The following is a 112481-nucleotide window of genomic DNA, read 5'->3' on the forward strand; positions in this document are numbered from 1 at the left end:
GCCCGCATCTGGCCCCTGTCCGATGGCGTGAACCCCGAAGCCAAGACCGAGGCGCTGGAACGGATCGAGATCCCCTCGACCCTGACCGAGGCACGGATCCGCGACACATTCGGCGACCCTTCGGCGATTTCGATCTGGGAATTACCCAGCTATATCCGCCTGTTGACCGAAGCGGGCTTCTCGGCCCGCCGCCACGCCGTCTGGTACCAGATGGAACTGGCGCGCCCGGTCTTCCTGGTCGCCATGGTTCTGATCGCCGCCGCCTTCACCATGCGCCACGTACGCTTTGGCAAGACCGGGGTGGCGGTGCTGTCGGCGATCATGCTGGGGTTCACACTGTATTACATCCGGAACTTCGTGCAGATCCTGGGTGAGAATGGCCAGGTCTCGGTCCTGCTGGCGGCCTGGGCGCCGCCCGTGGCCTCGCTGATGCTGGCGCTTGGGCTTTTGCTGCACATGGAGGACGGATGATGGCCCATTTGCTGCGCCTTCTGATCCTTTGCCTGATGCTGCCCGGTCTGGCACCGGTCGCGGCCCTGGCCCAGCAATCCGACGCGCCTGCCGTGCTGGTGGCCGACCGCGTCTGGCTGGAAGGCCAGAGCCGCGTGATCGCCGAAGGCGCGGTCGAGGTGATGCAGGGCGATGTGCGCCTGCGGGCCGCGCGCGTCAGCTATGACCGCGACAGTGAACGGCTTTTGATCGACGGGCCGATCATCCTGACCCGGGGCGAAAACGAAGTCATCGTTGCCGATGCGGCGGAACTGGACCGCGACCTGCGCAACGGGCTGATCCGCAGCGCCCGCATGGTCATCAACCAGCAGCTGCAGCTGGCCGCCGCCCGGCTGGACCGGGTGGATGGCCGCTATGCCCAGCTGACCCGCGCCACCGTCAGTTCCTGCCAGGTCTGCGGCACCCGTCCGCCGCTGTGGCAGATCAAGGCCCGCCGGGTGATTCACGACCGCGAGGAAATGCAGCTGTATTTTGACGACGCGCGGATGGAAGTGCTGGGCGTGCCGATCTTCTGGACCCCGCGCCTGCGGCTGCCCGACCCGAACCAAACCCGCGCCACCGGCTTCCTGATCCCGTCGATCAAGCGGAACTCTCAGCTGCTGACCGGGGTGAAGGTGCCCTATTTCATCAAGATGGGGGATCACCGCGACCTGACGCTGACGCCCTATCTGTCGTCGGAAACCACGACGCTGGAATGGCGCTATCGTCAGGCCTTTGCCAATGGGCGCATCACCTTCGAAGGCGCGGTCAGCGAAGACACGCTGTACAATAAGGGCCGGGCCTATGTTCAGGGCTATGGTCAGTTCGACCTGCCGCGCGACTTCGACCTGTCCTTCACGATCGAGGCGGTGACGGATGACGCCTATCTGACCGACTACGGCTATTCCGATGCGGACCTTCTGGAAAGCAACGTCACGATTTCCCGCGTGCGGTCCGACGAGTATATCGAGGCCCGGCTGGGCCATTACTTCACCCTGCGACCGGGCGAATCGAACAGCGAAATCCCCTCGATCGTTGGCAACGTGCTGTATGAGAAACGGCTGTTCCCCCGTCTGGGCGGTGAGCTGCGGTTCAAGGCCGAAGAACATAGCCACCTGCGCTATTCCACCACCCCGGGCCTGGGCCGCGACGTCGTGCGCCTGAACGCCGAGGCGCTTTGGTTCAACACCTGGACCCTGCCCCTTGGGCTGCGGGCCGAGGGACTGGTCGGCGTACATGCGGATGGGTTCATCACCCGGCAGGACGCCCTGCCCGCCAACCAATCTGGTGTTTCCCCGACCGCCGCGCTGACCCTGCGCTGGCCCTGGGTGCGCAATCAGGCCAATGGTGTGTCCGAGGTGATCGAACCGGTGATGATGGCCGCCTGGACCGGCGGATCCGGTCTGGCCGTGGCCAATGACGAAAGCACAAGGGTCGAATTCGACGAAGGCAACCTTTTGTCGCTGTCGCGCTTTCCTGCGCCCGACCGGCGTGAACACGGGCTGCGCGGCGCACTTGGGCTGAACTGGACGCGGATCGACCCGCAGGGCTGGGACGCGCGGCTGACCTTCGGTACCGTCTACAAGGCCGACGTGGATGGCAATTTCTCGCCCTCCTCGGGGCTGCGCAATTCTGTGTCGGATCTGCTGATCGCAGGGCAATTCCGCAACCAGGCGGGGCTGTCGCTGACCGCGCGCGGGCTGTTCAACCACGATTTCAACATCAACAAGGCCGAGGCGCGGGCGGGCTGGAGCTCGGACCGCTATGCGCTGTCGGCCAGCTATGTCTGGCTGTCGGCCGATGCCACGGAAAACCGGCCCTCGAACGTGTCGGAATGGCTGTTTTCCTCGGACTTCGACCTGGGCCGCCACCTGCGCGGCAGCCTTGAAGGCCGCTATGACATTGCCGCCGATGAACCGGTTTCCGCCGGCATGGGCCTGCTTTATGCAAACGAATGTGTCGAGGTCGAGCTTTCGGTCTCGCGCCGCTTCGCCTCTTCCACTATCGTCACGCCAGCCACGGACTTTAGCCTGACCATCGGCTTGCGCGGTTTCTCGGCGGCGTCCGCATCCGGACGCGGCGTTGCGAAATCCTGCCGCTGAGGGTCGACAAGACGATGATAAGACAAACGGAACTGAACATGCGCCTGACTTTTCGCCTGATCCTGTGTTTGCCCCTTCTGCTGGCGGGCCATGCCCTGCCCGCCCTGGCGCAGAGCTTTTCTCCGGCGATCAAGGTCAATGACCGCGTCATCACCGAGTACGAGCTGGACCAGCGGATGCGCATGCTGCGCCTGTTCCGCACGCCGGGCGACATTCCCGCCCAGGCCGAGGAACAGCTGATCGACGACCGCCTGCGTCTTCAGGCCGCCGGCGAACTGGGGATCGAACCGACCCCGGAACAGATCACCGCCGGGATGAGCGAATTCGCCGCCCGCGCCAATCTTAGTGCGGATCAGTTCCTCGCGGCCCTGCGCCAGGGTGGTGTGGCCCCCGAAACCTTCCGCGACTTCGTGCGCGCCGGTGTGGCCTGGCGCGATGTGGTCGGGGCCAAGTTCGGCCCGCGTGTCCAGATTTCCGAACAGGAAATTGACCGGGCGATTTCGTCCGGCGGGGCCTCGGGTGCGACCGTGCAGGTCCTGATGTCCGAGATTTTCCTGCCCCTTGAAGAAGGCAGCGAAGCCGAAACCCGCGCCCTGGCCGACCGGATCCGCCGGATGAGCGCCGATGGCTTCGCCCGTGCCGCGCGCGAGAATTCCACCGCCCCCTCGGCCGGTGCCGGTGGCCGTGTGAACTGGGTGCCAGTGTCGAACCTGTCGCCGCAGCTGCGCCAGGTGATCCTGGGCCTGCGCCCCGGTCAGATCAGCGCCCCGGTCGAGATCAACGGACAGATCGCCCTGTTCCTGCTGCGCGCCATCGAGGAAAGCGAGAACCGCGCGCCGACCTATTCCGCCATAGAATACGCCGCCTATTACATCCCCGGCGGGCGCAGCGATCAGGCGCTGGCGCAGGCCGCCAGGATCAAGGCCCGTGTCGACACCTGCGACGACCTTTACGGTGTGGCCCAGGGCCAGCCCAAAGAGGTCTTGGAACGCGGCATCAAGGTGCCCGGAGAGATCCCGCAGGACATCGCCGAAGAGCTTGAGAAACTGGACGCGGGCGAGGTTTCGACCAGCCTGACGCGCGCCAACGGGCAGACCCTGGTCTTCCTGATGCTTTGCGGGCGCAGCTTTGACGTCTCGGGTGCCGTGTCGCGTGAAGGCGTGGCGCTGGACATCCAGAACCAGCGTCTGGGCAGCTTTGCAAACGGGTACCTTCAGCAGCTGCGGTCCGAGGCCCGGATCATTCGCCCCTGATGGCTGCGATCGACGGTCTGCCCCCGCTGCGCGATGTGATCTCGACGCATGGACTTGCGGCAAAGAAATCGCTTGGCCAGAACTTCCTGCTGGACCTGAACCTGACCGCGAAGATCGCGCGCCAGGCAGGGGATCTGTCGGAATGTGACGTGCTGGAAATCGGGCCCGGCCCCGGTGGCCTGACCCGCGGCCTTCTGGCCGAGGGCGCGCGCCGGGTGCTGGCGATCGAGAAAGACGCCCGTTGCCTGCCCGCCCTGGCCGAGGTGGCCGCGGCCTATCCCGGCCGGCTTGAGGTGGTGAATGGCGACGCGCTGGAGGTTGATCCTTTGGCGATGCTGACCCCGCCGATCCGCGTCGCCGCCAACCTGCCCTATAACGTCGGGACCGAGCTTCTGGTGCGCTGGCTGACGCCGGATGTCTGGCCGCCCTTCTGGCAAAGCCTGACGCTGATGTTCCAACGCGAGGTGGCCGAACGGATTGTCGCGGCCCCCGGATCCAAGGCCTATGGCCGGCTGGCGCTTCTGGCGTCGTGGCGGGCGGATGCACGGATCGTGCTGAACCTGCCGCCCGAGGCCTTCACGCCACCGCCCAAGGTATCGTCCGCAGTGGTGCATCTGACCGCCCTGCCCGAGCCGCGCTATCCCGCCGATCCCAAGGTCTTGGAACGCGTGGTGGCCATGGCCTTCAACCAGCGCCGCAAGATGCTGCGCGCGGCCCTCAAGGGGCTGGCCCCGGATATCGAGGACCGTTTGATCGCCGCCGGCATCAAGCCGACCGACCGGGCCGAGACTGTCACGCTGGAGCAGTTCTGCGCGCTGGCGCGGGCGGTGAAGGGCTGACAGCGGGGGCGGTGCGGCGACCGTTTGCGGACGGCGGGTGTTTGACGGGGTGAACAGGCCGCCTGGGCGGCCTGTGCCTCCGGCGGGGATATTTATTGAAAACCAAAGAGGGTCAGGGGGTCGTCTGATCCCGCGGTGTCAGCACCAGGTGGATACCGTCGCGGGCGCGCACCGTGAGGTGGGCGATCGGCACCGGGGGCGCGCCGGTGGCGGTGATGCGGAAATGGCGCAGGATCATCGAAAGCAGCAGCGGACCTTCGACCATGGCAAAGCCCGCGCCCGGACAGACGCGTGCGCCGGCCGAGAAGGGAATGAAGGCATCGCGCAGGCAGGTCTTGCCGTTTTCCGTCTGCCAGCGGGTCGGGTCGAAGCCATCGGGATTGTCCCAGAGCCGCGTGTGTCGATGCAGGTGCCAGGGGCTGAGCACGACTTGGGCCCCTTTGGGCAGGGTGCGGTCACGGAAGCCCTCGGGACAGGTGGTTTCGCGCACCATCATGGGCACGGGCGGATAGAGGCGCAGAGCCTCGCGGAAGGTGTCGCGGGCGCGGCGCAGCTGGCCCAGGGTGGCGAAATCGGGGGTGTCGAGGGCGCGGAATTCCTGCGCCAGCTCTTCCTGCCAGTCGGGGTGGGTCGCCACGAGGTAGAGTGCCCAGGCCAGGGCGGAGGCCGAGGTTTCATGCCCGGCCAGGAAGAAGATCGCCACCTGGTCGACCATTTCCTGCGTGTCGAAACACGCGCCTGTTTCGGGGTCGCGGGTCGTCATGATCTTGGTCGCCAGGTCGTCGGGCGCGGTGCCCTTGGCGATCTGGTCCTGGCGCGCGGCGGTCAGATCGGTGATCAGCCGGCGGATGTCGCGCGCGGCGAGCAGGGTGGCGCGGCGGTGCAGCCTGGGAAACCAGCGCGGCAGCGGCACGAAGGCGGCCAGGTTCAGGATCGGAGACGACCGTTGGTAATCGCGGAACCGGGCAAAGACCTGAGCGGCGGTTTCATGTTCGATCGGAACCGAAAACAGCGTGCGAAAGATCACGTCGGCGGCGACATGAGAGGTCTCGGCCTCGATTTCCAGGGGTTGGTTGGTCTTGGTGGCCAGGCGGGCCACGCAGGCCTCGGCCGCGGCCAGCATGGCGGGGAAGGTGTCGCGCAGCCGGCCGCCTTCGAACGCCGGGTCGATGATGCGACGCTGGCGTTCCCAGGTCGGGCCATTGGTCAGGAAGACCGAATTGCCCAGCAGCGGGCGCAGCCCCTCGCCAATGCGGTCGGATTTGGGGAAATCCCCGGGCCGGTCCTTGAGCACGGTTTTCACCAGCTCAGGCTGGTTCACCAGGTAGGAGCGGAAGAAGGGCGTGCGGAATTCGGCCATCCAGGCGCGGTAGAGCTTGGCCGGTTGCGCCGAAAGGATGTCGCGCCGGAACAGCCGCATGTAACGCCAGAGGCTGGCGCGGTCGGGGCGCGCGGGCGGCTTGGGCGGGATCATGCCAGCGACCTGTAGCGGTTCACCGGGGCGGTGATGCGGGATTTCGACGGCGGCTTGTCGTGGTAGCGGGCATACAGTGTAAGTGGACCGCCGGTAATCTGGAAGTAATCGTAGTGATCGGGCCGGTCGAAGGCGCAAAGGTATTGAAAATGCAGCCGGAAAAAGCGCCAGCGCAGCTGTTGCCAGCGGTCGGGCGACAGGGTCTGGGTGAAGGCGGCCGAGAGGATCAGGGGGTGGCGCTGGTCTGCGGGGGCGACGCCGGTCACCGCCACCGGATCGCAAAGCGCGAAGGCACAGCCGTCGCCGGGGGCCGTCACGTCGACCCAGGTCAGCGCGTCCGAGGCCGAGAGAAACGCCAGATCCGCCCGCAGCCGCGTCGCCCGCGGCAGGAAGGACACCATGGGCACCACCTGGCCAAGGGACAGGAAGGACAGCGCCGGGCCATCCGCCGGCACCCGGCCCGCGCGGATCAGGTCGGACAGGATCGAGACCGCCAGATGCGCGCCCGAGGAATGACCGATTACCAGAACCTCGTCCACGTCGGCAGTGAGGCCATCGGCGATGGTGTTGGCGAAATCTGAAATCCGCTTCTCCAATGCATCAGGATTGGCCCCGAGGTATCTGGCAGAAAACGAATAATCGTGCATCAGGTAATAGGCGAAGAACCGGTTGTCGCGGTGCTTGAACCAGCGCAGGACCGCCCAGGCCACAAGCGGTGCCGCCAGCCAGCCCGCCGGGGCGAAGACCGTCGTCGCCCTGGCGACGAGGGATGAGAGCCCCCAGCCCGCCAGATAACCCAGGCCAAGGGCCAGAAGCAGCTGAAACAGAAGAAACATCACCGGGTAAAGCGCGGCGATCACCGGCCCCTTGCGCAGCCGCATCAGCCGGAATAGTGCGCCGGTGAATATATAGACCGAAGCCGTCCGGATCAGCGCCAGATAGGTCGCGGGGATCGTGGTCGCCATGCTGTCGCGCACGATGTCGGACCACAGCAGCACCTCGACATCCGTCTCAACCACCTGGCCGTCGATCTGCGCGCTGACGTGCCAGCCATAGGGGCCCTTGGTGGTCTTGGGGCGAAGCGCGATCTCATAGCCCGAGACAGCCGCCTGAGCCGCGCTTTCGCTGCGATACAGCTCGCGGTAGCGGCGCGGGTGGATCGGGTCGTAGCCGGGGATATAGAACACCCGGCGTCTGCGGACGGGGGAAGAGCTGCTCATCTCTGCCTCGATACTTTTCCGGAGGATACCGGATTAACGCGGCAAGATTAAGACGGATTAACCAAGGGTGGCGAGGCCCGGGAAGGTCTCGAGCAGCCAATAGGACATGGCCGAAAATCCGCCGGTCAGCATCAGCAGGCCGATCGTCCACAGAAGCAGGCCCATGATCCTTTCGATCCGTTCCATGTTGCGCTTCATCCAGGCGAGCGTTCCGGTCAGGCGCGGCAGGAAGGCGGCGACCAGAAGGAAGGGAATGCCCAGCCCAAGCGCATAGACCGCCAGCAGAGAGGTGCCGCGCAACACCGAGGCCTCTGACGCGGCAAGCGACAGGATCGCACCCAGTTGCGGGCCGATGCAGGGTGTCCAGCCGAAGGCGAAAGCCAGGCCCAGCACATAGGCACCGAAGGCCGATCCGCCCTGATCGCCCGCGTCCAGCCGCGCCTCGCGATCCAGGAAGCCGATGCGGTAGACGCCCAGGAAATGCGCGCCGAAGATCATCACAAGGATCCCGGCGCCGGTGTTGAAATAGCCCTGGTACTGCAGGAACAGCGTGCCGACATAGGACGCCGCAAAGCCAAGCAGCAGGAAGACGGTCGAAAGGCCCAGGACGAACATGAAGGCCGTCACCATCGCCTTTCCGCGCCGCGTCCCCTGGCCAAGGTCATTCAGCGTGACCCCGGACATATAGGCAATATAGGGCGGCACGATTGGCAGCACGCAGGGGCTGAGAAAGGAAATCCCCCCGGCAAGCAAGGCCACGATCATGGCAGGCAGCAGACCCGCGTCGATGATATCAATCCCGAACATGCGCCTAGGGTTAGCCGGTTCCCGCGCCCGCGTCACGCCTGCTTCACGCGGCGTGTTGTCACAAAGTCGTGGAGGCGCTAGGGCTTGGGCATGGATGATGTTGACCTGAATGCGGTTGATCTGGACGCGCGGGGGCTGATCTGCCCCCTGCCCGTGTTGCGGCTGCGCAAGCGGCTGATGCCGCTGGCCCCGGGCGATGCGTTTTCAATGCTGACGGATGATCCCGTGGCCGCCATCGACATCCCGCATTTCTGCGCCGAAGAAGGGCATGAGGTTCTGGTGAACCGCGTGCAGGATGACGCGCGCCTGTTCGTCCTGCGCAAGGGCTAGGTCCGGTCGCGCCGGTCCATCACACTGGACTGTTCGGTCCAGGCTTTGCATCGCCCCGGTCAGAACGAAAACAGCCGCCCCGGAGGGCGGCTGTCTGTGTTTCGGGGTCTTGCGATCAGACCGATCACGACTTGCCAAGCGACCACCAGCCGCGCCGTTTCGGCTTGGCGGGTTCATCGGCTTCGGCGCTATCGGCTTCGGCGGTGGCCAGTTCAGGCTCGGGCTGGGCCGGAGTTTCCTGAACCGGAGCCTCCTCGGCGGGGGCTTCGACTTTGGGCTCTTCTGCCGGGGTCTCGACCGGAGCTTCTGCCTGGGTTTCAACCGGGGCTTCCGCAGCGGGCTCGGCTTCGACGGCCGGGGCGGGTTCCGCAGCTTCCACAGGGGCTTCGGCGGTCACCTCTGCCGGGGTGTCGGCTTCACTGGCCTCGGGCTTCGCCTCATCCGCCGGGGCGTCCGCAGCTGCGGCATCCTCCTTCGGGGTGTCGGCCTTCTTGCGCGAGCGAGAGCGCGAGCGTTTCCGCTTGGGCTTTTCCTCGCCCTCGGGCTTCTCCGCAGCGCCATCAGTGGCTTCCGAGGCCTCGTCCGACTTGGTTTCGGTCTCGGCGGCATCCGATTTCGCGTCCGCGTCATCCGAGCTGTCGTCAGAGGCCTGATCGTCGCCCGACCCGTTGTCACCGTTTTCGCCTTCGGCCCCGTTGCCGTTACCGCGCCGGCGACGCCGACGCCGACGGCGCTTCTTGGGCTTCTGATCGTCCTCGTCCGCGCTCGGGACGTCGGCCTCGGCCTCGGTCGAGGGCATGTTGTCCTCGGCCTCGGTCTCGTCCTCTTCGATGCTTTCGTCGATAGCGTCCATCAGCATGGCATCGGCCGAGATCACGGCCGTGGGTTCCGGCACGTTGCGCGTGGCGGTCTTGAACTTTTCAAGCGTGAAGTCGGGGCTGACCAGCTGCGGGTCGCCTTCGATGCGCACGGACAGGCCATAGCGGGCCTCGATCTGGGCGACATGTTCGCGCTTCTGGTTCATCAGGTAGTTGGCGACGTCCACGGGACATTTCACCAGCACCTCGCGCGAGCGGCGGCGCACGCCTTCTTCCTCGATCTGGCGCAGGATCGACAGCGCCATGCTGTCGTCCGACCGGATCAGACCGGTGCCGTGGCAATGCGCACAGGGCTGGGTCGTTGCCTCGAGCATGCCGGGACGCAGACGCTGGCGCGACATCTCAAGCAGGCCGAAGCCCGAGATGCGGCCGACCTGGATGCGGGCACGGTCGGTTTTCAGCTTGTCTTTCAGCTTCTTCTCGACGGCGTTGTTGTTCTTACGCTCGTCCATGTCGATGAAGTCGATGACGATCAGACCGGCAAGGTCGCGCAGGCGCAGCTGGCGGGCGACCTCTTCGGCGGCCTCCAGGTTGGTCTTGAGCGCGGTTTCCTCGATCGAGCCTTCCTTGGTGGCGCGGCCAGAGTTTACGTCGATGGCCACCAGCGCCTCGGTCACGCCGATGACGATGTAACCGCCGGACTTCAGCTGCACGGTCGGGTTGAACATCCCACCCAGGTAGCTTTCCACCTGGTAGCGCGCAAACAGCGGCATGGCGTCCTGGTAGTGTTTCACGTTCTTGGCGTGGGACGGCATGATCATCTTCATGAAGTCCTTGGCGTTGCGGTAGCCGCGTTCGCCTTCGACCAGGACCTCGTCGATTTCGCGCGAATAGAGATCGCGGATCGAGCGTTTGATCAGGTCGCCTTCTTCATAGATCTTTGCCGGCGCGATGGATTTCAGCGTCAGTTCGCGGATCTGTTCCCACAGGCGCTGCAGGTATTCGTAGTCGCGCTTGATCTCGGTCTTGGTGCGTTTCGCCCCGGCGGTGCGCACGATCAGGCCCGCGCCGGTCGGAACGTCGATCTCGGTCGCGATTTCCTTGAGCTTCTTGCGGTCCACCGCATTGGTGATCTTGCGCGAGATGCCGCCGCCACGGGCGGTGTTGGGCATCAGGACGCAATAACGACCGGCGAGCGAGAGATAGGTGGTCAGCGCGGCACCCTTGTTGCCACGTTCTTCCTTGACGACCTGCACCAGCATGATCTGGCGGACCTTGACGACCTCCTGGATCTTGTAGCGGCGCGCGCGGGGTTTGCGCGGCGGGCGGATGTCTTCCTGGTCGTCTTCGTCGGCGACGGATTCGATGCTTTCGTCCAGGGCCGCGGCGTCGCGCACGGTATCGTCACCGCTGTCTTCGGCGGTGTCGTCTTCATCCGAGTCGTCGTCCGAACCGGCCTGCTCGTCGGACCCTTGCGTGTCCGTCTCGCCAGGTTCTTCCACGGGCGTTTCGCCCACGGTTTCCATCGGCGACAGACCTTCCCCGTCATCCGAAGCCTCGGCTTCGTCGTCCAGGTCGATCGTCTCCATGCCGGTGATCTCGGCATCGGCGGTGACGACGGCATCTTCGCTGTCGACCTTCTCGGCCTTGGCCGGGCGACGACGACGGCGGGTTTTCTTCTTCTCTTCCTCGCCTTCCTCGCGGGCCTTCATGGCCTCGGCATAGGCGCGCTCTTCCTCCATCAGGGCCTCACGGTCCGCGACGGGGATCTGGTAGTAATCCGGGTGGATTTCCGAGAAGGCCAGGAAGCCGTGGCGGTTGCCGCCGTAATCGACAAAGGCCGCCTGAAGCGAGGGTTCGACCCGCGTGACCTTGGCCAGGTAGATGTTGCCAGCTAGCTGGCGTTTGTTTTCCGATTCAAAGTCGAACTCTTCAACCTTGTTTCCGTCGACCACCACAACGCGAGTTTCCTCGGCGTGGGTGGCATCGATAAGCATTTTCTTTGCCATTGTATCCAATTTGCACGACGACGGCCCCCGTGGTCCGGGCGGTGTGATCCCGGCGGACCCAGGGGGAAATCGGCATGTCTGATAGGGGCGATTGTGCGGGCGTGCCGGCACATGGGCGCGGGACGGCGCGTCTGCGCCCTGCCCCTGCTCTCACATGTCCTGTCGCGCCTCATCGCGGTTCTTCTCCGGTGGTTTTCCGCCTTGGCGGGGTCCACCCGTTCGGTGCCTTGTCAGCCCCTTGGGGCCGCTTGGCATTTGCGTGACCCCTTTCGGGATCCATTCGGTCTGTCCGGGTACCGCTGGCCTTTGTCAGGCAACACACGTGCACCGCAGCGCAGAGAAACTCATATCGGCGGCGCGCATGGCGCCACCCGATCTATCCACAATAGAGCCGGGACAGGTGAAAAGACAATGGAGAAAATCGGCTGGAGCGGGTGCAGGGGTGAATAAGCCGCCTTGCAGGCAGGGAATTGCGCTCTGCCCCTGCGTTTGTCCGGTCCCGGGCGGCCACCGGATCGCGGCCGCCCGGGGACATTCAGTTCAGGTAATCGGCCCGCTGGAGGCCGTATTTCGCCATCTTCTCGTTCAGGGTGCGGCGCGGCAGGCAGAGTTCGTCCATCACCGAAGAGATCGAGCCCTTGTGCCGCCGCATGGTGTTGTCGATCAGCATCTTTTCAAAGGCCTCGACATATTCCTTCAGCGGCTTGCCTTCTGCCGTGACCACGGATTGCACGTCGTCATGGTCGGTCATGAGAAGCGAGGCGATGGTGCCCGAACCCCGGCGCGACTGCAGCACGGCGCGTTCGGCCACGTTGATCAGCTGGCGAATGTTGCCCGGCCAGGGGGCCTGAAGCAGCTGGGCGGCCTCCTGTGCGCTGACCTTGGGGGCGTCACAGCCGTATTCTTCAGAGAATTGTTCCGAGAAGGTCGTGAACAGCGTCAGCACATCCTCGCCCCGGGTCCGCAGCGGCGGCACGGTGATGCGCAGGGCGGCCAGGCGATAGAACAGATCGGACCGCAGGGCGTCTTCGCAGGTCTTCTCGGCCTCTTGCATGTTGCAGATGGCGACGATGCGGGTTTCAGCCGGCGTGCCCTGTTCGTTGATCACGTTCAGAAGCTTGCCCTGAACCACGTCCGACATGGCTTCGACGTCCTCAAGGACCAGGGTGCCGCCGCGGGCTTCTTCAACCGCGGGCAGCTGGCTGTCCTCGGGCTGCATGGGGCCAAACAGGCGCTTGGTCAGCGCGTCGTCGTCCAGCGCCGCGCAGGAGACCAGCACGAATTTCTTGCCCGCCCGCGCGCCAACCGCATGCAGCGCATGGGCCACCAGCGTCTTGCCGGTCCCGGTTTCGCCGTCGATCAGCACATGACCGTCTGCCTGGCCCAGATCAAGGATGTCTTCGCGCAGACGTTCCACCGCCGGAGAGGCCCCGATGAATTTCTTCATCAGCTGGCTGCCGTCCGACAGTTCGCGGCGCAGCTGGCGGTTGTCCATGACCAGGCGGCGCGCATTTGCGGCCTTCTTGGCCAGCTGGTTCATGCGGTCCGGGTCAAAGGGCTTTTCCAGGAAGTCGAAGGCCCCGATGCGCATCGCCTCGACTGCCATGGGCACGTCGCCATGGCCGGTAATCATGATCACGGGCAGCGCCGAATCCGATCCCATCAGCTTGCGCAGGAACTGCATGCCATCCATGCCGGGCATCTTGATGTCCGAGATCACGATGCCGGGGTAATCAGGCCCAAGCGCCTTCAGCGCGTCTTCGGCGCTGGCAAAGGTTTCGGTGTCATAGCCTGACAAGGCGAGCCACTGGCTGATCGACTGACGCATATCCTGTTCGTCGTCGACAATCGCAATCTTCATGGCCTTCTGCATCGGGTTCTCCGGTCTTTCCTAGCTGTTATTCCGCAGCTTCGATTTCTTCAGCTTCACTCAAGATAGGCAGCTGTATCTCAAAAACAGCCCCGCCCCCCTCTGCGTTCCGTGCCGTGAGGCGGCCGCCGAAGTCGTTGACGATCCCCGAGGAGATCGCAAGCCCCAGGCCGACGCCGTCGCCGGGGCGTTTGGTGGTGTAGAACGGCTCGAACAACTGGTCGAGATTCTCGATGCCGGTGCCATTGTCGCGCACGGTGATCGAGGCCGTCTCACCAGCCGCAAGGATCACGTCCACAGCGGGGTCCGACACGGTCGACGTGGCGTCCAGCGCATTGCGCAAAAGGTTGATCAGAACCTGTTCGAGGCGCACCCGATCGGCCAGCACGCGGACGTTGCATTCGGGCACGGTCCGGGTGATCCGCACCTGGCGCTGGCGCAGCTGCGGCTCCATCATGGACATGGCGGAATTAAGCGCATCACCAACGTTTACAGGGGAAAACTGGTCGCCACCCTTGCGGGCGTAGGACTTCAGCTGGCGGGTGATCGCGCCCATCCGGCTGATCAGGTCGTCGATCCGCTGGAAGGACGACAGCGCCTCTTCGGGGCGGTTGCGGCGCAGCAGAAGCGCGGCACCGGCCAGATAGGTCTTCATCGCGGCCAGCGGCTGGTTCAGCTCGTGACTAACGGCCGCCGACATCTCGCCCAGGGCGGCCAGTTTCGAAGATTGCGCCAGGGTCTGTTCGGCCACGTCGAGCGACTTTTGCATGCGCTCACGCTCGGCGATTTCCCGCTGCAGCCTTTGGTTCAACGCGCGAAGTTCCGCCGATTCCATCCGGAAGAAATTCATCCGCAGGGCGTTCTTCCGGCTCAGCGCATAGAAGGCCAGCGCCATGAGGATGGCAAAGCCCATGGTTTCCAACGCCAGGAAGCCGTTCACCTTCTCGCGCACGCTTGCATAGGTGGTGAAGCTGGCGATCTGCCAGCCCCGGAACGGCAGACGCGAGGCCACGCGCATCACCGCCTCGCCCTTCACATAGGCGTCGGGCGGCAGGGCGGACCAGTCGGCGGTGGCCTGGATGGCGCGCTGGATGGCGGTCTCGGGCGGTTCGCGGGTCAGCGCCTCGCCCTCGGTCAGGCTGCGCCAGCGCGGTTCGGTGGCCAGGATGATGCGCCCGGTGCTGTCGGTGACCAAGATGGCATCGGAAATCCCCGCCCAGGCGCGTTCGAACTTCTGCAGATCGACCTCGACCACGATGACGCCGACGGTGGTGCCGTTGCTCTCCATCTTGCGGGAATAGATGAACTGATAACCGACGCCTTCGCGTTCCGAGACGGTGAAGATCGTGCCCGAGGACCGCAGCGCGTCGATGTAATGCTTGGTGCCCAGGTGCGCCTCGCCCAGACGGTTGCGGTCGGTGGCGGCCACCGTGCGCCCGTCCTTGTCCAGCAGCATCAGCGAGGCCGCGCCGATTTCATCAACGAATGAGATCAGCCGCTGCGTGGATTGCGAGAAATCATTGGAATTCAGCGCGCCCAGAAGGGTCGGATCGCGCGCAAGAAGCTGGGGCACGATCGAATTGCGCCGCAGCTCACTTACCAGGTTGCCGCCGTACAACGCCAAGCGCAGCTCGGCCCGGTTGCGGGTGTTCTGGGTGAAACGGTCGGTCAGGGCCGAGTTGGTGACCCAGACGGTGACCACGGCCACCGCCAGGAAAAGACCAAGCGCCAGGCGGCTGCGCCAGGAAAAGGCACGGCCGCCGATGCTGCGATCCGGTCTGTCTGACGTGGTGCTATCGGCCATGCCACAACTTACGTCAGGCGCAAGTCCCGCTCAAGCAGCCACCTGTGGCCCGGGGGCGGTTCAGGCGGAAACCAGCGCGGAGAGCAGGCCGTCGAACATCGCGCGCCCGTCGGTGTTGCCCTGCGCCTCGTCGGCGGCGCGTTCGGGGTGCGGCATCATGCCCAGCACCCGGCGGTTCGCGCTCAGCACCCCGGCGATATCCCCGGCCGAGCCATTGGGGTTCTCGTCATAGGTAAACGCGATGCGGTCCTCGCCTTCCAGTTGCGCGCGCAGCTCGGCGTCGGCCTGGTAGTTGCCGTCGTGGTGGGCGATCGGGATCTGCAGCTGCTGGCCGACTTCCCAGCTGCGGGTAAAGTCGCTGTCGGCGGTGCGCACGGTCAGTGGCACGGTGCGGCAGATGTATTTCAGGTTGGCATTGCGCAGCAGTGCACCGGGCAGGATCCGCGTTTCGGTCAGGATCTGAAAGCCGTTGCAGATGCCAAGGGCATAGCCGCCGCGCTCCACATGTGCCTTCAGCGACCGGGTGATCGGCGAATTGGCCGCGATGGCCCCGCAGCGCAGGTAGTCACCATAGGAAAAGCCGCCGGGAACGCCAACGATATCGGTGCCCTCGGGCAGCGCGTCGTCCTTGTGCCAGACCATCGACACCTGCGCGCCGGCCTTCTCGAAGGCGATCTTCAGGTCGCGGTCGCAGTTGGATCCGGGAAAGACAAGGATGGCGGCCTTCATGGGCGGATGCTCCGTATCGGGGGATTTGCCCCGGTCCTTACGCGGCGACGCGCAAAAGCTCAAGCCGGGATCAACCGATCCTGGGAGGTTTTGGCCGCTCTTCGCGCCCGCCCTGGGGGTCATCCCCTGTCCCATCCACTGTCCCATCCCCTGTGCCAGCCGGCGGCGGGCCGGGCCGGTTCCAGGTGACTACGTCGAACAGCGCCTGCGGGCTCATGCGCTGCGCATTGGCCATGCCAAGCGCCGCCGCGCAGATTTCCGAACAGAACCACTTGCGTTCGTCGTGGCGCGCCAGGGCAAAGATCTGGCTGAAGAGAATGCCAAGATAATCGTATTTCGCGCCGATCCTCTCGCGGATGAAACTGCCGACCCCGCGCGGATCGCTGGCGATCTCGACCAGGTCCCAGCTTTCCGGTTTCAGCACGATGCGCTTGTCTCGCACGCCGCCATCCCGCCCCGAAGACGACAGGCACAGGGCCTCCTCGCCCAGCACGGCCGTACCTTCGATCAATTCAACGTGGCTATAGGGCGACCTCGTGGCAAAGCGGATCAGCCAATCCTGAAAGCGATGCCCCCAGGACGACCCGCGCCCCTTGTAGAATGCCAGCGTAATCACCCGCGCCTCCCCTCAAAAACACCTCAAATACCCAGATCCAAAACGAAAACGGGGCGAAACCTCCGCCCCATCCTCTTGCCGAAAATATCCCGGGGGTGCGGGGGCTGGCCCCCGCTAACCGCTACGTCCGGGGCCAATCCCCCAAGGGCCCCGCGCTCTGCACAAGCCCCCACGCAGTCCCCCAATATCCTGCCCCTTCGGGCGCGCGACCCAAATACCCGCGCGCCTAACAGGCGAAGTCAGACCTCAGGCCAGCTCGACCGTGTAGCTTTCGATGACGGTATTCGCCAGAAGCTTCTCACACATGTCGCGCACGGTCTCTTCGGTCGTACCATCGGCCAGGTCCAGCTCGATCACCTTGCCCTGGCGGACGCCTTCGACCCCGTCGAACCCAAGCGATCCGAGCGCGTGGCGCACGGCTTCCCCCTGCGGGTCCAGAACGCCGTTTTTCAACATGACATGAACGCGGGCTTTCATCGCGGGATCCTCTTAATTGATCAGGGTCGGTTTCGAATGGCCGCCGGACTTGGGCAGTACGCCCAGACGCTTGGCCACTTCGGTATAGGCATCGGTCAGGGACCCCAGGTCGCGGCGGAACACGTCCTTGTCCAGCTTCTGGCCGGTCTCCAGGTCCCACAGGCGGCAGCTGTCGGGGCTGATTTCATCGGCCACGACAAGGCGCTGGAAATCACCGTCGTAGACGCGGCCGATCTCGATCTTGAAATCGATCAGCTTGATGCCGACGCCATACATCAGGCCGGACATATAGTCGTTGACCCGCAGCGCAAGGCTCAGGATGTCGTCCATGTCCTGCTGGGTGGCCCAGCCGAAGGCGGCGATGTGTTCCTCGGTCACAAGCGGGTCACCCAGCTTGTCGTCCTTGTAGCAATATTCCACGATCGGGCGCGGAAGCGCGGTGCCTTCCTCGATCCCCAGACGCTTGGACAGCGACCCGGCGGCAAAGTTGCGCACGATGATTTCCAGCGGAATGATCTCGCAGCTGCGGACCAGCTGTTCGCGCATGTTCAGCCGTTTCAGGAAATGAGTCGGCACGCCGATGTTGTTCAGGCCGGTCATGAAGAACTCGCTCAGGCGGTTGTTCAACACACCCTTGCCTTCGATGGTGGCCTTCTTCTCGGCGTTGAATGCGGTGGCGTCGTCCTTGAAATACTGCACGATCGTGCCCGGTTCGGGGCCTTCGTACAGGATCTTCGCCTTACCTTCGTAGATCTTCTTGCGGCGTGCCATGGCTGCCCTTTCGCTTGGGCCACGCGGCCCGTCCCTTTGAGGCGCTCTCTTAGATCATGGGCGGGATTGTCGCAAGCGGCCCCCGCCCCTTGCGTCAGGACGCCGGGGCGGGCATATCAATTGGAAGTGAACTTCACGTAAGGGATAGGGCCCATGAGCACCTTCGACGATCGCGAAAAAGCCTTCGAAAACAAATATGCACATGACCAGGAGATGCAGTTCCGCGCCGAGGCACGGCGCAACAAGCTGCTGGGCCTCTGGGCTGCGGAACTTATGGGCAAGACCGGTGAGGACGCCGCGGAATACGCCCGCGAGGTCGTGAAATCCGATTTCGAAGAGGCCGGGCACGAGGATGTGGTGCGCAAAGTCTCGGGCGATCTGGGCGACAAGGCCACCGACGACGAGATCCGCGCCAAGATGGACCAGCTGCTGAAAGTCGCGAAGTCCCAGATCCTGGAAGAGTGATCGACGCGGATATCGCATGGCGTGCGCCCGGCCCCGGCCGGGCGTTTTGCCATTCCGGTTCCGGTCTCGAAATGCGGCTTTTCCAGTGGAAATCGTGGCGTTCCGTACATTGTGCGGATTTGCCCGATTGTCGCCCGCATCTTGTCCGAGAGTTGTCGGATCCCGGCCCTGAGTCCGCCAGATCACACCTGTATACTTTCAGCAATCTTAGCGAGAGTTTACCGTTTTCCCAGACGTATACGCTTGCTAAACCCAACCAAGGCCCGGCGGAAGATCGGGCGACAGAGCAGTCCTTTCCATCAGGCCATGAGTTAAGCCCCCGGTAGGACTTGAGATCTAATCCGGTCGCGGAGTGAGTGGAGAGACCTGATGCCCAGAAACGTGCCCCCAAGGACCGCCCTGCTGCGATCCGCCGCCTCGCGCCGCATTTTCAAAGCCTTCTTCCCGCTGGTCGTCGGCACGGCCTGCGTCCTGCTGCTGAACAGCAAGCTGGCCGGGCTGGATTTCCATGCGGTCGCGGAGGTTGTGCGCACGACCTCGCTGCCGCAATGGCTGGCGGCGGCGGCGGCCACGGCGCTGTCGTTCTGGGCGATTGGCACCTATGACGTGGTCGTGCACCGCCACCTGCGCACCGGCGTTCCTGCCGATGTGGCGCGGGTCACCGGTGCCGGATCCATCGCCATCGCACAGGTTCTGGGACTGGGCATCGTCACCGGGTCGCTGGCGCGCTGGCGGATGCTTTCAGGCACAGGCGGCGGCACGGCCGCCAAGGTGACATCCGTGGTAACGGCCAGCTTCATGGGGGCCTGGGCGCTGGCGACGGTGCTTCTGGCGCTTGTGCTGCCGGGCGTCACCCTGCCCCTGTGGATGACCGCCTGCGTTCTGGGCGGGGCCGTGGCGCTTGCCGTCATTGCCTTCCTGACACCGACCTTCCGCCTGCGGAGCCTGTCGATTCGCCTGCCCAGCCTGCGCGCGCTTGGCTCGATCACGGTGCTGACCCTGATCGACATCGCCGCTGCGGCCGCTGCGCTGCATGTGCTGATGCCTGCCGGTCTCGACATCCGGTACGAGGTGCTTCTGCCGATCTTCGCCATCGCCCTGGGCTGCGGGCTGTTCAGCTCGACCCCCGGCGGGGCTGGCCCGTTTGAACTGGCCGTGCTGTCCTTCTTGCCGCTGGTCCCGCAGGAACCGCTTCTGGGTGCGATCCTGGCCTGGCGTCTGATCTATTACGCGGTGCCCGCGCTGCTGGCGATCATCCCGCTGGCCTTCCCCTACCGCGTCGCCGCCTCGGATGCGGGTCCTTCCGTTCCCGCGAACCTTTGCCAGGCGCGGCGCGCCGAATGCGGGGTCGTGCGGCAGAACGGCGGCTTTGCCCTGCACACGGGCAAAGACCAGTCCATCGTTGCGGAAAGCGGCCAGTGCCTTGCGCTGCTGTTCGATCCGCTGAACGGCACCACACAGGGCGTGACCGAGGATCTGAAGGACGCCGCACGCGCCCGCATGCTGATCCCCGCGCTTTACAAATGCACCGGCCCGCTGGCCGCCCAGGCCCGCCGCGATGGCTGGGCCGTGGTGCGCGTGGCCGATGATGCGGTGATCGACCTGCCCGGCTTCTCTCTGGACGGGTCCCGCCACCGCCAGCTGCGGCGCAAGCTGCGCCATGCGGAAAAGGCCGGGATCACCGTGATCGAGGAAAACCCCTGCCCCAACCTGCTGCATGAAATGGCGCAGATGGATCAGGCCTGGCTGGCGAGCCACGGCAAGGCGCGCGGCTTTTCTATGGGGCGCTTTGACGCCGACTATGTGAAACAGCAGCGCATCTTCGTGGCGCGCGAACACGGTCGCATGCTGGGCTTTGTCACCTTCCATCAGTCCGGCCACGACATGGCGCTGGACCTGATGCGCCACGGCGCGGATCTGCCCGATGGCACGATGCACCAGATGATCGTCAGTGCGATCCTGACGGCGCAGGCCGAGGGCCGCAAACGCCTTAGCCTTGCCGCCATGCCCGCCACACCCAAGGCGGAACGCCCGCTGGCCCGCCGTATCCGCGATGCCGTCACCCGTCGCAGCGGTGGTGCCGGGCTGACCCGGTTCAAGGAAAGCTTCGGTCCCTATCGCCAGCCGCTATATGCCGCCGCCCCGTCCCGGGCCGAGCTGACGCTGGCCCTGGCCGACATCGCACGGGCCATTCACGCGCCGCGTGGCTAAGCCCCCTTTCCTCTGACCGCATCAATGGCTATGTCGGGCGCAAATCCTGTGCCTGACATTCCCGGAGGTTTCCCGATGGCCGATGCCCTTTCCACGCTGCTGAAAACGCGCGACTGGCTTATGGCCGACGGTGCGACCGGCACCAACCTGTTCAACATGGGCCTGTCCTCGGGCGATGCGCCCGAGCTGTGGAACGCGGACGAACCCGAGAAGATCAAGGCGCTGTACTCCGGGGCCGTGAACGCGGGCAGCGACATCTTCCTGACCAACTCCTTCGGCGGCAATGCCTCGCGCCTCAAGCTGCACGGGGCCGAATCCCGCGTGCGAGAGCTGAACCGCCTGGCCGCCGCGCTTGGCCGCGACGTTGCCGATGCCTCGGGCCGGACGGTCGTGGTGGCGGGCTCGGTCGGGCCGACCGGCGACATCATGGCCCCCATGGGGTCCCTGACCCATGAGCTGGCGGTCGAGATGTTCCACGAACAGGCCGAGGGGCTGAAGGAAGGCGGGGCCGATGTGCTCTGGCTGGAAACCATCTCGGCACCCGAAGAATACAAGGCCGCGGCCGAGGCCTTTGCCCTGGCCAATATGCCCTGGTGCGGGACCATGTCCTTTGACACCGCGGGCCGCACCATGATGGGTGTGACGTCCGAGGCGATGGTGGCCATGGTCGAGAAACTGCCGAAGCCGCCGCTGGCCTATGGTGCCAACTGCGGCGTCGGTGCCTCGGACCTGCTGCGCACCGTGCTGGGTTTTGCCGCCCAAGGCGTCGAACGTCCGATCATTGCCAAGGGCAACGCCGGCATCCCCAAGTACGAAGACGGTCACATCCACTATGACGGCACGCCCGATCTGATGGGCGAATATGCCGTCATGGCCCGCGATTGCGGCGCGACGATCATTGGCGGCTGCTGTGGCACGATGCCGGAACACCTTGAAAAGATGCACGAAGCGCTGGTGAACCGCCCCCGTGGTGAACGTCCGACGCTGGAAAAGATCGCCGAGGTTCTGGGCGGCTTCTCCTCGGCCTCGGATGGCACGGGCGAAGACGGCGGCCCCAAGCGCAGCCGTGGCGGTCGCCGTCGCCGCGACTGACGCCGTAAGCCAGGTGGCCTGATACCCGCAGCAATGCGGTGAAGCAAACGCCCGCGCCTGATCTCAGGTGCGGGCGTTTTTCGTGGGATTTCAGTGTGTCGCCTGGATACGCTGGCGTATTCCCTGCAATATACGCCGTAAGCTCAACTTGGTTGATGCGGAAAATTAGCACGGATGCGAAAGGTCAGCTTCCAATCACAACCCCCTGATTTATTTGGAAACCCTATATACGGCACCGTTTCCTTCCGAGATGAACCACAGCGCCCCATCCGGCCCCGTACGGACATCGCGCACCCGCTGCGTTTCAGGGCCTTCGATCTTCTCGACCTCGCGCAGAGGATCGCCGGACAGCCGCGCAATATAGTCGAATTTCAGCGACCCAACGAAGGCATCGCCCCGCCAGTCGGAAATCGTTCCGTCGCAAAAGGTCATCCCCGACGGCGCAATCGAGGGATCCCAATAGGTTACGGGCTGCTCCATACCCTCTTTCTCGGTGCCTTCACCGATCGCAAGACCGGAATAATGCCGCCCGTAGGAAATCACCGGCCAGCCATAATTCGCGCCGGGGGTGATGCGGTTGACCTCGTCCCCGCCGCGCGCGCCGTGTTCGTTGATCCAAAGCTGCCCCGCGCCGTCAAAGGCCGCGCCCTGCGGGTTGCGGTGACCGTAGGACCAGATTTCGGGCAAGGCACCGCTGACACCAACAAAGGGATTGTCGTCGGGGACCGAGCCGTCGCGGTTCAGCCGGATCACCGTGCCGTTGTGGCGCGACAGATCCTGCGCCGCCGGACGGTCGCCGCGTTCGCCCAGGGTCATGAACAGATGCCCCTGCGGCCCCTCGACAACGCGCGACCCGAAGTGCCGCCCGCCGGTGCTGTCGGTCACCATCTCGAAGATCCGGGTCACCCCGGTCAGACGGGCCCCGTCCAGGTCCAAAACCGCGCGGGTCAGCACGGTGCCTTCGCTGCGCCCCAGGCTGGCTGCATGGGTCAAAAAGACCTCGCCTGTTTCGGCAAAATCGCGCGGCACCATGACGTCAAGCAGGCCGCCCTGGCCGTCCACCAGGATCTCGGGCAGGCCATCCACCGGGCGCGCGGTGCCGTCCCGGATCAGCAGAAGCCGTCCGTCGATCTCGGTCACCAGGAAGGCCCCGCCGGGCAGGAAGGCCAGCGACCAGGGGCCATCAAGGCCGGTGATCACCGGCTGCGCGGTCAGTGATCCGACAGATGTATCAAGCGCTTGGGCGGGAATCGCACCGGCGGCAACAAGGGCCAGAGCAACAGCAGAGAGACGGATCGGGGAACGGGAAATCAGGGGCATGAAAGGTCCTTTCTTTGATGAAAAACCTATGCCTGCTTTACGCAAGAGCAACGTTGTTCACGAAGACTTTTCTTTTCCCGTTAGCGCGCATAGCATCGCCGCCAGGACAATGTTCCAACAAGGGAGAACACAATGAAAAAGCTTCTACTGGCAGGCGCGGCGCTAACGGCACTGACCGCAGCGGCCCACGCGGAAAGCCACGCATCCGAAGTCAAGCTGGGCGTGATCCTCGGCTTCACCGGCCCGATCGAATCGCTGACCCAGGCCATGGCCGCCGGCGCTGAACTGGCGATGTCCGAAGTGACCGAAAGCGGCGCGCTTCTGGGCGGTGCCAAGGTGACCCCGGTGCGCGCGGATTCGACCTGTGTCGACGCCGGTGCCGCAACCGCCGCCGCTGAACGCCTTGTGACCGCCGAAGGCGTCAAGGGCATCATGGGCGCTGACTGCTCGGGCGTGACCGGCGCAGTCCTGACCAACGTTGCCGTGCCGAACGGCATGGTCATGATCTCGCCCTCCGCGACCTCTCCGGGTCTGTCGGAAGCGGAAGACAACGGGTTGTTCTTCCGTACGGCTCCGTCTGACGCACGTCAGGGCGTCGTCATGACCGAAGGTCTGATCGGCATGGGCGTCAAGTCCGTCGCGGTCACCTACACCAACAACGACTACGGCAAGGGCCTGGCAGACAGCTTCCAGCAAGCCTTCGAAGCCGCTGGCGGTGAAGTCACCATTTCGGCCGCACACGAAGACGGCAAAGCCGACTACTCGGCCGAAGTTGGCGCGCTGGCATCCGCCGGTGGCGACCTGCTGGTCGTTGCAGGCTATGTTGACCAGGGTGGCGCAGGCATCGTGCGCGGGTCGCTCGACACCGGCGCATTCGACCGCTTCCATTTCCCCGATGGCATGATCGGTGCCGCGCTGGAAGAAAACTTCGGCTCCGAGCTGGACGGCTCCACCGGCCAGGTTCCCGGCACCGACAGCCCGGGTGCGGCGAAATTCGCCGAGGTCGTGGGTGACAAGTTCGACGTCTCCGGCCCCTACACCGGCGAAAGCTATGACGCGGCTGCGCTGATCCTGCTGGCCATGCAGGCCGCCGGTTCGGTTGAACCCGGTGACTACAAATCCAAGGTCGAAATGGTGGCCAACGCGCCGGGCGAAAAGATCTATCCCGGTGAACTGGCCAAGGCGCTGGAACTGATCGCCGCCGGCACCGACATCGACTATGTCGGGGCCACGGACGTGGAACTGATCGGCCCCGGTGAAGCTTCGGGCTCGTTCCGCGAGATCAAGTTCGAAGGTGGCAAGATGACCACCACCGGCTACCGTTAAGTCTAGCTTGACCATTCAGGCGGCCCGGCGCAGAACCGGGCCGCTTTTACATTTGGTAATAGGCGGAAACACGTCTGGCCAAAGGGGGACGGTATGATCGTCGTTGACGATATTCACAAACATTTCGGGGGCTTCCGGGCCGTTGACGGGGCCAGCCTGACGATCCGCGAAGGGTCGATCACCGGGCTGATCGGCCCCAATGGCGCCGGCAAGACCACCCTGTTCAACGTGATCGCCGGGCATCTCAAGCCCACAAGCGGCCGCGTCACCATGGGAGGAGAGGACATCACCGGCCTCCCCCCGCATGAGCTGTTTCACAAGGGGCTGCTGCGGACCTTCCAGATCGCGCATGAGTTCCATTCCATGACCGTGCGCGAAAACCTGATGATGGTGCCCGGCGACCAGACGGGCGAAACCCTGGTCAATGCCTGGCTCAAGCGTCGTCAGATCGCCCGCGAGGAAGAGGCCTTACGGCGCAAGGCCGACGAGGTGCTGGAGTTCCTGACGATCTCGCATCTCGCCGACGAAAAGGCCGGAAACCTGTCCGGCGGGCAGAAAAAGCTGCTGGAACTGGGCCGCACCATGATGGTCGACGCCAAGATCGTCTTCCTGGACGAGGTCGGCGCAGGCGTGAACCGCACCCTTCTGATGACCATCGCCGACGCGATCCTGCGGTTGAACAAGGAACGCGGCTATACCTTCGTCGTGATCGAACATGACATGGATTTCATTGGGAAACTTTGCGATCCGGTCATCTGCATGGCCGAAGGCAAAGTGCTTGCCGAAGGCACCTTGGACGAGATCAAGGCAAACGAACAGGTGATCGAGGCCTACCTGGGCACCGGTCTGAAGAACAAGGAGATGGCCAATGGCTGAGCCGTTCCTAATCGGAGAAGCCATGACCGGCGGCTATGGCCGGGGGCCCGACATCCTGCATGATTGCACCATCTCGGTCGATCCGGGCCAGATCGCGGTCATCGTCGGCCCGAACGGGGCTGGCAAATCCACCGGCATGAAGGCCATCTTCGGCATGCTGAACCTGCGCAAGGGCCGGGTCGTACTGGATGGCGACGACATCACCGACCTGTCACCACAGGATCGCGTGCGGCGCGGCATGGGCTTTGTCCCGCAGGTGAACAACATCTTCCCGTCGATGAGCGTGGAAGAGAACCTGGAAATGGGTGCCTTCATCCGCAATGACGACTTTTCTTCAACGATGGCCCAGGTTTATGACCTGTTCCCGATCCTGAAGGACAAGCGCCATCAAGCAGCAGGAGAGCTGTCGGGCGGCCAACGCCAGCAGGTCGCCGTGGGCCGCGCGCTGATGACCCAACCCAAGGTCCTGATGCTGGACGAACCGACCGCGGGCGTTAGCCCGATCGTCATGGACGAACTTTTCGACCGCATCATCGAGATCGCGCGCACCGGCCTTCCGGTGCTGATGGTCGAACAGAACGCCCGCCAGGCGCTTGAGATCGCAGATCGCGCCTATGTGCTGGTTCAGGGGGCCAATGCCCACACCGGCACCGGCAAGGAACTGCTGGCCGACGACGAAGTCCGCCGCAGTTTCCTGGGGGGCTGAGATGGGGATCTTCAACGTTATCAATGCTCTGCGCATGGGGGTCAAAGTCCCTTACGCAGTATGTGCAGCCCTTCTGGCACTTGTCCCCGGCATGGTCCTGGGGTCTGACTACAGCTGCAGCTTCGACACCGAATGCTATGAAAGCGAGGCCTGCGCCGCATCAGACTTTGCCGTCGAGGTGCGGGGCGAGGATCAGAACATCGCCACCGACTTCGGCACTTTCCCGATCCTCGCGATCCGGGACGAGGCCAACATCCTGACGGTCTTCGTCAATTCCGACGGTGCGGTCTATCTTCTGTCGGCCAATACCGACCCCGAGGGCGATGCCTCGGCCCGCTTTACGGCCCATGTCACCGATGGCCCGCAAAGCATCACTTATCTTGGTACCTGCGAGAGGGTCGGCTGATGGATCTTCTGAACGCCTTCGTGGCGCTGTCTAATTTCGTGCTGGTCCCGGCGCTCGCCTATGGCGCGCAGCTGGCGCTTGGTGCGCTTGGGGTGACGCTGATCTACGGCATCCTGCGGTTCTCGAACTTCGCCCACGGCGACACGATGGCCTTTGGCACCATGGCCGTTGTGCTGTTCACCTGGCTGTTCCAAAGCTGGGGCATCAACCTTGGTCCGCTGCCGACCGCCCTGCTGGCGCTGCCCTTCGGCATCGTTATCTGCATGGGGCTGGTACTGCTGACCGACCGCTATATCTATCGCTTCTACCGGGCGCAGAAGGTCAAGCCGGTGGTGCTGGTGATCGTCTCCATGGGGGTGATGTTCGTCACCAACGGCTTGGTGCGTTTCATCATCGGCCCCGACGATCAGCGCTTTGCCGATGGCGAACGGTTCCTGATCTCGGCCCGGACCTTCAAGGAAATGACGGGCCTGGACGAAGGGCTGGCGATCAAGACCGGACAGGCGCTGACCGTGGTGATCGCCGTGATCGCCGTGGCGCTGCTGTTCTGGTTCCTGAACCGCACCCGCACCGGCAAATCCATGCGCGCCTATTCCGACAACGAGGATCTGGCGCTGCTGTCTGGCATCAACCCCGAGAAGGTCGTGATGGTCACCTGGCTGATCGTCGCCGCCCTGGCGACCCTTGCCGGCACCCTGTACGGGTTGGACAAGTCGTTCAAACCCTTCACTTATTTCCAGCTGCTTCTGCCCTTCTTCGCGGCGGCCATCGTTGGCGGGCTGGGATCTCCGATCGGCGCGATCGTGGGCGGGTTCGTCATCGCCTTTTCCGAGGTGCTGATCACCTATGCCTGGAAAAAGGTGCTGACCTACGCCCTGCCCGAGACGCTGGCGCCTGACGGGCTCGCCCAGCTTCTGTCCACGGATTACAAGTTCGCTGTGTCCTTCGTCATCCTGCTGGTGGTGCTGCTGTTCCGCCCGACCGGCCTGTTCAAGGGGAAATCGGTATGAAGATGCGCGATGCTGGATTGTTCGCCCTCGTGGCGGCGCTGCTTGTCCTCACGGGCATGATGCAAAGCTGGAACCTGGCGCTCCAGATCCTGAACATGGGGCTGATCTCGGCGATCATGGCCCTGGGCGTGAACCTGCAATGGGGCTTTGCCGGGCTGTTCAACGTCGGTGTCATGGGCTTTGTCGCGCTTGGCGGGCTGGCCGTGGCGCTGACCGCCATGCCGCCCGTGGGCGATGCCTGGCGTGCCGGAGGCCTTGGCGTCTTCTCGGCGCTGATCGTGGCGGCGGTGGCGATCACCCTGGCCGTGGTGATCTGGCGAAAGCGCCTGCCCGCGCGTGGCTGGCTTGTGGCGGCGGTTCTTCTGGTCGGGTTCATCCTGTACCGCGAATTGTTTGATCCCGCCCGTGACGCGATCGAGGCGGTGAACCCCGCGCTTCAGGGCAACCTGGGCGGGCTGGGCTTGCCGGTGCTGTTCTCCTGGCCGGTCGGAGGGCTCCTGGCCGCCGGTGCGGCCTGGCTCATCGGCAAGACGGCCCTTGGGCTGCGCTCCGATTACCTGGCCATCGCGACGCTTGGCATTGCGGAAATCATCCTGGCCGTAATGAAGAACGAAGACTGGCTGGCGCGTGGCGTGAAGAACGTCATCGGCGTGCCCTCGCCCCTGCCCACGGCGGTCGAGCTTCAGGAAAACGCCGGTTTTGCCGCGCGGTTTGCCGATCCGATCACCGCCTCGACCATCGGGGTGAAACTGGGCTATGCCGTTCTTTTTGCTGTGGTTCTTATCGCGCTGATCGTGCTGATGCAGCTGGCGCTGAAATCGCCCTGGGGCCGTATGGTCCGCGCGATCCGCGACAATGAAACCGCGGCCGAGGCCATGGGCAAGGACGTCACCCGGCGGCACCTGCAGATCTTCATCCTTGGCTCGGCCATCTGTGGCCTGGCCGGGGCGATGATGACCACGCTGGACGGTCAGCTGGTGCCCGGCACCTATCAGCCGCTGCGCTTCACCTTCCTGATCTGGGTCATGGTGATCGTCGGCGGGTCGGGCAACAACTTTGGCGCAGTTCTGGGCGGCATGCTGATCTGGTTCCTCTGGGTTCAGGTCGAACCCGTGGGCGCCTGGCTGATCGGCGCGCTGACCAGCGGTCTGCCCGAGGGCGCGTTCAAGGACCACCTGATGGACAGCGCGGCATATATGCGTTTGTTCACAATGGGTTTGGTCATGCTCCTCGTGTTGCGCTTCAGCCCGCGTGGCCTGATCCCGGAGCGTTGATATGACCCGCACCAAAACAACTTTCGCGCCACCGGTCATGGAGGCGCGGCGCTGGCTGTCCGAGGCCCGGCTTGGCGCCGACATGCCCCTGATCAACGTCAGCCAGGCGGCGCCGGTCGATCCTCCGGTCCTGGCGATGCGCCAGGAAATCGCGCGGCTGGCGGTCGAGGAACCGCAGGCGCATCTCTACGGTCCCGTATTGGGCCTTGGGGGGTTGCGCGAAGAGGTCGCGGCGCAATGGCTTACAGCGTATGGCGGTGAGATCGGGGCCTCCCGCGTCGCCATCACCTCGGGCTGTAACGAGGCCTTCTGCGCCACCATCGCCACCCTTCTGGACGAAGGCGACGAGGTGCTGTTGCCGGTGCCCTGGTACTTCAACCACAAGATGGCGCTGGACATGATCGGCGGCGTCTCGGTGCCCCTGCCGGTGGACGAGGCGATGCTGCCGCGTCTGGATCTGGCCGAGGATCTGATCACCGACCGCACCCGCGCCATCGCGCTGGTCAGCCCCAATAATCCGACCGGCGTGGAATATCCGCCCGAACTGATCGGGGCCTTCTTCGATCTGTGCCAGCGGCGCGGGATCACCCTGATCCTGGATGAGACCTATCGCGATTTCCATTCCTCGGGCGCGGCCCCGCATGATCTGTTCACCCGGCCCGACTGGGACCGGACGCTGGTGCAACTTTACAGTTTTTCAAAGGCTTACCGCCTGACTGGCCACCGGGTCGGGGCGCTTGTCACGTCACCCGCGCGGCTGGCCGAGGTCGAGAAGTACCTGGACACCGTGACCATCTGCCCGGCGCAGCTGGGGCAATATGCGGCGCTTTGGGGGATGCAGAACCTGGGCGAATGGCTGGCCGGAGAACGCGCCGAGATCCTGTCGCGCGGTCGCGCGATCCGCGACGGCTTTGGCCCGTTGCAGGCCGCCGGCTGGCGTCTGCGCGGGGCCGGTGCCTATTTCGCCTATCTTGACCATCCGTTTGACGCGCCCTCGGATCAGATCGCGCGGCGGCTGGTGGCCGAGGCGGGGATCCTGATGCTGCCCGGCACGATGTTCACGCCCGAGGGCGATGCCAACGGCCAGCGCCAGATGCGCGTGGCCTTTGCCAACCTGGATACCGACGGGATTGCCGGGATGATTGATCGGTTGGCGGGGTTTTCCGGGTAGGAGTCGCGGCCGTTTCGCCTGTGCGCATCCGTTTGAGTTGAAGAAATAAGGGCAGCGCCGTCCCGCGGGGTGGCGCACAAGCGCCGCCCGTCGCACCAAAGGCGTGCCTGAAAATTTCGGCGCACCTCTGGTGCGACGGGGGCGGCCCCTCTCAGCGATTGCAAGCAATCGCTTGCCGGGCAACGGGCCGCTGCCCGGCGTAAACGCCGGGCGGGCCTCCTGTCATGGGCCTGCGCCCGAGCGCAACACCGCATTCCCATCAAACTCCTGTCATCCCAAGGACATTTCCCGCGCCGATCCCACGCAACGCGCGGTGCGCCCCTTGCCCCGCTGCCGGTGGCACAATAGACATGGGCGACAAGACCGCCCGCGTCACAGTACGGGCGAACACAAGGGATGCATTTATGGCAAGCAAGAGTGGCAAGACAGCCGTCTGGATTCTGATGGGTCTTCTGATCCTTGGCCTCGGTGGCTTCGGCGCGACCAGCTTTACCGGCAACGTCCGGTCCATCGGCTCGGTCGGGGATCGCGACATCTCGGTCAATGAATACGGCCGGGCCCTGCAGAACGAAATGCGCGCGTTCGAGGCCCAGACCGGCCAGGCCGTGTCGCTGGCAGATGCGCAGGCCATGGGTCTGGACCGCCGCGTGCTGGCCCAGCTTATGACCGCCGCCGCCATCGACAACGAAGCCAGCCGCATCGGCCTGTCGGTCGGCGATGAAACCCTGGCTCGCCAGGTGCAGAACATCCCCGCCTTCCAGGGGGTCGACGGCAAGTTCGACCGAGACGCCTATAAGTTCGCCATCGACCGCGTCGGCATGAGCGAGGCAGAGTTCGAACGCGGGCTGCGCCAGGAAACCTCGCGCGCGCTATTGCAGGGGGCCGTGGTCTCGGGCCGCGCCCTGCCCGCGCCCTACGTCGACACGGTGCTGGCCTATTTCGCCGAACGCCGCCGCGTGACCTGGACCCGGGTCGAGGCGTCCTCGCTTGAGGCCGAGGACTACACCCCGTCCGAGGAAGAGCTGAAGGCGCTGTTCGAGGAAGAGATCGAGCAGTTCACCCTGCCCGAGCGCAAGCGCATCACCTACGCCTGGCTGACGCCGGAAATGATCCTTGACCAGGTCGAGATCGACGAGGCCCTGCTGCGCCGCGAATACGAGGCCCGCGCCGATCAGTACAACGTGCCTGAACGCCGGCTTGTGGAACGTCTGATCTATGCCGACGACGGCCGCGCCGACATGGCCCGCGAAAAGCTGGACAATGGTGAGGCCGATTTCGAGGCACTGGTGGCCGAACGTGGCCTGGCGCTGACCGACATCGACATGGGCGACGTCACCATCGGCGATCTGGACGAGGCCGGCGAAGCCGTCTTTGCTGCCCAGTCCGGTGAGGTCGTGGGCCCCCTGCCGACCGCGCTTGGACCGGCCTTCTTCCGCGTGAACGGCATCCTCGCCGCCGAGGAAACCACCTTTGAAGAGGCAGAGCCCGACCTGCGTCAGGAACTGGCCTTTGACCGCGCCCGCCGTCAGGTCGCCAATTCCGCCGAACCGGCCGAAGATCTGCTGGCCGGGGGCGCAACGCTGGAGGACCTCGCTGCCGAGACCGACATGATCCTGGGCAGCGTCGACTGGGCCGAAGGCCAAAGCGAAGGCATCGCCGCCTATGAAGGCTTCGAGGCCGCCGCCACCGCCCTGGCCGAAGGCGACTATCCGGAGGTTCTGCAACTGGACGACGGCGGCATCTTTGCCATGCGTCTGGACGAGGTTCTGGAACCGACCCCGTCGGAATTCGACGCCGTACGCGAGCGTGTGGTGAACATTTTCGAAACCCGCCGGTCGATGGACCGTCTGCGCGCCCGCGCAGAAGACCTGGTGGCAACCCTGGGCGAGACCTCGGATTTCGGCACGCTCGGCCTTGAGGTGGAAACCGAAGAGGCGCTGACCCGCCAAAGCTCGGTCCTGGGTGCGCCCGAGGATTTCGTCACCCGCGCCTTCAGCATGGAGCCGGGCCAGGTCGAGATCGTCGATGGCTTTGGTGCCGTCCTGATCCTGCGCCTGGAAGAGGTGCTGCCGCCGAACCTGGAAGACCCCGATGTCGCCGCCGCGCGCACCGGCCTGGAACAGCAGCTGCAATCCTCGGTCGCGCAGGACATCTACCGCATCTTTGCAGAAGATCTGCGGGCGCGTGCCGGTGTCGAACTGGACCAGCAGGCCATCAACGCGGTGCACGTCAACTTCCAGTAAGGGTTGATGCCGGTTCCCGTGCGCCTTGCGTCGCTTCGCAGCCTTTGCGAAGCGGCGTTTGCGTTCTAGATATCCCTTGATACTGACAGCAGAGTTTCCATGTCCGACCAACCGCTTGTGATCTTCACCCCTTCGGGCAAACGCGGCCGTGTTGCGCCGGGGACAACCGTGCTGGCCGCCGCGCGGCAGCTGGGCGTCGACCTGGATTCGGTCTGTGGCGGGCGCGGCATCTGTTCCAAGTGCCAGATCACCCCGTCCTTCGGGGAATTTGCCAAGCATGGCGTGACAGTGCGCGAAGATGCGCTGTCCGACTGGAACAAGGTCGAACAGCGCTATGACGACAAGCGCGGGCTGCCCAAGGGCCGGCGTCTGGGCTGTCAGGCCTGCATTCAGGGCGACGTGGTGCTGGACGTGCCCCCCGAAAGCCAGGTGCACCGTCAGGTCATCCGCAAAAGCGCCGACACCCGCCCCATGGTCATGGATCCCGCGACGCGGCTGTATTTCGTCGAGGTCGAAGAGCCCGACATGCACGAGCCCTCGGGCGATTTCGAACGGCTGGCCCAGGCGCTGTCGGATCAATGGGAAGTGACCGGCGTGACCGCCGATCCCAGCCTGTTGGCGCGTCTTCAGGGCGTGCTGCGCAAGGGCAACTGGCAGGTCACCGTGGCCGTGCACAAGGATCACACCGGGGCCGTGCCGCGGGTGCTTGAGGTATGGCCGGGCCTGCACGAAGGCGGGCTTTACGGTCTGGCCATCGACCTCGGCTCCACCACAATCGCCGCGCATCTGACCGACCTCGAGACGGGCGAGGTCAAGGCATCCTCGGGGTTGATGAACCCACAGATCCGGTTTGGCGAAGACCTGATGTCGCGCGTGTCCTACGTGATGATGAACCCCGGCGGAGAGGTCGAGCTGACCCAGGTCGTGCGCGCCGCCCTGGCCGATCTGGCCCGCGCGCTGGCGGGCGAGGCCGGGATTGATCCCGCCCTGATCGTCGAGGCCGCCGTGGTCTGCAACCCGGTGATGCACCACCTGCTGCTGGGCATCGACCCGACGGAACTGGGCCAGGCCCCCTTTGCCCTGGCGGTAAGCGAGGCGCTGTCGATGCCCGCCTCTGATCTGGATCTGGGCACGATCAACCCGCGCGCCCGTGCCTATCTGCTGCCCTGTATCGCCGGCCACGTGGGTGCCGATGCGGCGGCGGTGTCGCTGGCCACCGCGCCCGAGATGTCGGACGAGCTGATGCTGGTCATCGACGTGGGCACCAACGCGGAAATCCTTCTGGGCGACAAGACGCGGGTGCTGGCCTGTTCCTCGCCCACGGGTCCGGCGTTTGAAGGCGCGCAGATCTCATCCGGCCAGCGGGCCGCGCCCGGTGCCATCGAACGGATCGAGATTGATCCCGTGACCAAGGATCCGCGGTTCCGCGTCATCGGGCTGGACCTGTGGTCCGACGATCCGGGCTTTGCTCAGGCCGTGGCGCAGACCGGCGTGACCGGCATCTGCGGGTCAGGCATTATCGAGGCGGTGGCCGAGATGCGCATGGCCGGGCTTCTGGACCCCTCGGGCCTGATCGGATCGGCCGAGCAGACGGGCACGCCCCGCTGCGAAGCCGAGGGGCGCACCCATGCCTATCTGATCCATGACGGCAGCGCCGAGGGCGGGCCGCGTATCACCGTGACCCAGGGCGACATCCGCGCGATCCAGCTGGCGAAATCGGCGCTTTATGCCGGGGCGCGGCTGTTGATGGACGAACGCGGGGCCGACCGGGTGGATCGCATCGTTCTGGCCGGGGCCTTTGGCGCACATATCTCGCCCAAGCACGCGATGGTGCTGGGGATGATCCCCGATGCGCCGCTGGATCACGTGACCTCGGCCGGGAATGCGGCCGGCACGGGCGCGCGCATGGCGCTGTGTTCCAACGCTGCAAGGGTCCAGGTCGAAAAGGGCGTGCGCGAGATCACCAAGATCGAAACCGCCATCGCCCCGAAATTCCAGGAACATTTCGTCAACGCCAACGCGATCCCGCACAAGGTCGATACCTTCCCCGAGCTGCTACAGGTCGTCACCCTGCCCGATGTGTCCTTCAACACCGGCGGTGACAAGCCCGGCGGCCGTCGGCGGCGGCGCGGCGGCTGACATCCTGACTTGATTGACAATTAGCCCGCCGCGACCCAGTCCGGCGGACTTTTTTTTTGGCCCCTACCGACCGCTACCCGGGGCGGACTGATAACCCCATTTTCGGGGGGATTGCCTTTCAACGCGAAAAAAGGCAGAGTTTTCCTATTGTACGTCTTCTATTTCGACACGCGTTAAACCCAAAACCTTTTCAAGGACCACTCATGACACGTTTTTTCCTGACAGCGGCTGTGGCCGTTACCCTTTCCGCAACCTCTTCTCTTGCTGCCACCAGGCTGAATGACGGCGGTTTTCACGTCATCAACGGCCCGTCCGACACGCTGGAGGTCACATCGGACACGGATGTGCAGGTCACGGGCAGGGCCAATATCTCGACCCCGGCAACCAGCGATGTTCGCACCTATGAAGGGATCTCGATCAACGGCGGGTCGCTGACAGTTGATGGTGGCCGGATCACAGGCCAGTCGACGACCTCTTCAAACTCCACCGGGGAAGAAGGTATCTATGGCTTCCGCAGCGAGGTCACCGTCACCGACGGCGTGATCGTTGGCGGCAGCGGAACACGGGGCGGGGCGGACGCCATGCGGCTGTTCCAAAGCACCGCGTCGATCAGCGGCGGCCGGTTTTCTGGCGGCGACACCGTTGGCAGCTATGGTGGCGATGCGCTGTCGCTTCTGGGCGGCACGACCAGCATCACCGGCGGCATGTTCTTTGCCGGGTCGGGCAACACCGTCGACGGCGATGCCCTGGTCGTCGGGCTTGACGCACAGCTAAGCATTTCGGGCGGGTCCTTCAGCGCCACGCGGGGAGGAAGCCATGCGTTGCGCACCTCGGGCTCGTCGGTGCTGAACCTGACGGGCGGCTCTTTCTACGGTGCATTCGACATCAAGGGCACCTCGATCGTGAATGTCTTCGGCACGGACCTGCTTTATGAAAACGACCGGCTGACCGGGTTTCTGACCAATGGCAACCGCATCAGCGTGAGCGTTGATCTGGCAAACTCGGCCCAGCTGAACCTGAACCCGTCGCTTCCCGCCGTGCCGCTGCCCGCGGGCCTGCCGCTGATGCTGGCGGGACTTGGCAGCCTTGCGGCCCTGCGCCGCCGCGCCAAGGGCTGATCTGCCCGTTTCCTGACCTTTCGCGGCACCGCACCCTGCCCGGTTCGGTGCCGTCCTTCCCCAGGGGTGCAAGCCCGGCGCTGCAGCGCACGGACGGCCTTGACCACCCCCGGCGCTTGGCCTAATCGTGTCCTCACCTCGCGGGTGTAGCTCAATGGTAGAGCAGCAGCTTCCCAAGCTGACGACGAGGGTTCGATTCCCTTCACCCGCTCCAATCCCATCCGGACAGCTTTGCGCGTGATCCCCAAATTCCAAATTCGTCCGCGCCTGATCCTCTTCCATCTTGGTCTGATCGCCATCGGTTCTGTCGGTGGCTTTGCCGCACAGGCGCTTGGCCTGCCGCTGCCCTTCATCCTGGGCAGCCTGATCCTTGTCGCCGTGATCGCCCAGGTGTCCGAGGCCCTTGCGTCCGAGCCTGAAAAGGCGCTGATCCCGCCGTCGTTCCGGTTCAACGAAGATTTTCGCGCGCTGTTCATAGGTGTCATCGGCATGGCCATCGGCACGCGGCTGACGATGGATGTGATCCTTACCCTGCCCCGCGCGGCCTTTTCCTTTGCCGCGCTGACGGCCTTTGTGCCGATCACTTTCTGGCTGAACTACCAGATCTTTCACCGCGTCGGGAAATACGACCACGCAACCGCGCTGTTCTCGGCTTCGCCCGGCGGGCTGTACGAGGCGATCCTGCTGGGTGAACAATCCGGCGCGGACATCCGTCAGCTGATGCTGGCGCAGTTCCTGCGGATCATTGCCGTGGTGACCCTGCTGCCGATCGGCATGTCGCTCTATATCGGCCATCCTGTCGGGTCCGCCGCCGGCATGGGCCTGGCCCCCGCGGATACGGGGTTAGAGCATCTTCCGATCGGGGCTGCCGTGGTGGTTCTGGGCCTTGTGGTGGGCAAGCGCATCCATCTGCCCGCGCCGCAGCTTCTGGGGCCATTGCTTCTGTCGGGCATCGTCACGCTGACCGGGATTGCAGTGCTGGATCTGCCGAACTGGATGCTCTCGGCCAGCCAGATCGTCATCGGCACGACCCTTGGCACCCGCTTTGTCGGCATCCGTCCCGCGATGCTCTGGCGCGGGGCCTGGCTGGCGGTGCTCAGCGTGGGGACGATGCTGCTGGTCGGCACCGCGATGGCGCTGGTGCTGGTGCCGCTGACAGGCGAACATTTCGACGTGCTGCTGATTTCCTTCGCCCCGGGCGGCGTCACGGAAATGGCGTTGATCGCCCTGTCGCTGAACGCCAACCCGGCTTTCGTCACCCTGCATCACATCTACCGCATCGTGCTGACGGTGCTGGTGATCGGGCGGGTGGCGAAACGCTTCGGCTAACGCCCGGGACCGGTTTCTCTCAGCCGGCCTCGGCCTTTTCTTCCAGCTCCAGCCATTCTTCCTCGGCCGCGGCCAGCGCCTGCTGCCGTTCAACCAGCGCCTCGGTGCCCTTGGCGAATTTCACCGGCTCCTTGGTGTACAGATCCGGCTGGGCCAGGAACTGCTCCAGCTTGGCGATCTCGGCGCTCAGGCGGTCCATCTCGGCCGGCAGCGCCTCAAGCCGGTGGCGTTCGGTAAAGCTCAGCCCCTTGGATTTGGCCGGGGCCTGTGCCGGTGTCGGGGCCGATTTGGTTGCGCCGCCTTGCGACGCCGTACCCGAAGCCGCTTTGCCCTTGCCCGCGGGCGCCGCCTCGGCCTTCTGGGACTGGTAATCGCGCCAGCCGCCGGCATAGACGGTGACCTCTCCGCCCCCCTCCATCGCCAGGGTCGTTGTCGCGACCCGGTCGATGAAATCCCTGTCGTGGCTGACCAGCAGAACGGTGCCGTCGTAATCGTCCAGCAGCTCCTGCAACAGATCCAGCGTCTCGACATCCAGGTCGTTGGTCGGTTCGTCCAGCACCAGGACGTTGCTTTCCCGCGCCATCAGCTTGGCCAGAAGCAACCGCGCCTTTTCCCCGCCCGAGAGCGACCGCACGGGCGCCCGCGCCTGACGTTCGTCAAACAGGAATTCCTTCAGATAGCCGACCACGTGCTTCGGCTGGCCGCGCACCAGGACCTGGTCCGCCTGGCCCGACACCCGCATCTCCTTGTCGCCGACAAGGTTTTCCCAAAGGCTCTGATCGGGATCCAGCGCCGCGCGGCTCTGATCGAAGATCGCCGGCACCAGGTTGGACCCCTGGCTGACCTTGCCGCTGTCCGCCGTGATCTCGCCCATCAGCAGCTTGATCAGCGTGGTCTTGCCCACGCCATTGGGCCCGACAAAGGCCACCCGGTCACCGCGCATCACCCGCAGGTCCAGGTCGCGCACGATCACCTTGTCGCCAAAGGTCTTGCCCAGACCCTCGGCCTCGATCACCTTGCGGCCCGATTTCGGCCCCGATGCCAGCTCCATCGCCGCCGTGCCTTGCCGCTTGATCTGCGCCGCGCGGTCCGCCCGCAGGTCCTGCAGGGCGCGCACCCGCCCCTGGTTGCGCTTGCGGCGGGCCGAAATGCCCTCGACCGCCCATCTCGCCTCGGCCTTGATCTTGCGATCCAGCTTGTGGCGGGCCACGTCTTCCTCGTCCCAGATCTTGTCGCGCCAGGCCTCGAAGGCGCCAAAACCCTCTTCCTGGCGCCGCACCTCGCCCCGGTCGATCCACAGCGTGCCCTTGGTCAGCGCCCGCAGAAAGGCCCGGTCGTGCGAAATCAGCACATAGGCGGTGCGGGTCTGCGACAGCTCGGTCTCCAGCCACTGGATCGCTTCGATATCCAGGTGGTTGGTCGGCTCGTCCAGCAGCATCAGATCGGGCGCTTCGGCCATCAGCTTGGCCAGCGCCGCGCGCCGCCTTTCCCCGCCCGAGGCCGTCTCGACCGGCCGCGCCGGATCGAACTTCAACCCTTCCGAGGCCATCTCGACCCGGTAGGCCTCCGACGGATCCAGGCGCGAGGCCGCGAAATCCCCAAGCGTGGCAAAGCCCGCCATGTCGGGCTCCTGTTCCATGTAGCCGACGCTGGTACCCGGCGTGACGACCCGCGTGCCGCTGTCGGCCTCGACCAACCCGGCCATGACCTTCATCAGGGTGGATTTACCCGATCCGTTGCGCCCGACAAGCGCCATGCGGTCGCCGGGCTGAACCACCAGCGACAGATCGGAAAACACGGGATCTCCGCCGAAGGTCAGCGAGATGTCGGAAAGCTGTAAAAGAGGTGCGCGTGCCATGGCCGTGCGCTACGCCCAAGCCCCTACGGCGTCAAGTGGCCCCACACCTTACTCCGCCGTCTCCGCCCATACCGCACCCCGAAATCATCTTGCCAAAAATACTCCCGCCGGAGGCACCGCGCCTGTCCCCCGGGGACAGGCGCCACAAATCGCTTGCGCCAAAGGCGCGCAATTGGACCCCGCCCCAAGTCAAAGGGCCCACCCTCTTCAGCCCGCAGTCGCCCGCAACAGACGCTTGCGCGCCGGGGGAATGGCGTTGATTTCAAGCCCGGTGAAGACATGCAGCGTGTTCATGTGGCTGTCGACCACCGCGTGATCGCTGACCCAGCCCCCCATCAGCAGATAGGTCCGCAACAGCGGCGGCATGCGCAACATGGCCTGTTTTGCATCCGGCTTGCGCCGAAGCTTCTGGGCAAAACGGAAAACCTTGGGGGCCTTGACCTTGGGTAGCCAGCGCTTCGGGGCCAGGTGGCGTTCCTTCAGCATGGCGAAGGCATCGGCATAGGCCTCGGCATCGGTGCCATGGAAAGACGAGCAGCCAAACAGCATCTCGACCCCTTCGGCATCCACATAGGCCGTCATCGCGCCCCAGGCGACGCGCAGGATGTCGGGATCGCGCACCTCCGGGTCGATGCAGAAGCGTCCCATCTCGACCATCGGGCCTTCAAAGGCCTCAAGCGCCGAAAGCTCGTAATACTGGGCCGAATAGCTGCGGGCGATGTCGCTGCCGCGCGACAGGGGCAGGAAGCGGAAACAGCAGACCAGCGCGCCGTTGCGCTGATCCTCGACCAGCACGTGTTTGCAGATCTCGTCGAAATGATCGGCATCCAGCTGCTCTGCGCCCTCGCCGTGGAAGGCGCGGGTGCGCAGGCGCTGTGCGGCTTCGATATCCGCGGCATTCTCGGCAAAGCGGGCGCGATACCGGCCTTTTCGTAAAGACAACATCTTGGCACCTCAGCCGGGCGGTCTGCCCGATATAGATTTAGGTTGCCAATCTCATGCCCGCAAGATGTATCGATTCCATGACGCCCGGCCCCGCATCGGCGCGGATGTGGTGAAAATCACCACTGGCGTCGGCTTTGCCCCCCGTCGCACAAGCACCCGGAGGATCCGATGCACATCAGTTCAGAAGGCTGCCGGCCGTAAAGTTGCCAAGGTTGCGCAGCAGCTGGGCGATGATGCCGTTGCCCTCGGTCTTGTTGTCGGTCACGCGACGCGACAGGACGACGGCGCGGCCATCCTCCAGACCATACCGTTCGATGTTCTGCACCACGCCGCCGTCGTCAAAGGTCACGGCCACGACCTCGCGGTCGACAACCTTGGGCTCCAACGCGCCAGCATGGCGGACCATCGTGCGAACGTAATAATAACCACTGTCGTCGGTCACGCCGGCGGTCGAGGGCGCGCCAAGCACTTCGGCCACGGTGTCACGGGTGTCGACGCCTACTGTGATCTGGTCCAGATCGTCGGCCTCGGGGACATAGCCATGGGCGCGGATGCGTTCGACACAGGCCGCCAGAGACAGCACCAGGCATCCGGCGATCAGCGCGCGGCCGATGCGGCCTGCGATTTGCGTTACCTTGTCAGACATTCCCGCCCCCAATAATCCGTTCCGCGCCACCTGCCCTGTCCGCCGTCCTGCCCTTTCTCCGTCGCGGAGACTTCGGCATGTCCCAAAAGGCACAGTACCGATCGAGGTTTCAAACGAACGCAGCCCCCTTGTCACCGGGGTGCGCGGCTTTTATCCCGATTACATCAAAGTCCGACCCCGGTTCAAGAAAGGATCGACCGCATGGCCACTTCCCAGCCCGGCAAAGCCCAAATTCGCGTGGCCGATCTGAATGACAGGGCCAGCAGACCCTTCCTGATCGTGCCCGAGGCCGACCAGCTGACCGCCCTTGGTGCCGAACTGGGCCTGTCGGCCCTGCGCAAGCTGCGCTTCGAAGGTCAGCTGCATCCCGACGGATCGCGCGGCTGGCGGCTGGCCGGTCACATTGGGGCCACCGTGGTGCAGCCCTGTGTCGTCACCCTGGCCCCCGTCACCACCCGGGTCGAGGAAGACGTGCTGCGTATATATACGCCCGACGTCATCACCCCCGCCCAGGTCGAAGATGACGATGGCGAAGGGGCCCCCATGCCCGAGGATGACGCGCTGGAACCGCTTCCGGCGGTCATCGACCTGGAAGAGGTCATGGCCGAGGCGCTGGCCCTGGCCCTGCCCCAGTACCCCCGCGCCGAGAATGTGGAACTGGGCGAAGCCGTCTATACCAAGAAGGGCACCAAGCCGATGACCGATGAGGACATCAAGCCCTTTGCCGGTCTTGCCGGTCTGCGCGCCAAGCTGGCGGGCGGATCACCGGAAGAAGACCCACAAGAGGATAAGGACTAAGTCCCCCCGGGGCGCGTGGAAAGAATCGCTTGCGGTTTCACTTTTCCGGAGTATTTTCGCGCGCTCATCCGATTTGAACTTGAATGCCGGGCCCATGAGAGATTATGAGCCTCGCATCAGACGAAACTCGGCCCTGATTGCGGACCGGCGCTGACCGGCGCACGGCAACATGGGCCCCAGACGATAAAGGTTGCGACATGGCTGTCCAACAGAACAAAGTCTCGAAGTCCCGGCGCAACAACCGTCGTGCCCACGACGCTCTCGTGGCTGCAAACCCGAACGAATGCCCGTCCTGCGGTGAGCTGAAGCGCCCGCACCATGTGTGCCCCTCGTGCGGCACCTATGCCGATCGCGAAGTGATCGCCATGGCGGACGAAGTCGATCTGGACGACGACGCAGCATAAATTAACGGTTAGACCGGGCATACCCGCATGAGCGACGCGCAAAGTCAGACGCTAGCGGGACCGACCGGCGAAGTGGATACTTCGTCCAGTAAGGGCCGCATTATCATCTCTATTGATGCAATGGGGGGTGATCGCGGCCCTAATGCCGTTGTGGCCGGTATTGCCAAGTCCGCCAAGAAGAACCCGGCCATCGGGTTCATTCTGCACGGGCCCTCTTCCGATCTGAAACGGCTGGTCAGCCGCCGAAAGGTGCTGCGCGGCCGGGTCGAGATCCGCGATGCCGAAGGCGTCGTGCGGATGGACGACAAGCCAAGCCAGGTGGTGCGGCATGGCAAGGACACCTCGATGTGGTCCTGCCTCGAATCCGTCCGCAACGGAGAGGCGACCGTCGCCGTCTCCTGCGGGAACACCGGCGCGCTGATGGCGCTGTCGATGATCCGCCTGCGCAAGATCCCCGGTGTGAACCGTCCCGCCATCGCCGTGCTCTGGCCGTCGCGCAACCCCTCGGGGTTCAACGTGATGCTGGACGTGGGCGCAGATGTGCGCGCGGATGAAGAAGACCTGCTGCAATATGCGCTGATGGGGGCGTCCTACGCCCGCAACGGCATGAAGCTGGACCGCCCGCGGATCGGCCTGCTGAACGTCGGCACCGAGGAAAACAAGGGCCGGGCAGAACTGAAGGCGGCGCATGACCTGATCGAAAAGGCCGCCCCCGGCGCGCAATTCGATTTCGTCGGCTTCGTCGAAGGCGGGGACATTCCCGGCGATGTCTGTGACGTGATCGTCACCGACGGCTTCACCGGCAACGTGGCGATCAAGACCGGCGAAGGCACCGCCAAGCTGATCGGCGACCTGCTGAAAGAGGCGTTCAAGTTCTCGCCCCTGTCGCGCATCGCGGCGCTTCTGGCGCTGACCTCGATGCGGCGTCTGCAGAAACGCATCGACCCGCGCCGGGTGAACGGCGGCGTTTTCCTGGGGCTGAACGGCACGGTGGTGAAATCCCACGGCTCGGCCGATGCCACCGGCGTCGCGGCCGCGGTCAAGCTGGCATTCCAGCTGGCGCAGCAGGATCTGACCAATAAGATCAAGGCGCGGGTTGCATCCGCCACGCAGTCGGAAGAGGATGACGCCGAAGACAACAAGGTGGCTGAATGACTGTGCGCGCCGTACCGACCGGGATCGGGCATTACCTGCCCGACCGGGTCGTTCCGAATTCCGAATTCGAAGACACGCTGGAAACCTCGGACGAATGGATCCGCTCCCGCTCGGGGATCGAGCGGCGGCATTTCGCGGCCGAGGGCGAGACCACCAGCCAGATGGCGGTGAAGGCGGCCGAAAAGGCGCTGGCGATGGCCGGGCTCAAGCCCGATGACATCGACGCGGTGATCGTCGCGACCTCGACCCCTGATCTGACCTTTCCTTCCGTCGGCACCATGGTGCAGCAGGGCCTCGGCATGACGCGCGGCTTTGCCTATGACGTGCAGGCGGTCTGTGCCGGGTTCATCTATGCGCTGGCCAATGCCAACGGCATGATCCTGTCGGGTCAGGCCGAACGGGTGCTGGTCATCGGCGCGGAAACCTTTTCGCGCATCATGGACTGGGAAGACCGCGCCACCTGCGTGCTGTTCGGCGATGGTGCCGGGGCGCTGGTGCTTGAGGCGCGGACCGGGTCGGGCCATTCCGACGATCGCGGCATCCTGTCGGTCGATCTGAATTCCGACGGCCAGTACCGCGACATGCTGTATGTCGATGGCGGCGTATCGAGCACCGGGACCTCGGGCAAGCTGCGGATGCAGGGCAATGCGCTGTTCCGCCAGGCGGTCGAGAAACTGGCCTCGACCGCGAACAAGGCGCTGGAAAAAGCCGCGCTTGGCCATGGCGACGTCGACTGGATCGTGCCGCATCAGGCCAATATCCGCATCATCCAGGGCACCGCCAAGAAGCTGGACGTGTCGATGGACAAGGTGATCGTGACCGTTCAGGACCACGGCAATACCTCGGCCGCGTCGATCCCGCTGGCCATGTCCGTGGGTGTCAGCGATGGCCGCATCAAGCCGGGCGATCTGCTGGTGGCGGAAGCCATCGGCGGCGGCCTGGCCTGGGGTGCCGTCGTCCTGCGCTGGTAGGCTCTGTTGCGGCCTCGTGGCACCGGGTTTTGATCAGGGGCGGCCCGTGCCGCCCTTTTTGCTGCCTCCCCCCGATTTCACTGAAATTCACGAACCCGGCCAATGGGTTGATATTGACTCGGAAATCCCGCCGACGCAGGATGCCGTAAACCTGATTTTAAGCAATTCCGCGAAAAGCGGCGTGATGGGAGGAACGGGAATGAGTGACAAGACGCTGACACGACTGGATCTGAGCGAAGCGGTCTTCCGCGAGGTCGGCCTGTCCCGCAACGATTCCTCTCAGCTGGTCGAATCCGTTCTGACCCATATGTCCGACGCGCTGGTCAAAGGCGAACAGGTCAAGATCTCGTCCTTCGGGACCTTTTCGGTGCGCGACAAGGCCGCCCGCGTCGGCCGCAACCCCAAGACCGGGGAAGAAGTGCCGATCAGCCCGCGCCGCGTGCTGACCTTCCGGCCGTCTCACCTGATGAAAGACCGCGTCGCGGGCGGCAACCGCAGTTAAGGACGCCCCCCGGCAATGGCCAAATCCGCAGATGCGTTTCGCACGATTTCCGAGGTGTCGGAGTGGCTGGACACTCCGGCCCATGTCCTGCGTTTCTGGGAAAGCAAGTTTTCGCAGGTGAAGCCCGTGAAACGGGCTGGCGGGCGACGCTATTACCGCCCCTCGGACATGGAGCTTCTGGGCGGGATCAAACGCCTGCTGCACGAGGATGGGATGACCATCAAGGGCGTGCAGAAGATGCTGCGGGAAAAGGGCGTGGCCCATGTTTCCGAGATGTCGCAGCCCCTGGATGCGGTGACCGCCGCCGTGCGCGACGCGATGGACCCCAAGGCAAAAGCCGAGGCCGAGACGCCTGTTGCGAAGACGCCGGACCAACCGGCGGAGGAGCAGCCCGCGCCTGCGGTTGAAGACCACACCGCCGCCCGCGAGATCACCGAGACCTTGAAGGACGACACCATCGAGGCCCCGATGGCAGAGGACACTCCTGCCCTCGACCTGGAACTGCCCGTCGCCGACACCGCGCCCGAGACGGTCGGGGAACCGGTGGCTGAGGCCCCCGAGATGGCAGCACCTGAACCCCTCGCCGATCCAGCCCCGATTGAAGCCCCGGCGCAGGCGGCTGCAGATGCCCCGGTGCCCAAAGCCGAACGCCCCCGGCCGACCTTCAAGGCCGTTCCGAACGATCGCGGCCCGACCGTGCTGACCTTGGCCCTGGCCCGCAAGACCCGTCTTGAGGACGCCGAGCGCGCCGAGCTGCGCCGCCTGGCCACGCAGCTGCAGAACTGGCTGGCGCGTCAGACCGCCTGATCCGCCGCGCATCCCGGCGCCGGGGTTTCCCCCATGCCGGGGCCGCAAAACCGGCCCCCGCGCCCTGCGCAAAAGAATCTGCCCGAAACTGCAAATCCTGTCAGTTTGCCCCTTGTCCGTGCCGCGAAATTCGATAAATAGGCCGGACCGTCGGGCTATAGCGCAGCCTGGTAGCGCGTCCGTCTGGGGGACGGAAGGTCGCAGGTTCGAGTCCTGCTAGCCCGACCACTTCAATCCGCACGGTACCAATTCCAACTCGCCTTTCCTTCGGGACAGGTCGGGTGGTTTTGCGTTTGTAGCCCCTGCCGAACGGCAAAACGGGGGCCAAGGCCCCCGCCTGGCGATCAGCTGTCACCCCGCCGGGATCGGTTCGCGCACCCAGGCCCAGGCGGCGTCTTCCTGGTCCAGCGGGAAGATCCGGATCTCGACCTGGGAAAACAGCCGCGACATGCCGACGAAGGGCCGGACCCAGGCCTGGTCGGTGACAATGGCATAGCGGTGCATGGCGCGGATCGCGTCCCATTTCATGCCCAGAAGCGCCCGGTCGAACAGGATCTCGGGGTCGAAGCCGGCAAAGCGTTTCATCCGCGCCAGGGCGTTGAATTTCCCGCCCTGATCAATGCGTTTGCGGAAGGGGAGGATGATGTCCTCCATGTCGTCATCGTCGATATAGCCGTCCAGTTCGAAGGCCAGCACATCGTCGGACCCGCCGGGGATCATCGTCAGACCCGGACGGCGGTCTTTCGGGTCGGGCAGATCGCGCGCCCAGGCCTCGGCCTCCTCCCGGTCTTCGGGGGCATAGGCGCGGACCTCCATCCGGGGAATGATGGGGTTGGTATAGCGCACCAGCCCCGCCAGAGTGCGGTTGCCGGTCACAAGGGCCGCGCGCGACATCTTGGACAGGTCATCCAGAAGCCCAAGCTCCTCGATCACGTCCTCAAGCATGGCCCCGGCCGAGATATCCGAAAATCCGGTCATGTCGACCAGCAGGCCAATGCGCCCGACCTCGTCGAGCGCGGGTTTGAAGACGGCATAGAAATCGCGGACCTGATCGCGGGTGATGTCCCCCGATACGGTCACGCGGAATAGCGGGCTGTCAGTTCTGTCGAGATTGATCATCTGGGCCTCCTGCTTTGGAAGGTTCGCGCCCTTCAGACATGGGAAATGCCCGCGCATCTTCAAGATGGCGGGCATTTCGGCCGGGCAGATCAGGGGGGGCGGAGGGGGCTGTTGCCCTGCCCCCGTCCTGGTCAGATCAGTTCGGCAAACATCATCGGGGCTCCGTCTTTGACGGGGTGGAACATGATGCGGGCGCGTTTGCCGATCTCAAGGTTTTCGCTGTCCTCGGGGCGGAACTGCACGTAGACGCGCGGGCCTTCGTCCAGCTCGAGATATGCCAGCGCAAAGGGCCCCCGGGGGGATTTGCGCATATGCGTCCAGGTGTAGATCGTGCCGGTGCCGGGGCTTTCGCGCCATTCGGTATCGGCCTGATGGCACAGCGGGCAGATCGTGCGCGGATACCAATGCGCCTGATCGCAGGCCGGACAGTGGCGGATCAGAAAGGTGCCCTTGGCGGCCGCATCCCAGAAGGGCTGCGATTCGGGGTTCAAGGGCGGGGGTGAGATCAGATCATAGCTCATGCGATACGCTCCAATACGGCCGAGGCGGCGCCATGGCGGACGGCCAGCGTGCCGCCGATGCCGGTGACAAAGGCCAGGTCGCAATTGGGGACCTGGACGGCGGGATGCGCCTCTCCCCGCAGCTGGCGGACGGCTTCCAGCACCTTGGTCATGCCGCCACGGTTGACGGGGTGGTTGTTGCACAGCCCCCCGCCGTCGGTGTTGAAGGGCAGCTTGCCCTGCCCCGAGATCAGATTGCCATCGGCCACGAAGGCCCCGCCCTTGCCCTTTTCGCAGAAGCCGCAGTCTTCCAGCTGCATCAGCACGGTGATGGTGAAACTGTCGTAGATCGAGGCGTACTTGATGTCCGAGGGCTTCACCCCCGCTTCTTCCATCGCCTTGGGGCCTGTGAAGGCCGCGCCGGAATAGGTCAGGTCGATGCGGCCACCGTCCTGGCCCTTGATCGCCTGCGCCGCGCCCTGCACGCGGATGTCTGCCTTGCCCAGGGATTTCGCGATCTCGGGCGTGGTGATGATGAAGGCGCCGCCGCCTTCGGAGACCACGCAGCAATCCATCCGGTGCAGCGGGTCGGCGATCATCGGGCTGTTCAGTACGTCATCCACCGTCACCACGTCGCGCAGCATCGCATGTTCGTTGTGCTGCGCATGGTGGCTGGCGGCGACCTTGATCCAGGCCAGCTGTTCCGAGGTGGTGCCGAATTCATGCATGTGCCGATGCGCAGCCAGGGCATAGATATTCGGCGGCGTGCCACCCAGGGGCATTTCCCATCCCGCTTCGGGCCCATAGGGGCGCGGCTGCGGCGGATCGTTGCGCGGACGGCCCGCAAGGGTGACCAGCGCAATCTTGCAGCGGCCCATGGCGATTGCGGCGGCAGCATCGTTCAGATGCGCGATATAGGACGATCCGCCGATGTCGGTGGCGTCGAAATAGGTCAGGTTCCGCAGGCCCATGTAATCGACCATGGACATGAACCAGCCCGCATCGCCGGCGCAGAAATAGCCATCCACGTCGTCAAAGGTCAGGCCCGCATCCTCCAGCGCGCCCTTTGCGCATTCGTAATGCAGCTGCGGGGTGGACTTGTCCGGGGCCTTTCGCAGGGGATGTTCATAGATGCCAACAATGCTGGCGACGCCTTTGATCGACACGCTGCCTCTCCTTTGTGAACACGGCTTTCGGGCGCATCCTACCGGACGGTTAGTAACTGTCCAGCCTCTTTGTCCGGAATGCGGAACAATGTTCCGCACGTGCCAATCCCTTTACCACCCCCCGCCCGTCTTTCCTTCGCCGCAATGCCGCAGTAACGTGCCCCGAAGACAACGGAGCACCCATGACCGGCATCATTCCCAGCCAGCATTTGCGCAGCATGATCGACCGCGGAGAGATCGCGGCCACCCCCGGAATCACGCCCGAACAGATCCAGCCGGCCAGCCTGGACCTGCGGCTTGGCACCGTGGCTTACCGCGTAAGGGCGTCGTTCCTGGCCGGTGACGGCCGCACGGTCGAAGACCGGCTGAAGGAATTCGAAATGCACCGCATCGACCTGACCGAAGGCGCGGTGCTGGAAAAGGGCTGCGTCTATGTCGTGCCGCTGATGGAACGGCTGAACCTGCCAGGTGCCGTTCAGGCGGTGGCCAATGCCAAAAGCTCGACCGGGCGGCTGGACCTGCTGACACGGGCGATTGCCGATGGCGGTACCGAATTCGACCGCATCCCCTCGGGCTACCAGGGGCCGCTGTATGCCGAGATCTGCCCGCGCAGTTTCTCGGTGCTGGTGCGTCCCGGCATGCGGCTGAACCAGATCCGGTTCCGTGCCGGTCGCGCGCGTCTTTCGGACAAGGAACTGCGCGAGTTGCACAATCGCACGCCGCTGGTGAACGGCCATCCGGTGATCGAAGACGGCATGGGCTTTTCCGTCGATCTGAAACCCGGCGACGGCGACATCGTCGGCTATCGCGCGAAGCCGCATACCGGGGTTATCGACCTTGACCTGATAAACCATTACGATCCCGCGGATTTTTGGGATGCCGTGCGCACGCGCAAGGAACGCATCATCCTGGATCCCGGGGCCTTCTATATCCTCGTCAGCCAAGAGGCCGTGACGATCCCGCCCGATCACGCCGCCGAAATGGCCCCCTATGTGGCCATGGTGGGCGAATTCCGCGTGCATTACGCCGGGTTCTTCGATCCCGGTTTCGGTCATGATGCCGCCGGCGGGGCCGGATCGCGCGGCGTGCTTGAAGTGCGCTGTCACGAGGCCCCCTTCGTGCTGGAACATGGCCAGGTCGTCGGGCGGCTGGTCTATGAACGCATGATGGCCGAGCCCGAGACGCTTTACGGGGCCGGCATCGCCTCGAACTACCAGGGTCAGGGTCTGAAGCTGGCCAAACACTTCAAGGCAGGCGGGGCCTGACATCAGGACCCCGCTCTAACAGGCTGAATTTACATGATTTCGAAACCTCTGGCCCTTCTGACGGCGGCGATTGCCGTGGTCGGGGCGAATTCCATGGTGCTGGCCCCGATCACCGGGGCCGTCAGCCAGGACATCGGCGGCGATCCCGCCGACATCGTGCAGGCCGCCGCCGCCTACGGGGTGACCACGGCGATTTCGGCGATCTTCCTGGCCCCGCGCGCGGACGTCATCGGCGCGGACAAGGCGCTATTCCAGTCGGTGATCGTGATCCTGGTGTCCATGGTAGCTTCGGTCTTTGCGCCGACGCTGCTGGCGCTGACGGCGGCGCAGGCGCTTGGCGGCATCGGCGCGGGCATGGCGATCCCGGCGATCTATGCGCTGGCCCCGCAGCTCGGCCCCAAGGGCGAAGAGAAACGGTCCATGGGGCTGGTGCTGTCGGGCTGGACGCTGGCGCTGGTCGGCGGCGTGGCGGGATCCGGTTTCCTGGCGGAATGGGCTGGGTGGCGATCAGTTTACGCTGTACTTGCCATTGCAATCATTGGTGTTTTCTTCGCCATGCGCCGGGTGGACCTGCGGGTCGACATGTCGCGCGCGCGGCCGACGTCGCCGCTGACCGCGCTTGGCGTGCCGGGCATCACGCGGGGGCTGTTCGCCGCCGGAGCCTTCATGCTCGCCTTCTACGGCACCTATGCCTTTATCGGCGCGCATGTGCATGACGCGCTTGGCATGGGCACGGATGGCGCGGGTTTTGTCACCCTGTTCTACGGCACGGGCTTCGGACTGGCGGCCTTGATCGACAAATACGTCGACCGGTTGCCGCAGCGCCAGGCCGGGCTTTTGTCTTTCACATGCCTGACAGTGATTTACCTGGCGTTCCTGGTCTTTGGCGGCAGCTTTGCTGCGCTGGCGGGGCTGGCGCTGATCTGGGGGATCGTGCAGCACCTGGGGCTGAACTTCGTGGTGTCGCGCCTTGCCGGGCTTGATGCGTCGCAACGCGGGGCGGTGCTGGGGCTGAATTCGGCGGTGACCTACCTTGCGGTCACTGGCGGCGCGCTGGCCTTCCGGCCACTGTACGAAATGGGCGGCTTTGCCCTGTGCAACGTGCTGTCGGCGATCTGCGTCGCCGCCGCCGCGATTGAAAGCCTGACGGCCAAGCGGGTCTGACCCCGATCCGGGCCCAATCCGGCCCGGACCCAGGGCCGGGACTTAATTCATGTCGTCGAACATGTCGTCCTGGCCTTCGTCGTCGCGCAGCTCGTCTTCGTCCTGGTCGTCCAGGTCGGATCCGAAGCCGGGCGGCGGCCGGTTCTCCAACAGCCCCGCTTCGCGCAACTCCTTCAGGCCCGGCAGGTCGCGCGCGGTTTCCAGGCCGAAGTGATCCAGGAAGGTAGCGGTGACCACGAAGGTCACCGGACGGCCCGGCGTCATGCGACGGCGACCGAAACGGATCCACTCCATCTCGATCAGCAGATCAATCGTTCCGCGAGAGACCGAAACACCCCGGATTTCCTCGATCTCGGCCCGGGTGACGGGCTGGTGATAGGCGACGATGGCCAGGGTCTCGATCGCGGCGCGCGACAGTTTGCGCGTCTCGACGGTTTCCTTCTGCATCAGGTGGCCCAGGTCGGCGGCGGTGCGAATGGCCCAGAGGTCACCGACCTGCACGACCTCGACCCCGCGCCCGGCATAGCGGTCGCGCAGCAGCCTGACGGCTGCGCCCGCGTCACAGCCATGCGGCATGCGGGAATTCATGTCGGCCAGGGTCACAGGCTCGGCCGAGGCAAAAAGAATCGCTTCGACCATGCGCTCCTGCTCGGGCATGGGGGGCGTTTCGAACAGGGATTCGGGGCTGTCGCTGCCCTGATCCCCCGTCTGATCTTCCGTCTGGTCCACCGACTGGTCCACCGTTTGATCGGCGGGTGTGGTGGAGTCTTCGCGGGTCTCGGCCTCGGGGTGGTCAGTCATCGCGGCCCCCTTTCTGGCGCAGCTGGATCGGCGCAAAGGTTTCGGTCTGGCGAATCTCGGCGTGGCCTTCCTTGACCAGTTCCAGCGCGGCGGCAAAGGTCGCGGCGGTGGCGGACCGGCGGCGCGTCGGATCGCTTTCCCAGCCCTGCGGCAGATAGGACATGATGTCGGTCCAGGTTCCGGCAAAGCCGATCATGCCGCGCATCCGATCCAGCGCCTGTTCCATCGTGAACACATTGTCCCGGTCCATCACAAAGGGGCGGAATTCGTCGCGGGTGCGGATGCGGGCATAGGCCTGCATCAGATCCAGCAGGTTGGCCGAATACTCGATCCGGCGCACCCGTTCCACCCCCTCGGGAATGCCGCGCGGGAAAAAGTCCCGGTTCAGCTGATCGCGCGCCATCAGCCGCGCCGCGACCTCTCGCATCGCCGACAGCCGTTCCAGCTGAAAGGCCAGGTGCGCGGCCAGATCCTCGCCCGAGGGGCCGTCTTCTTCGGGATCGGGGGGCAGCAGCAGGCGGCTTTTCAGAAAGGCCAGCCAGGCGGCCATGACCAGATAATCGGCGGCCAGTTCGATCCGCAGCTCTTTCGCCTTTTCCACGAAGAACAGGTATTGCTTGGACAGTTGCAGCACCGAGATCTTCAGCAGATCGACCTTCTGCGTCCGCGCCAGCGACAGCAACATGTCGAGAGGGCCTTCAAAGCCCTCGACATCGACGATCAGCGCCTCGGCGGCAAGCCGTTCGCTGACGCTGAGCTGATCGGTGAAAAGGTCGCCCTCAGACATTGCCCTGCCCGTGTAGAAGAGCGTTCAGCTTCTCCTCCACGGTGCGAATGTCAACCTCTGCGGCCTGGTTGCGCAGATCCAGCGCGCGGGTGGCGCGGTCCTGCGCGGCGGGGTTCATCCGGCCCGAGGCCTCGGCGACCTCGGCCCGTTCGGCCAGCGTGGCATTGCACAGCAGCACCACGTCGCAGCCCGCATTCAGCGATTGCCGGGCAATATCGCCATAACTGCCTGACAGCGCCTTCATCGAGATGTCGTCGGTCATCAACAGCCCGTCAAAGCCGATGTCGTTGCGGATCACCTGGATCATGCGTTCCGACAGGGTGGCGGGCTGGGGATCGAAGGCGTCATAGACCACGTGGGCGGTCATCGCCATCGGCAGGTCGTTCAGCACCTTGAAGGGCGCGAAATCGATGCTGTCCAGAACCTCGACCGGGGCGGTGACACGCGGCAGGTCGTGATGGCTGTCGGCGGTGGCAAGGCCATGGCCGGGGATATGTTTGACCACCGGCAGCACGCCGCCGGCCATCAGCCCCATGGCGACGGCGCGGCCCAGGCCCGCGGCCTCGGCCGGAGAGGTGCCATAGCAGCGGTTGGTCAGAAACTCATGGGTCTCGGGGCGCGGCACATCGACCATGGGCGCGCAGTTCACGTCGATCCCATAGCTGCGCAGTTCCAGCGCGGTGATCAGATACCGCAGGTACATGGCCTGGGTGGCATGCGGCCCGGCGGCGCGGGCGAAATCCAGCGGCGGGGTCCAGTCACGGGCCAGGGGCGGGCGCAGGCGCTGCACGCGGCCGCCCTCCTGGTCGATCAGGATAGGTGCGTCGCGGCCGACGGCATCGCGCATCTGGTCACACAGGCGCATCAGCTGATCGGCACTGTCGATGTTGCGTGCAAACAGGATGAACCCGAAGGGATCGGCGTCCTTGAACAGCGCGATTTCGTCCGGTGTCAGCGCCTGCCCCTCGGCATCGAGGATCGTGGCCCCGAAGGTCATTTTGCCACCACGGGGATGCAGTCGGTATTCTCGGCCACCAGCGCGGCGCAGAAATGGCGCGCGGCGGACATGTCGGCAAAGTTCATCACCCGCAGGCGATAGAAGGTCCGCCCCCCGGACGAAGCCTTTTGGATCACGCGGCTTTTGTCGGACATGTATTCATCGAAACGGGCGGCGAACTTGGTCCATTCGCTGCGGGCGGTGTCGATGCTGTCATAAGCGCCAAGCTGGGTCAGGGTGGTGCCCGGCGCGATGGTGTCGGGGTCGACATCCACCGCCGGCTGCAGCGGCGTGGGCGAGGCGATCGGCGCCTGGGGCGCGCGGGTGGCCAGCACCACGGGGCGCATGCGCGGCCGCAGGGTGACGTTTTCGCCATTGGGGTCGATGACCTTAATGGCAACGCGTGTTTCCTGCTGTTCCGCCTGCTGTTCGGCCTTCAACAGGGCCAGCGCGATATTGCTGTCCTCGGTCGGGGGGGCGACGGTTTCCCCGCTCAGCGGTTCGGACCCGTTCATCAGGCGCTTGGTCAGCGCGGCAATGGGATCGGCCTGTTCGGCGGCGGCCAGCTGGGCCTTTTCGGCGGCGCGGGCTTCGTTTTCCTGGCGGGCGATGATGGCCTGGCCGGGTTCGTCTTCATCGGTCAGACGCACGGGACGCGGGGCCAGGATCAGGCGGTCGGCGGGCTTTTCGGCCAGGCCTTCGGCGGCGACGGTGTTCACGGCCAGGCCGGTGTTTCCGCCCAGACGGCCGCCGGGATCTTCGGGGGCGACCCGCATCGGATCAGTGGCGGCGCGCACCACCGGAACCTCGGACACGTCACGCGACAGGGTCTTGTAGCCCCAGACGCCCACGCCGATCAGAAGGGCGATCGACACCAGCCCCCCTGAAAGGTTGACCAGTGTAGAGGTTGAAACATTCGAATAGCCCTGCTCGGACTCCGCCTGTATCTGTGCCATGTTGCCTCGCTCCCGCGCACGTTCTGTGCGTCGGCTTTCCCTAAGACTGCTCGGCCCTGTCGCGGAGGTGCGTTTATCGCATCTCTTCCACGGGGGTTACGCCTAGGATAGCAAGACCTGCGGAAATGACAACGGCTGTGGCACGGGCAAGCGCAAGTTTCGATTGCGAGGCCTCGGCGCTGTCCTGGACAAAGCGCAGTTCGGGCTTGTCGTTGCCGCGGTTCCACAGCGAATGGAAGTCGCTGGCCAGTTCATACAGGTAGAAGGCCACGCGGTGCGGTTCGTTGGTCCGGGCGGCGATCTCGACCAGGCGGGGCCATTCGGTCAGCTTCTTGGCAACCGCTTGTTCTGCTTCGTCGGTCATACCGGACAGATCGGCTGCGGCCAGCGTGGCGTCGTCATGGGCAAACCCGGCCTCGGTGGCCTTGCGCAGAACGGAAGACACGCGGGCATGGGCGTATTGCACGTAGAACACCGGGTTCTCGCGCGATTGTTCCAGCACCTTGTCAAAGTCGAAATCCAGCGGCGCATCGTTCTTGCGGGTCAGCATGACGAACCGGGTCACGTCGGGCCCGACCTCGTCCACCACGTCGCGCAGAGTGATGAAGGTGCCCGCCCGCTTGGACATCTTGAAGGGCTCGCCATCCTTGAACAGCTTCACCAGCTGGCACAGCTTGATGTCGACCGGCACGCGCCCGTCGGACAGCGCCGAGACCGCCGCCTTCATCCGTTTGACATAGCCGCCGTGGTCGGCCCCGAAGACGTCGATCAGCAGGTCATAGCCGCGGGTGATCTTGTCGTAATGATAGGCGATGTCGGGCGCGAAATAGGTCCAGCTGTCGTCCGATTTCATGATCGGACGGTCAACGTCGTCACCATGTTCGGTCGATTTGAACAGGGTCTGTTCGCGGGGTTCCCAATCCTCGGGGACCTTGCCCTTGGGCGGTTCCAGAACGCCCCGGTAGATCAGCCCCTTGTCGCGCAGGCTGTCGATCGCAGCCTCGATCTTGCCGGTGCCGTACAGCGACTTTTCCGAGAAGAACTTGTCCATCTGCACGCCCAGAAGGCCCAGATCGACGCGGATCAGTTCCATCATCGCCTCGGTCGCCATTTCGCGCACGTCGTCCAGCCAGACCTCTTCGGGCTGATCCACATAGGCGTCGCCGACCTTGGATTTCAGCGCCTCGCCCACTTCGATCAGGTAGTCGCCGGGATAGGTGCCGCCTTCGAATTCCACTTCGCGGCCATGCGCCTCGAGGTAGCGGAGGTAGACCGACCGCGCCAGCACATCGACCTGCGCGCCGCCATCGTTGATGTAGTATTCCCGCGTGACGTCATAGCCCGCGTAATCCAGAAGCGAGGCCAGCGCATCGCCAAAGACCGCGCCCCGGGTGTGACCCACGTGCAGCGGCCCCGTCGGGTTGGCCGAAACATATTCGACGTTGACCTTCAGCCCCTGCCCCATGTCGGACCGGCCATAGGCCTGACCGTCGGTCAGAACGGTCTGCACGACCCGGGCCCAGACAGCGGGATCAAGACGCAGGTTCAGAAAGCCGGGGCCTGCGACCTCGGCGCTGGTGATGCGCGGGTCTTCGGCCAGGCGGGCGGCCAGAGCGTCGGCGATATCGCGCGGCTTCATCTTGGCGGGTTTCGCCAGGACCATGGCGGCATTGGTGGCCATGTCGCCATGCCCGGCATCGCGCGGCGGTTCGACCGCAACGTTGGCAAAGTCCAGCCCCTCGGGCAGGTCTCCGGCCTGCTGCATGGCAGCCAGCGCGTCGAGAACGGTTGCGCGAATGTCGGCGAATAGGTTCATGGGCCCGGTCCTTTTCATCTGGCGCGGGTTTATCATGGGGGGCTGGCGCGTCAACGGGGTGTCGCGCGCCCTATGCTCCGCCGCCCCCTGCGCCGCAGCTCCGGCTCAGGCCCCCGAGGGCGCGTCGCTGTCAGGGGCGGCGCGTTCGGCGGCCCGGGCGTTCTGCTGCTTCTCGACCTCGTCCTGCGGCGGGGCGAGGTGGATGATGCGCATGTCCTCCTGCCCTTTCAGGTTTTCGCCGGTGTTGAGAAGCCGCATCGGCTGGCCCTTTCGCTGTGCCGCGATCATCAGGCTATCGGGGTATTCCGCCGCCCAGTCTTCCAGGGTGAACTTTTCCGTCAGGCGCGAGGTGCGGAACCGCCAGCCGTCGCGCATGTGGCGGTCCAGCATGTCATAGGTCATGTCGCGGAACACCGGCTTGCCGCCCAGGGTCGCGGGCAGCGCGTGGCGGGTCTGGGTGTCGCGTTCGCGGGCGATCTGATAGACATCCGCGCGGCCAAAGTGATGCGCCAGGTCGGTCGAAACCAGCGTGTTGTAGGCGTCGTTGTCCGTCGCCGTCAGCAGCGTGGAATAGCTGACCAGGTCCAGCCGGTGTTCCGCCGCCTCGGCCAGGATGTCACCGTAGTAAGTCTGCACCCCGTCGCGCCGCGCGCCGCGCAGCTTGCCATGGTTGGGGTCGGATACCAGAACGGGGATTTCGCTATCCTGCAGGTGTTTCGCCAGCCCGGTGGAAAACCGCGATCCCCCGACGATCAGAAGCCCCGGGGTGCCCGCACCGGTCAGCCCAAGCGCCCGTGCCATGGGCGACAGGCCAAAGCCATGCACCACCACGGTCACCGCCACCAGGGCAAAGGCCAGCGGTCCGACCAGCGCGCCGTCGGCCACGCCAAGCGACACCAGCCGTTCGCCGAACAGCCCCGCAACCGCCACCAGCACGACGCCGCGCGGCCCGGTGAAAGCCACCAGGACCCGTTCCCTCCAGGGCAGCCCGCTGTTGATCAGCGACACGAAAACCGTGATCGGTCGCGCCACCAGCATGATCGCCGCCACAAAGGCCGCCGCACGCCAGTTCAGCGCCGACAGCTCGGACAGGTCCAGCCCGGCGGCAAGGATGATGAAGACGCCCGAGACAAGCAGAACGGTTGCATGTTCCTTGAACCGGCGCAGTTCCTCGAACGAGGGCAGATGCGAATTGGCGATGACGATCCCCATGACGGTGACCGCCAGCAGCCCGCTTTCATGCAGCACCCAGTCACAGCCCGCAAAGACCGCAAGAAGCAGGGTGAACAGCACCGGCACCTTCATGTATTCCGGCACCCGCCCCTTGCGGAAGGCCCAGACCAGGCCAAAACCCCCCGCCGCACCGACGGCAATGGCCAGAAGGATGCCAAGGGCGGTTTCCCCGATGGCCACCGACATCTGCTGCGAGGCGCGCGCGACGGTCACCACCTCGAAGGCGAGAACCGCCGCCAGTGCGCCGATCGGATCGTTGACGATCGCCTCCCATTGCAGGACCTGTGCCGGTCGCCGCGACAGGCGGGCCGAGCGCAGGAGCGGCGCAATCACCGTGGGGCCCGTCACGATCATGATACCGCCAAATACGGCCGAGGTTTCCCAGCTAAGCCCCGCCACGTAATGCAGGGTCAGCGACGACAGCAGCCAGCCAAGCGGTGCGCCGACGACCACCAGCCGCCGCACCCCCTTGGCCGCGTCCTGTAGCGACTTGAGGTTCAGGGTCAGCCCGCCCTCGAACAGGATGATGGCCACGGCGACGGCAATCATCGGTTCGCGCAGCGCGCCGAATTCGCGCATCGGATCGAAGATGCCCGTCACAGGACCGGCCAGCACGCCCGCGACCAGCATCAGCACGATGGCCGGCATCTTCAGACGCCAGGCGATCAGCTGGGCCCCGACCCCAAGGACACCCACAAGGGCAAAGGCGGCGACGGGGGGCAATGTCTCGGCTGCGACGGCCATGGGACCTCCTGAATTCCTGACGTGACATCATGCGTGATACGGGGCGGAGGACGTCCGGCCTTTGCACGAAGGTAGAGCAATTGGCGCGATTAGGAAGGGGGCATGTGATTTGCACGACCAAGGGCCGGAGGGGCCTACAAAAAGGGCCCGGAGGATCCTCTGGGCCCTTGTTCTGTTGGCGATACGCACTGAGGACGGGTCAGGACACCCTGCCCCGTTCGGTACCAGATCAGCCGTTCCGCAACCGATCCTCATAGCGGATATGCCCCGGCCCCGAGGCGCGCAGCCCCGGTTCGGGATCCTGCCCCGTCAGCCGCGCATGTTCGACGATGGCGAAACGGTCGGTCATGCCCGAGATATAGTCACAGACGATCCGCGCCAGCGCGGTCTCATCCCCGGCGATGTCGTCCACATCCTTGCGCCACTGCTTGGGCAACAGATCGGGGGACTGCATGAACAGCGGGAACAGCTCTTGCACGATGCGGGTCACCTTGGCGCGGGTCTCGACCACCTCGGGGGCGCGGTACATGCGGTGGAACAGGAATTCGCGGATCACCTTGAGGTCGGTCCAGATATGGGGGCTGAACTGCACCATCATCCGGCCCGCGTGGCGCACATCGGCCACCGACGCGGGGTTGAGGTCGGCCAGATTGGCACGGGTCACGTCGATCACGTCCCCGACCAGCACGCCGAAGAAGCGGCGCAGCGCCTCGTGCCGGCGGCGATAGAGGTTCAGCCCGGGATACAAGCCATCGACCTCGGCAAAGCAGTCTTTCAGAATGGGCAGTTCGGAAAGCTCGTCGGTCGAGAACAGCTCGGCCCGCAGACCGTCGTGCAGGTCGTGGTTGTTGTAGGCGATGTCATCGGACAGGGCGGCCACCTGCGCCTCGGCGCTGGCGTGGGTGTGCAGTTCCAGATCGTGGATGGCGTTGTATTCCGCCAGGGCAATCGGGACCGTGCCCGTCACCGGACCATTGTGCTTGGCAATGCCTTCAAGGCAGTCCCAGGTCAGGTTCAGCCCGTCCCATTCCGCATAGGTGCGTTCCAGGTTGGTGACGATGCGGATCGCCTGGGCGTTGTGATCGAAGCCGCCATAGGGGGCCATCAGATCATGCAACGCGTCTTCGCCGGTGTGGCCAAAGGGCGGATGGCCCAAGTCATGCGCCAGGGCCACGGCCTCGGTCAGTTCGGGGTTCAGCTTCAGCGCGCCCGCGATGGTCCGCGCCACCTGCCCGACCTCGATCGAATGGGTCAGACGGGTGCGGAAGTAATCGCCTTCGTGTTCGATGAAGACCTGCGTCTTGTGCTTGAGCCGGCGAAAGGCGCTGGCGTGGATGATGCGGTCCCGGTCGCGCTGATAGCAGGATCGAAAGGCGCTTTCCTCTTCCGGAAAAAGCCTGCCACGCGTGCCTTCGGGCGTGGATGCATAGGGCGCAAGCATGGCGCCTCCTTCTATATATATCCCGTCGGGGATCCGGCCCCGACGTTGATCGCCGGTGATCCTTGTTCCCCGTTCCTGCACTGCATATATTGAAGGCTGATGACAGGCAAACCGTGTGGACCTGCCGAAAACCGGCAAAGTCACTGATTTGCCACGCCAAAGAGGTAGCGACATGCAGATCCCGCCCAAAGTCACCGACCGCGCCTTTGATCGCCTGGCCGAAATCGGCGCAGGTGCGCAGGGTCAGGCCCTGCGCGTGGCCGTCGAAGGGGGCGGCTGTTCGGGCTTTCAATACGACATCAAGCTGGACGATCCGGCCGATGGCGACCTGGTCCTTGAGGGCAAGGGCGAACGGGTCGTGGTCGACGATGTCTCGCTTCCCTTTCTGGCGGGCGCGGTCATCGATTTCTCGGATGAGCTGATCGGCGCAAGGTTCGTGATCGAGAACCCCAATGCCTCCAGCTCTTGCGGCTGCGGCACGTCGTTTTCGATGTAGTCACCTTCTGACAGCAGATGGAACGCAAGCGGGGCCTTTCGGCCCCGTTTCAATGTCTGTCGTCTGCTTTGGGTGGCGCTTGGATGTTCAGCTATTCCGCGGGCGGCATCACGGTTTTGCGCGGGCGCAGCGTCGGGGCCTGCTGCACGACGAACTGCGCATAGACCAGGTACAGCCCGGATCCGACGACGATCGCCGCGCCCAGGAAGACCGAGCTGTCGGGGATCTCGTTGAAGAAGGCCGCGCCGATCAGCACCATCCAGACGAATTGCAGGTTCATCAGCGGCGTCGCCGTATAGGCCGGCAACAGGCGCAGCGCGATCACAAGAAGCCAGCGCGCGCCGAAGAGAAGCGCGGCATAGGCCACCGCCAGCCCCAGATCCGTCAGCGGCATTGGCGTGAAGACAAAGGGCAGCGCCGCGCCCATCACCAGCATGTTCAACAGGTTGGGATAGAAGACCAGCGCCAGGGAATTCCGTTCATACCGGCCGACATAGCGCGCCATGACCATGGACAGCGTGCCGGACAGACAGGCCCCGAAGGCGATCAGATGGCCCCATGTCGCCGCATGCAGCCCTTCCGGGAACAGGCACAGCACGCCCAGGAAGCCGATGGCCAGCGCCACCCAGACCTTCAGCGCCACCCGTTCGCCCAGGATCGGTCCCGACATCATCCCCGCCATCAGCGGCATCAGCCCGATAAATATGAAGACCTCGGCGAAGGGCAGCAGGCGGAAGGCATAGAAAAAGGCCACGCCCGCGATCACCGTTGCAACCGACCGCACCGCCATGGCCCAGGGCCGCGTGGTGCGCAGCCCGCCCGGTGCCGGGGCGCTGCGATTGGCAAGGTAACAGAAGAAGGCCACCAGCCCGCCGGACACGGCATAAAGCTGCGGGGCGGCGTATCCGCCGGCCAGCAGCTTGGTGATCCCGTCCGCGGACGAGATCAGCGCCGTGTAAATCAGAACGAATCCCGCCCCGGTCAAAGTTGCAAGGGCGGCTTGGGGCTTCATGCTGTCAGTTCTCCCATCATGGGGGTGGCGCGCATGCCGGTGCGGGCGAAACCGGCGAAGAATTTGGCGAAATCCTCGGTCGCGGCTTCGGCGCGCAGCAGGATGTCGGCACTGTCGGCGCTGACGTTGTCGCAGACGTAGTCGCGCATCAGGTGCCAGTCGGACGACCGGCGCTGATCCAGGCCGTACATGATCTGGGACATCTCGCGCAGCGGTGCCGGACGATAGGGATCCGCGTGAAAGCTGACCGGACCCGGGCGCAGGCTGCCGGCAAACGGCTGGCCGCCGGACTGGGCCCCGCATTGGGCCAGGGCCCAGTTGCACACAAGGTATTCGTGATAGTCGTCTTGCCGCACTGCTTCGTTTCCTTCGGCGACGGCAAAGCGTGCCGTCACTTCCTTGACGGCTGTGACCCACTCTTCCGGGGGGGTCTCGCCGCAGTAGTTCATTGCCACCAAGACTTCGGCCAGAAGGTCCCAATTGCAATCCAGAAACGCGAGGGTGCCCGTAAATACAAGGCTTTGACGCGTATCCGCACAGATCGTCAAATCGCGCCGACCGTATTCGGATAGGTAAAACGCGATGTGAGTCAGTTCATACGCGGCTTTCTTGTTCGGCACAGCAAAAGTTGCGGGTCTTGACACAAACTTCCGCAACCTGTCGTTGATCATATTCGCATCCGCGTCACTGCTGACGCCAACCCGCGACAGCAGGCGAATGGCCTCACCGCGCTGCAGGTCCGACAGCTCGGCCTCGACCAGGCCCTGATCGGCGATCCAGCGCGCCAGTCGTTCGGATTTGCCGTGTCCCAGGCCCAGGGCCTCGAGATCCTGGCAGATTGACAGGATGAAGCGATAGTATTGCGGGAAGAACTCCAGCCGGGCCTCGATCGTGTCGTAGAAGCTGCGGTAGGTTTCCAGCGCGTCGCGCGGGACGTCCTGGCCGGTGCATTCCAGAATGTTCAGTATTTCCGCATTTTCCTTCAGCCAGAACACATCGTCCAGGTCACGGCGATGGTGGGCGAAGGCTTCCAGAAGGGCCGCGGTGCGCGCGGCCCTCTGATCGCTGCGGGAGGGGAAGGAAAGGCGGATGACATTGGACATGATATTCTCCTTTGATCACCGGGGCTTTACCCACCCCGTCCCGTAGTCGGTGGTCTGGCTCAGGAGCCGGAGGCGAAGGCCTGAACCGCGTCACCTGCGGCGGCTTCGGATTTCACCGGGGCGGAGCCGGAGGCGAAGGCTTCAACCGCGTCGCCAGTCGAGGCGTCGGAGGTGACCGGAGCGGAGCCGGAGGCGAACATTTCGGTCGCGTCGCCGGTCGAGGCGTCGGAGGTCACCGGAGCGGAGCCGGAAGCGAACATCTCGGTCGCGTCGCCGGTCGAAGCGTCGGAAGTCACCGGAGCGGAGCCGGAAGCGAACATTTCGACCGCATCGCCTGCGCCCATTTTCGAGGCAGCCGGAGCCGAACCCGAGGCGAACATCTGAACCGCGTCACCGGTGGAGGCGTCCGAGGTCAGCGGAGCGGAACCGGAGGCGAACATTTCGACCGCATCGCCGGTGGCAGCCGTCGACATGGTGGGTGCGGAACCGGAGGCAAACAGCTCGACCGCGTCGCCGGTCAGGGCCCGAACCGAGGCCGAAGGGGCAGAACCCGAAGCGAACATCTGGGTCGCGTCACCGGTCAGCGAATGGGACGAAACAGGGGCGGAACCAGAGGCAAACATCTCGGTCGCGTCGCCGGAGAACATGTCGTTTTCCTGAACCTTAACAGCGACTTGAGCGGATTTGATTTTACGAATTGCAGACATCTTTCGGGTCTCCCGTTGGTGGTTGATGCCCTTATCGTTTGCGACCTTGCGGCGTTTTGTGAATCGTTTTTTCAACCTATACGTGTGTTCGGTTTTGTGGCACGCGAGACGATTCGCAGTAACTGATTGAATTGCTTCGGACGCGGCCGTCGAAAATTTTTCAAACATCGGCCACAATTCCGCCCGATTTCCCCGAGTATCGTCAGCTTAGGGCGTCAGCGCCGTCAGAATCAGCTTCCTTCTGCGTGCGATTTTGCGACAGCTGCGGGGCCTCACTGGTGCGCACCAGCACCAGCAAGACGCGCTGATGCGTCACTTTCGCGTCCCTTGCCCCACCCTGATTCTTCCGCCACAACACGCTGAACCCGCCCGAACGCCGGGCCGACGGACCGGATTCTTCAGCAAGAGGCAGCCCAAATGCGCATCGCGACCTTCAACATCAACGGCATCAAGGCGCGTCACGCGGCGCTGACGGACTGGCTGGACGAGGCGAATCCGGACGTTGTGCTGCTGCAGGAGATCAAATCGGTCGACGAAAACTTCCCGCGCGAACTGTTCGAGGATCGCGGCTACAACGTCGAAACCCACGGGCAGAAAAGCTTTAACGGGGTGGCGATCCTGTCGAAGCTGCCGCTGGAAGACGTCACCCGCGGCCTGCAGGGCGACGACGACGACGAACAGGCCCGCTGGATCGAGGCGACGGTGGTCGGAAACCATACGGCCGTGCGGATATGCGGGCTGTATCTGCCGAACGGCAACCCCGCGCCCGGCCCCAAGTACGATTACAAGCTGGCCTGGATGGAACGTCTGCGGCACCGGGCCAAGGACCTGATGGATATGGAAGAACCGGCGCTGATGGCCGGCGATTACAACATCATCCCCCAGGCCGAGGACGCGGCGAAACCCGACAGCTGGCGCGAAGATGCGCTGTTCCGCCTGGACAGCCGCGATGCCTATCGCCGGGTGCTGAACCTTGGTTTCACCGAAGCCTTCCGCAGCCGCCACCCCGAGCCCGAGCAGTATTCCTTCTGGGATTACCAGGCCGGGGCCTGGCAGCGGAACAACGGCATCCGCATCGACCACATCCTGATGACGCCGCAATGCGCCGACCTGATGGTGGATGTGGGGATCGAGAAGGAATTGCGCGGTCGCGAAAAGCCTTCGGACCACGTGCCGGTCTGGGTCGAACTGGACGCCTGACCGGCCCCCTTCAGGGCGTCAACACTTAGCGAAGACCCTAAGCGTTGGTCACGTCGTGGTCATAGAGCCAGGCGAAGGACCGGATGGGTTTCTGCGGCGCAAGCGTACCCAGAACACGCATTCCGGTATGTGCCCCCAGGGCCAGTGGCCCCGACAGGTGATAGGCCCAGGCATTGCGCGTGGCAGCATCGACAATGCGGCGACAGCGGTCGTGCCGGCGCAGCTGATACCCCGCAAGTGCCAGATTTTGATCGGAATTTCCGGCCAGGCAGGCGGCCAGGACCCAGGCATCCTCCAGCGCCATACAGGCCCCCTGGGCCAGGAAGGGCAGCGTCGGATGCACCGCGTCACCCATCAGCGCCACCCCGGTTCCGTGCCAGCGTTCGGCCACGGGATGGCGGAACAGCCCCCAGATATGCGCGGTCTCGACCCGGGCCAGAAGGTGCTGCACCCGGTCGCCCATTTGCGCAAAGGCGGCGCGCAGATTGGCGGGGTCATCCTGGCGGGACCAGCTTTCTTCGGTCCAGGTGCTGCGTTCCTCGACCGCGACGATATTGCGAAGCGTTCCGCCGCGTAGCGGGTAGGTCACCAGGTGCCGCCCGGGGGCCATGTAAAGCTCGACCTCGGCCGTTGGCGAAGGGTCTTTCGGGACCGTCGCGCGCCAGGCGACCTGACCGGTAAAGAAGGGCTGGCCGCGATCCCCAAGGGTGCGGGCGGTGACGGAATGCAGGCCATCCGCCCCGATGACCAGGGGCGCGGTGATCTCTTTGCCGTCGGTTTCCACCACGGCCATCGGGTCCGATGGCGTGCCCGTCCGAACACCGGTGATCCGTTGGCCAAGGTCAATCGTCACGCCGGCAGCGCGGGCCCCCTGTTCCAGAACCTTGATCAGGTCGGCGCGGTGCACGAACAGGTAATCGTCGGGACGCTTCAGGCCGGACATGGGGAAACGCGCCAGCCGCGCGCCATGGCGGTTGCGCAGAACAAGCGCACGTCCGATCGGGGTGCCGGTGTCGCGCAGCGCCTGGTCCAGCCCAAGGGCGCGCATCACTGCGGTGCCATTGGGGCCCAGCTGAATACCTGCGCCGACCTCGGTGATGGCGGGGGCCTGTTCCAGAACGGTGACCTTGGCCCCGAGCAGGGCAAGGGCCCGCGCAGCGGCCAAGCCGCCGATCCCTGCCCCGACAATGACGATCCTGCCGTCGATCCTGTTCAGACCGTTTTGCATCTGGCGTCCCCGTCGGGTGGTTCTGGGTTCTGGATGGGTGTCGGGCCAAAGTCCGGGTCAGATACCGGACCCGCCCCATTCTTTCGATCCTCCGGCGGGGAAGCAATGGGAACCGCCGGAAAATGCAACGGCGCCAGGGCCCGGGCCCGGCGCCGTCAGATTGTGATCCAAGAGGGATCAGTCGTCGCGATGGACCTTTTCACGGCGCTCGTGACGCTCTTGCGCCTCAAGGCTCATGGTGGCGATCGGACGCGCGTCGAGACGTTTCAGAGAAATCGGTTCACCGGTCACTTCGCAATAGCCGTATTCGCCTTCGTCGATGCGGCGCAGGGCGCTGTCGATCTTGGCAACCAGCTTGCGCTGACGGTCCCGGGTGCGCAGTTCCAGCGCACGGTCGGTTTCCTCGGACGCGCGGTCGGCGACGTCGGGGATGTTGCGGGTGTTTTCCTGCAGACCTTCGACGGTATCGCGGCTGTCTTCGAGGATGTCTTCTTTCCAGGCCAGCAGCTTGCGTCGGAAATACTCTGCCTGCCGCTCGTTCATGAAGGGTTCGTCCTCGGCGGGACGATAGTCCTCTGGCAGAAAGGTTTCTGCTTTCATGTTATGCTCCCTTGTCTTCCCCTGTCCGTCTGTAGGCGTCAAAAAATGACCGGACGGACAACGGGTCCCTACGGGGGTGCATTACTCCTATTGAATAGGGTTGTCACTACACATTTCCTCCCTTCCCTTCACCTGCGCGCCCGGATTGCACAGGAATGCGGAAATGATTATCGTTCTGCGGAAACGTTACCAACGAGGCCGAAATTTCATGAAATTCCAAGGCACCAAGAGCTATGTCGCAACCGATGATCTGACCGTTGCGGTCAATGCTGCCGTCACGCTGGAGCGCCCCCTGCTGGTCAAGGGCGAACCGGGCACGGGCAAGACCGAACTGGCGCGGCAGGTGGCCGACAGCCTTGGTCTGAAGATGATCGAATGGAACATCAAGTCCACGACCAAGGCGCAGCAGGGCCTGTATGAATACGACGCCGTGTCCCGTCTGCGCGACAGCCAGCTGGGCGAGGAAAAGGTGCATGACGTCAAGAACTACATCCGCAAGGGCAAGCTGTGGCAGGCCTTCGAGGCGGATGAAAAGGTCGTGCTGCTGATCGACGAGGTCGACAAGGCCGACATCGAATTCCCGAACGACCTTCTGCAAGAACTCGACAAGATGGAGTTCCACGTCTACGAGACCGGCGAAACGATCACCGCCAAGGTGCGCCCGATCGTCATCATCACCTCGAACAATGAAAAGGAACTGCCCGACGCCTTCCTGCGCCGCTGTTTCTTCCATTACATCCGCTTCCCCGACATGGACACGATGCGCAAGATCGTCGAAGTGCATCATCCCGGCATCAAGGGTGAGCTTCTGACCATGGCGCTGACCCAGTTCTTCGAAGTGCGTGAAACCGGCGGGCTGAAGAAAAAGCCCTCGACCTCCGAGGTGCTGGACTGGCTCAAGCTGCTGCTGGCCGAGGATCTGGACCCCGCCGACCTGAAGCGTGACGGGGCCAATGCGCTGCCGAAACTGCATGGCGCGCTGCTGAAGAACGAACAGGATGTGCATCTGTTCGAACGGCTTGCCTTCATGGCGCGCGGCCAGCGCTAAGGGCCGCGATCGGACCTGAACAAGACCCAGCACACCAAGACCATGCGCGCCAATCCTTGGGCGCGCATGAACAAGATCTGCCGAACGGCGCGCCCAATCCGGGCGCTATCCATGGCCCTGCCCCCTCTTCTTCTGGCAAATCTTAACGGTTCCTTTCGGAATCCGCCAAAACCGGAGCCTTTGGGCAATCTTTCCTTTGCACCGCCCCTCGCCCCCTGCATAGTCGCATCAGGCCAGACAACGATCCGGCCCGGACCTCGGACAAACCGGGGCCACCAATAAAGGTCAGACGGGGGAAACAAATCCGCTGACCGCGAGATGGAGCAGTGTTTCATGGCAGGACCGGCTGAGACCGAGTCCCTGACCATACGGCCTTTGGACAGGGCCGACCGTGCCGAATGGGGCCGGTTGTGGCAGGGGTATTTGAAATTCTACAAGACAGAGCTTCCGCAGGCGCAGTATGACCTGACGTTCGAACGTATGCTGTCGGGCGAAACGGGGGAATTCCAGGGCTTCCTGGCGCTGCTGGGCGATCGCCCGGTCGGGCTGGTGCATTACCTGTTCCACCGCCACGGCTGGAAGGCGGAACCGGTCTGCTATCTTCAGGACCTATATGCCGACCCCGAGGTCCGCGGACGTGGCATCGGTGCGGCGCTGATCACGGCGGTCTATGCCGCGGCGGACGACGCCGGCGCGCCGACGGTCTACTGGATGACCCAGGAAGACAACACCCAGGCCCGCAAGCTGTATGACCAGATCGCCGGGGTCACGGATTTCATCAAGTATCAGAGGCCGTCGTGAAAGCGCGGCACCGGTTCAGCCTGACCCCGCTTCGCTTTGCCCCGCTTGCCTTCGCCCTGTCCGCCTGTATCGGCCCCATGACCTCGCCCGAGGGCGGTGTCTCGGGCCTTCCGGTCTCGGACGAAATGCCAAGCCGTGCCGCGCAGGTGTCCCTGCCGGTGCTGCCGCCGATGAAGGTCTTCGCCGGCTCTGCACCGCTTGCACCGACGCGCGCCAATGCCGAGATCGCGCAGGATTTCATGGACCTGTCGTTCCGGCTGGAATCCGGCCGCAGCCTGCCTGTGCTGACCCGCTTCGAAGGCCCGATCCGCATTGCCGTCACCGGTGCGCCCGCCCCGGGCATGACCGATGACCTGCGCCGCCTGGTCACTCGGCTGCGGACCGAGGCCGGGCTGGATCTGGATTTCGGCACCGGTGCGAACCAGATCACGGTCCAGGCGGTGTCCAGCAAGAAGATCCGCCAGTACCTGCCCGATGCCGCCTGTTTCGTGGTGCCCGGGATCACAAGCCTGGAGCAGTATCACGCCGCGCGCCGCCGGGGCGACACCGACTGGGCGCAGCTGCAGCAGCGTGACCGCATCGCGATCTTCGTGCCCAATGACGTCAGCCCGCAGGAAAGCCGCGACTGCCTGCACGAGGAACTGGCCCAGGCGCTTGGCCCCCTGAATGATCTGTACCGGCTGCCCGACAGCACCTTCAACGACGACAACATGAACACGGTCCTGACCGGGTTCGACATGCTGATCCTGCGGGCGACCTATGCGCCAGAACTGCGGTCAGGCATGACGCGCGACCAGGTGGCCCGCCGCCTGCCCGCCCTGCTGGCGCGGCTGAACCCCGAAGGTCAGCGCCGCGCGGCGCGGCCTCTGCCGCCCACGCCCGCCGCCTGGATCGAGGCCGTGCAGGCCGCGCTTGGACCCAAGGGCAATATCGCCGCCCGCACCGCCGCCGCGAACCGCGCCCTGGTGATCGCCCGCAGCGAAGGCTGGCAGGACCACCGCCTGGCGTTTTCGCATTTCACCGTGGCGCGCCTGGTGCAAAGCTTTGACCGCGACACCGCCTTTGCCCATCTGACCCGCGCCCTGCGGATCTATCGCGCCCGCCCCGAAACCGCGCCCCATGCAGCCCATGTGGCGGCCCAGCTGGCCGCCCATGCGATCCACGGCGGCGACGGCGACATGGCGCTGGCGCTTCTTGATGGGCAGGAGGGCGTCGCCCGCCGGTCCGAGAATGCGGCCCTTCTGGCCTCGGTCCAGATGCTGCGCGCCGAGGCGCTCGAGCTGACGGGACGTCCCCAGGATGCGGGCAGCGTGCGTCTGGACAGTCTGGGTTGGGCACGCTACGGGTTTGGCCCGGATTGGGCCGTGCGGGCAAAGCTGAACGAGATCTCGGCCCTGCGACCCGCCAGCGTAAGGGGCTGAGCCCCTGGAAAGGCCGACCATGATCATTCTCATCGCACTCATCGCCGGCGCGGTCTTTGGCGCACTGCGGGCCCGCCGCCGCAAGGGGCGCACTGCGGACATCGTGCAATATGCCATCGTGCATGCACTGATGTTCGGCCTGATCGCGCTGTTCGTGACGCTGATCCTGGATCGCACCGTCTTCTGATCGCGCCCTCACTGCCTGACACCCGCATGGCCCTTCGGGGCCCTGCACCGCGCTTGACGCACGGGTCTTATCACACGGCTCTTATCTCACTGCGCCCTATGGCATCCCCCGGATCGGGCTGCTAGGCTCCGCTGCAAACGTTTCCAAGAACGGATGCCGCGATGTTCATCCCCTTTTTCCAAAACCTGCGCGACCATGCCGTGCCGGTCTCCCTGCGCGAATACCTCAGCTTCCTGGAAGCCCTGCGCGCCGATCTGATCACCTATGATCCCGAAGGTTTCTACTACCTCGCCCGCTCGGCCATGGTGAAGGACGAACGCAACCTCGACAAATTCGACGTGGCCTTCGCCAAGACCTTCGAAGGGCTTGACCAGATCACCCTGGACCAGGTGATGGAAAAGGTCGACCTGCCCGCGGACTGGCTGCACTCCATGGCGGAAAAGCACCTGAGCGAAGAAGAAAAAGCCGAGATCGAGGCGCTCGGCGGTTTCGAGAAACTGATGGAGACGCTGAAAAAGCGGCTCGAGGAACAGAAGAAACGCCACCAGGGCGGCAACAAGTGGATCGGCACCGGCGGCACCTCTCCCTTCGGGGCGGATGGCTACAACCCCGAAGGCGTGCGCATCGGCCAGGAGAAATCCCGCCACCAGCGCGCCGTGAAGGTCTGGGACAAGCGCGAGTTCAAGAACTTCGACGACAAGGTGGAACTGGGCACCCGCAACATCAAGGTAGCCTTGAAACGTCTGCGCAAATGGGCCCGCGACGGGGCGCATGAAGAACTCGACCTGAATGGCACGATCCGCGCCACGGCCGAACACGGCTATCTCGACGTGAAGACCCGGCCGGAACGGCGCAACGCGGTCAAGGTGCTGCTGTTCCTCGATGTCGGCGGCTCCATGGACCCGCATATCAAGGTGGTCGAGGAACTCTTCTCCGCCGCCAAGTCCGAATTCAAGCACCTGGAACATTTCTACTTCCACAACTGCCTGTACGAAGGCGTCTGGCGCGACAACAAACGGCGCTGGACCGAACAGACCCCGACCTGGGAAATACTCAGAACTTATGGTCCGGATTACAAATGCATCTTCGTGGGCGACGCCTCGATGTCGCCCTATGAAATCGCCTATCCCGGCGGGGCCAATGAACATTGGAACGAAGAGGCCGGCCAGGTCTGGCTGGAACGCTGCCGCAACCAGTGGTCGTCCAGCCTCTGGATCAACCCGGTGCCGGAAAAATACTGGTCCTACACCCAGTCCATCAAGATGATCAAAGAGATCTTCGAGGAAAACATGGTCCCCATGACCCTCGCCGGCCTGGAAAAGGGCATGAAGGACCTCACCCGCTGATCCTCCGCCAGCCGCCCGCGCCGCGCCCCCTTGCATCCTCTTGCCAAAAATATCCCGGGGTGAATTGGGCCCGCCTGCGGGCCCAAGAGGGGCAGCGCCCCTCCCCCCTCCGACGCCTCCACACAGTGCCCCCGACAGACCGATGCGCGCCGCCCGCCCAAACGCAGCTCTTGAAACCGCTCCGCCCCGCACTCCCTTCTTGGTCAAGACCACGGGTCCACACCCACACAGGCCCATGGGTCACCAGACCATAAAGGAGATCGAGATGATCAAGAAACACGGCTCTGCCATCTGGACCGGCACCATCCGCGAAGGTTCGGGCAAGGTGAACACACAGTCCGGCGTGCTCAGCAACGTGCGCTACGGCTTCAACAAGCGCTTCGGCGACGAACCCGGCACCAACCCGGAAGAACTGGCCGGTGCCGCCCATGCCTCGTGCTTTGCCATGGCGCTGTCGCTGCAGCTGGAGAACGCCGGGATGGAGGCCGAGGAGCTTGACGCAACCTCGACCGTCTATCTCGACAAGGAAGCGGACGGCTTTGCCATCAAGAAGGTGCACCTGGACCTCAAGGCCAGGATCCCCGGTGCCGACGAGGAAAAGTTCCAGGAAGCCGCCGCCGCCGCCAAGGCCGGCTGCCCGATCTCCAAGCTTTTCGCCGGAGCCGAGATCACGCTGGACGCCAAACTGGTCTGATCCCGCTGATCCGACGCTGATCCAGTCCGGGCGATCTGATCGCCCCGATCCGATCGGCCACCAGGCAATCAATCAGCAAGGCGCGGCTTGTTCCGACCCGCGCCTTGCCCCATATCTTGCCCATGTTGAAGCTGACCCCGATCCTTCTGGCCATCCTTTATGGTGTCGTCGCCTGGCATTTCTCGTCCTGGCGGCTGAAGAAGGAGCTGGACGAGAAATCCACCGAACTGGCCGACCCGCGCATTGCCGCGCTGACCAAACGCATGGCCCAGGCGCTGGATCTGCCGCGCATCCGGGTGCACGTTTATGAGATCGAGCCGGTGAACGGAATGGCCGTTCCGGATGGGCGTATCTTCCTGACGCGCGGATTTCTGAACAAATACAACGCGGGCGAGGTCACGGCAGAGGAACTCGCCAGCGTCATCGCACATGAGCTGGGCCATGTGGCGCTGGATCACACGCGGCGGCGGCTGATCGACTTTTCCGGGCAGAACGCCATGCGGACGGCGCTTGGCATGGTGCTTAGCCGGATCCTTCCGGGCGTGGGCGGCTGGATCGCCGGGCTTCTGACATCGCTTCTGGCGGCGCGTCTGTCGCGGTCCGACGAATACGAGGCCGACGCCTATGCCGCCGCCCTGCTGACAAAATCCGGCATCGGGGTCGCGCCGCAGATCCGCCTGTTCGAGAAGCTGGGTGCGCTGACCGCGTCGAGCCACGGGCGCGCGCCGGCCTGGCTGCTCTCCCACCCCAAGCCCGAGGAACGGATCGCCGCGATCCGCCAGCTCTCGGACGGTTGGAACGCTTAGCCCCTGCGCTAAGTGTTTGCGGCCCACGCCTGCATCATTGCACAGCGCAGGGGCGCAGTTGCGCTTGCGCCGGGGTTGGAAGTGCTGTCCCCTGACACGATCTTTCAAGGCCGGGCTTTAACCATTGGGCGGTGAATGCCGAATTGTCCGGGCCCGACGCCCCTTATCCAGAAGACCCCTGATATGCGCTATTCCCTGCTAGACCTCGCCCCGATCCCCGAAGGCTCCTCGGCCCGCGAGGCGATCGCCAATTCCGTGTCCCTTGCACAGTTCGCCGAGGCCCAGGGCTATCACCGCCACTGGCTGGCCGAACATCACAACATGCCCGGCATCGCCTCGTCTGCGACCTCGATCCTGATCGGGCATATTGCCGGGGCGACCTCTCGTATCCGGGTCGGTTCTGGCGGGGTTATGCTGCCCAACCACGCGCCGTTGGTCATTGCGGAACAATTCGGCACCCTGGCCGAGATCCACGGCCCCCGCATCGACCTTGGTCTTGGCCGCGCGCCCGGCACCGACATGGAAACCGCCCGTGCCCTGCGCCGCCACATGAGCCAGCAGGACACCTTCCCCCGCGACGTGCTCGAACTGATGGCCTATCTCGGCCCGATCGAGGACGGCCAGCGCCTGCGCGCCATCCCCGGCGCCAATACCAATGTTCCGGTCTGGATCCTGGGATCCTCGCTTTATGGTGCCCAGCTGGCAGCGCATCTGGGGCTGCCCTATGCCTTTGCCTCGCATTTCGCACCCGAGATGCTGGAAGAGGCCGGAGAGGCCTATCGCCGCGGGTTCCAGCCCTCCGAACATCTGGAAAAGCCGCATTTCATGGTGGCGATGAACGTCTTTGCCGCCGAGACCGAGGAAGAGGCGCTGTTTCACCAGTCCTCGGCCGTGCTGGGGTTTGCGGCGCTGCGGGCGGGCAACCCCGGCCCGCTGCCCCGCCCGGTCGCGCGGTTGGAGGACCACCTGGACCCGGCCTGGATCACCGCCGCGCAAAGCCGGTTCACGGTCAGCGCGATCGGGTCGGAAGAGATGGTCAAGCGGCAGGTTGCGGGTATCCTAGATACCTACCAGCCGGACGAGGTCATGGTGAACGCGCAGATCTGGGATCATTCCGCCCGGTTGAAAAGCATCGAGATCGCGGCGCGGGTGTTGCAGGGTCTTGGGGCGGAAGGGTCGTTCTGAAATTCGCGTTTCTGTATCGGGTGCGGAGTTCTACACCTGCACCTGGGCCCGATGCAGTTCAATTCAGCCCATACGCCGATCAAACGTCCCGCCCGGCGGCAACGCCGAGCAGCGCCCGTTGCCCGGCAAGCGATTGCACGCAATCGCTGAGAGGGGCCCGCCCCCATGGGGCGGCGCTATTGCGCCACCCACGGACGGACGCTGCCCTAGTTGATGACCTTAGGCGTCGGGACCGTGTCGACGGTTTTTTCCCGATGAACCCGCCACGCACCGCCCCTAAACCAGCCCGCCCGCCTCAACCGCCTTGCCGAACCGCGGCAGCCGCGCTTTTTTCATCAGGCTGCGCAAGGTCCAGTCGTCCGACGAAAGACGCCGCGCGGTGGCCAGAACGTCGTCGGCCACGCGGCTCATCACCTCGGGCTGCGCCTCAAAAAAGCCCAGCAAAAGCGTGTCTGGATCGGCGCGGGTCAGCCCTTCCTCGGCCAGGATGTTGCGCGGGAAATCCTTGGCGTTCATCGTGACGATCCCGTCCGCATGCCCCGCAATCGCTGTGGCCAGAACGTGGATGTCTGCCGGGTCCGGCAGCCAGAGCCGATTTGTCAGCCCCTCATGCGCAGCCGCGATCCGGGCGCGCGGGAATTGCGTGCCCAGCATGGCGATCTCGCCCCGCGCCTGCGCCTCTTGCCCCGGTTCGATCCGGGCGGCGGCGCGGGCCCATTCCTCGGTGATACGCTCGGACCAGAGCGGCTGATACAGGCCCGCACGCGCGGCGGCCAGAAGCACTTCGCGCATCACCGTCGGGTAAAGGACACAGGCGTCGAGGACCAGTTTCATCGCCGCCACTCGCTTACAGCTGGAAGAACAGAGCCTTGAGGTAGCCGCTTTCGGCCAGCTGCGGGTGGATCGGGTGATCGGCCCCGGCAAAGCCGGTATGGATCAGCTTGGCGGAACGGCCGGTCTGATACAGCCCCTTGCCAATGCCGCGAATGCTGACCTGGCGGAATTTCTCAAGATCCGCGGCATGGGAACAGGAACACAGCCCCAGGTATCCGCCCGGTTTCACCAGTTCCGTCGCCATGCGGGCCACGCGTTCATAGGCGCGCAGCCCCTTTTCCAGCGCGGGTTTCGACGGCGCAAAGGCCGGCGGGTCACAGATGACCACGTCGAATTGCGCGCCTTCCTCGGCCAGGGCGGCGAGCGTGTCAAAGGCGTCGCCCTTGCGGGTGGTCAGCCTGTCGCCCAGCCCGCTTTGCGCCGCGCCCTGGATCGCCAGATCCAGCGCCGGTTGCGATCCGTCGACGCAAAGCGCGCTTTCCGCGCCGGCGGCCAGAGCCGCAAGGCCGAACCCGCCCACATGGGAAAAGACGTCCAGCACCTTGGCCCCGCGCGCCAGACCGGCGGCAAAGGCGTGGTTGGGACGCTGGTCATAGAACAGCCCGGTTTTCTGCCCGCCGGTCAGATCCGCCATATAGGTCGCGCCGTTCATCGGCACGGGCACGGCGGCCTCGGGGGCAGAGCCGCGCAGCACCTTGTCCTGATCGTCCAGCCCTTCCAGGCCGCGCGCCCGTCCGCCGGCGCTTTTCAGAACGTTGGTGACGCCGGTGACCTGCACCAGCGCGTCGGTCAGGGTTTCCAGATGCACCTCGGCCCAGGCGGCGTTTGGCTGGATCACGGCGGTGTCGCCGAAACGGTCGATGATGACACCGGGAAAGCCGTCGGCCTCGGCATGGACCAGGCGATAGAACGGCTGGTCAAAAAGCGTTTCGCGCAGCGACAAGGCGCGGGCGATGCGGGTGGTGAACCACTCGGGCGTGAGTTCGGTCACATCAGCGCTGTCGAGCACCCGGCCGACGATGCGGCTGGCGGTGTTCACGGCGACAAGGCCAAGCGGTTCGCGGCCCGCGTCTTCGAGAAGCGCAAGGGATCCCGGCGCGATCGCCTTGGACCGGCGGTCCATCACGAGTTCGTTGTCATAGACCCAGGGGTAGCCAAAGCGGATACGGCGGGGGTCCATCTTGGGTTTGAGGCGGAGAATGGGCAGATCTGTCATGCCCCCCATTAGCCTGTTCTTGGGGGGCCGGGAAGAGGTGTTGCGTGGGGGATGCAGCAGAACATAGAGCGAGGTCGTCACCGCACGTCAGAGGTCATCGCGAAGGGCCGCGGCCGTCCGCGGGTGGCTGCGAAGCGGCCGCCCAGGGGGGCGGACGGCCGCTGCCCGGCGTCAACGCCGGGCCGGTGCCCCTGTCAAAAGCCCGCAAAGGCGGGTGATTTAGGCCTTTCTTCCCACTTCCCCAGCCCCCCAAATCGCCCTACCTTCCCGACACCCCCCGCAAGCTGACGCAACGCCATTGTTACCGCTACCAATGCCTGCTATCCACGCGCCAGGAACAGGAGACGCCGATGCCACTGAACCCAACCATCGCCAAGGTCACCGACCGGATCATCGCCCGGTCCGCCGACAGCCGCCGCCAGTATCTGGACCGCATCAATGCCGCAGCCGATGCCGGACCCGTCCGCGCCCATCTGACCTGTGGCAACCAGGCGCATGCCTATGCGGGTGTGCCGGACGACCAGGAGGCGCTGGCGCAGGGCACAGGTGCAAACCTTGGGATCGTTACGTCCTACAACGACATGTTGTCGGCGCATCAGCCGTTTGAACGCTTTCCCCAGCTGATCCGCGATTCCGCCCGCGCCAAGGGCTCGACCGCACAGGTGGCTGGCGGTGTTCCGGCCATGTGCGACGGGGTCACCCAAGGCCAGCCGGGGATGGAGCTGTCGCTTTTCTCCCGCGATGTCATTGCCTTGTCCGCCGGAGTGGCACTGTCTCACAACTGTTTTGATGCAGCACTTTACCTGGGCGTATGTGACAAGATCGTGCCCGGCCTGGTGATGGCGGCGGCGACCTTTGGCCATATCCCGGCGGTCTTCCTGCCGGCGGGGCCGATGCCCTCGGGTCTGCCGAATGACGAGAAAGCACGGGTGCGCCAGCAGTTTGCCACCGGCGAAGTGGGCCGCGACAAGCTGATGGAGGCCGAGATGGCCTCCTACCACTCGCCCGGCACCTGCACCTTCTACGGCACCGCGAATTCCAACCAGATGTTGATGGAATTCATGGGCTTGCACCTTCCGGGCGCGTCCTTTGTGAACCCCAACACGCCGCTGCGCGACGCGCTGACCGTGGCCGGTGTCGAACGGGCGCTGGAAATCACCGCGCTTGGCAACGACTACCGCCCCGCCGGTCACGTGCTGGACGAAAAGGCCTTTGTGAACGGGATCGTGGGCCTGATGGCCACCGGCGGGTCGACCAACCTTGTGCTGCATATGCCCGCCATGGCGCGCGCCGCGGGCGTGCTGCTGGAGCTTGAGGATTTCGACGAGATCTCGGGCGCGGTGCCGCTGATGGCCAAGGTCTATCCGAACGGGCTGGCCGATGTGAACCATTTCCACGCCGCCGGTGGCCTGGGCTACATGATCGGAGAGCTGATCGGCGCGGGCCTTCTGCACGACGACACGCTGACCATCGGCGAAGGTGGACTTACGGCGTATGCCAAGGAGCCCAAACTGGTCGACGGGCGCGTCACCTATAGCGACGGCGCGCGCAAATCCGAGAACGACAAGATCCTGCGCCCGCCCTCGGACCCGTTCCAGAAAACCGGCGGATTGAAAAGACTTAGCGGCAATCTGGGCACCGGCATGATGAAGGTTTCCGCCGTCGCGCCCGAACGCCACGTAATCGAGGCCAAGGCCCGGATCTTCAACGACCAGGAGGCTGTTAAGACCGCCTTCCGCGCCGGGGAATTCACCGAAGATGTCGTGGTCATCGTGCGCTTCCAGGGCCCCAGGGCCAATGGCATGCCCGAGCTGCATTCCCTGACGCCGACGCTGTCGGTGCTGCAGGATCGCGGGCTGAAGGTCGCGCTTTTGACCGATGGCCGGATGTCCGGTGCCTCGGGCAAGGTGCCCGCCGCGATCCATGTCGCCCCCGAGGCGGTGGATGGCGGCCCCCTCGCCCGGTTGCAGGACGGCGACCTGATCCGCGTCGATGCAGTTGCGGGCGTGATCGAGGTGCTGACCGAAGGCGCGCTGGATCGCCCCGCCGTGACGCCCGATCTGTCGGCCAACAGCCACGGGATCGGCCGCGAATTGTTCGAACTTTTCCGTCAGAATGCCGGACCCGCCACCTCGGGCGCGGCCAATATCGTGTAAGCCCAACACCCTGTGAGGCCAATATCCTGTGAGGACCGCCCATGCCCATCACCCCTGAATCCGCCAGCGCCAACAGCGAAAAACTCTGCCGCACCGCCCCCGTGATCCCGGTTCTGGTTGTCGATGACGTGGCCCATGCCGCCCCCCTGGCGACGGCGCTGGTTGCGGGCGGGTTGCCCGTGCTCGAAGTCACGCTGCGCACGCCGGCGGCGCTTGATGTGATCTCGGCCATGGCCGGGGTCGAGGGCGGGATTGTCGGCGCGGGCACGATCCTGACCCCTGCGGATGTGGAACGCGCCCTGAAGGCCGGGGCGACCTTTGGCGTGTCGCCCGGTGCCACCGATAAGCTGCTGGATGCGGCCGAAGACATGGGCCTGCCGATGCTGCCGGGGGCCGCCACCGCATCCGAGGCGATGCGCCTGTTGGAACGCGGCTACCGGGTGCAGAAGTTTTTCCCGGCCGAAGCTGCAGGCGGGGCCAAGGCGCTGAAATCGCTGGCCTCTCCCATCCCGCAGATCCTGTTCTGTCCGACGGGCGGGGTGACGCCCGGCAATGCACGCGACTATCTTGCGCTGCCCAATACCGCCTGTGTCGGCGGGTCCTGGGTCGCGCCCAAGGACAAGGTGGAAAGCGGCGACTGGGCCGGGATCGAGGCACTGGCGCGCGAGGCCACGCTTCTGGGCTAAGGCCCATTCCGCGGCGACCTGCGCCGCGTGCCGATGCAGCAAAGCCGCGCAATGCAAGGGAAATTCCGCAGGCCGCGCGCTTTTGCTTGGCCCCATGGCCGCGCGCGCCTATACAGCGGCGAACATCATCGGAGGCCCCATGCGCAGCGCCAAGATCAGCCGCAAGACCGCAGAGACGGACATCGAAGTCATCCTGTCGCTGGACGGGACCGGCCATTACGACAACCAGACCGGGGTCGGTTTCTTCGACCACATGCTGGATCAGCTGGCGCGGCATTCGCTGATCGACATGACCATACGCTGTAAGGGCGACCTGCATATCGACGACCACCACACGGTCGAGGACGTAGGCATCGCCATCGGTCAGGCCCTGACCCAGGCACTTGGAGACAAACGTGGAATCCGCCGCTATGGGTCCTGCCTGCTGCCCATGGACGACGCGCTGGTGCGCTGTGCCCTGGACCTGTCGGGCCGTCCCTTCCTGGTGTGGAACGTCGATCTGCCGACCCAGAAGATCGGCACCTTCGACACGGAACTGGTGCGGGAATTCTTCCAGGCGCTGGCGACCCATGGCGGCATCACGCTGCACGTGGATGCGCTGCACGGTCTGAATTCGCATCACATCGCCGAGGCAGCCTTCAAGTCCGTCGCCCGCGCCCTGCGCGAGGCGGTCGAGACCGATCCCCGCAAGGGCGATGCGATCCCGTCGACCAAGGGCATGCTGTAAGCGGTTCTTTGGACAGTGGTTTGCTGAACCCCGGATCGGGGTGCGAGGCCCGGCTTCGGGATTGCCTCCGGCGGGGATATTTTCGGCAAGAGGATGGGGGCAGTTGCGCCCGGGCGCGGGTCTTGACCCGCGCGGGGAACCGGGGCAGTGCTGCGGGTAGGATTTAGGGGGCCAAGATGCTGACAGTTCTGATCGATTACGAAAGCGGCAACCTGCATTCCGCCGAAAAGGCCTTTCAACGCATGGCGCGTGAAACGGGCGGCGGAGAGGTGATCGTCTCGGACCGGGCCGAGGATGTGCTGCGCGCCGATCGAGTCGTTCTGCCGGGTGACGGAGCCTTTCCCGCCTGTGCAAAGGCGCTGAAGGGTCACGAGAACCTGTTTGAGGCGCTGCGTGAAGTGGTCGAGGAAAAAGCCCGTCCTTTCATGGGGATCTGCGTCGGCATGCAGCTGATGTGCCGGATCGGGCACGAGTATGAAGAGACCGCGGGCCTGGGCTGGATCGACGGTGAGGTGACACGGATCGAGGCCGAGGGGCTGAAGGTGCCGCATATGGGCTGGAACGATCTGGTCATCGACCGCCCGCACCCGGTGCTTGCCGGGATCGAAAGCGGCCAGCATGCCTATTTCGTGCATTCCTATCACATGGCGGTCGCGTCGCCGGATCAGCTGATCGCGCATGTGGACTATGGCCATCCGGTCACGGCCATCGTCGGACGGGACAACATGATCGGCACTCAGTTCCACCCGGAAAAGAGCCAGGCCACCGGGCTGAAGATGATCGCGAATTTTCTAGGCTGGGCCCCCTGAGCGCGGGCCGGGCGGGTGTCGCAGACTTAACGTTCCGTTTCATGGCGCGTCTGATTGCGAGACCGGCCCGTAAGGGCGGGCAAGCGGGCCCGCCCCCAAAGCGTCACGTCATTTCACCCGCGACCAGGTCTGTTTCTTGCAGATCGGCCCGACGCAGCCCGAGACCTTCAGCGTATTGCCCGACAGCGCCATCTTCGATTTGAAGACCTTGTCGGTCGAAGGCTGCCAGATCTTGCCATCCCGGTAATCGCCGCCGCCCTTGGACTGCATGTCCCAGACCAGTTTTTTGCCCAGGTTGGCGCTTTTGTATTCGCCGTCGGCGTTGAAGGTGCGGCTGATCGTACCGCAGAGCGCGCCGCCGCAGGGCGCGATGGTGACATGGGCATAGGCCCCGTCGTCAACCTGGGTTTTCCAGATGCCCTCGACCGGATCGGCATGGGCCGCGCCCGCCGACAGGATCAGAGCCAGTGACAGAATGGTCTTGCGCATTCCTTTTCCTCCCTATGTTCGCCCGAAGGCGTGATCTCAGTCTTGCCGGGGCGCCCCTGATATCGCAAGCGAAGGTTGCATGTCCCGTAGCGTCATGCATAACCGCGCCACCGGAACGAAAGGGCTGACCATGATCCTCTATCCCGCGATTGACCTGAAAGACGGCAAGGCCGTGCGCCTGTACAAGGGCGACATGGACCAGGCGACCGTCTTCAACGACGACCCCGCCGCCCAGGCGATGGAGTTCGTGAAAGCGGGCTGCGAATGGCTGCATATCGTCGATCTGAACGGGGCCTTCGCCGGTGAACCGGTCAACGCCGCCCCGGTCGAGGCGATCCTGAAGCAGACCCAGGTGCCCGCGCAGCTGGGCGGCGGCATCCGCGACATGGCCACGATCGAGACCTGGCTGTCCAAGGGCCTGGCCCGCGTCATCCTGGGCACCGTTGCGGTGGAAAACCCCGCGCTGGTCAAGGAAGCCGCCCGTGCCTTCCCCGGCAAGGTCGCCGTGGGCATCGACGCCCGCAACGGCCGCGTCGCCACCAAGGGCTGGGCCGAGGAAACCGACGTCATGGTCACCGACCTGGCGCGCAGCTTCGAAGACGCCGGCGTGGCAGCGATCATCTATACCGACATTAACCGCGATGGCGCGATGCAGGGTCCGAACGTGCAGTCCACGGCGGATCTGGCCAATGCGGTGTCGATCCCGGTGATCGCCTCGGGCGGCGTGTCTTCGCTGGACGACCTGCGGGCGCTGAAGGCCTGCGGCGCACCGCTGAACGGCGCGATCTCGGGTCGGGCGCTTTATGACGGTGCCATCGACCTTGGGCAGGCGCTCTCGGTTCTCAAGAATGACTAATCTTCTTGTCCCGCTGATCCTGTCCCTGGCCGTGACGGGGGCGGGATTTTACTGCCGCTACAAGGGCGCGCGCTACCTGCTGATCGGCATGGGCGCGCTGACCGCCGTGGGGCTGATCATGGTGATCGCGCTCCAGGCCCTGGCGCTTGGCCTTGGCTGTACCGGCACCTCCCTGCGTGCCATGTCCTGCCCCGAGGGCGGGCTGACCGGCGCCGTGACCGCGCTTGGTGGCTTTGCCTCTTTGCTGACGCTGCCGGGGCTTGTTGCGGGCCCCGTGGCCGTGCCTCTGGCGGCGCTGGCCGAATACTGGACCCGCCGCAACCGCGCCTGAAGCCCGGTTGCGCGCCCGCCCCCTCCGGGTCAGACTGATGCCATGCGTCGTACCCTTGTGATCCTGCAGGTAATCCTTCTCCTGCTCTGCTCTCTGCCTGTCGTTGGTGTCGTCTGGTCGTCCTGGTTTGCCGAACGGCACGGCTGCACCCTGAACGAGGCCGGGGTGCACCCCTGCGTGGTCAATGGCCACGACTGGGGGCCGGAGCTGGGGGCGGCCTTCCTCTCGGGCTGGCTGGGGCTGATCACCCTGCCCCTTGGCGCGCTTCTGCTGGTTACCCTCGCGCTGACGCTGGCTCTGCCTCCGCTGATCCGCCGGTTGCGCCGCCTGCGCTGATCCCGCCCCCCGAGGGCGCATTTGATTGCGCTGCCCCCGATCCGGCCCTAGAAGCACTGTCATGTTGAAGACTCGGATCATCCCCTGCCTCGACGTGGCCGACGGCCGCGTGGTCAAAGGCGTGAATTTCGTTGGCCTGCGCGATGCGGGCGATCCCGTGGACGCCGCCCGGGCCTATGATGCCGCCGGCGCGGACGAGCTTTGCTTTCTCGACATCCACGCCACCCATGAAAACCGTGGCACCATGTTCGACGTGGTCACACGCACGGCGGAACAATGTTACATCCCGCTGACCGTGGGCGGCGGCGTGCGCACCGTTCAGGACGTGCGCAACCTGCTGCTGGCCGGGGCCGACAAGGTGTCGTTCAACTCCGCCGCCGTGGCCAATCCGGACGTGGTGGCCGAGGCCGCGGATCACTTCGGGTCGCAATGCATCGTGGTGGCGATCGACGCCAAGACCGTCAGCCCCGGCAAATGGGAGATCTTCACCCATGGCGGGCGCAAGGCCACCGGCATCGACGCGGTCGAATTCGCTCGTACCGTTGCTGCCAAGGGGGCCGGGGAAATCCTTCTGACCTCAATGGACCGCGACGGCACCCGCGCGGGCTTCAACCTGCCCCTGACCCGCGCGATCTCGGACGCAGTCGAGGTGCCGGTGATCGCCTCGGGTGGCGTCGGTAACCTGGATCACCTGGTCGAGGGCGTGACCAAGGGCGGGGCTTCGGCCGTGCTTGCCGCCTCGATCTTCCACTTCGGCGACTACACCATCCGCGAGGCCAAGGATCACATGGCCGCCGCCGGCATCCCGATGAGGCTGGAATGAGCATTCTGGACGAACTCTACGCCACGATCGAAGCCCGCAAGGGCGCCGATCCCGACAGCTCCTGGACGGCCAAGCTGCTCTCCAAGGGCCCCGAGAAATGCGCCGAGAAATTCGGCGAAGAGGCCGTCGAGGCCATCATCGAGGCCGTCAGGAACGACCCCCAAAAACTGAAATCCGAGGCGGCGGACGTGCTCTACCATCTGCTGGTCATGCTGGCCGCCCGCGATGTGCCCCTTGCGGACGTTCTCGCCGAACTCTCCCGCCGCCAGGGCACCTCGGGCCTCACCGAAAAGGCCTCGCGCGGGCAATAAGCACCGCCCCGATCCCCATCATCTTGCTTTAAATACTCAAAAATCCCCGATCTGCCGCCAGATCGGATCGTCCGTCATGGGCTATAGGCACCGGCCAAAGTCATGACCCAATGTCACAGCTTTGACGAAATCACCCCGGTATTGAACCCGCCCATGCGCAATTCGCCAAACAGGCGCTGGTATTCGATCTTGGGGCAGCGGTTCATGATCACGTCGACGCCGCGCGCACGGGCCGTGGCGGCGGCCTCAGGGTTCACCACGCCGATCTGCATCCAGATGGTACGCAGGTCTGGAAAAGTCGCCAGCGCCTCGTCCACGATCGGCGGCACGTGGTCCGAGCGGCGGAAGATGTCCACCATGTCCACCGGCTCCTTGATCTCGGACAGGCTGGCGCGGATGGTCTGGCCGAACAGCTTTTCACCGGCATGCCCGGGATTGACCGGAATCACCGTGAATCCCTTCAGGCCCAGGTAGCGCGCCACGTAGTAGCTGGGCCGCACCGGGTTCATCGACACCCCGACCACGGCGATCACGCGGGTGCGCTGCAGCACCTCTTTCAGATGGGCGTCCGTATAGGTTTCTTCCGTCATGGCGATTGCCTGTCCCTGAGCCGTCGCCCCCATAGTGGCAGAGCGGCGAGGCCTGCAAAAGGCGAATAGCGACCGGATTGGGATGGCCCCAAAAAAAGCGCCCGGGCAGATGCCGGGCGCAGTACGGAACGAGGGACAGTGAAAGGAAATGCCAGGGTTCCGGTCTGGCATTCCACGACTCCAGATAGGATGTCACACCCAGAGTAGGGAGAGGATGTAATACGATTGTGAACAGAAGATTAACGCCCCCGCGGTCAGAGGCGTTACCCACAGGTTTATTTTACGGGGCCCTATTGCGGGCGTACCCTGCGGGGCTGACAGACCTTTGCAGGGCCCTCTCAGCCCCTGTTCACCCCCGCGCCCGCGCCGCGTAAAGCGCGACGGCGGCAGCGTTCGACACGTTCAGCGACCCGAAGCTGCCGGCAAAGTCGATCCGCACCAGGTGATCGCAGGTGTCCTTGGTCTTGGGTCGCAGCCCCGGCCCCTCGGCCCCAAGCACCAGCGCGATCGGGCGGTCCAGCTTGCCCTCCACCGCCTCTTCCAGCGTGATCTCGGCCTCACCGTCGAGGCCCAGCACGATGTAGCCCATGGCCCGCAGCTCTTCCATGGTGTCGGCCAGGTTGCGCACCCGCAGATAGGGCTGGCGCTCCAGCGCGCCGCTGGCGGTCTTGGCAAGGGCGCCGGTCTCGGGCGCGGCGTGGTGGCGCATGCCAATGACGGCCACGGCCCCGAAGACCTCGGCCGAGCGGAGAATCGCCCCCACGTTGTGCGGATCGGTCACCCTGTCCAGCAAGACGACGCGCGGAGGGTTTTGCCCGTCGCCCAGGCAGCGGTCGGCGACCTGCCCCCAGTCCAGCGGCTTGACCTCAAGCGCGGCCCCCTGGTGCACCGACTGCGGATCTATCGGCGCGGTAAACTTGCGCGGATCGGCCATTTCAGGCTCGATCCCGGCCTCGGCGATGGCATCGGCCAGCTTGTCGCCCGCGTTCTTGGTCACAATCAGGCGCAGTTTCTCGCGCGCGGGGTTCATCAGCGCGTCCCGGACCGCATGCAGACCAAAAAGCCAGACGGTTTCATCCGCCGCGGCCTTCTTGCTGCGTTCCTTCTCGACGACCCACTTGGGCTTTTTCATCTTGGCCTCCGCCACTGCGCATTCCGGGTTTGGTGCGCCTGCCCTAGCACCCCCGCCCGAACAAAGCGAGAGGAGGGCGGAATTTCCTGTTGACGCCCTTGGGGCTGCTTAGTAATCACCCCCTCACGATCAACGCGGGGCCATCGGCCAGCCAAGATCGGGCGACGAGCTGCAAGGTGCGGCAGCGGACTGTAACTCCGCCGGGGAGACCCATGCCTGGTTCGATTCCAGGGTCGCCCACCATCCCGCACTTTAGGGATGAAAAATCCGCTAACACCTTGAAAGGAAAGGTGGTTTCAGCGGTTCGATAACCCTCATTCCTGCTATACCTTAGTGGCTCAGCAAAGGCCAGTTTGAGCACCGTCCTCTTGAGGGCGAAGTTACCATTTTTATAAATATTCCAAGGGCTTGCCAGAAACGTCATGGCCGGTTCGATAAATTCGCTCAGGCGTACTTCGCTCGGCACCGCCGACTCGGCCCGTTCTGCCAGTCTGATTTTCTCGCGTTCCAGCTCTTCGATACGCTTTTCATACGCCCCGATCACGGACGGGCTGGACGAGTTCATGATACGGTCGAGCAGATTATCGATCTGCTTGCTGGTGTCATTTAACTGTGCTTCCAGAGCTTTCTGCGCCCCAAGGGCGTCAGCGCGGCGCATCTCCCAGATATCGGTGAAGATCGCCTTCGCGAGCTTGAAGAGCTGCGCAGCGGGTTGCAGGCTACGCAGGAGAGCTTCTGCCCCTTCCTCGATATCGGCGCGGCGGATCGACTTGCGCTTGGAGTCGCAACTCGGCGTGTCGCACAGATAGTAAGGATAGAGCTGATTGCGGCCCTTCGACCAGCAAGAGGTCATCGGCTCCCCACAATCATCGCACAGGACGAATCCACGCAGCGGGAAGTCCTGATTGATATCTTTGCGGGCTGGCGCGTTCAGCGTGCCTTTGAGACGCGCCTGGATACGTTCGTAGGTCGAGAAGCTGATTAGGGCCTCATGATGCCCTTTGCGCAGGGTTACGCCCCAATTCGGCGCTTCCACGCAACCAGCGTAGACGGAGCGCTCCAGCATGTCGCGCACCTTCGTGGGGTGGACGTAGCCGCTCTTGCCGCTCTTCGGGAAGTCTGGCTTGCCCTCAAGGAAGCGCTTTACTTCGACTTGGGAGGTGAAGCGTCCATCGGCGAATCCTTCCAGCGCCTCGCGGATGATGGAGGCGATTGGCTCGTTCGGCACGAGAATCTTCCCATGCGCAGCAACGCGCTCGTATTTGTAGCCGATTGGCGGATGAAAGACGTAGTAGCCCTTCTCAACGCGGGCGGTCATCTTCTGGATGACCTGACGGCGGTTTTGTTCGCGCTCAAGCTGGCCTTGTGCGGCGATCACAGTTTCAACGAACAGCCCTTCGGGCGTGTCTTCGAATGTGAAGTTCAGGCATTCGACCCGCGCCCCGCGCTGCGCGAATTCGCGGCGAAGCTTGAGGTGGAATTCAGTATGGCGGGCGAAACGCTTCGGATCATCGAAGATGACCACGTAATTGTCTTCGTTCTTCGCGTCGAGATAGGCCAGCATGGCGCGCATGCCTGGGCGCTTCATGAAGTCCACGCCGCCAGTGATGTCATCAGGGAAGACCATCTCGACTTCGTAGCCGCGATCTTGCGCATACTTGCGGCAGCGGTGTTCCTGACTTTCAAGGCCGTGGCCTTGGGTCTTTTGCTTCTTGTCCGAGACGCGGCAATAGATCAGCGCCTTGGTCTGCGTGTCCGATCTTGTTCCTACATGATTCATGACTCCTCCTTCTCTTCGCGAGGCCGTCTACTCAGCCGCGCACAGGTTGAACTGTTCTCTCAGGGTGATGTCTGGCGAGCTTAGCACACCTTGGCCGCAAGCGGCAGAGTCATCCTGAGTTTCCTCATGTTTTCCACAGGCTTGGCTTGAATCCACGTTGGCAAACTCATAAGCAAAACCAGCGTCATAAAACGCATGTCCTATCGTGAACAGCATCTCGATCAGTTGATCTTTATGATCATCGCTGATCGTCTGATCATCGAAGAATGCGCGGTAGCGTTCGTAATCGATCCGAAAGCTGGATTTGCCGTTGTTTTTGAGGGCAATCCCAAGAGCGCTGGCCAAATCCGGCGCATTTTCAAAACCATTCGTACTCATCAAAACACCTGCCCATCTGCGCATAGGCGCGATAGGACGCACAGGGGCGTCAGTTAAACATTGCCCCTGATGCTCTTCAGCCGATCTGTTGAGATGTTGGTCCTGAGTGTTGTCAACCTCGGGACGCTTAGACAAAGAGCGTGGCTCTTTGAATTCTTTATCTTCTTTTAGCTTAGCATAATTTATGCGCTTCCCGCAAACTTGCGGTGAGACTTGCTTCGCAGCGCGTGTTCGTTTTCTCGGCATTGATCTTCCCATCATCGTTGTTCGATGATGAAAACTTGGCCATCCAAGGCATTGCCGTTTGACGCTGGCCGCGATGCGCGGCAGCGACAAATCGGAAACGGATGCGAAGCGATTACTCACATCATGTCGTGGTCCGGCAGGTAGTAGGCCTCGCCGTGCGTGGTAACGTACCAAAGGGGTCGCGTGCCCCTTAGGTTCACATAGCGATCTGCGATCTGCTCCTTTGATCCCGCCGAACCGAGTGGTCTTTTCTTGAGCCGCGCAATGAAGTGTGCCGCGTCGCGTCGGCGTGCATCATGGGAGCCATAGAACACTCGGTGCTGTGAAAATATGTAGGCGGCGCGGTTGACGAAACTGAAAGAGTTCAGAGGCGCAAGCGAACGGCGTTCGAAAAACATGGCTAGCGCAGCGTGGTCGTACTGCATGCCTTCCCTGAATTCGGCGGCGAAGGGACATTCGGCGCAGGTATCGCGATCAGGCAAGTCGCCATAGCCCTTGTCGCCAGGGCATTGCCAGAGGCAGCGCTTGAGGGTTTCCACACGCCGCCCTCCCGTCTCGAAGCAGTCGGTCAGTAACTCGCGGTGGAAGCTGAAGATTTCCAGATCATCGATCAGGCGGTACGTGATGCGGCGGTAGAGGTTCTTGACCGTGGCATGGCTGGTCTTGGTTCTCTTGGCGGCATCTTCGGTATTCTTACCTGTGAAGTAGGCCCGCACGAGCGCGCGGAAGGTCGCCTCGGGAAGCTTGGAGCCTATGCAGTAGCGGTTTTTCATGACTCATTTTTCGTTCAATAATATCGTCGCAACATACTGATAAAAAAGATAGATCACGTTTTCATCTAACCCCGTATCTTAGCCCCGAATCTGAAATTCTTCGGAAACCTCCCACATCTACCCCAGCACGGGCAAGAGCCCCTGCCGGAAGAAAGAGGACCCATGTAGAACGATGCCGACATCAAAGCACAACGGAAACCACCCCATGACCCCATAGAAAAAGAAAGCTAACCATGACCCCATCCATCAGCACAAAGGACGACAAGATCATCGTTTTGGCCGATCACCACATCGCCAACCGCAAACTCTACAGAGAGCGCATCTGGCTTCCAGCCCGCGCCATGCACGAAGAAGTCGGCTCCTACGCCGCTTGGCGGCGCGTTCTGGCCGAAATCGAGGACTATGACGGGCGGCTCTACTACCCCGATCAGCGCCCCTTCCGTCACCCCGAAGTCACAGACATGTTCCCAGATGTCTGCAACCGCTGGATGGCATACGTCCTCGAAGCCGCGCCGTGCGGGACGATGCCGAAACGCTACCCGAGACCAGTCACCTATGATCGCTTGCGTTTGATCGAATGCTACTGCCGCCTGCATGGTGCAGGTTTAAACATCGCCGCTTAAGACCAGCTGCCCCGACGACAAGACAAGCCCCGAAGCGACGCACTCGCTTCGGGGCTTTTTCTTTTTGGCTATCAGAGCGCCCAGCGGATCAGCGCCCAAAGCCCGTAGAGCATCGCGGGCCAGAGGATCGGCAGCGGCCAGCCGAGCCAGATCGGCATTGCGAAAATCGCAAGCCATACAAGGCCGCGCGACAGAAGTTCAGGCGCAGCGGGGGCATCGCTCGCCAAGCGGATAGGATCATGCTGCCCCCGCGCCAGTGCGTCCGAGACATCGGGCAGATCGACAATGCGCAAGTTCGAGACCTGGCGCACCTGCCAGAGAAGGACCGAACTCCAAACCGCCGTGATGAGCAGCGGGATCGGTCCCAAGAGCCCGATTGCTTGCGCGAAGTACGCATGGAAGAGCGGTAGATTGATCACGCCCCGCAGGACAATGACGAGCGCGGCATAGCCGAAGACCATGTTGGCGCATGTCAGAATGGCAAATTTTCCCATGGCTTACCCTACACTCAAGTAGTCGCCGAGCATTGCGCCAAGCGCGAGACCGGGCGCAGTGAAATCCACGCTCCGCGTAATCGGCTGGCCGAGGCGGCTTGGATGAATGCTGTAGAGCGGCTTGCCGCGCCTATCGCGGAAGCGCTTCTCCAGGAAGTAGACGGGCCTGTAACCGATCATCGGACGGGCAGCGGCAAGCGCCACCACCTGCACGGATGGATGCAGGCTCATCATCTCATCCGAGGTGATGAGACGGCGAGACTGGCTGGCATCACTGCTGGATCGGAAATTGGGATCGCCCAGTATCCGCCCGCGCTCGATGGCACTGTCCAGGCTGAGCTGGTGCAAACTGGTCTGGCCGCAAAGCGCAGAGAGATAATCCGCCGTGAAGCGGTCATTCGTGCCGAAGCACTGAATGGACGCGCTATTGGCGAGGAAAGACTCCCAACGGGTTTTGTAGAGCTCTTTGAGTTGGGTGAAATCCTGGACCACCATGACAAACTGCATGCCAAATCCGGCCATCAGGCCGACCGCTTGCTCGATGATGGACATACGATCCAGCGTTGCCATTTCTTCCAGCAGGAACATCACGGGCACGGACGGCCTCTTAGGAAGCGCCGTCACGCTGGCAATCAGCGCGCCGATCAGCACCCGCAGGAACCGCCGCGCCACAGCGATGCGGCGCGCGGGCAAGATGATATAGATGCTGGTATTCTCGCCGATATCCTTGGGATCGAAGTCCGAACCAGACAGGCAATCCGCCAGCCTGCTGCTTTCTAGGAAGTGAGTGTTGCGCTGCGCGGTCGAGATTACCCCCGAGAGCTCGCGCTCTTCCTTGTTATCGATCCGCCCGCCAGCAGCCCTGACCAGTTCAAAGGGCGAGGCCAGCATTTGATCGATGGTCGCGCGGAAGTCATCGCGGCTGGCATTCAAGGTTTGGCGCACACCCTTGAGACTGGCCGTGCCATGTTCGGCGGCATGAAGCAGAAGGCCTGCAATCATGCTGGCCGCTTCGCCCGACCAATGTGACTCCGCCCCGCCGTCAGGGATGACCAGGCTATCGGCGGCAAGCATGGCATCGTCAAAGGCATCATCGCCGAAAGGCTGGATGCGGGCACATGGATTGAAGGACGAGCTGGTGAGCCCGAGCTTGCTGGCAACGACATCCATCGGATCGATCAGGATGAGCTTTTGGCCAAGAACATCGCGCCTGTATTTGGCGGTGATCAGGGCAAGCTCACCGTCCTTGATGTCGAGCACAATGACGCTGCCGGGATGCTCCAGAAGCCGAGGGATCGCGCCCGAGACGCCCTTGCCGCCGCGCGTCGGCGCGACGATCAACTCATGGCGATCCCCGTCATAGGTAACGGGAACAGCGCGGCCCTTGGCATCTCTTGCAGGCAGATAACCAAGGGTATGGCGACCATCGGGACCGTAGCCCCGTGCGGTGAGGTGGGCGCTATCCGCCCACCTCGCAGAGCCATGGCTGTCTGGATCGAAGCTCCAGAGACGCCGCTGATCCTGCTCTTTTTTGAAATCGCGCCAGCTCATGGCTGCGCGCTTTCACTAAGGCCGCAGGCCACCTGCCGCAGGACCGTCTGGCTCGAATAGGTCTCGCTCAAAACTTCGAAGTAGCGCGGCAGTTGATCGGCTAGATCGCCTTCATGGGTGAGGTAGCTGTCCGCGAGAGAGCGAAGATATCGCTCTTCGCGCCCACCCAGGAAGTAAACGAAGGTCAGCGCATCGCCTTTGAGATCGCGGACGACATGCGCCAAATCGGTCTGCCTGTTGACAGCCCCATCTGTGATGATGATGACCGCGCTTTGCTGGCCAGCCCTTTCTTCGGCCAGCCACTCATACGTGACCTTGAGGGGGGCGAACAGGTCCGTTCCGCCGCCTGCCTCCACCCCGTGCATCGGGAAGTTGGAGGCAATGCACTGGCCAACTCCGAGCCCTTCGGACGGCTCGAAGCTGCCGCCCTCATCAGCGAACGCCCCGACCGCGCAAGTGGCGTTGTCGGGCAGATCATCCACGAAGGCCTGCGCCGCCGCTTTCACATCATCCATGACGTTCATCATCGAGCCGGAACGATCCAGCAAGATGACAAAGTTCATCGGAAGACGGTTGTTCGGATCGGCAGGTACACTCGCGGTAAGCGGCACGGGCGTGCTACCGCGAACCTGCACGACTTCTTCTTCGAAGCAGAGCCGCTCGCCGCCTGTTCTATACAGAGCGAGCGTTCCTTGCGGAGGATCGATCAGATTACCTGCGCCATCACGGATAAGCGCCGTAATGACGAGGCCTTTACCATCAGCAGAAACATGCGTGATTTCTGCCGAGCCGTCCGAGACGGCCAGCACGATATCGTGCTCTACGTTGATATCGTAACCACCTTCGATCACCGCGCCGAAGTCATCGGTCATGATGATCGAGTTCACCATCTCCAGCACGCGGTCTGTTGGCACGAGCGCGGGATCGGTTCGGACACTGAGCAGGACTTCGCCTGCAAAGTCCTGCCAGCGTTGCAGCGTGACATCGCCGCCCGCGCCAGGATCAACGCGCGGGGCAAGCGTGAGGCGGACAATGCCGCCTCCGCCTTGTTCTTGTAGGCCGATGGTGGCAGGAACACCGCCCCCTCGCGCGTCATCGATACGCACGGGGTTGTCGGCCATCGCGCCGCTGGCAAGGATTGAGGACAGCGCCGAAGACAATAGGAAAGAGCGTACACACATGGCTCAGTCCCTCCCCAGAACTTGGCCAAGGCCAGCCTTGGTGCGCGCTCTGTCCATCAGATCGAAGTTGAGTTCGCCCGATGCCACGCGTTCCAAAGCGCCCGCGCTTTCCAGATGTTCCAGAACCATCTCGTCCTGATCGGCGTGGACGTTCAGGATGCGCAAGAAACTTGCATCCATCGCCAAGCTGCCGAGTTGCACTTCGGCAGGAACGGCCTGCGGCAGTGTGATCAGCCCGTCGCCTTGGTCACACGGATACCCCGCATGGATGAAAGGCCCGATATGCAGGAGCCTCAGATCGCTGGGCCGAGTGATGCGCACGGTCGTGCGCACCTGTTCCCACGATAGCGTCAAATCCGAGCAGGTCGGACGGATGGCGATGGCCTCCATCACATGCGCCCCTTGTTCGTACAGCTGCTCGGGCGAGCCCGACCAGGTGATCTCGGTCGGATTGCTGGACGTGATGATGTGGATCGTCGCGTCCCGCGTTGCCCGTCTGCGGCGCAGATCGGTCAGCTCGCTCAAGGTAAGCCGAGCCGCTTCGGTCTGGCCTTCGGGGTCTGTGACAACCCCGCCGTTTTCTATGACGACAAAGAATGTCGGCGCTTCTTCTTCATCACCCCACGCATTGGCGGGGAGTGAGAATTGTAGGGCGAATGCGACAGCGAGGATGGTAGACTTGAGAAGTTGGGCAAGCATAGGTCAGCCTTTCTGGACAAGGTTGCGGGAGGCGCGGACGGTGAGCAGTGCGAGGACCGTATTCACCATTGCGATGAGCAGAGCGACAAAGATGCCAAGCCCTTGGTTTTGGGCGAGGAAATCCATCATCGGAGCTTGGTCTTGTGGGCCTGGGAAAGGACCAGCCGCAGTTTCCTGCGCGATCAGCGTGAACAAATTCACGACTTCGAGCGCGATCACCGAGGCATATACAATGCCAGCCACGCCAGCCTTCACGCGGTTCATCGGGCTAGCGAGCCAGCCCCTCGGGTCCTCGTGGATGTCTTCATCCAGAACCGCGCTCCAGATCATGATTGGGACGGCGACGGAGAACGTGGCCAGCAGGTACGCCAGCAAGTGCGAGACGGTCATGTCCTCATCGATGATGCAGAACAAAGGGCCGACGCCTGGCAGGTCACAAAGATACTGCTTGGAGGCGAGACCCATGGTCTCGGCATAGGTCGAGGCCAGCATCACTAGCATCGAGAACTCTAGAAGTGCTGTGAGGCCGAAAACGGCGACAGCTTTAATGCGGAGGCCGCTGCCCCCAGGTAGGTAAGCCTCTGGCGGGAGGTTCGGGCGGAGATTTTTCATCGGGTGCTTTCTCATCAGGTTGCGTTGCAGAGCGGCGAGCACCGCCCTGCCTCACATCAAAGAAGAGAAGGCCCTGACTTCTATGAATTCAGAAAGACGTGGATCGGAAACAGATTCGAATTAACCGAATGGTTTCAATCCCTTCATGAGATATAGTGACGAGTGTAGAATCGAAAAGCATAGCCAGCGCTTTTTTCGAACGGAGGGATCACCTAGGCATTCAAACGGTTCGATATAGCTCCAGCATGGTGTTTTTGGTGCTGCCGAAAGGCTTGTAATACATGCCCGCCCCATGAGACCAACGGCTGAGTTAAGTCGGACCGCAAGCTGTGTTTTGTAGTACAAAACAGCTTGGCAAGGGGACCCGCTGCGCGCCCCCGTTGCATCCCCCCGGCCAGTGGCTCTTCCTGGGCATTGAACCCCTTTCAGAGCCATAGATCGTATCGCCGATCAACCACTCGCGGGAGACTTCGCTCTCCCTGCACCCATCGATCCTTTCAGGAAGACCATGGGGCTATCGCGCCCCTTGGAACCACTCGCAGGCCTCGGAGACGTGCCTCTCCACCTGCACCGAACCATGCACAAACGGCTGCCCTTTTGATCACCAATCAGGGGAGCGTTCCTGCTCCCACCAATACCCCCATGACCATTTCATGGAGACGACTTCATCGAGACCAGGAAGGAAGCATTTCATAGCTGCCCTTGCCTCGGAACCATCCCATCGACCACGGGGCCTTCGAGCCCCATTGGAGCCCTGACCAACCCTGCGCGGATTGGATGCCGTCATCGCATCGGCGCTGAACCCGATCATAGGGCCTATCGCCGCCCCTAAACCCAGCTCGCAGGGCTTGGAGAACGTGACTTCTCCACCTGCACCGAACGAAGCACGACCAGAGGACCGACACACACCAGGGTTGTGGTTTTCCGTTTCTTCCTGTATTTTCTCAGACGGGCAGAGAAATTCCGAGGCGCTCGATGGACACTGACATAATGACCATAAAGGAAGTCGCCTCTTATTTGAAGATCACCGAAAAAACCGCCTACCGTCTGACTGCCGATGGAGAAATCCCCGGCTTTAAAGTCGGCGGGGCGTGGCGCTTTAGGAAGCAGGAGATCGACGCCTGGATTGACGAACGACTGAAGAGTGGCGGGAAGAGCGATTAAATGCTTCTTGATAACAAGAAAAACGGAAAAGTTGGTGACGAGCTGAGGAAGCACCTTTCGACTGGAACCAAGCTTTCCGTCATGTCGGGATTGTTCTCTATCTACGGCTTTGAGGCCCTCAAGAAAGAACTCAAATCCGTTGACGGCGCACGCTTTCTGCTTTTTCCAACCTCATCCAACAATAACGGGGATGATGTTGTCACCTTCCCGATGCTCGAAGGTGACGACTTTGAGCTACGCTTCAAGAACCAGCTCAACCAAATGCAGATTGCGAAAGAGTGCTCCAAGTGGCTTGCCGAGAAAGCCGAGGTCCGAACAGCACGCTCACCTCAATCGTTTGGTCAGAACCTCATGCTGGCAAACAGCGCTGATGGAAACGCTGTCGCAATTCAAGGAAGTTCCACGTTCACTAGCACGGGTCTTGGCTATTCAGAGTCCAATCGTTTCCACATGAACATGTGCGCAACGGATGCGCCCAGCACGTCAGCAATGTTGGACTGGTTCGAGGGAATCTGGCGCGACCCTCAAGCCACGGAAGATTCCAAAAACCTGTTGCTCAAGCAGCTTGAACGCCTCAGCGCTGACCAGTCGCCCGAATTTGTTTACTTCCTGACGCTCTACAACCTGTTCAAGGACTTCCTTGAAGACATTGACGAAGAGAACATCATCAAATCCAAAACAGGCTTCAAGGACACAATAGTCTGGAACAAGCTCTACAAATTCCAGCGCGACGGCGTTCTGGGAGCTATCGACAAGCTCGAAAAATACAACGGTTGCATCATTGCTGATAGTGTGGGTCTCGGCAAAACTTTCGAATCCTTGGCCGTTATCAAATACTATGAGCTTCGCAATGATCGCGTGCTAGTTCTTTGCCCGAAGAAACTGCGGGACAACTGGACAGTCTACACTGTCAACGACAAGCGCAACCTACTGGCGGCTGATCGCTTCAACTACGATGTCTTGAACCATACGGACCTTACGCGGTTGCAGGGGCGCTCGGGCGAGATCAACTTGGAGACACTGAATTGGGGTAACTACGACCTCGTGGTGATCGATGAGTCCCACAACTTCCGCAACTCCAGCTCTGCCAAAGAAGGCCTCACTCGCTACTCCCGCCTTATGGATGGGATCATCCGTTCGGGCGTGAAGACCAAAGTCCTCATGCTATCCGCCACGCCTGTAAACAACAGGATGAACGACCTGAAGAACCAGGTCGCGTTCATCACTGAAGGTATCGATAGCGCCTATGGCGACTTCGGCATTGGAAGCATCGAAGAAACCCTTCGAAAGGCTCAGACTCGCTTCAACAACTGGCTAAGGCTGGAAGATCATGAGCGCAAGGTCGAGGCCCTGCTGGACACCATGAACTTCGACTATTTCAAGCTTCTCGATCTGCTGACCATCGCGCGTTCGCGCAAGCACATCGAGAAGTACTACGACATCAGCGAGATCGGATCATTCCCTGAGAGACTACAACCCATCAACATTAAGGCCGATATCGACACGCAGGATCAGTTCCCGCCGCTCCGAGAGATCAACAGGACCATTCGCAAGCTGAACCTGAGCGCTTACTCGCCGCTAAAATACGTCCGTGCTGACAAGCGTGAAGAGTATAGTCGCAAGTACGATGTGAAGGTGAAGGACGGGGCCTCCGTCTTCCGCCAGGTGGACCGCGAGCAAAGCCTGATCCACCTGATGCGTGTCAACTTGCTCAAACGCATGGAAAGCTCGATCCACTCGTTTGGCCTAACTCTTGGCAAGCTTTTGGCCGAGGTCGAGATGCTTCTCGAAAAGCTTGAGAGCCACAGCGCCTCAGACATCGAAGAGCTCGGCATTGAGGATATCGAAACGGACTCGCCGGAATTCGAAGATTTCCTGATTGGGCGCAAGGTCAAGGTGCTCATCAAGGATATGGACGAGCATCGCTGGCGACAGGATTTGGAAGATGACCGTGCCAAGCTGGCAGCGCTTTTGGACGAGGCGCAGAAGATCGAAGCCAGCAGAGATGCAAAGCTTCGCGCCTTGCGGGAGCTGATCGCTCACAAATGCAAGAACCCGATCAATGACGGGAACCGAAAGATCATCGTCTTCACGGCATTCTCAGACACCGCTGGCTATCTATACGAAAATATAGCCGAATGGGCACGCACGGAGCTCGGCGTCTATTCAGCTCAGATCACTGGCAGCGGTACAAACAAGACGAACCTTCCCGGTCAAAGCAGCAACTTCGACAGCCTGCTAGCCTCCTTCTCGCCAGTCTCAAAAGAGCGCGCCAAAATCGATGAAGCCGCAACCGAAGAGATCGACCTTCTTATTGCGACCGACTGCATTTCAGAGGGCCAGAACCTTCAGGACTGCGACTATCTGGTGAACTACGACATTCACTGGAACCCTGTTCGGATCATCCAGCGCTTTGGCCGCATCGACCGTTTGGGATCAAAGAACAAGGCTATCCAACTGGCGAACTTCTGGCCGAACATGGAGCTGGACGAGTACATCAACCTTGAAGCGCGTGTCAGTGGCAGGATGGTCCTTCTCGACATCTCGGCGACTGGCGAAGAAAACGTCATCGAACAGGACGCTGCTGGCGGCATGAACGATCTGGAATATCGTCGCAAGCAGCTCCATCAACTCCAGAACACGGTGGTCGATCTGGAGGAAATGTCAGGTGGGGTCTCGATCACGGACCTGACTTTGAACGACTTCCGAATGGACTTGTCCGAATTTATGAAAGAGCATCTTGGTGAGCTGGAACAAGCACCGACAGGGCTCTTAGCCGCTGCATCGCTCGACGCTGGCTTGAAGCTCGACGGCTTGCCGCCCGGAGTTGTCTTCTGCCTGAAAAATGTCGGCAAGCCCGTGAACCGCGAAGACGGTTATGCCCTCGCTCCGTATTACCTGACCTATGTTACCGATGACGGCCAGGTGAACCTGAACTTTGTGCAGTCGAAGAAGATACTAGACGTACTCAAGAAGCACGGGCACGGCAAACGGCAACCAGACACCGCCGCCATCGCCCGAATGAACGCCATCACCAAGAACGGCAAGGACATGAGCCACTACCGCGGCCTGTTGGAGGCGGCCGTCAGCAGCATCATAGGCAAGTCCGAAGAGAAGGGAGTCGAGAGCCTCTTCTCGCGCGGCGGCACGAACCTTACCAAGGAGAGCTTTCAGGGCATGGAGGACTTCGAGGTCATCAGCTATATGGTGGTGAACGCGCCATGAGCGACGTCCGCAGCATCGAGGACTTCTACACGAACTTGGGATTGCCCGAGGCCTGCTCCCTCGGCAAGCGGTTGTTCAAGAAGCAGTTCTATGAGCATGGGCAGCTTGTCGCGGCTGACAAGAAGGCCTTTGTCGAGGATATCGAGGGGATTGACTGGAGCTACACGCTCAAGCCGTCCACCATCAACATACCAAAGCTCGAAGACGACACACATGAGTATCTGGAGATCGCCGTTCTCCAGGTCGTGCTCACCGCTATTGAGCGGCATGCCCGGATTGCCTCAGCCATCCAGAAGGCGATCCCGTACCCGATCTTGATCGTCTTCGTGCGAGGACAACACATGGCCATCCACGCCGCTGACAAACGGATCAACCGCGCCGATGTAAACAAGATCGTGGTCGAGGCGAGCTACGACACTGGCTGGATCGACACATCCGCACCGAGCGCCCCACAAGACGCCTTCCTGTCGGATTTCCGCGCGGCCAACTTTAGCTACCGCAATCTCTACGATTTCTATCAGGGCGCGGTAGATAGGATCGTAGCGCTCAACTGCGCAGCACACTCAGGACAGTACGCACCGCCGAGTGAGACGACAAAACCGAAGGCGGACCGTCTAGAGGCGCTACGGAAGATGGAAAAACTTCATCAGGAGCGGAACGAAACCCGCAACAAACTGAAGAAAGAGAAAAACTTGGGGACACAGGTCAATCTGAACACCCGTATCAAGCAACTCAGTGATAGCATCGAAGCTATTCGAAAAGAAATTTGAGGAAAGAGTAATGGACGCATTGAAGAAAGAAAACGGTGAGAGCCTGAACATCGTGGACGAAAACATCGACGCGCTCAAGGCTATTTTGCCGGACGCCTTCACAGAAGATGGAATCGACTTCGATGTATTGCGTCAGTTGCTTGGAGATAAAATTGCGGATGGCGAGGAAAAATATGGTCTGACCTGGCATGGCAAAAAGAAAGCACGGCAGATAGCACTTGCGCCGTCGAGTGGCACCTTGCGACCGTCACCCGAAGAAAGCACCAACTGGTCAAATACCCAGAACCTCTTCATTGAAGGTGACAATCTCGAAGTGCTCAAGTTGCTTCAGAGAAGCTACGCTAACGCTGTCAAGATGATCTATATCGACCCACCATATAATACTGGCGGGGACCTTATTTATCCCGACAAATTCCAAGATAATCTAGACACCTATCTTAGATACACAGGGCAGAAGGGTGAAGACAGCCTAGCTATTACATCCAACCCTGAAGCTTCTGGCCGATTTCATACAAATTGGCTCAACATGATTTATCCAAGGATTTGCGTCTCAAGAAATCTCTTGAGCAGCGACGGAGTAATTTTTGTGAGTATCGACGATGGCGAACTACAAAACCTCCGAATGATTATGGACGAAGTATTTGGCGAAGAAAATTTTATCGCCTGCTTCGTATGGAAGAGCCGACAGAATAAAGACAATCGCACCACAACTGGCGCATCCATCGATCACGAGTATGTCCTCTGCTATGGAAATCATATTCGCGGCGACAAGAGAGACTATTCACAGTATGCAAATCCAGATGGCGATCCTAGGGGCGACTGGGTGAGCGCTAATATGGTTGGAATTGCAACAGCAGATAGGCGCCCAAACCTCCACTATGACCTCGTTAACCCGGCAACGGATATCAATTACGGGTGTCCTACAATGGGTTGGCGATATGATCGCAACACGATGGGACGACTTATCGAAGAAGATCGCATACTTTGGCCAACGGACGATAGTGGTAGGCCACGGAGAAAAGCATTCCTATCGGAGCTTGATTCCGAGTTTACAGGCTTTTCCACCATTATCGGCAAAGATATCTACACCAGGCATGGCACCGCAAACATCGATGAACTCTTCGATGCGCGGATTTTTACTTTCCCGAAACCAGTAGAATTACTCACCAGCCTAATAGAACAAGGCTCAGGTGACGGCGATATTGTCTTGGACTTCTTCGCTGGCTCTGGTTCCACTGCGCACTCGGTATTGAAGTGTAACGCGACAAACAATGAGCACCGTCGCTTCATAATGGTTCAGCTTCCTGAACCCCTAGACCAGACAAATCGAGATCAAAAGACGGCGTCAGATTTCTGCGCTACTCTTGGCAAGCCACGCAATATCGCCGAACTATCGAAAGAGCGCATTCGACGTGCGGCGACAAAAATTAAAGAAGGGAATCCCGACTTCGACGGGGATTTGGGTTTTAAGGTCTTCAAGCTCGATAGCAGCAATATTCGAGCTTGGAATCCCGATGCATCCGATCTTGAGCAGACCTTGCTCGATCATGCAGAGCACTTGGTCGAGGGTCGCAGTGAACAGGACGTGCTCTATGAGCTTCTGTTGAAACGCGGCGTCGATCTTACCGTTCCGATTGAAGAGAAAGAGATTGCAGGCAAGACGGTCTACTCCATCGGTTATGGCGTCCTATTTGCCTGTCTGGACGAAACCATCGACAAAGCCGAGATCGAAGCCCTCGCCAAGGGGATCACGGATTGGCACAATGAGCTGGAGCCCGCCGCAGACACGCAAGTTGTCTTCCGTGACAGCGCCTTTGCCGACGACATCGCCAAAACGAACATGACCGCCATTCTGGAACAGAACGGCATCGCTCATGTCCGCAGCCTGTAAGATTGGGGGCAGAGCGATGAAACTGCACTTCGAAGACAACCTCGACTATCAGCACGCCGCCGTTGAATCTGTGGCTGCCCTGTTCAAAGGTCAGGAGATCAACCGAACGGAATTCACCGTCACTTACCGCTCTGGCGACGCGGCGCAGGGCTCGTTCGGCGTCACCGAGAGCGAGCTTGGCATCGGCAACAAGTTGGAGCTTCTGGACGATGAAATCCTGGAGAACATGCGGGAAATCCAGCTCAAGAACGGGCTTCGACCTTCGGAGTCACTGACTAGCGGTGACTTCACCGTCGAGATGGAGACAGGTACAGGCAAGACCTACGTATACCTGCGCACCATCTTCGAACTGAACAAGCGCTACGGCTTTACTAAGTTCGTGATCGTGGTGCCGTCCGTGGCGATCAAGGAAGGGACCTACAAGACCCTTCAGATCACCCGCGAGCACTTCGAGAACCTCTACCCGATGGCCAAGGGCTACGAATACTTCCAATATGATTCAGGCAAGCCAGGTACGGTGCGCAACTTCGCCACTAGTCCGAACATCCAGATCATGGTCGTCACCGTTGGGGCGATCAACAAAAAGGATGTGAACAACCTCTATAAGGAAAGCGAGAAGACGGGCGGTGAGAAACCCATCGACCTCGTGCGTGCAACTAACCCCATCATCATCGTGGACGAGCCGCAGAGTGTTGATGGCGGGATGACTGGACGCGGCAAGGAAGCTCTCGAAGCGATGAACCCTCTTTGCACGCTGCGTTATTCGGCCACTCATGTGGACAAGCACCACATGGTCTACCGCTTGGACGCAGTAGATGCCTATGAGCGCGAGCTCGTGAAGCAGATTGAAGTCGCCTCGCTCGAAGTCGAGGGTGGTCACAACAAGCCCTACGTGAAGCTTATCTCCACCGAGAACCGACGCGGGGCAATCACGGCAAGAATCGAGGCAGACGCCTTGAGCGGTGGGAAGGTCAGGCGTCAGATTTTCACGGTCGAAGACGGTGACGATCTGGAACAGGAAACAGGCCGCGAGCTTTACGCCAATTTCCGCGTCGGTACGATCACGGTCGGCAAAGACAATCAGACAATGGAACTCAGTATGCCGGGCGGCGAGGAAACGCTCCGCCCTGGCGATGAAGTTGGCGGTGTGAATGCCGATGACCTCAAGCGGCTCATGATCCGCCGCACTATCAAAGAGCATCTGGATAAGGAAATGCGCTTTGCCGCGCAGAAGCGCGAAGTCAAAGTTCTGAGCCTCTTCTTCATCGATAGCGTGGATTTCTATCGCCAGTACGATGCGGACGGAAACATCGTAAAAGGCAAGTATGCCCTGATGTTCGAAGAAGAATATCGGAAGCTGGCCAAGCATCCCGATTATCAAACCTTATTCGAGAAGGTCGATCTCGATATCGATGCCGATGAAGTCCACAACGGGTACTTCTCTATCGATAAGAAGGGCGGCTGGACCGAGACGGCGGACAACAACCAGACCAACCGCGACAACGCAGAGCGCGCTTACAACCTCATCATGAAAGATAAGGAAAAGTTGCTCAGCTTTGACTCAAAGCTGAAATTCATCTTCTCCCACTCGGCCCTCAAGGAAGGCTGGGACAATCCGAACGTCTTTCAGATTTGCGCCTTGCGCGACATCGGGACGGAGCGCGAGCGTCGTCAGACCTTGGGTCGCGGGCTTCGTCTATGTGTCAATCAGGAAGGTCAGCGACTTCGGGGTTTCGACGTAAACACCCTCACTGTCATCGCCACGGAGAGCTACGAGCAGTTCGCCGACAATCTCCAGAAAGAGATCGAGGCTGATACGGGCATTCGTTTTGGCGTGGTCGAGAAGCACCAATTCGCCAACCTGGCAGTCACTGCCGAAGACGGCACCACCAGCCCCCTCGGAGTTGATCGGTCAGAAGAAGTCTGGACCTATCTCAAGGACAACGGCTTCGTTGATGCCAAGGGCAAGGTTCAGGACACACTCCGCACGGCGCTCAAAGACAACACGCTTACGCTGCCCGAGGACTTCTCGGAGCAGGAAGACGGCATCAAAGACATCCTGCGCAAACTGGCGGGCAAGCTCGATATCAAGAACGCGGACGAGCGAATCACGATCCGCACCCGAGAGGCCATACTTGAGAGCGAGGGCTTCAAGGCGCTTTGGGACCGCATTAAGCACAAGACGACCTACCGCGTCGAGTTTGACAACGCCAAGCTCATCGAAGATTGCGCGCGTGCCATCACGGACGGCCCCAGCATCACCAAGACCCGCGCACAATTCCGCGTTGCGGACATCGCCATCGGGAAAAGCGGTGTTCAGGCCAGCGAGACATCGGCGTCGGGATTTACCTCCATCAGCGAGAGTGACATCGAGCTTCCCGATTTGCTGACGGATCTTCAGGACAAAACCCAGCTCACGCGAAAAAGCTTGGTCAAGATTCTAACCGACAGCCGTCGCCTGCCGGACTTCAAGAAGAACCCGCAGGAATTCATCGATCTGGCGTCTGAGGCTATCAACCGTACAAAGCGTCTCGCTCTGGTCGATGGGATCAAGTACCAACGCGTTGGCGATGATCATTATTACGCCCAGGAACTCTTCAAACAGGAAGAGCTGACGGGCTATCTGAAGAACACGCTACAGACGCAGAAATCGGTTTACGAGCATGTCGTCTATGACTCGGCAGGCGTTGAACGGCGTTTCGCCGAAGAGCTGGAAGCCAATGAAGCCGTGAAGGTCTACGCCAAGCTTCCAGGCTGGTTCAAAGTCCCCACACCACTTGGCACCTATAATCCTGATTGGGCCGTGCTGATCGAAGAGGAGGGTCAAGAGAAGCTCTACTTTGTGGTTGAGACCAAAGGTAGCGGCTGGTGGGATGACCTTCGGCACAAGGAAGGCGCGAAAATCGCCTGTGGAAAAGAGCACTTTGCAGTTCTGGCGCAAGGCGAAAATCCTGCAAAATACATACACGCTACTTCGGTTGGCGACATGATGAAGCACAGTTGAGGTAATCGATGCAAATTCGGCAAATTATTGACAAGATAAACGACAATCAAATCTTTGTTCCCGCATTCCAACGAGAGTATGTGTGGAAGCGGCCAGATGCGAAAGCTCTGTTTACATCTCTGATCAAAAGATATCCCACAGGGACGCTTCTGACGTGGGAAACGGCAAACCCGCCGGAGTTGAAGGGCAAAAAGAAATACACAAGCGAAATGGGTGCGGTCAAACTCATTCTAGACGGTCAACAGCGCATTACCACGATCTACATGATCCTGGAGGGTAAGCTTCCACCTTATTACACGCAGCCAGAAATCAAGAACAACGTACTTGGCCTGTACGTCAATCTCGAAACCCTTGAACTTGAATATTACAAAAAGCAGGCCATGGAGAATAACCCTCTTTGGGTAAATCTAACAGATATCTTCCAAGCGAAGATCAAGAGTTCCGATGTTCGCAAGAGCCTGAAGGCAAGAGAGCTTCTGACCGATGAGCTTGAAGACCTGATCGATGACAATTTTGAGGCTGTCAAATCGATCATGGACAGAGAATTTCCTGAACAGATTATCCCCGTCTCAGCCTCCATCAAGGAAGCTATCGACATCTTCTACATCGTGAACGCCAGCGGCGTAAACCTGACGGATGCGGAGCTGGCACTCGCGCAGATTAGCGGTTACTGGCCCGAGGCCAGAGACTTGTTCAAGGCAAAGCTATTTGAGTTGGAGAAGAATGGCTTTGTGTTCAAGCTGGACTTCATCATCTACGCTTTGCTTGGCGTTACCCACTCAATGGGTTCGGAAATGCGCCGACTTCACAGTGCCGATAACCGCGAAGCCATCAAGGCGGCGTGGGAGCGCCTTGACAAGCAAATTCTTGACTACGTGGTCAACATCCTTCGCACCCATGCCTTCGTTGACCATTCTGACGAGATCAACTCGGTCTTTGCACTTATTCCTTTGATCGCTTACGTCTATGGTAAGCCAAACGGTCAGCTTACCGAAATCGAGATCAAGAAGGCTGTAAAGTGGTTCTACTACTCCCAGCTTCGCCAGCGATATGTCAGCCAGACGCCGCAAAAACTGGACAAAGACCTGGCTACGGTCAAGAATTCGTCTCAACCTTTTGATGACCTTCTTGGACTTATTGAACAAGAGCGGTCATTGACGATCACAGAGGGCGAATTTGCTGGTCGTGATATTCGTCATCCGCTCTTCTCGCTCATGCGCTGGTACTTCAAAAGCAAGGGCGCTGTGTGTCTGACCAGTGGCGTGTCAATTCGTCAGAACATGGGCAAGAAGTATGTTTTGGAGAAAGATCACATCTTTCCATACGCGGCATTGAAAGAGAACGGATACGACATCAACAATCGCTTCAAATATGCGCTCGCCCAGGAAATTACGAACCGCGCCGTCTTGACCCAAGTCGAAAACAGGGGAAAGTCTGACCAAGCTGCTAAGGAATACCTTGAAAGCGCAAAAATCAAGTTTCCTTCAGCGCTCTCCAAGCAATGCATCCCAGAAGATTCAGCATTGTGGGAAATGAGTGCTTATGAAAAGTTTCTTGCTGCGCGCAGGTCTTTGCTCACTGAAGAACTGAACGAATTTCTCGTTGGCATCACAAAGATGGACACGGCCAAAGTTGAAGTCAGCATTGCCGATATGATAGCCGAAGGCGAGCATGATGGCCTTGAGTTCAAGTCATCTATGCGCTGGGACACGAAACAGAACTGCCTAAATAAAAGCCTTGAGAAGGTCATCCTTAAGACGATTGCCGCTTTCAATAACGGGTACGGCGATGGCGGGACGCTTATCATCGGCGTCGATAATGAAGGCAACGTCCTTGGTCTGGAAAACGATCTCAGCACCTTGAAAGGCGATGACGCCGACGCTTACGAGCTACATCTTCGGAATCTTGTGAATGCGGAATTTGGTGTCCAGTACGCTGCGTCAAATATCAAGGTGCGCTTCCACGAGATCGAAGGGCAGATGGTATGTGCCGTCACTGTGTCGAAGGGCGTGGGTCCGTTGTTCGTGAAGGACGCCGATAAGAACGGTGCGAAGGTCGAGAAGTTCTTTGTACGTTCGGGCAACGCGTCCGATCCAATCAACAATCCTAGTGAAATTGCCACCTACATCTCCAAGCGTTTCAAAGCGGCCTAAATTCTCTTTTTTCTGTTGGCGCACCCCTTCGGGTCGGGCTGTCGTGAACCGAGCCGCCTAAGAACGTCTCGGCCTTGCGGCTTCCATCCCTTGCGTGATCGTCGGCGTGCTTGATGCACCCCTCTGGCTGAGCGCGGCTCTATAGGAGCCGCGCGTTTCTTTCCCATTTCTTGGGGCCTTCCGGCCCCATCCTCCGTCAAGACCCAAGTCCCTTGCCAAGGCTGCGGGAGAAAGCATCGGAGCCGTGGCTCGGCTGCGCCTGCGCCCGCACCACCTTCCGATCCTTTCGATCTTGACGGCCTCCCCCCGCTCATTGGCGCGGGCCTAGTCCGGTTGCATGCGCAACCGACTATTCCAAAGGAGGAAAAAGGACATGAAAACAGATGTGTATCAGAAAGTAACAGACAAGATTATTGCCGATCTGGAGAAAGGCGAGCTGTCTTGGCTGAAGCCTTGGAACGCTGGAAACCTTGAAGGCAAGATCACCAAACCGCTACGGCACAACGGGATACCTTACAACGGTATCAATGTGCTGATGCTATGGGGGGCGAGCGTTGAGGCGGGTTATCTCTCCCCATACTGGATGACTTTTAAACAGGCCAAGGAGCTTGGCGCACACGTCAAGAAAGGTGAGCGCGGCAATCTGGTGGTCTATGCCAACACCATCACCAAGCTAGAGTCGCAGGACGATGGGAGCGAGGAAGAGCGCAAAATCCCTTTCATGAAAGGCTACAGCGTTTTCAACGTCGAGCAGATCGAAGGCTTGCCCGAGCATTACTACGCCAAACCCGAGCCCGTGATTGATCCCGCCTTGCGGATCAGCCACGCGGAAGAATTTTTCGGGCATACTGGCGCAGACATCCGCCACGGCGGGAACAGCGCCCATTATAGCGGCGGCACCGATCACGTGCAGATGCCAGCTTTCGAAACCTTCCGCAGCCCAGAAAGCTACTACGCAACCCTTGCCCACGAGCTGACGCACTGGACAAAGCACAAGAGCCGCCTTGACCGTGACTTTGGCCGGAAGCGTTGGGGTGATGAAGGCTACGCCCGCGAGGAACTGGTCGCCGAGCTTGGCGCAGCTTTCCTTTGCGCTGATCTGGAACTGACCCCCGAGCCTGGCATGGATCATGCCGCCTACATTCAGAGCTGGCTGAAAGTCTTAAAGGACGACAAGCGCGCGATCTTCGCCGCCGCCGCCCACGCGCAGCGCGCCGCAGACTTCCTGCACGGTCTGCAACCACTCATCGAGGAAGAAGAGCAGCGGGAAGGAGTCGCCGCGTGAGCGGCGGCTCAACAACTTCAGAAAATTTTCGGCTGACCTCTTGGTCAGCCGATTAGACCTCTTGCCTCGACAAGGCCATTGTACGCAAGGACAAGATGCCTAGTAGATCATCTAAGTCTTCTACTCGCGTTGACGATCATGCTACCTTGTTGATTTGGAGGCGCAATTGAACAATAGACCATCAGGCATAGATGATCGCCCAGAACAGCTCCGTGAGCCCATTATCAAGGCAGACGGAGTAACGGAATCTGAACGGTATCTGGCGAAGTTAGGTGAAAAATCCTTTCTCAATCTCTGGTCATACCCAAGCCCGTTTCGTGATCAAAAGCTAAAAGGCAAAGGGGACGGAAAAGAGCTGTGTGATTTGCTCGTGGTGTGCGATCGTCACGTAATCATTTTCAGCGAGAAAACGATTGAATGGCCGAATGCCGCTCTAGATGTTGCTTGGTCCCGCTGGGCAAGACGTGCGTTGGAATCTTCCGCGAAGCAAGTTAAGGGAGCAGAGCGATGGATTGCAGAGTTTCCAGATAGAGTATTCCTTGATCGCGAATGCACAATTCCATTTCCTATTGATTTTCCGCCAATAGACGCACGCGTCGTTCACAGAGTCCTCGTTGCGCGTGGAGCGTCTCAAGCTTGCAGAGAGTATTTTGGTGAGGGCTCGGGCAGCCTATTGATTAGGCCCGATATAAGAGATGACCACCACTGGTCGAATCGAGTTGAAACCAAACCTTTCGCCGTAGGTGATCTGGACCCGAGCGGCTCCTTCGTCCATGTCTTCGATGAAATTGCTTTGGATATCGTTCTCAGCGAACTGGATACCATTCGTGACTTCACAGACTACTTGGAGAAAAGGCAAGCTTTCATTCGCTCAGGCGATCTCCTTGAGGCGCACGGCGAAGAGAATTTGCTCGCCTTCTACGCAGTAAAAATCAACGCGGACGGCGATCATGATTTCGTTTACGACAAGAAGGACACACCAGTATCGATTGATAGGCAACATTATAAGGAATTAATCCGAGACCCTCGATACGTCGCAAAAAAGCGCGAAGATGAAGTTTCCTATTTATGGGATAAATTGATCGAAGTGTTCACTAATCGCATGCTGGACGGTACGTCTATCGTTCTGGATGGTTACGAGTTTGAACTTCGCAAAAACGAGCTCGGCGTACGCTATATGGCGCTGCAATCGAGATTTGCCAGGCGCTCCCACGGACAGGCTGTTGTCGGCGCACTGGAAAAAGGAAAGAATGCGGATCGCTTCTTTCGCACAATGCTCTCTCCCGATGGCTCTAAGGAAAATGACACCGCATTTTTCATTCAAACTTTCAAATACTTAGACTGGATGGAGGATAAGGGCGGATACGAACAATATCGCAGGAAGCGCACAGAAGGGGCGCTGATATACGCTCAAGGGTTGCTGGAGCGCTATCCTCATCTTGAAAGGGTCGTTGGTATTTCACGCGAACCGCCCGCTCAAGGGCGCGGCGTTTCTGAAGATTTGATCTATGCAGAACAGGCAGAGTGGACCGACGAAGAACGTCAATCCATCACAGAAGCCTGCGAAGCAATCGGCGTCCTGCAAGGTGAACTGCGAGAAAGAGCATGGGGCGGACAAGAGTTCCCGGATGTCGAAAGTATCATTATAGAACGTCCCGCCACTCGCCCCGAGCCACGTGGGCTAAATAGGCGGCAACGTCGTGCGATGCGATCCAAAGCAAAAAGAAAAGGCAAATAGAACGACTTGCGGCCAGCCTGACGGCTGACCGCTGATCGGTTAGAGACCTGGTGCGCGTGCCGCCAGCTCGTTTTCGATGTTGTGCATCGATTGGAGCGCGTCTCGGCGCTCTTGGCTGCCGCGCGGGGCAGCGGCGAAGGCGTTGAACGCCTCAGCCAAGAGGCCGTGCAATTCTGCCGTGCTGCGGGATGCCGCTTCAAAACGTGAGACGAGTGTCATCTCATCCTCCTTTTGCTTCAAGGAGGCCCCGAACCACTCAGGGCCTTTCGGCCCCGCACAACCATCATCGGCCCATGGAAGGCCTGATGGTTCGGGAGGTGAACTTGATCCTGCAAACAGGCGGATGCGCAGATGGCCTTTCGCTATCCGTTTGATGCGCTGATCTTCGTAGTGCTGGCTGGATGGACCGGACTATCGGAAGATTTCTGACAACGGCGTTTGTCCGCTACCAGTGCATCCAAGAGCGGCGGCGTGTTCCAGAGGCAAGACCTTTGACGGGTAGACGGCGCAAATCCATCTCGCCCGTCAGCGCATAGGCGTCAGGCTGGCCGCTTTCTCCATATTCGTGCGGCTTTGAGTTCCTTTGCTCATCGATGGCTTGCAACCGAGAGCCCTTAATCCCTGGCCGAGGCGGCTCGCCCTTCAATGTCCTGCCCGCTCCAAAAATCCGTGTTGAACATGAACGCCGATCCTTTGCTTCGGCCTGTCGGGAGGGCGTTAGCAAGCCAACGACAAGCAAAGGAGAAACATCATGGCACGCGAAAAAACCAACCAAAACCTGCCGCTGAATGCGCCCGACTATCTGGCGTGGCACGTGACCCAGAAAGGCGACAAGGCCTATTGGAACAAGGTCGGAGCCGCATGGAAACACAAGGATGAGCGGGGCTACACGCTCCAGCTAGAGACCTGTCCGATCAATGGCCGTATCGTCCTGCGCCTGCCGCTGGAAGATGCCCCCGACGCAGCAAACGACGCGGGGCGCTCATGAGCGCCCCCGTCAAGTTGCAGGAATTCTTCGTTGATCCTGCCCGTCTTGCGTCCGGCAGATGGTGCCATACGCGAGACCGCCAGATCGGAGAAGGCGATATCAGCGCCTCATACAGCGCCGACAAGATCGCTGAGGGCCGCGTCCGCTCACCCTTCAAATGGCAAAATGCCCTTTGGGTATCGGTCGGCGGCGCATCCATAGGGAACCACCGCGCAGTGCAAGCCTACCGCATTATCGAGCGCAAATACTTCGACGGCGCGACGATCACCTACCACGAAAACGCACGCCTGAGCGCTGCTGCCCGTGGACGTCCAGAAGGCTTCTATCACGGCATGAGCGTGAAATGGGGGAAGCTGGATTGCGTGCTTGTAGGCCCTGCCAGCATCTTTCTTCCGTCCGAAGAAAAGGCAGCGCCCGAGCAGGCCGATATGTTTGATCTACTTTGAAATTCAGGAGCCTTCGTCCGAAGGCTCCAACTTTGCGAGGTTGTCGGAGAGGGCCTGCAACTCGGCAATGAAACGGTCGAGTTGGTCTTTTGAGAGCGTCGTGCCGTAATAGCCATCGCAGAGCTCGCATATCCGCACGCCCTTATGGGTCAAAGCGATATCGATGACTGACGCGCCTTTTTCACCGAGACATTCAGTAATCGTCCCGAATTCTTCTTCCAATATCTTGTGATGCCAATCGTAGTGCCCAGACATATTGTTCGTCATGCATCGTCCTTCCTGCTCTTGGCCACCATTCTATCACCGAGGTCGCGCTCAGGCGTAGCCCTGTCGCCGCCCCATCCACATCATTCTTGGGAACATCGCCCTCGTGGCCATCGCATCTGCCACATCGCAGACGCCAGCATCCCAAACTTTCTCGCCTTTCGTTCCGGCTTCGTCCTTCCAGCAGATTTGTCGCTAACCCTGGCATGGCCGACTTGCCGATCAATGGGCTGCCCGCGCCAGGCGTTGCCCCGTGTTGCCCATGACGGACTGCGTTTTCGCCCCTGCCGTTTCGGGAGCGTCCATCAGGACGAAACCCAAGAAACGAAAGGAAAAAGCAATGGGACTAGATATGTATGCGATGATTTCAGATGAGAGCTTTGAGCGCGAGGTCGATTTCAAGCCCGGTCAGGATATGGGAGAGCTGCACTACTGGCGCAAGCATCCCAATCTCCACGGCTGGATGAAAACGCTCTACTTCGAGAAGGGCGGCGAGCAGCAGGATTTCAACTGCACGCCCGTCACCTTGACCGAAGCCGATCTGGCAAGGCTTGAAGCCGACATCAAGGCTGGGAACCTGCCACCGACAGAAGGCTTCTTCTTCGGTGCCTCCGATGGATCAGAGTCCGAAGACGATCTGGCCTTCATCGCCAAGGCACGTGAAGCTATCGCCGATGGTGATACCGTCTTCTACTACGCTTGGTGGTAAACCAGCGCTAGCGCCGCCCACGTTGGGCGGCGTTATTCTGGTCTATGATCTTCGTCATCGAGCCAGTCGTCGCGCTTCGCGCGCGGCTTGAATTCCGGCACCAGCACATCGGGCTTTTGCTTGTGACGCGCATGGGTCAGCCGAATGGCGAGCCGCACCATGTCATCTGCCGCCAGATGGAAATGCTGGCGGAGTTCATCGAGCTGAACGGCATGTGCTTCATCTAAATTGAGCATCAATATGTGTCGCATAGCTTTCTCCTTTCAAAATCCTAGAGGTTAAAATCCGGCCCTTGGTCGCGCGGGCGGCCACGGGTTTTGTCCTTGTTCTTTGTCTCTTGCTGCTTGGCGTGGTCTGATTTGACTTTGGCCGTCGCGGCATGACCGCGCTGCATCGAGAGATAGGCGCTCATCTCGCCATGCAGATCGGCGATGTCTTGGCTGCGCTTCTCGCGCATCTGCTTGATGGCGCGTTGGAGCTGCTGACGCTCGTCAAGCTGGCGGGCAACCAGATCGTCACGTTCTGCCTGATCGCGCATGTAGGATTGCCACGTCTCAAGCTCGTTCTGCGTTCTGATCTTCGAGTATTTCCCCGTGATACGACTCCATAGCCCGCTGACGCCTTTCGGCAGACGCGCGGCTCTGGCTGCTGTTTCCTTGTCCCAGCGGATACGCTGCATCTCATCGAGCAACTTGCGCTCTTCGCGGTGACGCTCCACCGCTTGGGTGCGCTTGAACTCGATTGTCGGGTGCTTCTCGGAATAGGTTCTGTTGATTTCAAGGACGTATTTGACGAGCTGACCGCTCACACGCTTGGCGATTTCCTCGCGGCGCTCCTGCACAGACGGCAGATTGTCTGCGTCATGGATGCGGGCTTTGACATCTTTCGTCTTCACGCCTGACCAGCGGGCGAGCGCGTAAATCTCGCCTTGATAATCGACCGCAACGACGCCGCGCCGATCACCGCGTGCGAGGAAATAGCCTTTCTCTTCGAGAGCGGCTTTCAAAGTGTCGGCGTTGTCGGATGACTCCCAGGCTTGCTTGAACGCCGCCTTTACCAGTCTTGGATCGGCCATGGCGCGTTTGGCTTGTTGCCACTCGGCGCGGGTGAAGTTGAGCGGGTTGCGCACGGCCTGATCGACAATGCCCTTCGGCATGTCCCAGCCATTCTGGAGGTAGAGCTCTTTCGAGACCTCCATCAGGCGGCGCTTGAAGAACGGCAGGTTCTTCGCCGTCATGGTTTCGACATCGATCCGAGACCAAACCGCATGCGCGTGACGCCTGCCTTCCTTCTCATGGAAGACAATCGCGCGGGCATGACCATCCAGGCCGAGCCTTTGTTCGGCCAGTTCGATGGCAGCTTCGAACGTGGCGACATCGACGCGCTCACCTTCGGGCGGATTTAGGCTGAGCGAGAATAGATGTTGCTGGCAGCGTGTCCCCTTGGCGACGGCCTGCGCTTCCAGCAGGGCGTCCAGAAGTTGTTCATCGGAAACGAAGCCCCGAAGCTCATGCAACTCGACATGCTCGTTGTCCTGAACATTCATCAGGTGACGAGCCAGCTTGGCCGCATTGCCGCGTTGTGAGCCTTTCAAGATCATGGCTCACCTCCATCGCTCAAACCACCGAGCGCCCGCAGCAGTTCTTCCCGCATCGCCTTTACATCCGCGCAAGCCTGGCGAAGTTCTTCTTCGACATCGGGCGATACAGGGAGCGATCCGCTGTTCGAGGCGCGGGCAAGTTGGTTGAGATTCTGCGACAAGCGCGAAGAGCCGAGCGCGCCAAGAACGCGCCCCAGGGCTTCCTGATCCTTCACAGGATAGCGTCCGCGCTTTTTGCGCGGCGCAGCATCATCCCCGAGCAGTTGCTCACGGATATACCGCCCGAGCGGCATGCTGCCCCGCAACATATCCAGCTTAGCACGCTCATCGAAGGTGAAGCGCAGCGAGAACGGCGGCGGATACTTGGGCCGCTGATCCTTGGCTAACTTATTGAAACGTCTATCTAAGGTGCTCATCGCCGCACCTCAGATCGCTTAGATCATACGGTGCGAGATGGTGTTCCCATTCTTGGAAGACCTCAAACAAGCGGTTCGATTCCGCTCCAGTTGGGTCCACCATCCCCCCCCAACATGAAAATTCGGGCCTTCGGACAGATGGTGGTTTGCGGTTTCGCGGGCTTTTGCGCGGCCCCAGGGACTGTTCCCCATCAGCGCGGCATGGGTCAGGGAATCATCACCATCGGCCGCAGGAAGACGGCGGCGTCGGAACTGAGGTCGTCATAGATCAGCTCGACCGTAATGGTCTTGACGGATCCAAACGGGAAGGCACGGTAGGGCAAGCCGTCTTCGGGCAGGATCGCGTTCGGCGCGGGCGTGTCCAGGTGGCAGGGCGGCAGCGGCCAGTCGGCAAGGGGCGCATCGTTGATCGCCACGCGCAGCCCCGCAAGGCCGCAGCGCCAGGCCAGGATCTGCGTGACATAGACCAGGTCCTGCCCGTCATATTCGCGCACCCCAACCCAGGAGGTTTTCGTGGCCGTCAGGATCGGCCTGACCTCGGTCGCGGTGGTGAAGCGCCCCGTGGGCACCTGCGGTTCGGCCTGCATCTGCGGTGACGCCGGGCTGTTTGGGGCCGCAGGGCTGGCCGGAGAGGCGGGGCTGGCCGGAGACGCCGGGGAATTGGCCTGGATTACGGGGGCGTTTGCGGGGGCCTCATAGGGGTCGGTGATGCTGGCCGCATCCATGAAAATCAGTGTCCACAACCACAGAAACATCGTCATTCCCCTGAAACCTGTTCGGCCGCAGCACAGTGCCTGGCCCAAGAATCAATAGGCCCCAAAAGCGCGGCCCGAAATCTGCCAGTCCCCAAGGGACCGGCCGGTCTTTAATTTACCCGCCATATTGGTAGTGTCGGCGCAGGCAGGCAAGTTGTCATAAAGCAAACCAAGGCGTGTGAAAATATGGGCGGACAAAGGGGCGTCTCGGTCGGGTCAGACGAAATGGCAGCTCGG

General features: G+C 62.4%; 106 protein-coding genes, 3 tRNA genes and 1 pseudogene (2 of these 110 running past the window's edge). 62 read left to right on the plus strand and 48 right to left on the minus strand.

Annotation, left to right across the window (positions count from 1 at the left end):
- The 4 genes in view from lptG to rsmA are tightly spaced (at most 38 nt apart) and all read left to right on the plus strand, a layout consistent with a single transcriptional unit that may run on beyond the window.
- Positions 1-471: the final stretch of an LPS export ABC transporter permease LptG gene (gene lptG / locus BMX99_RS15765; RefSeq protein WP_093454014.1), read on the plus strand. 627 nt of this gene lie to the left of the window's left edge; 471 of the gene's 1098 nt are visible here — the last part of the coding sequence; its start codon lies beyond the left edge, outside the window; the stop codon is at positions 469-471.
- The gene (locus BMX99_RS15770) at positions 471-2591 is read left to right on the plus strand and encodes an LPS-assembly protein LptD (RefSeq protein WP_322788146.1); all 2121 of its coding nucleotides are present in this window, start codon (positions 471-473) and stop codon (positions 2589-2591) included. The genes lptG and BMX99_RS15770 overlap by 1 nt, the downstream gene beginning before the upstream one ends.
- 38 nt (positions 2592-2629) lie before the next feature.
- Entirely contained in the window at positions 2630-3844 is a 1215-nt protein-coding gene (locus tag BMX99_RS15775; RefSeq protein ID WP_244525564.1) for a peptidylprolyl isomerase, read from the plus strand.
- The gene (gene rsmA, locus BMX99_RS15780) at positions 3844-4683 is read left to right on the plus strand and encodes a 16S rRNA (adenine(1518)-N(6)/adenine(1519)-N(6))-dimethyltransferase RsmA (RefSeq protein WP_093454020.1); all 840 of its coding nucleotides are present in this window, start codon (positions 3844-3846) and stop codon (positions 4681-4683) included. Before BMX99_RS15775 ends, rsmA begins: the two co-directional genes overlap by 1 nt.
- Positions 4684-4795: 112 nt before the next feature.
- Here rsmA and BMX99_RS15785 read toward each other — a convergent pair whose 3' ends face one another.
- From BMX99_RS15785 to BMX99_RS15795, 3 genes are read right to left on the minus strand one after another with little or no spacing between them, the layout of a single operon-like run.
- Positions 4796-6157 carry a cytochrome P450 gene (locus BMX99_RS15785; protein WP_093454023.1) on the minus strand — a complete coding sequence of 454 codons (1362 nt, stop codon included), beginning with the start codon at positions 6155-6157 and terminating at the stop codon, positions 4796-4798.
- Positions 6154-7377 carry a hypothetical protein gene (locus tag BMX99_RS15790; RefSeq protein WP_093454026.1) on the minus strand — a complete coding sequence of 408 codons (1224 nt, stop codon included), beginning with the start codon at positions 7375-7377 and terminating at the stop codon, positions 6154-6156. The genes BMX99_RS15785 and BMX99_RS15790 overlap by 4 nt, the downstream gene beginning before the upstream one ends.
- 57 nt (positions 7378-7434) lie before the next feature.
- A complete protein-coding gene (locus BMX99_RS15795) occupies positions 7435-8184 on the minus strand; it encodes a cytochrome c biogenesis CcdA family protein (protein WP_093454029.1) in 750 nt (249 codons plus the stop codon).
- Positions 8185-8274: 90 nt separating this feature from the next.
- Between BMX99_RS15795 and BMX99_RS15800 the strand changes: the two genes are divergently transcribed.
- Positions 8275-8514 carry a sulfurtransferase TusA family protein gene (locus BMX99_RS15800; protein ID WP_093454032.1) on the plus strand — a complete coding sequence of 80 codons (240 nt, stop codon included), beginning with the start codon at positions 8275-8277 and terminating at the stop codon, positions 8512-8514.
- 124 nt (positions 8515-8638) lie between these two features.
- Here BMX99_RS15800 and BMX99_RS15805 read toward each other — a convergent pair whose 3' ends face one another.
- The 7 genes from BMX99_RS15805 to purC all read right to left on the minus strand — a co-directional run bounded on the left by BMX99_RS15805 (position 8639) and on the right by purC (position 17608).
- Entirely contained in the window at positions 8639-11341 is a 2703-nt protein-coding gene (locus tag BMX99_RS15805) for an Rne/Rng family ribonuclease (protein ID WP_093454035.1), read from the minus strand.
- 535 nt (positions 11342-11876) lie between these two features.
- Positions 11877-13214, minus strand: coding sequence for a sigma-54-dependent transcriptional regulator (locus BMX99_RS15810; protein ID WP_093454038.1), 1338 nt, complete (start codon positions 13212-13214; stop codon positions 11877-11879).
- 25 nt (positions 13215-13239) lie between these two features.
- Positions 13240-15015, minus strand: coding sequence for a sensor histidine kinase (locus BMX99_RS15815; protein ID WP_093454041.1), 1776 nt, complete (start codon positions 15013-15015; stop codon positions 13240-13242).
- A gap of 60 nt (positions 15016-15075) precedes the next feature.
- A complete protein-coding gene (gene purQ, locus BMX99_RS15820) occupies positions 15076-15744 on the minus strand; it encodes a phosphoribosylformylglycinamidine synthase subunit PurQ (protein ID WP_093454044.1) in 669 nt (222 codons plus the stop codon).
- Positions 15745-15814: 70 nt separating this feature from the next.
- Complete coding sequence (locus BMX99_RS15825) at positions 15815-16360, minus strand: hypothetical protein (RefSeq protein ID WP_093454047.1); 546 nt, start codon at positions 16358-16360, stop codon at positions 15815-15817.
- Positions 16361-16606: 246 nt separating this feature from the next.
- Positions 16607-16837, minus strand: coding sequence for a phosphoribosylformylglycinamidine synthase subunit PurS (gene purS / locus BMX99_RS15830; protein ID WP_093454050.1), 231 nt, complete (start codon positions 16835-16837; stop codon positions 16607-16609).
- 12 nt (positions 16838-16849) lie between these two features.
- A complete protein-coding gene (purC, locus tag BMX99_RS15835) occupies positions 16850-17608 on the minus strand; it encodes a phosphoribosylaminoimidazolesuccinocarboxamide synthase (RefSeq protein ID WP_093454052.1) in 759 nt (252 codons plus the stop codon).
- 153 nt (positions 17609-17761) lie between these two features.
- Here purC and BMX99_RS15840 point away from each other — a divergent pair, with 153 nt between their 5' ends.
- The 3 genes from BMX99_RS15840 to bmt all read left to right on the plus strand — a co-directional run bounded on the left by BMX99_RS15840 (position 17762) and on the right by bmt (position 21376).
- Positions 17762-18073, plus strand: coding sequence for a DUF1476 domain-containing protein (locus BMX99_RS15840; protein WP_093454054.1), 312 nt, complete (start codon positions 17762-17764; stop codon positions 18071-18073).
- A 369-nt stretch (positions 18074-18442) separates the two neighbouring features.
- Entirely contained in the window at positions 18443-20284 is a 1842-nt protein-coding gene (locus BMX99_RS15845) for a phosphatidylglycerol lysyltransferase domain-containing protein (protein WP_093454057.1), read from the plus strand.
- A gap of 75 nt (positions 20285-20359) precedes the next feature.
- Complete coding sequence (bmt, locus tag BMX99_RS15850; protein ID WP_093454060.1) at positions 20360-21376, plus strand: betaine--homocysteine S-methyltransferase; 1017 nt, start codon at positions 20360-20362, stop codon at positions 21374-21376.
- Positions 21377-21586: 210 nt separating this feature from the next.
- Here the strand turns inward: bmt and BMX99_RS15855 are convergent, their stop codons facing one another.
- Positions 21587-22696: a PQQ-dependent sugar dehydrogenase gene (locus BMX99_RS15855; protein ID WP_093454062.1), complete on the minus strand. Its 1110-nt coding sequence runs from the start codon at positions 22694-22696 to the stop codon at positions 21587-21589.
- Between the two features lie 132 nt (positions 22697-22828).
- On the opposite strand from BMX99_RS15855, the gene BMX99_RS15860 reads away from it, so the two are divergent.
- The 12 genes from BMX99_RS15860 to BMX99_RS15915 all read left to right on the plus strand — a co-directional run bounded on the left by BMX99_RS15860 (position 22829) and on the right by BMX99_RS15915 (position 36294).
- Positions 22829-24022, plus strand: a complete 1194-nt coding sequence (locus tag BMX99_RS15860; protein WP_093454065.1) for an ABC transporter substrate-binding protein — start codon at positions 22829-22831, stop codon at positions 24020-24022.
- Between the two features lie 93 nt (positions 24023-24115).
- On the plus strand, positions 24116-24898 hold the full coding sequence (locus BMX99_RS15865) for an ABC transporter ATP-binding protein (protein ID WP_093454068.1): 783 nt from the start codon (positions 24116-24118) through the stop codon (positions 24896-24898).
- Positions 24891-25604, plus strand: coding sequence for an ABC transporter ATP-binding protein (locus tag BMX99_RS15870; protein WP_093454071.1), 714 nt, complete (start codon positions 24891-24893; stop codon positions 25602-25604). The genes BMX99_RS15865 and BMX99_RS15870 overlap by 8 nt, the downstream gene beginning before the upstream one ends.
- Positions 25605-25638: 34 nt before the next feature.
- Positions 25639-26010, plus strand: coding sequence for a hypothetical protein (locus BMX99_RS15875; RefSeq protein WP_139199570.1), 372 nt, complete (start codon positions 25639-25641; stop codon positions 26008-26010).
- On the plus strand, positions 26010-27020 hold the full coding sequence (locus BMX99_RS15880) for a branched-chain amino acid ABC transporter permease (protein ID WP_093454077.1): 1011 nt from the start codon (positions 26010-26012) through the stop codon (positions 27018-27020). Before BMX99_RS15875 ends, BMX99_RS15880 begins: the two co-directional genes overlap by 1 nt.
- A 2-nt stretch (positions 27021-27022) precedes the next feature.
- Complete coding sequence (locus tag BMX99_RS15885) at positions 27023-28294, plus strand: branched-chain amino acid ABC transporter permease (protein ID WP_093454391.1); 1272 nt, start codon at positions 27023-27025, stop codon at positions 28292-28294.
- A 1-nt stretch (position 28295) separates the two neighbouring features.
- Positions 28296-29465, plus strand: a complete 1170-nt coding sequence (locus tag BMX99_RS15890; RefSeq protein ID WP_093454080.1) for an aminotransferase — start codon at positions 28296-28298, stop codon at positions 29463-29465.
- A 404-nt stretch (positions 29466-29869) separates the two neighbouring features.
- Complete coding sequence (locus tag BMX99_RS15895; protein WP_093454083.1) at positions 29870-31708, plus strand: SurA N-terminal domain-containing protein; 1839 nt, start codon at positions 29870-29872, stop codon at positions 31706-31708.
- 99 nt (positions 31709-31807) lie between these two features.
- Positions 31808-33847 carry an ASKHA domain-containing protein gene (locus BMX99_RS15900; protein WP_093454085.1) on the plus strand — a complete coding sequence of 680 codons (2040 nt, stop codon included), beginning with the start codon at positions 31808-31810 and terminating at the stop codon, positions 33845-33847.
- A gap of 203 nt (positions 33848-34050) precedes the next feature.
- Positions 34051-34965, plus strand: a complete 915-nt coding sequence (locus BMX99_RS19900) for a VPLPA-CTERM sorting domain-containing protein (RefSeq protein ID WP_093454088.1) — start codon at positions 34051-34053, stop codon at positions 34963-34965.
- Between the two features lie 140 nt (positions 34966-35105).
- A tRNA-Gly gene (locus tag BMX99_RS15910) sits at positions 35106-35179 on the plus strand.
- A 23-nt stretch (positions 35180-35202) separates the two neighbouring features.
- Complete coding sequence (locus tag BMX99_RS15915; RefSeq protein WP_093454393.1) at positions 35203-36294, plus strand: AbrB family transcriptional regulator; 1092 nt, start codon at positions 35203-35205, stop codon at positions 36292-36294.
- Between the two features lie 19 nt (positions 36295-36313).
- Here the strand turns inward: BMX99_RS15915 and BMX99_RS15920 are convergent, their stop codons facing one another.
- The 3 genes from BMX99_RS15920 to BMX99_RS15930 form a co-directional block, all read right to left on the minus strand.
- Complete coding sequence (locus tag BMX99_RS15920) at positions 36314-38152, minus strand: ABC-F family ATP-binding cassette domain-containing protein (protein WP_093454090.1); 1839 nt, start codon at positions 38150-38152, stop codon at positions 36314-36316.
- Positions 38153-38359: 207 nt separating this feature from the next.
- Positions 38360-39097 carry a GNAT family N-acetyltransferase gene (locus BMX99_RS15925; RefSeq protein WP_093454092.1) on the minus strand — a complete coding sequence of 246 codons (738 nt, stop codon included), beginning with the start codon at positions 39095-39097 and terminating at the stop codon, positions 38360-38362.
- Positions 39098-39272: 175 nt separating this feature from the next.
- The gene (locus BMX99_RS15930) at positions 39273-39743 is read right to left on the minus strand and encodes an outer membrane protein assembly factor BamE (RefSeq protein ID WP_093454095.1); all 471 of its coding nucleotides are present in this window, start codon (positions 39741-39743) and stop codon (positions 39273-39275) included.
- Between the two features lie 201 nt (positions 39744-39944).
- Between BMX99_RS15930 and BMX99_RS15935 the strand changes: the two genes are divergently transcribed.
- The 7 genes from BMX99_RS15935 (at position 39945) to BMX99_RS15965 (ending at position 44608) form a co-directional block, all read left to right on the plus strand.
- Entirely contained in the window at positions 39945-40541 is a 597-nt protein-coding gene (locus BMX99_RS15935) for a YceD family protein (protein WP_170848767.1), read from the plus strand.
- Positions 40542-40738: 197 nt separating this feature from the next.
- Positions 40739-40945: a 50S ribosomal protein L32 gene (gene rpmF / locus BMX99_RS15940; protein ID WP_093454098.1), complete on the plus strand. Its 207-nt coding sequence runs from the start codon at positions 40739-40741 to the stop codon at positions 40943-40945.
- 27 nt (positions 40946-40972) lie between these two features.
- Positions 40973-42100 (plus strand): phosphate acyltransferase PlsX, encoded by a 1128-nt coding sequence (gene plsX, locus BMX99_RS15945; RefSeq protein WP_280140396.1) that lies wholly within the window; start codon positions 40973-40975, stop codon positions 42098-42100.
- The gene (locus tag BMX99_RS15950; protein ID WP_093454101.1) at positions 42097-43071 is read left to right on the plus strand and encodes a beta-ketoacyl-ACP synthase III; all 975 of its coding nucleotides are present in this window, start codon (positions 42097-42099) and stop codon (positions 43069-43071) included. Before plsX ends, BMX99_RS15950 begins: the two co-directional genes overlap by 4 nt.
- 199 nt (positions 43072-43270) lie before the next feature.
- Positions 43271-43573: an integration host factor subunit alpha gene (gene ihfA, locus BMX99_RS15955; RefSeq protein WP_093454104.1), complete on the plus strand. Its 303-nt coding sequence runs from the start codon at positions 43271-43273 to the stop codon at positions 43571-43573.
- Positions 43574-43588: 15 nt separating this feature from the next.
- Positions 43589-44380, plus strand: a complete 792-nt coding sequence (locus BMX99_RS15960) for a MerR family transcriptional regulator (protein WP_093454107.1) — start codon at positions 43589-43591, stop codon at positions 44378-44380.
- A gap of 151 nt (positions 44381-44531) precedes the next feature.
- Positions 44532-44608: transfer RNA gene (locus BMX99_RS15965), tRNA-Pro, on the plus strand.
- 123 nt (positions 44609-44731) lie between these two features.
- On the opposite strand, the gene BMX99_RS15970 is transcribed toward BMX99_RS15965, so the two are convergent.
- The 3 genes from BMX99_RS15970 to BMX99_RS15980 form a co-directional block, all read right to left on the minus strand.
- A complete protein-coding gene (locus tag BMX99_RS15970; protein ID WP_170848768.1) occupies positions 44732-45499 on the minus strand; it encodes a SpoIIAA family protein in 768 nt (255 codons plus the stop codon).
- Positions 45500-45630: 131 nt separating this feature from the next.
- Positions 45631-46020 (minus strand): Zn-ribbon domain-containing OB-fold protein, encoded by a 390-nt coding sequence (locus tag BMX99_RS15975; RefSeq protein WP_093454111.1) that lies wholly within the window; start codon positions 46018-46020, stop codon positions 45631-45633.
- Positions 46017-47165: a thiolase domain-containing protein gene (locus BMX99_RS15980; RefSeq protein ID WP_093454113.1), complete on the minus strand. Its 1149-nt coding sequence runs from the start codon at positions 47163-47165 to the stop codon at positions 46017-46019. The genes BMX99_RS15975 and BMX99_RS15980 overlap by 4 nt, the downstream gene beginning before the upstream one ends.
- A 182-nt stretch (positions 47166-47347) precedes the next feature.
- On the opposite strand from BMX99_RS15980, the gene BMX99_RS15985 reads away from it, so the two are divergent.
- Positions 47348-48430 (plus strand): 2'-deoxycytidine 5'-triphosphate deaminase, encoded by a 1083-nt coding sequence (locus tag BMX99_RS15985; RefSeq protein ID WP_093454116.1) that lies wholly within the window; start codon positions 47348-47350, stop codon positions 48428-48430.
- 33 nt (positions 48431-48463) lie between these two features.
- Positions 48464-49594: an MFS transporter gene (locus tag BMX99_RS15990; protein ID WP_093454119.1), complete on the plus strand. Its 1131-nt coding sequence runs from the start codon at positions 48464-48466 to the stop codon at positions 49592-49594.
- A gap of 42 nt (positions 49595-49636) precedes the next feature.
- On the opposite strand, the gene scpB is transcribed toward BMX99_RS15990, so the two are convergent.
- The 7 genes from scpB to BMX99_RS16025 form a co-directional block, all read right to left on the minus strand.
- The gene (gene scpB, locus BMX99_RS15995) at positions 49637-50251 is read right to left on the minus strand and encodes an SMC-Scp complex subunit ScpB (protein ID WP_244525640.1); all 615 of its coding nucleotides are present in this window, start codon (positions 50249-50251) and stop codon (positions 49637-49639) included.
- Between the two features lie 136 nt (positions 50252-50387).
- The gene (locus BMX99_RS16000) at positions 50388-51182 is read right to left on the minus strand and encodes a segregation and condensation protein A (RefSeq protein WP_093454125.1); all 795 of its coding nucleotides are present in this window, start codon (positions 51180-51182) and stop codon (positions 50388-50390) included.
- On the minus strand, positions 51175-52179 hold the full coding sequence (gene nagZ, locus BMX99_RS16005) for a beta-N-acetylhexosaminidase (protein WP_093454128.1): 1005 nt from the start codon (positions 52177-52179) through the stop codon (positions 51175-51177). Before nagZ ends, BMX99_RS16000 begins: the two co-directional genes overlap by 8 nt.
- Entirely contained in the window at positions 52176-53135 is a 960-nt protein-coding gene (locus BMX99_RS16010; protein ID WP_093454131.1) for an SPOR domain-containing protein, read from the minus strand. Before BMX99_RS16010 ends, nagZ begins: the two co-directional genes overlap by 4 nt.
- A gap of 73 nt (positions 53136-53208) precedes the next feature.
- On the minus strand, positions 53209-54951 hold the full coding sequence (gene argS / locus BMX99_RS16015; RefSeq protein ID WP_093454134.1) for an arginine--tRNA ligase: 1743 nt from the start codon (positions 54949-54951) through the stop codon (positions 53209-53211).
- A gap of 105 nt (positions 54952-55056) precedes the next feature.
- Positions 55057-56928 (minus strand): cation:proton antiporter, encoded by a 1872-nt coding sequence (locus BMX99_RS16020; RefSeq protein ID WP_093454137.1) that lies wholly within the window; start codon positions 56926-56928, stop codon positions 55057-55059.
- 229 nt (positions 56929-57157) lie between these two features.
- Positions 57158-58369, minus strand: a complete 1212-nt coding sequence (locus BMX99_RS16025) for a deoxyguanosinetriphosphate triphosphohydrolase (protein WP_093454140.1) — start codon at positions 58367-58369, stop codon at positions 57158-57160.
- A gap of 172 nt (positions 58370-58541) precedes the next feature.
- Here BMX99_RS16025 and BMX99_RS16030 point away from each other — a divergent pair, with 172 nt between their 5' ends.
- Positions 58542-58865 (plus strand): HesB/IscA family protein, encoded by a 324-nt coding sequence (locus BMX99_RS16030; protein WP_093454143.1) that lies wholly within the window; start codon positions 58542-58544, stop codon positions 58863-58865.
- A gap of 91 nt (positions 58866-58956) precedes the next feature.
- Here the strand turns inward: BMX99_RS16030 and BMX99_RS16035 are convergent, their stop codons facing one another.
- The 3 genes from BMX99_RS16035 to BMX99_RS19760 are packed head-to-tail and all read right to left on the minus strand — an operon-like array spanning position 58957 to position 61855.
- Positions 58957-59877: a DMT family transporter gene (locus tag BMX99_RS16035; RefSeq protein WP_093454147.1), complete on the minus strand. Its 921-nt coding sequence runs from the start codon at positions 59875-59877 to the stop codon at positions 58957-58959.
- Positions 59874-60980, minus strand: a complete 1107-nt coding sequence (locus BMX99_RS16040; RefSeq protein ID WP_093454150.1) for a DUF6902 family protein — start codon at positions 60978-60980, stop codon at positions 59874-59876. Before BMX99_RS16040 ends, BMX99_RS16035 begins: the two co-directional genes overlap by 4 nt.
- A gap of 59 nt (positions 60981-61039) precedes the next feature.
- Positions 61040-61855 carry a DUF6749 family protein gene (locus BMX99_RS19760; protein WP_175480276.1) on the minus strand — a complete coding sequence of 272 codons (816 nt, stop codon included), beginning with the start codon at positions 61853-61855 and terminating at the stop codon, positions 61040-61042.
- Between the two features lie 249 nt (positions 61856-62104).
- Between BMX99_RS19760 and xth the strand changes: the two genes are divergently transcribed.
- Entirely contained in the window at positions 62105-62887 is a 783-nt protein-coding gene (gene xth, locus BMX99_RS16050; protein ID WP_093454153.1) for an exodeoxyribonuclease III, read from the plus strand.
- Positions 62888-62924: 37 nt separating this feature from the next.
- Here the strand turns inward: xth and BMX99_RS16055 are convergent, their stop codons facing one another.
- Complete coding sequence (locus tag BMX99_RS16055; RefSeq protein ID WP_093454156.1) at positions 62925-64115, minus strand: FAD-dependent monooxygenase; 1191 nt, start codon at positions 64113-64115, stop codon at positions 62925-62927.
- Between the two features lie 177 nt (positions 64116-64292).
- Positions 64293-64715: an RNA polymerase-binding protein DksA gene (dksA, locus tag BMX99_RS16060; RefSeq protein WP_093454160.1), complete on the minus strand. Its 423-nt coding sequence runs from the start codon at positions 64713-64715 to the stop codon at positions 64293-64295.
- A gap of 208 nt (positions 64716-64923) precedes the next feature.
- Here dksA and BMX99_RS16065 point away from each other — a divergent pair, with 208 nt between their 5' ends.
- The 8 genes from BMX99_RS16065 to BMX99_RS16095 all read left to right on the plus strand — a co-directional run bounded on the left by BMX99_RS16065 (position 64924) and on the right by BMX99_RS16095 (position 72203).
- Positions 64924-65763, plus strand: coding sequence for an AAA family ATPase (locus BMX99_RS16065; RefSeq protein ID WP_093454399.1), 840 nt, complete (start codon positions 64924-64926; stop codon positions 65761-65763).
- A 333-nt stretch (positions 65764-66096) separates the two neighbouring features.
- Positions 66097-66564 carry a GNAT family N-acetyltransferase gene (locus tag BMX99_RS16070; protein ID WP_093454401.1) on the plus strand — a complete coding sequence of 156 codons (468 nt, stop codon included), beginning with the start codon at positions 66097-66099 and terminating at the stop codon, positions 66562-66564.
- Positions 66565-66641: 77 nt separating this feature from the next.
- A complete protein-coding gene (locus tag BMX99_RS16075; RefSeq protein ID WP_093454403.1) occupies positions 66642-67985 on the plus strand; it encodes a DUF2927 domain-containing protein in 1344 nt (447 codons plus the stop codon).
- Between the two features lie 19 nt (positions 67986-68004).
- Positions 68005-68172: a hypothetical protein gene (locus BMX99_RS19765; protein WP_170848769.1), complete on the plus strand. Its 168-nt coding sequence runs from the start codon at positions 68005-68007 to the stop codon at positions 68170-68172.
- A gap of 161 nt (positions 68173-68333) precedes the next feature.
- Positions 68334-69518, plus strand: a complete 1185-nt coding sequence (locus BMX99_RS16080; protein ID WP_093454163.1) for a vWA domain-containing protein — start codon at positions 68334-68336, stop codon at positions 69516-69518.
- Between the two features lie 265 nt (positions 69519-69783).
- Complete coding sequence (locus BMX99_RS16085; RefSeq protein ID WP_093454166.1) at positions 69784-70212, plus strand: OsmC family protein; 429 nt, start codon at positions 69784-69786, stop codon at positions 70210-70212.
- 122 nt (positions 70213-70334) lie between these two features.
- Positions 70335-71018 (plus strand): M48 family metalloprotease, encoded by a 684-nt coding sequence (locus BMX99_RS16090; RefSeq protein WP_093454406.1) that lies wholly within the window; start codon positions 70335-70337, stop codon positions 71016-71018.
- Between the two features lie 183 nt (positions 71019-71201).
- Positions 71202-72203, plus strand: coding sequence for an LLM class flavin-dependent oxidoreductase (locus BMX99_RS16095; RefSeq protein WP_093454169.1), 1002 nt, complete (start codon positions 71202-71204; stop codon positions 72201-72203).
- Positions 72204-72479: 276 nt separating this feature from the next.
- On the opposite strand, the gene BMX99_RS16100 is transcribed toward BMX99_RS16095, so the two are convergent.
- The gene (locus BMX99_RS16100) at positions 72480-73037 is read right to left on the minus strand and encodes an RSP_2648 family PIN domain-containing protein (protein ID WP_093454172.1); all 558 of its coding nucleotides are present in this window, start codon (positions 73035-73037) and stop codon (positions 72480-72482) included.
- A gap of 13 nt (positions 73038-73050) precedes the next feature.
- Positions 73051-74253, minus strand: coding sequence for an RSP_2647 family RNA methyltransferase (locus tag BMX99_RS16105; RefSeq protein ID WP_093454409.1), 1203 nt, complete (start codon positions 74251-74253; stop codon positions 73051-73053).
- Between the two features lie 350 nt (positions 74254-74603).
- Here BMX99_RS16105 and edd point away from each other — a divergent pair, with 350 nt between their 5' ends.
- The 4 genes from edd to hisH all read left to right on the plus strand — a co-directional run bounded on the left by edd (position 74604) and on the right by hisH (position 78631).
- Positions 74604-76409: a phosphogluconate dehydratase gene (gene edd, locus BMX99_RS16110; protein ID WP_093454175.1), complete on the plus strand. Its 1806-nt coding sequence runs from the start codon at positions 74604-74606 to the stop codon at positions 76407-76409.
- A gap of 41 nt (positions 76410-76450) precedes the next feature.
- Positions 76451-77095 carry a bifunctional 4-hydroxy-2-oxoglutarate aldolase/2-dehydro-3-deoxy-phosphogluconate aldolase gene (eda, locus tag BMX99_RS16115; RefSeq protein WP_170848770.1) on the plus strand — a complete coding sequence of 215 codons (645 nt, stop codon included), beginning with the start codon at positions 76451-76453 and terminating at the stop codon, positions 77093-77095.
- Positions 77096-77234: 139 nt separating this feature from the next.
- Complete coding sequence (gene hisB / locus BMX99_RS16120) at positions 77235-77822, plus strand: imidazoleglycerol-phosphate dehydratase HisB (protein ID WP_093454415.1); 588 nt, start codon at positions 77235-77237, stop codon at positions 77820-77822.
- Between the two features lie 176 nt (positions 77823-77998).
- Complete coding sequence (gene hisH, locus BMX99_RS16125) at positions 77999-78631, plus strand: imidazole glycerol phosphate synthase subunit HisH (RefSeq protein ID WP_093454178.1); 633 nt, start codon at positions 77999-78001, stop codon at positions 78629-78631.
- Positions 78632-78739: 108 nt separating this feature from the next.
- Here the strand turns inward: hisH and BMX99_RS16130 are convergent, their stop codons facing one another.
- Positions 78740-79120, minus strand: coding sequence for a DUF2147 domain-containing protein (locus tag BMX99_RS16130; RefSeq protein ID WP_093454181.1), 381 nt, complete (start codon positions 79118-79120; stop codon positions 78740-78742).
- A gap of 130 nt (positions 79121-79250) precedes the next feature.
- On the opposite strand from BMX99_RS16130, the gene hisA reads away from it, so the two are divergent.
- The 5 genes from hisA (at position 79251) to BMX99_RS16155 (ending at position 81777) form a co-directional block, all read left to right on the plus strand.
- On the plus strand, positions 79251-79976 hold the full coding sequence (gene hisA, locus BMX99_RS16135) for a 1-(5-phosphoribosyl)-5-[(5-phosphoribosylamino)methylideneamino]imidazole-4-carboxamide isomerase (protein ID WP_093454184.1): 726 nt from the start codon (positions 79251-79253) through the stop codon (positions 79974-79976).
- Complete coding sequence (locus BMX99_RS16140) at positions 79969-80307, plus strand: hypothetical protein (RefSeq protein ID WP_093454187.1); 339 nt, start codon at positions 79969-79971, stop codon at positions 80305-80307. Before hisA ends, BMX99_RS16140 begins: the two co-directional genes overlap by 8 nt.
- A gap of 42 nt (positions 80308-80349) precedes the next feature.
- Complete coding sequence (locus BMX99_RS16145; protein WP_093454190.1) at positions 80350-80643, plus strand: hypothetical protein; 294 nt, start codon at positions 80350-80352, stop codon at positions 80641-80643.
- Positions 80644-80704: 61 nt separating this feature from the next.
- Positions 80705-81466, plus strand: coding sequence for an imidazole glycerol phosphate synthase subunit HisF (hisF, locus tag BMX99_RS16150; protein ID WP_093454193.1), 762 nt, complete (start codon positions 80705-80707; stop codon positions 81464-81466).
- Positions 81463-81777 carry a phosphoribosyl-ATP diphosphatase gene (locus BMX99_RS16155; protein ID WP_093454195.1) on the plus strand — a complete coding sequence of 105 codons (315 nt, stop codon included), beginning with the start codon at positions 81463-81465 and terminating at the stop codon, positions 81775-81777. Before hisF ends, BMX99_RS16155 begins: the two co-directional genes overlap by 4 nt.
- Before the next feature lie 113 nt (positions 81778-81890).
- Here the strand turns inward: BMX99_RS16155 and BMX99_RS16160 are convergent, their stop codons facing one another.
- Both BMX99_RS16160 and rlmB read right to left on the minus strand, forming a co-directional pair.
- Positions 81891-82367 (minus strand): CoA-binding protein, encoded by a 477-nt coding sequence (locus tag BMX99_RS16160; RefSeq protein WP_093454198.1) that lies wholly within the window; start codon positions 82365-82367, stop codon positions 81891-81893.
- Between the two features lie 349 nt (positions 82368-82716).
- Positions 82717-83499 (minus strand): 23S rRNA (guanosine(2251)-2'-O)-methyltransferase RlmB, encoded by a 783-nt coding sequence (gene rlmB, locus BMX99_RS16165; protein WP_093454418.1) that lies wholly within the window; start codon positions 83497-83499, stop codon positions 82717-82719.
- 159 nt (positions 83500-83658) lie between these two features.
- Between rlmB and BMX99_RS19770 the strand changes: the two genes are divergently transcribed.
- Positions 83659-83742, plus strand: a tRNA-Tyr gene (locus BMX99_RS19770).
- 511 nt (positions 83743-84253) lie between these two features.
- Here the strand turns inward: BMX99_RS19770 and BMX99_RS19905 are convergent.
- The 3 genes and pseudogenes from BMX99_RS19905 to BMX99_RS16180 form a co-directional block, all read right to left on the minus strand.
- Positions 84254-85279: pseudogene (locus tag BMX99_RS19905) on the minus strand (recombinase family protein); the annotation flags it as partial.
- A 27-nt stretch (positions 85280-85306) separates the two neighbouring features.
- On the minus strand, positions 85307-86023 hold the full coding sequence (locus BMX99_RS19520) for a hypothetical protein (RefSeq protein WP_139199571.1): 717 nt from the start codon (positions 86021-86023) through the stop codon (positions 85307-85309).
- Entirely contained in the window at positions 86020-86676 is a 657-nt protein-coding gene (locus BMX99_RS16180) for a hypothetical protein (RefSeq protein ID WP_093454205.1), read from the minus strand. Before BMX99_RS16180 ends, BMX99_RS19520 begins: the two co-directional genes overlap by 4 nt.
- A gap of 233 nt (positions 86677-86909) precedes the next feature.
- Here BMX99_RS16180 and BMX99_RS16185 point away from each other — a divergent pair, with 233 nt between their 5' ends.
- Positions 86910-87299, plus strand: coding sequence for a hypothetical protein (locus BMX99_RS16185; RefSeq protein WP_093454208.1), 390 nt, complete (start codon positions 86910-86912; stop codon positions 87297-87299).
- 71 nt (positions 87300-87370) lie between these two features.
- On the opposite strand, the gene BMX99_RS16190 is transcribed toward BMX99_RS16185, so the two are convergent.
- The 5 genes from BMX99_RS16190 to BMX99_RS16210 form a co-directional block, all read right to left on the minus strand.
- Positions 87371-87793, minus strand: a complete 423-nt coding sequence (locus BMX99_RS16190; protein ID WP_093454211.1) for a hypothetical protein — start codon at positions 87791-87793, stop codon at positions 87371-87373.
- Between the two features lie 3 nt (positions 87794-87796).
- A complete protein-coding gene (locus tag BMX99_RS16195) occupies positions 87797-89344 on the minus strand; it encodes a type IV secretory system conjugative DNA transfer family protein (protein WP_093454214.1) in 1548 nt (515 codons plus the stop codon).
- Positions 89341-90465, minus strand: a complete 1125-nt coding sequence (locus BMX99_RS16200) for a VWA domain-containing protein (RefSeq protein ID WP_170848771.1) — start codon at positions 90463-90465, stop codon at positions 89341-89343. Before BMX99_RS16200 ends, BMX99_RS16195 begins: the two co-directional genes overlap by 4 nt.
- A gap of 63 nt (positions 90466-90528) precedes the next feature.
- A complete protein-coding gene (locus BMX99_RS16205; RefSeq protein ID WP_093454220.1) occupies positions 90529-91224 on the minus strand; it encodes a hypothetical protein in 696 nt (231 codons plus the stop codon).
- 3 nt (positions 91225-91227) lie between these two features.
- Entirely contained in the window at positions 91228-91878 is a 651-nt protein-coding gene (locus tag BMX99_RS16210) for a hypothetical protein (protein ID WP_093454223.1), read from the minus strand.
- Positions 91879-92811: 933 nt separating this feature from the next.
- On the opposite strand from BMX99_RS16210, the gene mads1 reads away from it, so the two are divergent.
- The 8 genes from mads1 to BMX99_RS19525 all read left to right on the plus strand — a co-directional run bounded on the left by mads1 (position 92812) and on the right by BMX99_RS19525 (position 107066).
- Positions 92812-93000, plus strand: a complete 189-nt coding sequence (gene mads1 / locus BMX99_RS16215) for a methylation-associated defense system helix-turn-helix domain-containing protein MAD1 (RefSeq protein WP_093454227.1) — start codon at positions 92812-92814, stop codon at positions 92998-93000.
- Positions 93001-96225 carry an SNF2-related protein gene (locus BMX99_RS16220; protein WP_093454231.1) on the plus strand — a complete coding sequence of 1075 codons (3225 nt, stop codon included), beginning with the start codon at positions 93001-93003 and terminating at the stop codon, positions 96223-96225.
- Positions 96222-96995 (plus strand): DUF4391 domain-containing protein, encoded by a 774-nt coding sequence (locus tag BMX99_RS16225; protein WP_093454234.1) that lies wholly within the window; start codon positions 96222-96224, stop codon positions 96993-96995. The genes BMX99_RS16220 and BMX99_RS16225 overlap by 4 nt, the downstream gene beginning before the upstream one ends.
- Positions 96996-97005: 10 nt before the next feature.
- Positions 97006-98886, plus strand: a complete 1881-nt coding sequence (locus tag BMX99_RS16230; RefSeq protein WP_093454237.1) for a site-specific DNA-methyltransferase — start codon at positions 97006-97008, stop codon at positions 98884-98886.
- A 16-nt stretch (positions 98887-98902) separates the two neighbouring features.
- The gene (locus BMX99_RS16235) at positions 98903-101890 is read left to right on the plus strand and encodes a type III restriction-modification system endonuclease (protein WP_093454421.1); all 2988 of its coding nucleotides are present in this window, start codon (positions 98903-98905) and stop codon (positions 101888-101890) included.
- Positions 101891-101898: 8 nt separating this feature from the next.
- Positions 101899-104043 carry a GmrSD restriction endonuclease domain-containing protein gene (locus BMX99_RS16240; protein ID WP_093454240.1) on the plus strand — a complete coding sequence of 715 codons (2145 nt, stop codon included), beginning with the start codon at positions 101899-101901 and terminating at the stop codon, positions 104041-104043.
- A 373-nt stretch (positions 104044-104416) separates the two neighbouring features.
- Positions 104417-105328, plus strand: coding sequence for an ArdC family protein (locus BMX99_RS16245; RefSeq protein WP_093454243.1), 912 nt, complete (start codon positions 104417-104419; stop codon positions 105326-105328).
- 166 nt (positions 105329-105494) lie between these two features.
- The gene (locus BMX99_RS19525; protein WP_139199573.1) at positions 105495-107066 is read left to right on the plus strand and encodes a hypothetical protein; all 1572 of its coding nucleotides are present in this window, start codon (positions 105495-105497) and stop codon (positions 107064-107066) included.
- Positions 107067-107105: 39 nt separating this feature from the next.
- Here the strand turns inward: BMX99_RS19525 and BMX99_RS16255 are convergent, their stop codons facing one another.
- Positions 107106-107285 carry a hypothetical protein gene (locus tag BMX99_RS16255; protein ID WP_093454249.1) on the minus strand — a complete coding sequence of 60 codons (180 nt, stop codon included), beginning with the start codon at positions 107283-107285 and terminating at the stop codon, positions 107106-107108.
- Between the two features lie 532 nt (positions 107286-107817).
- Here BMX99_RS16255 and BMX99_RS16260 point away from each other — a divergent pair.
- Together BMX99_RS16260 and BMX99_RS16265 are read left to right on the plus strand one after the other, a co-directional pair.
- A complete protein-coding gene (locus tag BMX99_RS16260) occupies positions 107818-108054 on the plus strand; it encodes a hypothetical protein (protein WP_093454252.1) in 237 nt (78 codons plus the stop codon).
- A complete protein-coding gene (locus BMX99_RS16265) occupies positions 108051-108500 on the plus strand; it encodes a hypothetical protein (protein ID WP_093454255.1) in 450 nt (149 codons plus the stop codon). Before BMX99_RS16260 ends, BMX99_RS16265 begins: the two co-directional genes overlap by 4 nt.
- Before the next feature lie 3 nt (positions 108501-108503).
- Here BMX99_RS16265 and BMX99_RS16270 read toward each other — a convergent pair whose 3' ends face one another.
- Entirely contained in the window at positions 108504-108767 is a 264-nt protein-coding gene (locus BMX99_RS16270; protein WP_093454258.1) for a hypothetical protein, read from the minus strand.
- A gap of 337 nt (positions 108768-109104) precedes the next feature.
- On the opposite strand from BMX99_RS16270, the gene BMX99_RS16275 reads away from it, so the two are divergent.
- Positions 109105-109473, plus strand: a complete 369-nt coding sequence (locus BMX99_RS16275) for a phosphoglycerate kinase (protein WP_093454261.1) — start codon at positions 109105-109107, stop codon at positions 109471-109473.
- Between the two features lie 32 nt (positions 109474-109505).
- Here the strand turns inward: BMX99_RS16275 and BMX99_RS19530 are convergent, their stop codons facing one another.
- The 4 genes from BMX99_RS19530 to BMX99_RS16295 all read right to left on the minus strand — a co-directional run bounded on the left by BMX99_RS19530 (position 109506) and on the right by BMX99_RS16295 (position 112250).
- A complete protein-coding gene (locus BMX99_RS19530; protein WP_139199575.1) occupies positions 109506-109724 on the minus strand; it encodes a hypothetical protein in 219 nt (72 codons plus the stop codon).
- A gap of 20 nt (positions 109725-109744) precedes the next feature.
- Complete coding sequence (locus BMX99_RS16285) at positions 109745-111073, minus strand: relaxase/mobilization nuclease domain-containing protein (RefSeq protein WP_093454267.1); 1329 nt, start codon at positions 111071-111073, stop codon at positions 109745-109747.
- Positions 111070-111489 (minus strand): hypothetical protein, encoded by a 420-nt coding sequence (locus BMX99_RS16290; RefSeq protein WP_093454270.1) that lies wholly within the window; start codon positions 111487-111489, stop codon positions 111070-111072. The genes BMX99_RS16285 and BMX99_RS16290 overlap by 4 nt, the downstream gene beginning before the upstream one ends.
- A gap of 206 nt (positions 111490-111695) precedes the next feature.
- Positions 111696-112250 (minus strand): hypothetical protein, encoded by a 555-nt coding sequence (locus tag BMX99_RS16295; protein ID WP_244525567.1) that lies wholly within the window; start codon positions 112248-112250, stop codon positions 111696-111698.
- Positions 112251-112469: 219 nt separating this feature from the next.
- Here BMX99_RS16295 and BMX99_RS16300 point away from each other — a divergent pair, with 219 nt between their 5' ends.
- A protein-coding gene (locus BMX99_RS16300; RefSeq protein ID WP_093454276.1) for a hypothetical protein crosses the window boundary here: on the plus strand, positions 112470-112481 show its start. 969 nt of this gene lie beyond the right edge of the window; 12 of the gene's 981 nt are visible here — the first part of the coding sequence; it begins with the start codon at positions 112470-112472; the stop codon falls past the right edge of the window.

The sequence above is a fragment of the Pseudooceanicola nitratireducens genome (assembly GCF_900109195.1).
Taxonomy (GTDB): Bacteria; Pseudomonadota; Alphaproteobacteria; order Rhodobacterales; family Rhodobacteraceae; genus Pseudooceanicola; species Pseudooceanicola nitratireducens.

What these genes read in the sequence shown, in the direction of transcription:
- BMX99_RS15770 (WP_322788146.1), top strand. Translation starts at nt 471, where the DNA reads ATGGCCCATTTGCTGCGCCTTCTGATCCTTTGCCTGATGCTGCCCGGT.
- BMX99_RS15775 (WP_244525564.1), top strand. Translation starts at nt 2,630, where the DNA reads ATGCGCCTGACTTTTCGCCTGATCCTGTGTTTGCCCCTTCTGCTGGCG.
- rsmA (WP_093454020.1), top strand. Translation starts at nt 3,844, where the DNA reads ATGGCTGCGATCGACGGTCTGCCCCCGCTGCGCGATGTGATCTCGACG.
- BMX99_RS15785 (WP_093454023.1), bottom strand. Translation starts at nt 6,157, where the DNA reads ATGATCCCGCCCAAGCCGCCCGCGCGCCCCGACCGCGCCAGCCTCTGG.
- BMX99_RS15790 (WP_093454026.1), bottom strand. Translation starts at nt 7,377, where the DNA reads ATGAGCAGCTCTTCCCCCGTCCGCAGACGCCGGGTGTTCTATATCCCC.
- BMX99_RS15795 (WP_093454029.1), bottom strand. Translation starts at nt 8,184, where the DNA reads ATGTTCGGGATTGATATCATCGACGCGGGTCTGCTGCCTGCCATGATC.
- BMX99_RS15800 (WP_093454032.1), top strand. Translation starts at nt 8,275, where the DNA reads ATGGATGATGTTGACCTGAATGCGGTTGATCTGGACGCGCGGGGGCTG.
- BMX99_RS15805 (WP_093454035.1), bottom strand. Translation starts at nt 11,341, where the DNA reads ATGGCAAAGAAAATGCTTATCGATGCCACCCACGCCGAGGAAACTCGC.
- BMX99_RS15810 (WP_093454038.1), bottom strand. Translation starts at nt 13,214, where the DNA reads ATGCAGAAGGCCATGAAGATTGCGATTGTCGACGACGAACAGGATATG.
- BMX99_RS15815 (WP_093454041.1), bottom strand. Translation starts at nt 15,015, where the DNA reads ATGGCCGATAGCACCACGTCAGACAGACCGGATCGCAGCATCGGCGGC.
- purQ (WP_093454044.1), bottom strand. Translation starts at nt 15,744, where the DNA reads ATGAAGGCCGCCATCCTTGTCTTTCCCGGATCCAACTGCGACCGCGAC.
- purS (WP_093454050.1), bottom strand. Translation starts at nt 16,837, where the DNA reads ATGAAAGCCCGCGTTCATGTCATGTTGAAAAACGGCGTTCTGGACCCG.
- purC (WP_093454052.1), bottom strand. Translation starts at nt 17,608, where the DNA reads ATGGCACGCCGCAAGAAGATCTACGAAGGTAAGGCGAAGATCCTGTAC.
- BMX99_RS15840 (WP_093454054.1), top strand. Translation starts at nt 17,762, where the DNA reads ATGAGCACCTTCGACGATCGCGAAAAAGCCTTCGAAAACAAATATGCA.
- BMX99_RS15845 (WP_093454057.1), top strand. Translation starts at nt 18,443, where the DNA reads ATGCCCAGAAACGTGCCCCCAAGGACCGCCCTGCTGCGATCCGCCGCC.
- bmt (WP_093454060.1), top strand. Translation starts at nt 20,360, where the DNA reads ATGGCCGATGCCCTTTCCACGCTGCTGAAAACGCGCGACTGGCTTATG.
- BMX99_RS15855 (WP_093454062.1), bottom strand. Translation starts at nt 22,696, where the DNA reads ATGCCCCTGATTTCCCGTTCCCCGATCCGTCTCTCTGCTGTTGCTCTG.
- BMX99_RS15860 (WP_093454065.1), top strand. Translation starts at nt 22,829, where the DNA reads ATGAAAAAGCTTCTACTGGCAGGCGCGGCGCTAACGGCACTGACCGCA.
- BMX99_RS15865 (WP_093454068.1), top strand. Translation starts at nt 24,116, where the DNA reads ATGATCGTCGTTGACGATATTCACAAACATTTCGGGGGCTTCCGGGCC.
- BMX99_RS15870 (WP_093454071.1), top strand. Translation starts at nt 24,891, where the DNA reads ATGGCTGAGCCGTTCCTAATCGGAGAAGCCATGACCGGCGGCTATGGC.
- BMX99_RS15875 (WP_139199570.1), top strand. Translation starts at nt 25,639, where the DNA reads ATGGGGGTCAAAGTCCCTTACGCAGTATGTGCAGCCCTTCTGGCACTT.
- BMX99_RS15880 (WP_093454077.1), top strand. Translation starts at nt 26,010, where the DNA reads ATGGATCTTCTGAACGCCTTCGTGGCGCTGTCTAATTTCGTGCTGGTC.
- BMX99_RS15885 (WP_093454391.1), top strand. Translation starts at nt 27,023, where the DNA reads ATGCGCGATGCTGGATTGTTCGCCCTCGTGGCGGCGCTGCTTGTCCTC.
- BMX99_RS15890 (WP_093454080.1), top strand. Translation starts at nt 28,296, where the DNA reads ATGACCCGCACCAAAACAACTTTCGCGCCACCGGTCATGGAGGCGCGG.
- BMX99_RS15895 (WP_093454083.1), top strand. Translation starts at nt 29,870, where the DNA reads ATGGCAAGCAAGAGTGGCAAGACAGCCGTCTGGATTCTGATGGGTCTT.
- BMX99_RS15900 (WP_093454085.1), top strand. Translation starts at nt 31,808, where the DNA reads ATGTCCGACCAACCGCTTGTGATCTTCACCCCTTCGGGCAAACGCGGC.
- BMX99_RS19900 (WP_093454088.1), top strand. Translation starts at nt 34,051, where the DNA reads ATGACACGTTTTTTCCTGACAGCGGCTGTGGCCGTTACCCTTTCCGCA.
- BMX99_RS15920 (WP_093454090.1), bottom strand. Translation starts at nt 38,152, where the DNA reads ATGGCACGCGCACCTCTTTTACAGCTTTCCGACATCTCGCTGACCTTC.
- BMX99_RS15925 (WP_093454092.1), bottom strand. Translation starts at nt 39,097, where the DNA reads ATGTTGTCTTTACGAAAAGGCCGGTATCGCGCCCGCTTTGCCGAGAAT.
- BMX99_RS15930 (WP_093454095.1), bottom strand. Translation starts at nt 39,743, where the DNA reads ATGTCTGACAAGGTAACGCAAATCGCAGGCCGCATCGGCCGCGCGCTG.
- BMX99_RS15935 (WP_170848767.1), top strand. Translation starts at nt 39,945, where the DNA reads ATGGCCACTTCCCAGCCCGGCAAAGCCCAAATTCGCGTGGCCGATCTG.
- rpmF (WP_093454098.1), top strand. Translation starts at nt 40,739, where the DNA reads ATGGCTGTCCAACAGAACAAAGTCTCGAAGTCCCGGCGCAACAACCGT.
- plsX (WP_280140396.1), top strand. Translation starts at nt 40,973, where the DNA reads ATGAGCGACGCGCAAAGTCAGACGCTAGCGGGACCGACCGGCGAAGTG.
- BMX99_RS15950 (WP_093454101.1), top strand. Translation starts at nt 42,097, where the DNA reads ATGACTGTGCGCGCCGTACCGACCGGGATCGGGCATTACCTGCCCGAC.
- ihfA (WP_093454104.1), top strand. Translation starts at nt 43,271, where the DNA reads ATGAGTGACAAGACGCTGACACGACTGGATCTGAGCGAAGCGGTCTTC.
- BMX99_RS15960 (WP_093454107.1), top strand. Translation starts at nt 43,589, where the DNA reads ATGGCCAAATCCGCAGATGCGTTTCGCACGATTTCCGAGGTGTCGGAG.
- BMX99_RS15970 (WP_170848768.1), bottom strand. Translation starts at nt 45,499, where the DNA reads ATGATCAATCTCGACAGAACTGACAGCCCGCTATTCCGCGTGACCGTA.
- BMX99_RS15975 (WP_093454111.1), bottom strand. Translation starts at nt 46,020, where the DNA reads ATGAGCTATGATCTGATCTCACCCCCGCCCTTGAACCCCGAATCGCAG.
- BMX99_RS15985 (WP_093454116.1), top strand. Translation starts at nt 47,348, where the DNA reads ATGACCGGCATCATTCCCAGCCAGCATTTGCGCAGCATGATCGACCGC.
- BMX99_RS15990 (WP_093454119.1), top strand. Translation starts at nt 48,464, where the DNA reads ATGATTTCGAAACCTCTGGCCCTTCTGACGGCGGCGATTGCCGTGGTC.
- scpB (WP_244525640.1), bottom strand. Translation starts at nt 50,251, where the DNA reads ATGCCCGAGCAGGAGCGCATGGTCGAAGCGATTCTTTTTGCCTCGGCC.
- BMX99_RS16000 (WP_093454125.1), bottom strand. Translation starts at nt 51,182, where the DNA reads ATGTCTGAGGGCGACCTTTTCACCGATCAGCTCAGCGTCAGCGAACGG.
- nagZ (WP_093454128.1), bottom strand. Translation starts at nt 52,179, where the DNA reads ATGACCTTCGGGGCCACGATCCTCGATGCCGAGGGGCAGGCGCTGACA.
- BMX99_RS16010 (WP_093454131.1), bottom strand. Translation starts at nt 53,135, where the DNA reads ATGGCACAGATACAGGCGGAGTCCGAGCAGGGCTATTCGAATGTTTCA.
- argS (WP_093454134.1), bottom strand. Translation starts at nt 54,951, where the DNA reads ATGAACCTATTCGCCGACATTCGCGCAACCGTTCTCGACGCGCTGGCT.
- BMX99_RS16020 (WP_093454137.1), bottom strand. Translation starts at nt 56,928, where the DNA reads ATGGCCGTCGCAGCCGAGACATTGCCCCCCGTCGCCGCCTTTGCCCTT.
- BMX99_RS16025 (WP_093454140.1), bottom strand. Translation starts at nt 58,369, where the DNA reads ATGCTTGCGCCCTATGCATCCACGCCCGAAGGCACGCGTGGCAGGCTT.
- BMX99_RS16030 (WP_093454143.1), top strand. Translation starts at nt 58,542, where the DNA reads ATGCAGATCCCGCCCAAAGTCACCGACCGCGCCTTTGATCGCCTGGCC.
- BMX99_RS16035 (WP_093454147.1), bottom strand. Translation starts at nt 59,877, where the DNA reads ATGAAGCCCCAAGCCGCCCTTGCAACTTTGACCGGGGCGGGATTCGTT.
- BMX99_RS16040 (WP_093454150.1), bottom strand. Translation starts at nt 60,980, where the DNA reads ATGTCCAATGTCATCCGCCTTTCCTTCCCCTCCCGCAGCGATCAGAGG.
- BMX99_RS19760 (WP_175480276.1), bottom strand. Translation starts at nt 61,855, where the DNA reads ATGTTTGAAAAATTTTCGACGGCCGCGTCCGAAGCAATTCAATCAGTT.
- xth (WP_093454153.1), top strand. Translation starts at nt 62,105, where the DNA reads ATGCGCATCGCGACCTTCAACATCAACGGCATCAAGGCGCGTCACGCG.
- BMX99_RS16055 (WP_093454156.1), bottom strand. Translation starts at nt 64,115, where the DNA reads ATGCAAAACGGTCTGAACAGGATCGACGGCAGGATCGTCATTGTCGGG.
- dksA (WP_093454160.1), bottom strand. Translation starts at nt 64,715, where the DNA reads ATGAAAGCAGAAACCTTTCTGCCAGAGGACTATCGTCCCGCCGAGGAC.
- BMX99_RS16065 (WP_093454399.1), top strand. Translation starts at nt 64,924, where the DNA reads ATGAAATTCCAAGGCACCAAGAGCTATGTCGCAACCGATGATCTGACC.
- BMX99_RS16070 (WP_093454401.1), top strand. Translation starts at nt 66,097, where the DNA reads ATGGCAGGACCGGCTGAGACCGAGTCCCTGACCATACGGCCTTTGGAC.
- BMX99_RS16075 (WP_093454403.1), top strand. Translation starts at nt 66,642, where the DNA reads ATGACCTCGCCCGAGGGCGGTGTCTCGGGCCTTCCGGTCTCGGACGAA.
- BMX99_RS19765 (WP_170848769.1), top strand. Translation starts at nt 68,005, where the DNA reads ATGATCATTCTCATCGCACTCATCGCCGGCGCGGTCTTTGGCGCACTG.
- BMX99_RS16080 (WP_093454163.1), top strand. Translation starts at nt 68,334, where the DNA reads ATGTTCATCCCCTTTTTCCAAAACCTGCGCGACCATGCCGTGCCGGTC.
- BMX99_RS16085 (WP_093454166.1), top strand. Translation starts at nt 69,784, where the DNA reads ATGATCAAGAAACACGGCTCTGCCATCTGGACCGGCACCATCCGCGAA.
- BMX99_RS16090 (WP_093454406.1), top strand. Translation starts at nt 70,335, where the DNA reads ATGTTGAAGCTGACCCCGATCCTTCTGGCCATCCTTTATGGTGTCGTC.
- BMX99_RS16095 (WP_093454169.1), top strand. Translation starts at nt 71,202, where the DNA reads ATGCGCTATTCCCTGCTAGACCTCGCCCCGATCCCCGAAGGCTCCTCG.
- BMX99_RS16100 (WP_093454172.1), bottom strand. Translation starts at nt 73,037, where the DNA reads ATGAAACTGGTCCTCGACGCCTGTGTCCTTTACCCGACGGTGATGCGC.
- BMX99_RS16105 (WP_093454409.1), bottom strand. Translation starts at nt 74,253, where the DNA reads ATGACAGATCTGCCCATTCTCCGCCTCAAACCCAAGATGGACCCCCGC.
- edd (WP_093454175.1), top strand. Translation starts at nt 74,604, where the DNA reads ATGCCACTGAACCCAACCATCGCCAAGGTCACCGACCGGATCATCGCC.
- eda (WP_170848770.1), top strand. Translation starts at nt 76,451, where the DNA reads ATGCCCATCACCCCTGAATCCGCCAGCGCCAACAGCGAAAAACTCTGC.
- hisB (WP_093454415.1), top strand. Translation starts at nt 77,235, where the DNA reads ATGCGCAGCGCCAAGATCAGCCGCAAGACCGCAGAGACGGACATCGAA.
- hisH (WP_093454178.1), top strand. Translation starts at nt 77,999, where the DNA reads ATGCTGACAGTTCTGATCGATTACGAAAGCGGCAACCTGCATTCCGCC.
- BMX99_RS16130 (WP_093454181.1), bottom strand. Translation starts at nt 79,120, where the DNA reads ATGCGCAAGACCATTCTGTCACTGGCTCTGATCCTGTCGGCGGGCGCG.
- hisA (WP_093454184.1), top strand. Translation starts at nt 79,251, where the DNA reads ATGATCCTCTATCCCGCGATTGACCTGAAAGACGGCAAGGCCGTGCGC.
- BMX99_RS16140 (WP_093454187.1), top strand. Translation starts at nt 79,969, where the DNA reads ATGACTAATCTTCTTGTCCCGCTGATCCTGTCCCTGGCCGTGACGGGG.
- BMX99_RS16145 (WP_093454190.1), top strand. Translation starts at nt 80,350, where the DNA reads ATGCGTCGTACCCTTGTGATCCTGCAGGTAATCCTTCTCCTGCTCTGC.
- hisF (WP_093454193.1), top strand. Translation starts at nt 80,705, where the DNA reads ATGTTGAAGACTCGGATCATCCCCTGCCTCGACGTGGCCGACGGCCGC.
- BMX99_RS16155 (WP_093454195.1), top strand. Translation starts at nt 81,463, where the DNA reads ATGAGCATTCTGGACGAACTCTACGCCACGATCGAAGCCCGCAAGGGC.
- BMX99_RS16160 (WP_093454198.1), bottom strand. Translation starts at nt 82,367, where the DNA reads ATGACGGAAGAAACCTATACGGACGCCCATCTGAAAGAGGTGCTGCAG.
- rlmB (WP_093454418.1), bottom strand. Translation starts at nt 83,499, where the DNA reads ATGAAAAAGCCCAAGTGGGTCGTCGAGAAGGAACGCAGCAAGAAGGCC.
- BMX99_RS16180 (WP_093454205.1), bottom strand. Translation starts at nt 86,676, where the DNA reads ATGAAAAACCGCTACTGCATAGGCTCCAAGCTTCCCGAGGCGACCTTC.
- BMX99_RS16185 (WP_093454208.1), top strand. Translation starts at nt 86,910, where the DNA reads ATGACCCCATCCATCAGCACAAAGGACGACAAGATCATCGTTTTGGCC.
- BMX99_RS16190 (WP_093454211.1), bottom strand. Translation starts at nt 87,793, where the DNA reads ATGGGAAAATTTGCCATTCTGACATGCGCCAACATGGTCTTCGGCTAT.
- BMX99_RS16195 (WP_093454214.1), bottom strand. Translation starts at nt 89,344, where the DNA reads ATGAGCTGGCGCGATTTCAAAAAAGAGCAGGATCAGCGGCGTCTCTGG.
- BMX99_RS16200 (WP_170848771.1), bottom strand. Translation starts at nt 90,465, where the DNA reads ATGGCCGACAACCCCGTGCGTATCGATGACGCGCGAGGGGGCGGTGTT.
- BMX99_RS16205 (WP_093454220.1), bottom strand. Translation starts at nt 91,224, where the DNA reads ATGCTTGCCCAACTTCTCAAGTCTACCATCCTCGCTGTCGCATTCGCC.
- mads1 (WP_093454227.1), top strand. Translation starts at nt 92,812, where the DNA reads ATGGACACTGACATAATGACCATAAAGGAAGTCGCCTCTTATTTGAAG.
- BMX99_RS16220 (WP_093454231.1), top strand. Translation starts at nt 93,001, where the DNA reads ATGCTTCTTGATAACAAGAAAAACGGAAAAGTTGGTGACGAGCTGAGG.
- BMX99_RS16225 (WP_093454234.1), top strand. Translation starts at nt 96,222, where the DNA reads ATGAGCGACGTCCGCAGCATCGAGGACTTCTACACGAACTTGGGATTG.
- BMX99_RS16230 (WP_093454237.1), top strand. Translation starts at nt 97,006, where the DNA reads ATGGACGCATTGAAGAAAGAAAACGGTGAGAGCCTGAACATCGTGGAC.
- BMX99_RS16235 (WP_093454421.1), top strand. Translation starts at nt 98,903, where the DNA reads ATGAAACTGCACTTCGAAGACAACCTCGACTATCAGCACGCCGCCGTT.
- BMX99_RS16240 (WP_093454240.1), top strand. Translation starts at nt 101,899, where the DNA reads ATGCAAATTCGGCAAATTATTGACAAGATAAACGACAATCAAATCTTT.
- BMX99_RS16245 (WP_093454243.1), top strand. Translation starts at nt 104,417, where the DNA reads ATGAAAACAGATGTGTATCAGAAAGTAACAGACAAGATTATTGCCGAT.
- BMX99_RS16255 (WP_093454249.1), bottom strand. Translation starts at nt 107,285, where the DNA reads ATGACACTCGTCTCACGTTTTGAAGCGGCATCCCGCAGCACGGCAGAA.
- BMX99_RS16260 (WP_093454252.1), top strand. Translation starts at nt 107,818, where the DNA reads ATGGCACGCGAAAAAACCAACCAAAACCTGCCGCTGAATGCGCCCGAC.
- BMX99_RS16265 (WP_093454255.1), top strand. Translation starts at nt 108,051, where the DNA reads ATGAGCGCCCCCGTCAAGTTGCAGGAATTCTTCGTTGATCCTGCCCGT.
- BMX99_RS16270 (WP_093454258.1), bottom strand. Translation starts at nt 108,767, where the DNA reads ATGACGAACAATATGTCTGGGCACTACGATTGGCATCACAAGATATTG.
- BMX99_RS16275 (WP_093454261.1), top strand. Translation starts at nt 109,105, where the DNA reads ATGGGACTAGATATGTATGCGATGATTTCAGATGAGAGCTTTGAGCGC.
- BMX99_RS19530 (WP_139199575.1), bottom strand. Translation starts at nt 109,724, where the DNA reads ATGCGACACATATTGATGCTCAATTTAGATGAAGCACATGCCGTTCAG.
- BMX99_RS16285 (WP_093454267.1), bottom strand. Translation starts at nt 111,073, where the DNA reads ATGATCTTGAAAGGCTCACAACGCGGCAATGCGGCCAAGCTGGCTCGT.
- BMX99_RS16290 (WP_093454270.1), bottom strand. Translation starts at nt 111,489, where the DNA reads ATGAGCACCTTAGATAGACGTTTCAATAAGTTAGCCAAGGATCAGCGG.
- BMX99_RS16295 (WP_244525567.1), bottom strand. Translation starts at nt 112,250, where the DNA reads ATGACGATGTTTCTGTGGTTGTGGACACTGATTTTCATGGATGCGGCC.